General features: G+C 67.5%; 102 protein-coding genes and 1 pseudogene (2 of these 103 running past the window's edge). 47 read left to right on the top strand and 56 right to left on the bottom strand.

Annotated features, from left to right (window positions below; translation table 11 throughout):
• Positions 1–702, top strand: the 3' portion of a protein-coding gene (locus IEX88_RS20700) for an SDR family oxidoreductase (protein ID WP_188854416.1). The gene continues 84 nt to the left of window position 1, outside the view; 702 of the gene's 786 nt are visible here — the last part of the coding sequence; the start codon falls outside the window, past its left edge; it ends in the stop codon at positions 700–702.
• Between the two features lie 111 nt (positions 703–813).
• Here IEX88_RS20700 and IEX88_RS20695 read toward each other — a convergent pair whose 3' ends face one another.
• Together IEX88_RS20695 and IEX88_RS20690 are read right to left on the bottom strand one after the other, a co-directional pair.
• Positions 814–1236 carry a DoxX family protein gene (locus IEX88_RS20695; RefSeq protein ID WP_188854382.1) on the bottom strand — a complete coding sequence of 141 codons (423 nt, stop codon included), beginning with the start codon at positions 1234–1236 and terminating at the stop codon, positions 814–816.
• Between the two features lie 355 nt (positions 1237–1591).
• Complete coding sequence (locus IEX88_RS20690) at positions 1592–2092, bottom strand: cupin domain-containing protein (RefSeq protein WP_188854381.1); 501 nt, start codon at positions 2090–2092, stop codon at positions 1592–1594.
• Positions 2093–2474: 382 nt separating this feature from the next.
• Between IEX88_RS20690 and IEX88_RS20685 the strand changes: the two genes are divergently transcribed.
• Both IEX88_RS20685 and IEX88_RS20680 read left to right on the top strand, forming a co-directional pair.
• Positions 2475–2810, top strand: coding sequence for a hypothetical protein (locus IEX88_RS20685; protein ID WP_188854380.1), 336 nt, complete (start codon positions 2475–2477; stop codon positions 2808–2810).
• Positions 2811–2888: 78 nt separating this feature from the next.
• Entirely contained in the window at positions 2889–3755 is an 867-nt protein-coding gene (locus IEX88_RS20680) for a methyltransferase domain-containing protein (RefSeq protein ID WP_188854379.1), read from the top strand.
• Between the two features lie 60 nt (positions 3756–3815).
• Here the strand turns inward: IEX88_RS20680 and IEX88_RS26895 are convergent.
• The 10 genes and pseudogenes from IEX88_RS26895 to IEX88_RS20635 all read right to left on the bottom strand — a co-directional run.
• Positions 3816–3936, bottom strand: a pseudogene (locus tag IEX88_RS26895) (IS3 family transposase); the annotation flags it as partial.
• 309 nt (positions 3937–4245) lie between these two features.
• Positions 4246–5103, bottom strand: a complete 858-nt coding sequence (locus tag IEX88_RS20675) for an ABC transporter permease (RefSeq protein ID WP_210319312.1) — start codon at positions 5101–5103, stop codon at positions 4246–4248.
• Positions 5104–5135: 32 nt separating this feature from the next.
• Complete coding sequence (locus tag IEX88_RS20670; RefSeq protein ID WP_188854377.1) at positions 5136–6074, bottom strand: ABC transporter permease; 939 nt, start codon at positions 6072–6074, stop codon at positions 5136–5138.
• Positions 6071–7498, bottom strand: a complete 1428-nt coding sequence (locus IEX88_RS20665; RefSeq protein ID WP_188854376.1) for an alkaline phosphatase family protein — start codon at positions 7496–7498, stop codon at positions 6071–6073. Before IEX88_RS20665 ends, IEX88_RS20670 begins: the two co-directional genes overlap by 4 nt.
• Entirely contained in the window at positions 7495–8244 is a 750-nt protein-coding gene (locus tag IEX88_RS20660; protein WP_188854375.1) for a glycerophosphodiester phosphodiesterase, read from the bottom strand. Before IEX88_RS20660 ends, IEX88_RS20665 begins: the two co-directional genes overlap by 4 nt.
• A 1-nt stretch (position 8245) precedes the next feature.
• A complete protein-coding gene (locus tag IEX88_RS20655; RefSeq protein WP_244640406.1) occupies positions 8246–9100 on the bottom strand; it encodes an ATP-binding cassette domain-containing protein in 855 nt (284 codons plus the stop codon).
• Complete coding sequence (locus IEX88_RS20650; protein WP_373289636.1) at positions 9097–10038, bottom strand: ABC transporter ATP-binding protein; 942 nt, start codon at positions 10036–10038, stop codon at positions 9097–9099. Before IEX88_RS20650 ends, IEX88_RS20655 begins: the two co-directional genes overlap by 4 nt.
• A 98-nt stretch (positions 10039–10136) precedes the next feature.
• Complete coding sequence (locus IEX88_RS20645) at positions 10137–11717, bottom strand: ABC transporter substrate-binding protein (RefSeq protein WP_188854373.1); 1581 nt, start codon at positions 11715–11717, stop codon at positions 10137–10139.
• A gap of 468 nt (positions 11718–12185) precedes the next feature.
• Positions 12186–12800: a pyridoxamine 5'-phosphate oxidase family protein gene (locus tag IEX88_RS20640; RefSeq protein WP_188854372.1), complete on the bottom strand. Its 615-nt coding sequence runs from the start codon at positions 12798–12800 to the stop codon at positions 12186–12188.
• A gap of 166 nt (positions 12801–12966) precedes the next feature.
• Positions 12967–14253, bottom strand: coding sequence for an ArgE/DapE family deacylase (locus IEX88_RS20635; RefSeq protein WP_188854371.1), 1287 nt, complete (start codon positions 14251–14253; stop codon positions 12967–12969).
• A gap of 210 nt (positions 14254–14463) precedes the next feature.
• On the opposite strand from IEX88_RS20635, the gene IEX88_RS20630 reads away from it, so the two are divergent.
• Genes IEX88_RS20630 through IEX88_RS20610 form a run of 5 tightly spaced genes read left to right on the top strand, consistent with a single transcriptional unit; the run spans position 14464 to position 19067 of the window.
• Complete coding sequence (locus tag IEX88_RS20630; RefSeq protein WP_188854370.1) at positions 14464–15192, top strand: ABC transporter ATP-binding protein; 729 nt, start codon at positions 14464–14466, stop codon at positions 15190–15192.
• On the top strand, positions 15185–15901 hold the full coding sequence (locus IEX88_RS20625; protein ID WP_188854369.1) for an ABC transporter ATP-binding protein: 717 nt from the start codon (positions 15185–15187) through the stop codon (positions 15899–15901). Before IEX88_RS20630 ends, IEX88_RS20625 begins: the two co-directional genes overlap by 8 nt.
• Positions 15898–16773: a branched-chain amino acid ABC transporter permease gene (locus IEX88_RS20620; protein WP_188854368.1), complete on the top strand. Its 876-nt coding sequence runs from the start codon at positions 15898–15900 to the stop codon at positions 16771–16773. Before IEX88_RS20625 ends, IEX88_RS20620 begins: the two co-directional genes overlap by 4 nt.
• Positions 16774–16781: 8 nt before the next feature.
• A complete protein-coding gene (locus IEX88_RS20615; protein WP_188854367.1) occupies positions 16782–17780 on the top strand; it encodes a branched-chain amino acid ABC transporter permease in 999 nt (332 codons plus the stop codon).
• Between the two features lie 60 nt (positions 17781–17840).
• Positions 17841–19067, top strand: a complete 1227-nt coding sequence (locus IEX88_RS20610) for an ABC transporter substrate-binding protein (RefSeq protein ID WP_188854366.1) — start codon at positions 17841–17843, stop codon at positions 19065–19067.
• Between the two features lie 121 nt (positions 19068–19188).
• Here IEX88_RS20610 and IEX88_RS20605 read toward each other — a convergent pair whose 3' ends face one another.
• Together IEX88_RS20605 and IEX88_RS20600 are read right to left on the bottom strand one after the other, a co-directional pair.
• Positions 19189–20004: an ion transporter gene (locus IEX88_RS20605; RefSeq protein ID WP_188854365.1), complete on the bottom strand. Its 816-nt coding sequence runs from the start codon at positions 20002–20004 to the stop codon at positions 19189–19191.
• A gap of 499 nt (positions 20005–20503) precedes the next feature.
• Positions 20504–21433, bottom strand: coding sequence for a LysR family transcriptional regulator (locus IEX88_RS20600; protein ID WP_188854364.1), 930 nt, complete (start codon positions 21431–21433; stop codon positions 20504–20506).
• Positions 21434–21505: 72 nt separating this feature from the next.
• Between IEX88_RS20600 and IEX88_RS20595 the strand changes: the two genes are divergently transcribed.
• Genes IEX88_RS20595 through IEX88_RS20580 form a run of 4 tightly spaced genes read left to right on the top strand, consistent with a single transcriptional unit; the run spans position 21506 to position 25487 of the window.
• Positions 21506–22657, top strand: a complete 1152-nt coding sequence (locus IEX88_RS20595; RefSeq protein WP_188854363.1) for a mandelate racemase/muconate lactonizing enzyme family protein — start codon at positions 21506–21508, stop codon at positions 22655–22657.
• On the top strand, positions 22620–23672 hold the full coding sequence (dctP, locus tag IEX88_RS20590) for a TRAP transporter substrate-binding protein DctP (RefSeq protein WP_188854362.1): 1053 nt from the start codon (positions 22620–22622) through the stop codon (positions 23670–23672). The genes IEX88_RS20595 and dctP overlap by 38 nt, the downstream gene beginning before the upstream one ends.
• The gene (locus IEX88_RS20585; RefSeq protein ID WP_188854361.1) at positions 23669–24196 is read left to right on the top strand and encodes a TRAP transporter small permease; all 528 of its coding nucleotides are present in this window, start codon (positions 23669–23671) and stop codon (positions 24194–24196) included. The genes dctP and IEX88_RS20585 overlap by 4 nt, the downstream gene beginning before the upstream one ends.
• A gap of 10 nt (positions 24197–24206) precedes the next feature.
• Positions 24207–25487, top strand: a complete 1281-nt coding sequence (locus IEX88_RS20580; protein WP_188854360.1) for a TRAP transporter large permease — start codon at positions 24207–24209, stop codon at positions 25485–25487.
• Positions 25488–25800: 313 nt separating this feature from the next.
• On the opposite strand, the gene IEX88_RS20575 is transcribed toward IEX88_RS20580, so the two are convergent.
• The 5 genes from IEX88_RS20575 to IEX88_RS20555 all read right to left on the bottom strand — a co-directional run bounded on the left by IEX88_RS20575 (position 25801) and on the right by IEX88_RS20555 (position 32265).
• Positions 25801–26760, bottom strand: a complete 960-nt coding sequence (locus IEX88_RS20575; RefSeq protein WP_188854359.1) for a sugar-binding transcriptional regulator — start codon at positions 26758–26760, stop codon at positions 25801–25803.
• Between the two features lie 70 nt (positions 26761–26830).
• Entirely contained in the window at positions 26831–27550 is a 720-nt protein-coding gene (locus IEX88_RS20570; protein WP_188854358.1) for an amidohydrolase family protein, read from the bottom strand.
• A 21-nt stretch (positions 27551–27571) separates the two neighbouring features.
• Positions 27572–28558 carry an ABC transporter permease gene (locus IEX88_RS20565; protein WP_188854357.1) on the bottom strand — a complete coding sequence of 329 codons (987 nt, stop codon included), beginning with the start codon at positions 28556–28558 and terminating at the stop codon, positions 27572–27574.
• An 11-nt stretch (positions 28559–28569) separates the two neighbouring features.
• On the bottom strand, positions 28570–31146 hold the full coding sequence (locus tag IEX88_RS20560; RefSeq protein ID WP_188854356.1) for an ATP-binding cassette domain-containing protein: 2577 nt from the start codon (positions 31144–31146) through the stop codon (positions 28570–28572).
• 69 nt (positions 31147–31215) lie between these two features.
• Positions 31216–32265, bottom strand: coding sequence for a substrate-binding domain-containing protein (locus IEX88_RS20555; protein ID WP_188854355.1), 1050 nt, complete (start codon positions 32263–32265; stop codon positions 31216–31218).
• A 470-nt stretch (positions 32266–32735) separates the two neighbouring features.
• On the opposite strand from IEX88_RS20555, the gene IEX88_RS20550 reads away from it, so the two are divergent.
• Complete coding sequence (locus IEX88_RS20550; RefSeq protein ID WP_244640405.1) at positions 32736–33197, top strand: citrate/2-methylcitrate synthase; 462 nt, start codon at positions 32736–32738, stop codon at positions 33195–33197.
• A gap of 371 nt (positions 33198–33568) precedes the next feature.
• Here IEX88_RS20550 and IEX88_RS20545 read toward each other — a convergent pair whose 3' ends face one another.
• The 7 genes from IEX88_RS20545 to IEX88_RS20515 form a co-directional block, all read right to left on the bottom strand.
• The gene (locus tag IEX88_RS20545) at positions 33569–34564 is read right to left on the bottom strand and encodes a Gfo/Idh/MocA family protein (RefSeq protein ID WP_188854353.1); all 996 of its coding nucleotides are present in this window, start codon (positions 34562–34564) and stop codon (positions 33569–33571) included.
• The gene (locus IEX88_RS20540; RefSeq protein ID WP_188854352.1) at positions 34561–35442 is read right to left on the bottom strand and encodes a sugar phosphate isomerase/epimerase family protein; all 882 of its coding nucleotides are present in this window, start codon (positions 35440–35442) and stop codon (positions 34561–34563) included. The genes IEX88_RS20545 and IEX88_RS20540 overlap by 4 nt, the downstream gene beginning before the upstream one ends.
• 37 nt (positions 35443–35479) lie before the next feature.
• The gene (locus IEX88_RS20535) at positions 35480–36313 is read right to left on the bottom strand and encodes a carbohydrate ABC transporter permease (RefSeq protein WP_188854351.1); all 834 of its coding nucleotides are present in this window, start codon (positions 36311–36313) and stop codon (positions 35480–35482) included.
• Positions 36310–37167, bottom strand: a complete 858-nt coding sequence (locus tag IEX88_RS20530) for a carbohydrate ABC transporter permease (RefSeq protein WP_308423859.1) — start codon at positions 37165–37167, stop codon at positions 36310–36312. The genes IEX88_RS20535 and IEX88_RS20530 overlap by 4 nt, the downstream gene beginning before the upstream one ends.
• A gap of 131 nt (positions 37168–37298) precedes the next feature.
• The gene (locus tag IEX88_RS20525; RefSeq protein WP_188854349.1) at positions 37299–38498 is read right to left on the bottom strand and encodes an ABC transporter substrate-binding protein; all 1200 of its coding nucleotides are present in this window, start codon (positions 38496–38498) and stop codon (positions 37299–37301) included.
• Positions 38499–38527: 29 nt separating this feature from the next.
• On the bottom strand, positions 38528–39496 hold the full coding sequence (locus IEX88_RS20520; RefSeq protein WP_210319309.1) for an alpha/beta hydrolase: 969 nt from the start codon (positions 39494–39496) through the stop codon (positions 38528–38530).
• Positions 39493–40119 carry a GntR family transcriptional regulator gene (locus IEX88_RS20515; RefSeq protein WP_244640404.1) on the bottom strand — a complete coding sequence of 209 codons (627 nt, stop codon included), beginning with the start codon at positions 40117–40119 and terminating at the stop codon, positions 39493–39495. The genes IEX88_RS20520 and IEX88_RS20515 overlap by 4 nt, the downstream gene beginning before the upstream one ends.
• Positions 40120–40268: 149 nt before the next feature.
• Here IEX88_RS20515 and IEX88_RS20510 point away from each other — a divergent pair, with 149 nt between their 5' ends.
• Entirely contained in the window at positions 40269–41348 is a 1080-nt protein-coding gene (locus tag IEX88_RS20510) for an ABC transporter ATP-binding protein (RefSeq protein WP_188854347.1), read from the top strand.
• A gap of 311 nt (positions 41349–41659) precedes the next feature.
• Here the strand turns inward: IEX88_RS20510 and IEX88_RS20505 are convergent, their stop codons facing one another.
• Together IEX88_RS20505 and IEX88_RS20500 are read right to left on the bottom strand one after the other, a co-directional pair.
• Positions 41660–43522, bottom strand: a complete 1863-nt coding sequence (locus tag IEX88_RS20505) for a putative bifunctional diguanylate cyclase/phosphodiesterase (RefSeq protein WP_188854346.1) — start codon at positions 43520–43522, stop codon at positions 41660–41662.
• A 294-nt stretch (positions 43523–43816) separates the two neighbouring features.
• Positions 43817–45583, bottom strand: a complete 1767-nt coding sequence (locus IEX88_RS20500; protein ID WP_373289635.1) for a cation:proton antiporter domain-containing protein — start codon at positions 45581–45583, stop codon at positions 43817–43819.
• Between the two features lie 435 nt (positions 45584–46018).
• On the opposite strand from IEX88_RS20500, the gene IEX88_RS20495 reads away from it, so the two are divergent.
• The 3 genes from IEX88_RS20495 to IEX88_RS20485 all read left to right on the top strand — a co-directional run bounded on the left by IEX88_RS20495 (position 46019) and on the right by IEX88_RS20485 (position 49366).
• Positions 46019–46345 carry a hypothetical protein gene (locus IEX88_RS20495; protein WP_188854345.1) on the top strand — a complete coding sequence of 109 codons (327 nt, stop codon included), beginning with the start codon at positions 46019–46021 and terminating at the stop codon, positions 46343–46345.
• A 70-nt stretch (positions 46346–46415) separates the two neighbouring features.
• Positions 46416–47036 (top strand): TetR/AcrR family transcriptional regulator, encoded by a 621-nt coding sequence (locus tag IEX88_RS20490; RefSeq protein WP_188854344.1) that lies wholly within the window; start codon positions 46416–46418, stop codon positions 47034–47036.
• A 173-nt stretch (positions 47037–47209) separates the two neighbouring features.
• Entirely contained in the window at positions 47210–49366 is a 2157-nt protein-coding gene (locus tag IEX88_RS20485; protein WP_244640403.1) for a prolyl oligopeptidase family serine peptidase, read from the top strand.
• A gap of 26 nt (positions 49367–49392) precedes the next feature.
• Here the strand turns inward: IEX88_RS20485 and IEX88_RS20480 are convergent, their stop codons facing one another.
• From IEX88_RS20480 to IEX88_RS20470, 3 genes are read right to left on the bottom strand one after another with little or no spacing between them, the layout of a single operon-like run.
• Positions 49393–52500: an efflux RND transporter permease subunit gene (locus IEX88_RS20480; RefSeq protein ID WP_188854343.1), complete on the bottom strand. Its 3108-nt coding sequence runs from the start codon at positions 52498–52500 to the stop codon at positions 49393–49395.
• Positions 52497–53561 (bottom strand): efflux RND transporter periplasmic adaptor subunit, encoded by a 1065-nt coding sequence (locus IEX88_RS20475; protein ID WP_188854342.1) that lies wholly within the window; start codon positions 53559–53561, stop codon positions 52497–52499. The genes IEX88_RS20480 and IEX88_RS20475 overlap by 4 nt, the downstream gene beginning before the upstream one ends.
• Entirely contained in the window at positions 53558–54646 is a 1089-nt protein-coding gene (locus IEX88_RS20470) for an efflux RND transporter periplasmic adaptor subunit (RefSeq protein ID WP_188854341.1), read from the bottom strand. The genes IEX88_RS20475 and IEX88_RS20470 overlap by 4 nt, the downstream gene beginning before the upstream one ends.
• Positions 54647–54791: 145 nt before the next feature.
• Here IEX88_RS20470 and IEX88_RS20465 point away from each other — a divergent pair, with 145 nt between their 5' ends.
• Both IEX88_RS20465 and IEX88_RS20460 read left to right on the top strand, forming a co-directional pair.
• Positions 54792–55412, top strand: coding sequence for a TetR/AcrR family transcriptional regulator (locus IEX88_RS20465; protein WP_188854340.1), 621 nt, complete (start codon positions 54792–54794; stop codon positions 55410–55412).
• Between the two features lie 195 nt (positions 55413–55607).
• A complete protein-coding gene (locus tag IEX88_RS20460; protein WP_188854339.1) occupies positions 55608–56696 on the top strand; it encodes an alpha/beta hydrolase in 1089 nt (362 codons plus the stop codon).
• Between the two features lie 150 nt (positions 56697–56846).
• On the opposite strand, the gene IEX88_RS20455 is transcribed toward IEX88_RS20460, so the two are convergent.
• A complete protein-coding gene (locus IEX88_RS20455) occupies positions 56847–57755 on the bottom strand; it encodes a LysR family transcriptional regulator (protein ID WP_188854338.1) in 909 nt (302 codons plus the stop codon).
• 102 nt (positions 57756–57857) lie between these two features.
• Between IEX88_RS20455 and IEX88_RS20450 the strand changes: the two genes are divergently transcribed.
• Genes IEX88_RS20450 through IEX88_RS20440 form a run of 3 tightly spaced genes read left to right on the top strand, consistent with a single transcriptional unit; the run spans position 57858 to position 61134 of the window.
• On the top strand, positions 57858–59087 hold the full coding sequence (locus IEX88_RS20450; protein ID WP_188854337.1) for an MFS transporter: 1230 nt from the start codon (positions 57858–57860) through the stop codon (positions 59085–59087).
• Positions 59084–60343, top strand: coding sequence for an SGNH/GDSL hydrolase family protein (locus tag IEX88_RS20445; RefSeq protein WP_188854336.1), 1260 nt, complete (start codon positions 59084–59086; stop codon positions 60341–60343). The genes IEX88_RS20450 and IEX88_RS20445 overlap by 4 nt, the downstream gene beginning before the upstream one ends.
• Entirely contained in the window at positions 60340–61134 is a 795-nt protein-coding gene (locus IEX88_RS20440; protein ID WP_188854334.1) for an SDR family NAD(P)-dependent oxidoreductase, read from the top strand. The genes IEX88_RS20445 and IEX88_RS20440 overlap by 4 nt, the downstream gene beginning before the upstream one ends.
• 19 nt (positions 61135–61153) lie before the next feature.
• On the opposite strand, the gene IEX88_RS20435 is transcribed toward IEX88_RS20440, so the two are convergent.
• Complete coding sequence (locus tag IEX88_RS20435; RefSeq protein ID WP_188854332.1) at positions 61154–62059, bottom strand: DMT family transporter; 906 nt, start codon at positions 62057–62059, stop codon at positions 61154–61156.
• 32 nt (positions 62060–62091) lie between these two features.
• On the opposite strand from IEX88_RS20435, the gene IEX88_RS20430 reads away from it, so the two are divergent.
• Positions 62092–63003, top strand: a complete 912-nt coding sequence (locus tag IEX88_RS20430) for an ArsR/SmtB family transcription factor (RefSeq protein ID WP_308423858.1) — start codon at positions 62092–62094, stop codon at positions 63001–63003.
• 190 nt (positions 63004–63193) lie between these two features.
• Here the strand turns inward: IEX88_RS20430 and IEX88_RS20425 are convergent, their stop codons facing one another.
• Positions 63194–64207, bottom strand: a complete 1014-nt coding sequence (locus IEX88_RS20425; RefSeq protein WP_188854330.1) for a LacI family DNA-binding transcriptional regulator — start codon at positions 64205–64207, stop codon at positions 63194–63196.
• A 186-nt stretch (positions 64208–64393) separates the two neighbouring features.
• Between IEX88_RS20425 and IEX88_RS20420 the strand changes: the two genes are divergently transcribed.
• The 4 genes from IEX88_RS20420 to IEX88_RS20405 are packed head-to-tail and all read left to right on the top strand — an operon-like array spanning position 64394 to position 68759.
• The gene (locus IEX88_RS20420) at positions 64394–65338 is read left to right on the top strand and encodes a sugar ABC transporter substrate-binding protein (RefSeq protein WP_188854328.1); all 945 of its coding nucleotides are present in this window, start codon (positions 64394–64396) and stop codon (positions 65336–65338) included.
• A complete protein-coding gene (locus IEX88_RS20415) occupies positions 65335–66921 on the top strand; it encodes a sugar ABC transporter ATP-binding protein (RefSeq protein ID WP_244640401.1) in 1587 nt (528 codons plus the stop codon). The genes IEX88_RS20420 and IEX88_RS20415 overlap by 4 nt, the downstream gene beginning before the upstream one ends.
• Positions 66918–67913, top strand: a complete 996-nt coding sequence (locus IEX88_RS20410; RefSeq protein WP_188854326.1) for an ABC transporter permease — start codon at positions 66918–66920, stop codon at positions 67911–67913. The genes IEX88_RS20415 and IEX88_RS20410 overlap by 4 nt, the downstream gene beginning before the upstream one ends.
• Before the next feature lie 3 nt (positions 67914–67916).
• A complete protein-coding gene (locus tag IEX88_RS20405; RefSeq protein ID WP_188854325.1) occupies positions 67917–68759 on the top strand; it encodes an N-acyl homoserine lactonase family protein in 843 nt (280 codons plus the stop codon).
• 18 nt (positions 68760–68777) lie between these two features.
• On the opposite strand, the gene IEX88_RS20400 is transcribed toward IEX88_RS20405, so the two are convergent.
• From IEX88_RS20400 to IEX88_RS20375, 6 genes are all read right to left on the bottom strand, one after another.
• Positions 68778–69569: an enoyl-CoA hydratase/isomerase family protein gene (locus tag IEX88_RS20400; RefSeq protein WP_188854322.1), complete on the bottom strand. Its 792-nt coding sequence runs from the start codon at positions 69567–69569 to the stop codon at positions 68778–68780.
• 3 nt (positions 69570–69572) lie between these two features.
• A complete protein-coding gene (locus tag IEX88_RS20395; RefSeq protein WP_188854320.1) occupies positions 69573–70418 on the bottom strand; it encodes an ABC transporter ATP-binding protein in 846 nt (281 codons plus the stop codon).
• A 16-nt stretch (positions 70419–70434) separates the two neighbouring features.
• A complete protein-coding gene (locus IEX88_RS20390; RefSeq protein ID WP_188854318.1) occupies positions 70435–70920 on the bottom strand; it encodes a MaoC/PaaZ C-terminal domain-containing protein in 486 nt (161 codons plus the stop codon).
• Positions 70921–70988: 68 nt separating this feature from the next.
• Entirely contained in the window at positions 70989–71987 is a 999-nt protein-coding gene (locus tag IEX88_RS20385) for an ABC transporter substrate-binding protein (RefSeq protein WP_188854316.1), read from the bottom strand.
• 56 nt (positions 71988–72043) lie between these two features.
• On the bottom strand, positions 72044–72904 hold the full coding sequence (locus IEX88_RS20380; RefSeq protein WP_188854314.1) for an ABC transporter permease: 861 nt from the start codon (positions 72902–72904) through the stop codon (positions 72044–72046).
• Between the two features lie 167 nt (positions 72905–73071).
• Complete coding sequence (locus IEX88_RS20375; protein ID WP_188854312.1) at positions 73072–74697, bottom strand: acyl CoA:acetate/3-ketoacid CoA transferase; 1626 nt, start codon at positions 74695–74697, stop codon at positions 73072–73074.
• Positions 74698–74884: 187 nt separating this feature from the next.
• On the opposite strand from IEX88_RS20375, the gene IEX88_RS20370 reads away from it, so the two are divergent.
• The 4 genes from IEX88_RS20370 to IEX88_RS20355 are packed head-to-tail and all read left to right on the top strand — an operon-like array spanning position 74885 to position 78421.
• Positions 74885–75586 (top strand): hypothetical protein, encoded by a 702-nt coding sequence (locus IEX88_RS20370; protein ID WP_188854310.1) that lies wholly within the window; start codon positions 74885–74887, stop codon positions 75584–75586.
• A gap of 14 nt (positions 75587–75600) precedes the next feature.
• Entirely contained in the window at positions 75601–76683 is a 1083-nt protein-coding gene (locus IEX88_RS20365; protein WP_244640400.1) for a LacI family DNA-binding transcriptional regulator, read from the top strand.
• Between the two features lie 10 nt (positions 76684–76693).
• Entirely contained in the window at positions 76694–77542 is an 849-nt protein-coding gene (locus IEX88_RS20360; RefSeq protein ID WP_188854308.1) for a shikimate dehydrogenase family protein, read from the top strand.
• Positions 77543–77572: 30 nt separating this feature from the next.
• Positions 77573–78421 (top strand): fumarylacetoacetate hydrolase family protein, encoded by an 849-nt coding sequence (locus tag IEX88_RS20355; protein WP_188854306.1) that lies wholly within the window; start codon positions 77573–77575, stop codon positions 78419–78421.
• 99 nt (positions 78422–78520) lie between these two features.
• Here IEX88_RS20355 and IEX88_RS20350 read toward each other — a convergent pair whose 3' ends face one another.
• From IEX88_RS20350 to IEX88_RS20335, 4 genes are all read right to left on the bottom strand, one after another.
• On the bottom strand, positions 78521–79303 hold the full coding sequence (locus tag IEX88_RS20350; RefSeq protein ID WP_188854304.1) for an SDR family NAD(P)-dependent oxidoreductase: 783 nt from the start codon (positions 79301–79303) through the stop codon (positions 78521–78523).
• 88 nt (positions 79304–79391) lie between these two features.
• A complete protein-coding gene (locus tag IEX88_RS20345; protein ID WP_188854302.1) occupies positions 79392–80393 on the bottom strand; it encodes an ABC transporter permease in 1002 nt (333 codons plus the stop codon).
• Complete coding sequence (locus IEX88_RS20340; RefSeq protein ID WP_188854300.1) at positions 80390–81913, bottom strand: sugar ABC transporter ATP-binding protein; 1524 nt, start codon at positions 81911–81913, stop codon at positions 80390–80392. Before IEX88_RS20340 ends, IEX88_RS20345 begins: the two co-directional genes overlap by 4 nt.
• Before the next feature lie 226 nt (positions 81914–82139).
• On the bottom strand, positions 82140–83048 hold the full coding sequence (locus IEX88_RS20335) for a sugar-binding protein (RefSeq protein ID WP_244640399.1): 909 nt from the start codon (positions 83046–83048) through the stop codon (positions 82140–82142).
• A 515-nt stretch (positions 83049–83563) separates the two neighbouring features.
• Here IEX88_RS20335 and IEX88_RS20330 point away from each other — a divergent pair.
• The 7 genes from IEX88_RS20330 to IEX88_RS20300 all read left to right on the top strand — a co-directional run bounded on the left by IEX88_RS20330 (position 83564) and on the right by IEX88_RS20300 (position 90128).
• Positions 83564–84226 carry a TetR/AcrR family transcriptional regulator gene (locus IEX88_RS20330; RefSeq protein ID WP_188854296.1) on the top strand — a complete coding sequence of 221 codons (663 nt, stop codon included), beginning with the start codon at positions 83564–83566 and terminating at the stop codon, positions 84224–84226.
• Complete coding sequence (locus IEX88_RS20325) at positions 84223–85458, top strand: metal-dependent hydrolase family protein (RefSeq protein WP_188854294.1); 1236 nt, start codon at positions 84223–84225, stop codon at positions 85456–85458. Before IEX88_RS20330 ends, IEX88_RS20325 begins: the two co-directional genes overlap by 4 nt.
• A 128-nt stretch (positions 85459–85586) precedes the next feature.
• Complete coding sequence (locus tag IEX88_RS20320; RefSeq protein WP_188854292.1) at positions 85587–86810, top strand: ABC transporter substrate-binding protein; 1224 nt, start codon at positions 85587–85589, stop codon at positions 86808–86810.
• Positions 86811–86912: 102 nt separating this feature from the next.
• Positions 86913–87779: a branched-chain amino acid ABC transporter permease gene (locus IEX88_RS20315; RefSeq protein WP_188854290.1), complete on the top strand. Its 867-nt coding sequence runs from the start codon at positions 86913–86915 to the stop codon at positions 87777–87779.
• Positions 87779–88666: a branched-chain amino acid ABC transporter permease gene (locus IEX88_RS20310; protein WP_188854288.1), complete on the top strand. Its 888-nt coding sequence runs from the start codon at positions 87779–87781 to the stop codon at positions 88664–88666. The genes IEX88_RS20315 and IEX88_RS20310 overlap by 1 nt, the downstream gene beginning before the upstream one ends.
• Positions 88663–89421 (top strand): ABC transporter ATP-binding protein, encoded by a 759-nt coding sequence (locus IEX88_RS20305; protein ID WP_188854286.1) that lies wholly within the window; start codon positions 88663–88665, stop codon positions 89419–89421. The genes IEX88_RS20310 and IEX88_RS20305 overlap by 4 nt, the downstream gene beginning before the upstream one ends.
• A complete protein-coding gene (locus IEX88_RS20300) occupies positions 89418–90128 on the top strand; it encodes an ABC transporter ATP-binding protein (protein ID WP_188854284.1) in 711 nt (236 codons plus the stop codon). Before IEX88_RS20305 ends, IEX88_RS20300 begins: the two co-directional genes overlap by 4 nt.
• An 11-nt stretch (positions 90129–90139) precedes the next feature.
• Here the strand turns inward: IEX88_RS20300 and IEX88_RS20295 are convergent, their stop codons facing one another.
• Positions 90140–90841 (bottom strand): GntR family transcriptional regulator, encoded by a 702-nt coding sequence (locus IEX88_RS20295; protein ID WP_188854282.1) that lies wholly within the window; start codon positions 90839–90841, stop codon positions 90140–90142.
• A 174-nt stretch (positions 90842–91015) separates the two neighbouring features.
• Between IEX88_RS20295 and IEX88_RS20290 the strand changes: the two genes are divergently transcribed.
• From IEX88_RS20290 to treZ, 8 genes are all read left to right on the top strand, one after another.
• The gene (locus IEX88_RS20290) at positions 91016–92065 is read left to right on the top strand and encodes a 4-hydroxythreonine-4-phosphate dehydrogenase PdxA (RefSeq protein ID WP_188854280.1); all 1050 of its coding nucleotides are present in this window, start codon (positions 91016–91018) and stop codon (positions 92063–92065) included.
• A gap of 70 nt (positions 92066–92135) precedes the next feature.
• Positions 92136–93116, top strand: coding sequence for a Bug family tripartite tricarboxylate transporter substrate binding protein (locus IEX88_RS20285; protein WP_188854278.1), 981 nt, complete (start codon positions 92136–92138; stop codon positions 93114–93116).
• A gap of 59 nt (positions 93117–93175) precedes the next feature.
• Positions 93176–93679 carry a tripartite tricarboxylate transporter TctB family protein gene (locus tag IEX88_RS20280; RefSeq protein WP_188854276.1) on the top strand — a complete coding sequence of 168 codons (504 nt, stop codon included), beginning with the start codon at positions 93176–93178 and terminating at the stop codon, positions 93677–93679.
• A 67-nt stretch (positions 93680–93746) separates the two neighbouring features.
• On the top strand, positions 93747–95258 hold the full coding sequence (locus IEX88_RS20275) for a tripartite tricarboxylate transporter permease (RefSeq protein ID WP_188854275.1): 1512 nt from the start codon (positions 93747–93749) through the stop codon (positions 95256–95258).
• Between the two features lie 4 nt (positions 95259–95262).
• Positions 95263–96660, top strand: a complete 1398-nt coding sequence (locus tag IEX88_RS20270) for a flagellar biosynthesis protein FlgA (RefSeq protein ID WP_188854273.1) — start codon at positions 95263–95265, stop codon at positions 96658–96660.
• A 182-nt stretch (positions 96661–96842) separates the two neighbouring features.
• Positions 96843–99158 carry a glycogen debranching protein GlgX gene (gene glgX / locus IEX88_RS20265; protein ID WP_188854271.1) on the top strand — a complete coding sequence of 772 codons (2316 nt, stop codon included), beginning with the start codon at positions 96843–96845 and terminating at the stop codon, positions 99156–99158.
• A 143-nt stretch (positions 99159–99301) separates the two neighbouring features.
• Positions 99302–99856, top strand: coding sequence for a hypothetical protein (locus tag IEX88_RS20260; RefSeq protein ID WP_188854269.1), 555 nt, complete (start codon positions 99302–99304; stop codon positions 99854–99856).
• A 257-nt stretch (positions 99857–100113) separates the two neighbouring features.
• Entirely contained in the window at positions 100114–101982 is a 1869-nt protein-coding gene (treZ, locus tag IEX88_RS20255) for a malto-oligosyltrehalose trehalohydrolase (protein WP_188854267.1), read from the top strand.
• A gap of 112 nt (positions 101983–102094) precedes the next feature.
• Here treZ and IEX88_RS20250 read toward each other — a convergent pair whose 3' ends face one another.
• The 8 genes from IEX88_RS20250 to IEX88_RS20215 form a co-directional block, all read right to left on the bottom strand.
• On the bottom strand, positions 102095–102319 hold the full coding sequence (locus tag IEX88_RS20250) for a hypothetical protein (protein ID WP_188854265.1): 225 nt from the start codon (positions 102317–102319) through the stop codon (positions 102095–102097).
• A gap of 199 nt (positions 102320–102518) precedes the next feature.
• Entirely contained in the window at positions 102519–103802 is a 1284-nt protein-coding gene (locus tag IEX88_RS20245) for a c-type cytochrome (protein ID WP_188854262.1), read from the bottom strand.
• Positions 103799–104518: a cytochrome c oxidase assembly protein gene (locus IEX88_RS20240; RefSeq protein ID WP_188854260.1), complete on the bottom strand. Its 720-nt coding sequence runs from the start codon at positions 104516–104518 to the stop codon at positions 103799–103801. Before IEX88_RS20240 ends, IEX88_RS20245 begins: the two co-directional genes overlap by 4 nt.
• On the bottom strand, positions 104515–104892 hold the full coding sequence (locus tag IEX88_RS20235; protein ID WP_188854258.1) for a hypothetical protein: 378 nt from the start codon (positions 104890–104892) through the stop codon (positions 104515–104517). Before IEX88_RS20235 ends, IEX88_RS20240 begins: the two co-directional genes overlap by 4 nt.
• Positions 104892–107471 (bottom strand): cytochrome c oxidase subunit I, encoded by a 2580-nt coding sequence (gene ctaD, locus IEX88_RS20230; RefSeq protein WP_188854256.1) that lies wholly within the window; start codon positions 107469–107471, stop codon positions 104892–104894. Before ctaD ends, IEX88_RS20235 begins: the two co-directional genes overlap by 1 nt.
• Entirely contained in the window at positions 107468–108469 is a 1002-nt protein-coding gene (locus tag IEX88_RS20225; protein WP_188854254.1) for a cytochrome c oxidase subunit II, read from the bottom strand. The genes ctaD and IEX88_RS20225 overlap by 4 nt, the downstream gene beginning before the upstream one ends.
• A gap of 189 nt (positions 108470–108658) precedes the next feature.
• Entirely contained in the window at positions 108659–109651 is a 993-nt protein-coding gene (locus IEX88_RS20220) for a phosphotransferase enzyme family protein (protein ID WP_188854251.1), read from the bottom strand.
• A 119-nt stretch (positions 109652–109770) separates the two neighbouring features.
• Positions 109771–110961 (bottom strand): aminotransferase class V-fold PLP-dependent enzyme, encoded by a 1191-nt coding sequence (locus IEX88_RS20215; protein ID WP_188854249.1) that lies wholly within the window; start codon positions 110959–110961, stop codon positions 109771–109773.
• An 84-nt stretch (positions 110962–111045) separates the two neighbouring features.
• Here IEX88_RS20215 and IEX88_RS20210 point away from each other — a divergent pair, with 84 nt between their 5' ends.
• Positions 111046–111867, top strand: a complete 822-nt coding sequence (locus tag IEX88_RS20210; protein WP_188854248.1) for an IclR family transcriptional regulator — start codon at positions 111046–111048, stop codon at positions 111865–111867.
• Between the two features lie 29 nt (positions 111868–111896).
• On the opposite strand, the gene IEX88_RS20205 is transcribed toward IEX88_RS20210, so the two are convergent.
• The 3 genes from IEX88_RS20205 to IEX88_RS20195 form a co-directional block, all read right to left on the bottom strand.
• Positions 111897–112388, bottom strand: coding sequence for a RidA family protein (locus tag IEX88_RS20205; RefSeq protein WP_188854246.1), 492 nt, complete (start codon positions 112386–112388; stop codon positions 111897–111899).
• An 81-nt stretch (positions 112389–112469) separates the two neighbouring features.
• Positions 112470–113441, bottom strand: a complete 972-nt coding sequence (locus IEX88_RS20200) for an ABC transporter ATP-binding protein (RefSeq protein WP_210319310.1) — start codon at positions 113439–113441, stop codon at positions 112470–112472.
• Positions 113442–113491: 50 nt separating this feature from the next.
• Positions 113492–114131, bottom strand: the 3' portion of a protein-coding gene (locus IEX88_RS20195) for an ABC transporter ATP-binding protein (RefSeq protein WP_188854237.1). Its footprint extends 380 nt past the window's final position; 640 of the gene's 1020 nt are visible here — the last part of the coding sequence; its start codon lies beyond the right edge, outside the window; its stop codon occupies positions 113492–113494.

Below are 114131 nucleotides of genomic sequence, written 5' to 3'. Positions count from 1 at the left end.
GCGCTGGTCGGCGCCGGTGCCCGCGTCGTGACGGGGGCCCGGTCGAGGCCGGACGATTTGCCGGAGACGGTCGGGTTCTTTGCGGCCGATCTGATGTCTGCCGAGGGCTGCGCCGACTTCGCGCGGTCGGCCGAGACCGAACTGGGCGGCGTCGATATTCTCGTCAACGTCCTCGGCGGATCGAGCGCGCCCGGGGGCGGTTTCGCGGCGCTCAGCGACGAGATCTGGATGAAGGAGATCAACCAGAACCTGATGGCGGCCGTGCGCATCGACCGGGCTCTGGTGCCGGGAATGCTCGAGCGCGGGTCGGGCGTCGTGATCCACGTCACCTCCATCCAGCACGAACTGCCGCTGCCGGAGTCCACCATCGGCTATGCCGCCGCCAAAGGCGCCCTCGCCACCTACAGCAAGGCGCTGTCGAAGGAGCTGGCGCCGAAGGGCGTGCGCGTGGTGCGCGTCTCACCCGGCTGGGTGGAGACCGAAGCTTCCGTTCGTCTGGCCCAGCGTCTGGCCGAGCAGGCCGGGACCGATTATGAGGGCGGCAAGCGCATCATCATGGACAGTCTCGGCGGGATCCCACTGGGGCGTCCCGCCCAGCCGCAGGAGGTCGCAGACCTCGTCGCGTTTCTGGTCTCGCCGCGCGCGGCCTCCATCACCGGGACGGAGGTGGTGATCGACGGCGGAACCGTGCCGACGGTCTGATGCGGCAGGGTTTTTCCCGCTCCCATGGAGGGGTCTGTCCGGACGTCGCGCTCAGAGGGCGCGACGTCCCCCGGCGCATGCCATCGCGACCGCCCTGGTCGCCTGGCGTCTTCAGTAGCCGGATCGCTCGCCGGCGGACCATCCTGCCGGCGAACGGCGGCCGAGACCGGCCGGCAGGAAGGCGCGGACGCGGGGATCGGCCAGCGCCATGCCCAGCCAGATGAGCATGCCGAGGACGAGGCAGATCAGCTGCGGCGGCGATCCAAACCCGTCGATGCGAAAATGGGTGGCGATCGCGCCCCCGAGGAATCCGGTGCAGAGCACCGCCCCGAGCGGCGACAGGCGCGGGATGATCAGGAGGCAGGCGCAGGTCAAGGTGAAGACGGCGAGGCGCGGTCCGCTGTCGGCTGCAAATCCGGAATGCGCCAGGGTTTCGACCATCATCGGTGGCGAAGCCAGCTGGAGAAAGCCGTCGAGAAGGAGGAGGCCGGCGACGATCGTCACGATCGAACGGCCCACGATGGAAGCACGCATTTCAAGAGATCCTTTCTGTCCATGGGAGCCTCGGCGGAGAGGCGAGGAGGGTGGCATCGATGCGAGACGGCCGATCGTCGAGGCCGAGGGGGAGCCGACGATCGATCGTCTGGACGCCGGGATCGGCCGGTCGGGCACCGATCCGGTTCGTCGCGGCGTCAGTCGACCGCCGGCCTGCCGGACGGCAGCGACGGTCCTTGCGCTTTCGGTCCGGCGAAGCCGGGGCTGTCATGGGATGCGGGAATTCCGACGGTATTTCTGGCATTGGCCAGCGGAAGCCACAAGCGCCGGCGATGCTATTGCGGATACCGATCCACACGTTCTGCGGGAATTGGGGCGGCGGCAGGATCGGCCCTCACGGCCTCGGCCGAGGCGACAGGACGGTGTAGACGTCGTCGAAAGGCGGGGGGCCGACGATCGTCGAGCCATCGCTTTCGTTGGATTCCAGCACGGCCGCGAGATCGTCGCCCTTCAAGGAGCCGATGAGCCTGAACGTCTTCTCGAGATTGCCGGGCGCGAAGATGATCAGCATCCGGGCGATCCGGTCCGACAGATTGCACCAGGCGTGGGCCGTACCCCGTTTCACGGTCACGGCCTCGCCCGCCGACAGTTCGACGCTCTGGTCACCGTAAACGAGATGGACATGACCTTCGAGGATGACGAAGTGCTCCTCCTCGTTCGCGTGCACATGCAGGGGAACACCGTTGCGAGGGTCGGCCACGACCTCCAGCATGGTGTAGAGGCCCGCGGTCTCCGCGACCGAGGCCCGGATGATGAAACGCTCGCCGGGCGTCACCTCCCACCATTCACGGGTAAAGTCGGGAGTAACCGGCCCGTTTGGCACTGACATATTCATCCGAATATCTTCCTCGTCTTGTTCGACACGATGCCGAAGCTGGAGGACGCGCGTTACAGCTCCGCTTCGAAACCCGTGCCGGAGTTTCAATCGAAGCCGATGCTGGGGAGAGCGCGCGGCGGGCGAAATCATAACGCCCCCTTCACCGTCGCGCCTGTGGCGGCCGCAATCTGCAACGCTCTGTCGCTCTGAAGTGCCCGTGAAGAACGCAATACCCGGCGTCCAGGGATGGCGCCGGGCCAGGCGAGCGCTGTCGGCGGCCCTTCGCGTTGCGATTGTAGGCAATCACCGCCCCTTCGAAACAGGAAGGCAATCCGCGAGCCGCAAAACCCGGCTCGAAGCAACCCGGACGGGGGGCTCGAGTGAACGTGAGGATTGAAAAATGCACAGACAGATTTCATTCGAACGGTCGGAAATGTCGGCGGTCGGCCAGCGGCGTCCGGCGCAAGGAACCGACGACGCGAAGCGTCACCCGTTGCTGGGCCTGGGAAGATATCTCCTGGCGATGGCGCAGCGTTTCCTGACGGCGCAAAGGACGTTTCTGCGGATTCGGCGCGACGAGGATCTGTTGCGGCAGATGTCCGACCACCAGCTGCGCGACATCGGTCTGGCGAGGCTGCCGGGCGGCCATTTTGCTCCGCTCGGTCGGGATCTCTGGCGGGAGCAACCGGTCCAGAACCTCAACACCGAAACCGGGGCGCCGCGACATCGGCCATGACCGCCAGCGGGGCGCGGCGCGGCGGTAGCCGTGCCTTCCCGTCCACCAAGCCATCATGAATTATGAAGGAGTGTTCCCGTGTCGGAAACCCATGCTCGTCGTATCCAGGATCTCACTCGTTCCGCGCGGATGCTGGCGGTCGTCGGCGCGTCGCTGAAGTTGCAGAACAGCGACGCGGCGGACCCCGCCATCCGTGACCTGATCGACATCGGCGCTGAACTGTCCGCCGGCGCCGGCATCGCCGCACCGGACGAGGCGGACATTGCCCAGCTGCTCACCGCGGCCGAGATGGCCTTTGCCGAGGGGGGCGAACTGCTGCGCCACCCGGATCGCCCCCCGGGCTTTCGGGTCGAGGATCCCGAGCTTCTCCAGTCGATCGGAAGGGCGTCCCGCAGTGCCTTCGACCGCATCCTCGCCCTCGCCGAAACGCGTCCCCTGCTGCGTCAGGCCCTGACGGGTCTGTTTCTCGACGTCGGAACCGGGGTTGGGGGCATTGCGCTCAGAGCCGCAGAAACCTGTCCCGATCTCCATGTCGAAGGGATCGATCGATGGGAATTTGCCCTTGGCCTTGCCGAGAAGAACGTCGCCGCCAGCCCGCATGCCGGGCGGATCTGCCTCACCCATCTCGACGTGAAGGCCCTGACGCCGGGGCCGCGCTATACTCTGGTCTGGCTGCCGACCATGTTCATGTCGCGGGCGGTCCTCGAAAAAGCGATCGACCGGGTCAGGGCGGCCTCCTGTAGCGGCGCTTGGCTCGTTGCCGCGCTCTACACCCAGCCGGACGATGCCTTCATGGCGGTGATGTCTTCCTTGCGCACGCTGCGCGGCGGTGGCGAGGTCACCGATCCCGCGGAAATCGAGGCGCTGCTGGGATCGCGTGGCTATGTCGATGTCGAACGGGATGCCGCCCCGCTGGCGACGTTCGTGTTCGGCCGCCTCTCATAGTCTCGTGCTCCGGGCATTGTGAACCACCCTGGATTCTCGGAGGCTGAACGGTTTGGGTCCTGCGGCGATCGAGGTCACCTCAGGCTGAGCGTCGTCGCGTTCCTCGGCCTCTGCGGGGAATGTTTCCGATAGGCTCGAGGAGTCGGCGGTTGTCGAACCAGTCGACGAGGGTGGCGAACTCGCGGCTTGCCGGTGTGCGACAGCACTCTCTTGGCACAGGGCATGTCCAGGAACTCACCAGGAGCGCTCTCGTGGCACACGCATGACTAAGCAGAGGCGCTCGTGCCCCGGAAAATGATTGCGGTCATGGTACCCAAGCGGCCGATGGGGAGACTGAAGGAAGCAAAGGGTCGTCATGGGAATGGCTGCTTTCCTGTCCGATGCCCGGAAAGCTGAAAGACCGCTTTCGGCCCTTCTATGACGGTGGAGATTCCCTTCGCTGTTGGCTCCTTGTCATCATCCTCACGAAGGAGTGGGTCACAGGCGCTTATTAGCGCTCTGCGGTACGCAGTGTCGGATCGAGCCGGTCACGAAGGTAGTCGCCGAGAAGGCTGACGCCGAGCGTCGTCAGGAAAATCGCAATGCCGGCAGGGATTGCCATCCACCAGGCACTGGCGATGTAGTTGCGGCCCTCGCCGAGCATCAGGCCGAGGCTCGTCTGCGGTGGCTGCACGCCGAGGCCGAGGAAGGAGAGCGAGGTCTCCAGCAGGATCAGTTCGGGAAAGTTCAGCGTCACCTGCACGACGAGGACGCTGAGGATGTTGGGCAGGACATGCCGGAGATAGATCCGGAACGGGTGGATGCCGAGCGTGCGGATCGCGAAGGCATAGCCCTGCCCATTCGCCTGCAGGACGAGGCCGCGCGTCAGCCGCGCATAGACCTCCCAGCCGTAGAAACCGATGACGAACAGGAACAGCTCGAAGCTGTTGCCGAAAAAGGCGAGGACCGCCAGCGCGATGATGAGGAAGGGCATCGAGGCCTGGAAGTCGACCGCCAGCATAACCGTCTCCTCGACCCAGCCGCGAAAATGCGCGGCGAGGAAGCCGAGGAAGGTGCCGACGACCGAGCCGATCAGCGTGCCGCAGAAGGCGATGAGAAGGCTGGAGCGCATGGCGTAGATCAGCCGCGAGAGGACGTCGCGGCCGAGCCCGTCGGTGCCGAGAAGATGGGCCGGGTCGCCGCCGAGAAAGGCCGGCGGCTTCAGGCGCTTCAAGAGGCTCTGCTCGGCATAGCCGTAGGGCGCGATCCAGTCGGCGCCGACGGCGAGAACGAGCGCCAGCACCAGCCAGGCGCTGCAGAGGACGATGACCCACGGCATGCGCCGGCGGCGGCGCGGCGGCGTCGCCATCGCTTCGGCAAGGGTCGTGTCGGTTGCGACGGTCATGCGCGGGCCTCGCTGCGGCCGGAACCGATGCGCGGATCGAGCCAGCCATAGGTGATGTCGACGAGAAAGTTCACGACCACCATGGTGAAGGCGATGAGGAGGACCACCGTCTGCACCACCGCCAGATCGCGCGCGGCGACGGCATTGACGAGCAGCTGCCCGATGCCCGGCCAGGCGAACACCGTCTCGACGACGACGGCGCCGCCGATCAGCGCGCCGATCCTCAGGCCGATCACGGTGACGATCGGGATCCCGGCGTTCGGCAGGGCATGGCCGAGGATGCTGCGGGCGAAGGGAACGCCCTTGGCCCGCGCCGTGCGCATATAGGGCTGGTGCAAAACTTCCAGCAGCGACGAGCGGGTGAAGCGGGCGACCGTCGCAGCATAGCTGGTGCCGAGCGTCACCGCGGGCAGGACCATGTGCTGCCAGGTGCCGATGCCCGAGCTCGGCAGCACTCGCCAAGTCATGGCGAAGAGGAGGATCAGGAGGATGCCGAGAAAGAAGTTCGGCATGGAATGGCCGATGATGGTGAAGGCCATGGTCGCGTGGTCGGTGCCGGTGCCGCGCTTCAGCGCCGCGAGGACGCCGGCGCCGAGCCCGAGGAAGAGCGTCAAAGCGAGCGCGGTGAGGCCGAGCTCCAGCGTCTGCGGGACGCGCTCGAGCACGACGTCGAGCGCCGGCCGGTCGTCGCGGAACGAGACGCCGAAATCGCCGCGCGCGATGCCTGCGACGTAGCGCAGATACTGCTCCGGCAGAGGCCGGTCGAGGCCGAGCATCTCGCGGTACGCGGCGACGACCGCGGCCGGTGCGTCGTCCGGCAGGAGCTGCGTCACCGGATCGCCGGACATGCGAAGGACGACGAAGACGAAGGTCACGGCCAGAATCAGCGTCAGGACGGCGCGCAGGAGCTTGGTGAGGAGAAAGCGGGCGTTCATGCCGGCATCCCGTTCTGTCCCGACGACCAGCCGAAATCTGTGATCGGGCGCCCATCGACGAGCCATTGCTCGACGCCCTGCTCGTAGCCGCCGAGGCGGGCCGACAGCGTCCGCCGGCCGACGGTCGGCGCCGCGCCGTCGCCTGCCGCGAGCGCCTCGGCGAGCGCGCGCCCGCTGGTGCCGTCGGTCGGCAGGCCGAGGATGGTCAGCAGCGTCGGCGCGATGTCCGGCAGCCAGCACGGCGTCTCGGACACGAAGCCGGCGCGGAAGGCGGGTCCGGAACCGGCCAGAACCGTGTGCAGCTCGCCGCGCGTCAGCCCGCCATGAATGCCGCCGCCGGCCTCGATGCCGCCGGTGAAGAGGCAGGATTCCGGCGCGCCTTCCGTCGGCGCCGGGAAGCCACGCAGGGTGAAGGACACCGGCGCCGAGCGGGCATGGCCCCCACCCAAAGCGGATGCGGGCAGCGCGCCGGGAACCGTCCCCTCGGGATCACCCGGCAGTGTGACGAGGATCAGCCCGCAGAAGGGCTCGCGCGCCAGGCGTTCGACGGCTGCGGTAATCGAGCCGACCGTCGGCTCCGGGAGATAGAGGCCCGCGAAGCGGCCGGGCGAGAGCCATGGCGCGTATTCCGGCAGGGCGGCGGCGAGGTCGAGCTTCGCGGAACCGGTGATGTGGCCGTGGTCCGACATGACGACGATGTTTTCGGGCCCGTCGCCCGCTTCCCACCAGTCGAGGATCCGGCCGAAGGCGTCGTCGCAGCCGCGCTGCGCCGCGATCGTCTCGGCGGCGTCGATGCCGAAGCCGTGGGAGGTGATGTCGGGGTCCGACATCCAGAAGATCGAGAGATCCGGCCGATGCTGGGGATATACCATCTCTGTGAGAACCCGCGTCGCATAGTCGATCCGGGCGGTATTGGGCGTCGCACCGGCGGGCACGGGACCGAAATGGTCGGCCGCCTTTTTCATCAGATCCGGCGTGCCGACGCCCGGATAGACCGAGAAGACCGGCTGGCCGAGCCTGGCGGCGCCATAGCTCATCATCGTGGTGGCGCCGGGGGTCGCGGTGGTGACGACGGCAAAGCGCTTGCCGGCGCGCGCCAGGCGCTGGCCGAGGCTCTCGCGGTCGATGAGGAGGCCGAGCGCGTCGGCGCGGGCGAGCGCCTTGTGATCGGCGGTGTTGAACAGGCCGTCCGGCGTCACCGCCCGGTGGATGAACTGGTTGGCGACGAGCCCGTGCAAGCCCGGTGCACAGCCGGTGACGGTGCTGGTCGAGGCGACGCGCGTCTCGCTCGGGAAGACACTGCGGGCGTTGATCATGTCGGACCCGCCGGCGATGAAGCGGGCGAGGCGCGGCATGCGCTCGGCCGTGGCGCGGTCGCGCCTGAGGCCGTCGAAGCAGACGAGAAGGGTCGAGCCGGCGGTCACGCGCTTGCCTCCGGCAGCGACGAGGACAGCGCCAGGCGCGCCGCGACGGGATCGTTGACGAGAAAGCCGGTCGCGCCGTCCGCGGTCATGCGGCGCAAGGCGTCGGCGTCGAATTCGCCGACGTCGCGCGTCGTGCCGTGATGACCGGTGGTCACCCAGACGGGGTGCCCGCGCCCGGTGACGGCGCCGAGGAGGGCGGAAGTCGCGTCGGTTTCCCACAGGCGCAGAATGTCGCCGCCAGCCGCGAAGAACGCATCCTCCTGCGCAGGCTCGGCGAGGAGGCCGAGGATTTTGGCCGTCGTCAGCGCACGGACGTGTTGGACCGTCGCCAGCGTGTGCAGCCCGAAGACCAGCCCGCGGCGCCCCGAGGCGTCCGCTGCGGCGACGAGCCGGTCGAGCAGGTCGGGCCGCTCGTCTTTCACGTCGAAGAGGATCGCCTGACCCGCCGGCAGCGTCGCGAGAAGAATGTCGAGGCTAGGCGCCACCGCCTCCCCGTCCACCGTAACAGCGGCGAGTTCGGCAGCGCTGATGTCGGCAATCGGCTCCGACCGGCCGGCAAGCCGCTGCAGGTCGGCGTCATGGCAGCAGACGAGGACGCCGTCGCTTGTCATGCGGATGTCGGCCTCGACGACGTCGGCGCCGGCCTCGACCGCCGCCCGCCAGGCGGCCGGCGAGTTCTCGCGATGGGCCGAGGAATAGCCGCGATGGGCGACGATGGCGGGCGGAGCAGACGATGGAGCGGGCATGTCAGGCTTTCAGGAGGGAGGCGAGAGCGCGGGCGTCCCGCTGCCGGCGGGCGGCCGGCGAGGCCGCCGGCAGAGCGGCAATGAGCGCGCGCGTATAGGGATGCTGCGGCCGGGCAAAGACCTCGGCGGCCAGTCCGGTCTCCACGATCTGCCCCTGCCGCATCACCGCGATGCGATGGCTGACATGGCGGACGACGCCGAGATCGTGGGAGATGAAGAGAAAGGCGACGCCGAACTCGGCCTGCAGATCCTGCAGGAGGTTCAGGATCTGTGCCTGAACCGAGACGTCGAGCGCGCTCACCGCCTCGTCGCAGACGATCACGTCCGGCGAGAGCGACAGGGCCCGCGCGATCACGGCGCGCTGCAGCTGGCCGCCGGAGAGCTGGTGCGGAAACCGCCCGCCGAGTCCAGCGAGGCCGACGCGGGCCAGCATGGCCTCGACCGTCCCGCCGCCGGCGTCGATGCCGTGCGCGTCCATCGGCTCGCGGACCTGCGCGGCGATCGACAGCCGCGGGTCCAGCGCCTGCGAGGGGTTCTGGAAGACGACCTGGACAGACCGGCGCTGTCGCCGCCACGCGGCCGAACCGATCGCGGCATAGGGCTCGCCGCGAAAACGCACGCTTCCGGCGCTCGGCGCCTCGATGCCGGCGGCAATGCGGCCGAGCGTCGACTTCCCGCTGCCGCTCTCGCCGACGATGCCGAGGGTCTCGCCGGGCCCGAGCACGATGTCGACGCCGTCGACGGCGCGCACCGGCTCGGCCTTTCGCCGCCATGATCTCTTACCGCCATAGTGGAGGCTGACGCCGCGCAGCTCGAGCCCAACATCGGGGGCTGCGCCGATCATCGCTTCGGTCATCGCGCCGGTCCGGGATAGTGGCAGGCGACGGTCTGCGCGGCCGAAAAGTCGCGCGGCGCCGGCAGGGCCTCGCAGAGGGCCGTCGCCTTGGGGCAGCGGGTGCGGTAGGCGCAGCCGCTCGGCCGGGCCGCCGGCCGCGGCACCGTGCCGGCTATCGCCGCCAGCCGCTCCGGCGCCGCCGACAGCGCGTGCAGACGGCAGTCCATCAGACCGCGCGTGTAGGGATGGGCGGGATGGTCGAAAATGTCGTCGACGGGACCCATCTCGACGATCCGGCCGGAATACATCACCGCCACGCGGTCGGCGATCTCGGCGACGACGCTGAGGTCGTGGGTGACGAAGATCATCGCCGTCCCGGTCTCCTGCTGCAGGGTCTTCATCAGCTTCAGGATCTGCGCCTGCGTCGTGACGTCGAGCGCCGTCGTCGCCTCGTCGGCAACGATCAGCCGCGGCTTGCAGGCGAGCGCCATGGCGATCATCACGCGCTGGCACATGCCGCCGGAGAGCTGGTGCGGATAGGCTTTCGCCCTCTCCGCCGGATTCTTGATGCCGACGCGATCGAGGAGCTCGATCGCTCGTGGCATGGCCGCGCGCATGCCGATCCCCTCGTGCACGACCAGCGCCTCGGCAACCTGGCGGCCGACGCGCTGGACCGGATTGAGCGAGCCGACGGGATCCTGAAAGATCATCGCCATGTCGCGGCCGCGGATCTGTCTGAGCTGCTTCTCGCCGAGCCCCGTCAGCTCGCGGCCGCCCAGGACCACGCTGCCGGCCTGCTGGCGAACGGGATCGGCCAGCAGCCCCATCGCGGCGAGGCAGGTGAGGCTCTTGCCGCAGCCGCTTTCCCCGACGAGGCAGAGCGTCTCGCCGGGCGCGACCTGCAGCGAGACGTCGATGACGAGGTCGACGTCGCCGGTGCCGACGCTGAGATGATCGATCGCAAGGACCGGCGGCGCAGCCGGTGCGTCATCGGCGCCGGCCCACGAGCGCGTCGCGCCGACGAATCCGGCGCGACGGCTTTCAAGAACGGCAGACGTCACGAGCCGTGCGCCTCGTCCTTCAGGTTATACGGCCTGAGGTCCATGTAGTAGAAGGTATAAGGCTGCCATTTCAGCGACTTGCGCGCGCCGTAGGTCTCCAGCGGCTGGTAGAGGATGGTGCCCGGCGCGTCGTCCTCGAAGAGGTCCATCAGCTTCACGGCGAGGGCATAGCGCTTGTCGTGGTCGAGCGTCGTCTGCAGCGCCTGGCCGACCGCGTTGAACTCCGGCGGCGCCCAGGTCTCCCAGGTCTTCTGGGCCGAGCCGAAGGGGCCCCAGGTGTTCCACAGGCCGCCGACCGGATCGGGATAGCGGGTCGAGTTGGACCAGTTGCGCACCATCAGATCGTCGTTCGGCATGGTGTCGAGCTTTTCGCGGACATCGAGCGTGGCGTTGATGCCGACGGCCTTCCACATTTCCAGGATCGCCTGGGCAGCCGGCAGGGCGTTCAGATAGTAGTTCGGCTCGGTCGAGTAGGTGATGGCCTCGCCCTTGTAGCCGGCCTCTTCCAGGAGCTTCTTCGCCTTCTCCGGATCGTAGCCGAGGGCTGGCCGGTCGGCCTGGTACATGTCGCCATATTCGGGATACTGGTGGCCGTTCGGCACCAGCGCCTTGCCGCCCCAGAGGGCGTCGACGAGAAGCTTGCGGTCGATGGCCAGGTTCATCGCCTGGCGCACGCGCTTGTCCTTCAGGACGGCATTGTCGGTGTTGTAGACCAGGACATGGGCGTTCGCGAGGACGACGCTGCGGGTCTCGATGTCGTCATAGCCGTCGATCTGGGGAATCTGGTCCGGCGCGACATTGGCGATGATGTCGAACTCGCCGCTGACGAGGCCGGCGATGCGGGCGGCGGGCTCCGGCACCTTCTGGAAGGTCACGGTCTCCGCCGTCGGCTTGCCGCCCCAGTAGGCGTCGAAAGCCTTCAGGCGGACATGCTGGTCGGCCTTGTAGTCGTCGAGCATGAACGGGCCGGTGCCGACGGGGAACTGGGCAAAGCCCTTGCCCTTGGCCTTTTCCAGCCAGTCCGCCTTGTTGACGACCCAGGCCGCCCAGGAGGCGAGCCGCTGCTCGAGCAGTGGATCGGGGGCCTTGGTGATGAAGCGCACGGTGTGGTCGTCGACCTTCTCGACCCGGTCGAGCACGCCGAAATAGGCGCGACCCTGCGGCAGCGGCGAGTCCTTGCCGATGAGGCGCTCGGGCGAGAAGGTGAAGACGACGTCGTCGGCCGTGAAGGCGGCGCCGTTGTGGAACGTCACGCCCTGGCGAAGCGTCACTTCCAGCGTCTTGTCGTCGGTCCGCTTCCAGCTGGTGGCGAGCGCGGGAACGAGCGTCGAGCCGCCGCCGCCCTCGGCCGAGAGGAAGTCGCGGCGGATCAGCGTGTCGAAGACGGAATAGGTGATGCGCGTGCCGACATTGGAGAGCTCCTTGGCCGGCTCCAGCGTCGGCGGGTTGTCGGCGACGGCGACGACGATGTCGGGCCGGCTTTCGGCCTGAGCCGCGGCGGGGGCAGCACTGCCGAAGGTCAGGAGCCCCGCCGTCAGGGCTGCGGTCAGGGCTGTCGTCAGGGCGCGCAGGATCATCGAATCCCTCCATAGAGCTTTGGTAAGGGACGCTTATCGAGGCTTTGCAAAGCTGGGGTGACAGCGCTGCGACGGAATTATGAATGTCGGGGAAGGGTTCCGGGCGGCGCGACGCCCTTTCCGCAGCGGCATCCTGGCCGGGGGAGAGGCGAAGGCTGCCGCACTCCAACGCGCCACTCGGCGTGCGCCCTGAGCGCGAGGCTCAAGCCGGAATGCGCCTCGTCCCGGCGCCTCGGACCGATGGCCGCCTCGGCTCTTTTTAGACCGGTTCAGACGTGCCGGCTTGCGTCATGCCGCAGAAGGGGCAAGGGCGCGGACGGCGCTGCCGCGTCCGCGCGGGACATGAAGACAATGGGACGCTCCTCCCTGATTTGCGTCCAGTCCGCCGACCGGCCGTCGAGCGCTGCCGCCGACAATCGGCGCGCGAGATCGTCCGTGCGGATGGATCGGCCCGATCGCGGCGCCGGTTCAGTAAAGCGTGGCCTTGTAGCGTTCGGCGAGATGACGATCGAGCTCTTCGGCGGTCTCCTCGGCAGCGATCTGGTCTTTCAAGATGGTCCCGAACGAGGGAAAGCTGCCGCGTTCGATGAAGGTCGACGGATCCCACAGGCCCGAGCGCAAAAAGGCTTTCGCGCAGTGGAGGTAGACCTCCTCCGTGCGGACGATCATGACGCTGATCGGCAGCTTTCGCTGGTGCTCGAACCGCGCCAGCAGGGCCGGATCGGTGCTGATCTCGGCCGTGCCGTTGATCCGCAGGGTCTCGTTCATGCCGGGGATGAGAAAGATCAGTCCGACCGTGGGATTGCCGAGGATGTTCTCGAAGGTATCGAGCCGGTTGTTTCCCGGCCGGTCGGGGATGGCGATGGTGCGATCGTCGAGGGCGTGCACGAAGCCGGGCTGATCTCCCTTCGGACTGACATCGGCGCGGCCGCCCGGGGCGCAGGAGCCGATCAGCACGAAGGGGCTGCGCTGCAGGAAGGCGCGGGCGTGCTTGTCGAGCCCGACCATCTCCTTCAGCACCGCCCGCTCGAGCGGCGCCTTGTAGACCGTCCGCAATTCCTCGACCGTCTTGATCGTGCTCATGTCTTCGCTTCCTCGCCAGGCAGTCCCGGCCGGCCGGGTCCTGCCCCGCCTCCCGCTGCCATTGCTGCCAGTCCTGGCCCACGCCTGTCGCAGGCGGCCCCGCCGGAGATCCCCGCCGGCGCGCGCCTTGGGGGCACGAGCCTGGGGCGCGAAGGGCCGTCGCCCCTCATGCCAGTTTCTCGGTCCCGCACCACTCGGCGATGAACAGCGCCATGGCCCCGGTGATCCGCTGCACCGAGGACAGGCTGACGCATTCGTCGAAGCCGTGGATGTTTCGGGAGATCGGGCCGTAGCACAGCGCCGGCATGCGGTCGTAGAGCGCATAGACGCGGGTATCGAGATAGCCCGGCGTGGTGAAAGTCTTCAGCGGCGCGCCGACGGCCTCTTCGTGCGCCCGTCCCAGAACCTCCTCCGCCGCCGAGCCTGGAGAGAGCACGTAGCCCTCGGCCCGGAAGCCGTTGAAGGTCACGCGCGGCGGGTTGTTCGAGAGGTAGGGATCGTGCCGGGCGAAAGCGGCGATGTGGTCGCTGATCTCCGCAGCCGCGACGGCGGCATCGGTGCCGGGATAGATGGCGATGCGGCAATCGATCCGGCACCAGCAGGGAACCGACGAGGCCCAGTCGCCGCCCTCGATCTTGCCGATGTTCAGATTGATGGGATGCGGGGTCTCGTCGAAATAGGGGTGATCGTCCTTGGCCGCGTTCCACGCGGCTTCGAGCTGCCGCAGCGCCTCGATGATGCGGTAGGTCGCGTCGATCGCGTTCGTGCCCGTCGCCATCTCGCGGACATGCGCGGGAAGCCCGGTGACCTCGACCTGAAACCAGAGGACGCCGGTGTTGGCGCGCACGAGCATTTCGTCCTCGGGTTCCGGAATGAGGACGGCGTCGGCGGCATAGCCCCTGAGATGCGTCATCAGCGCCCCGTTGCCGGTCGACTCTTCCTCGACGACCGACTGGATGTAGACCGTCGCCGCCGGCTGCAGACCCAGCCGCCGGAGCGCGTCCAGCGCATAGAGATTGGCCGCCGCCCCCGCCTTCATGTCCGCCGCGCCGCGCCCGAAAAGCCAGTCGCCGGCAATCCTCGGCTCGAACGCGCCGGCCTGCCACATGGCGGCGGGCCCCGCCGGCACCACGTCGAGATGCGACTGCAGGATGAGCGAACGGCCGGTCTCTTCGCGCGGATGATGGATCCCGACGACGATCGGCGCGTCGGAATGCTCGGGCGTGACCGGCGCGCCGCCGGGATGAGCGGCCAGCGCCGCCCCGTCCATCGCGAAACGATCGACACGATAGCCGCGGGACTTCATGGCGCGGAAGACAAAATCCTGGACGGCGTGTTCGGCGCCCCGGGTGGACGGAAACGCCACGAGCTGGCGGGTGAAAGCCACTTGCTCCTCGAAGCCGGTCGCGACCGAAGCCAGGATGTCCTGGCGCAGAACAGGGTCGAGGGGCATGGCCAATTCTTCCAGAAAACGAGCAATCAATCGGGCCTTATACTTTGGATAGGGTGGCCAGCCGCTCGGCGTCAACCCGCGGGAAGCGCTCGTGGCATACAAAATATACATGGGTAGGTAGGTGGTCAGATTGTGGGCAAATTTCATTCGCCGACGTATTGCCATATCAGAAATGCGCAGCTAGCCTGCCTTTGCAGAAAAGGTTGGTGAATGCTGGCAGATCTTCTGAGCATCGAGAAAGTAACGGTCGCGTTCGGTGGCATTGTCGCTTTGAAGGACGTGCATCTATCTGTCCGGGACGGGAAGACCACAGCGATTCTGGGCCCCAATGGGGCGGGAAAGACCACACTCTTCAACGTCATCGCAGGAGCGGTCAGCCCCACGTCCGGGACGGTGGTTTTTCAGGGCGAGGACGTCACCGCACAATCCCCCAGCAAGCGATGCCATTTCGGGATCGCCCGCACCTTCCAGATCACCCAGCCCTTCGGCGGGTTGACGGTCCTCGAGAACGTGATGGTCGCGCTGACCGCCAAAGCGACGCCGATGAAGCAGGCGCGGGCGGAGGCGGCGAGCTATGTCGATTTCGTCGGCCTGTCGGCCAAGGCTGACGATCCGGCGCGGGTGCTGAGCACCGGTCAGCGCAAGCGCCTGGAACTGGCGAGGGCGCTCGCGACCAAGCCGCGCCTTCTCTTGCTCGACGAGGTCACCGGCGGCGTCGACCGGCCGAGCATCCCGGAAATTCTCAACCTGATCCGGCGGATGCGCGAAGAGCGCGGCATCACCATCGTCGTGGTCGAGCACAATATGGAAGTGCTCTTCGGTCTCGCCGACGACGCGATCTTCCTCAACCGCGGCGAGGTCGTCGTCACCGGGACCATGGCCGCGGTGGCCGAGCACGACAGCGTCCGGCGCATTTACCTGGGCGATGGCGATGCTTGAGCTGGAGAACATCGACGTCCACTACGGCGCCACCCAGGTTCTCTGGGGCGTGTCGATCTCGGTCGGCGCGGGCGAGATGGTCGCGGTGATGGGGCCGAACGGCTCGGGCAAGAGCACCATCCTGAAGGCGGCGATGGGGCTGAAGAAGGCCTCGGCCGGCCGGGTCATGCTCGACGGCGAGGATCTGCGCGGCAAGTCGGCGACCGTCCGCCCGCAACGGCGAATGAGCATCGTGCTCGAGCGCCGACGCCTGTTTCCCCGCATGAGCGTGCGCGAGAACATCATGCTCGGCGCCTATACGCGCACCGGCGCCGAGGCGCGCCGCTCCTTCGACTGGGTGCTGGACATCCTTCCCGAGATCAAGGGGCACCTCAACGCCACGGCCGGCAAGCTCAGCGGCGGCCAGCAGCAGATGGTGGCGATCGCCCGCGGCCTCATGGCCGATCCCCGCATTCTCCTGATGGACGAGCCCTTTCTCGGCCTGTCGCCGGCCATGGTGAAAAACGTCTACGCCATCATGCAGATGATCAATGCGCGCGGCGTCGCCATCCTCTTCAACGAGCAGAACGCCAAGATGTCCTTCGCCATGAGCCATCGCGGCTATCTCTTGGAGGGCGGGCGGGTCGCCCTCAGCGGCTCGGGCGAACAGATGCTGGAGCATCCCGAAGTGAAACGCGTCTATCTCGGCCTGCGCGAGGAGGCGTCGTGAGCACCGCGAACTTCCTCGAACTCCTCATCAACGGCCTGATCACCGGGTCGATCTATGCGCTCGTCGGCTCCGGCATCGCGCTGGTCTACGGCACGACCCGCGTCCTCAACTTCGCCCATGGCGAACTCCTGATGCTGGCGGGCTATCTCATCCTGCTCTTCGCCGTGACGCTCGGCTGGCCGCTCCTCGTCGCCTCGGTGATCACGCTGGCCATAATCGTCGTCCTCGGCGCCGGGATCCAGCGCCTGACCATCGCGCCGCTGCTGCGCCGCAACGACTGGGCGTTCCAGGTGGTCGCGGCGACGATCGGTCTGTCGATCTTCCTGCAGAGCGGCGCCCAGCTGATCTGGGGCGAGCAGTTCCAGGCCGTGCCCTACTTCTTCCCGGGCATCGTCGTCATCGGCGACCTGCGCATGCCCTGGCAGCGGATCGCCATCTGCCTCATCGCGGTGGCGGTGATGGCGGCCTGCGCGATCGTCCTCTACCGCACCAAGCTCGGCCGCATCATCCGCGCCACCGCCCAGGATGCGGAAGCGGCGCTCGCGGTCGGCATCCCGGCCGGCCTCGTCCACACCGCGGTGTTCTCGATCTCGGCCGCTTTGGCCGGCGTCGCGGCCATCCTTCTGTCGCCGCTGATCTCGGTGAACCCGTGGATGGGGACCTCCTACCTCCTGAAGGGGTTCGCCGTCGTCATCCTCGGCGGTCTCGGCTCCTTCGGCGGGGCGGTGGCGGCGGGCTTCCTGCTCGGGCTGATCGAATCCTTCTCCGTCGCCTTCGCCCCCAGCGAGTGGCGGGACGTGATCGCCTTCACATTCCTCATCGCCGTCATCTGGGTCCGCCCGAACGGCCTTTTCAGCGGCCGCGAGGCCTGAGGAAGATCATGCTCGAAGTCTTCGGCAAGCGACCTTTTCTCCTCCTCCTCTTCTATGCGGCGCTGCTGGTGGCCGTGCCTTTCCTGCCGCTCAACGACTACGTCCTGCACATTCTGACGCTGTTCCTGATCTTCGCGGTCTTCGCCACCGGCTGGAACCTTACGCTCGGCATTCTCGGGCTGAAGACCCTCGGCCACCACGCCTTCTTCGCCATGGGCGCCTATGTCTCCGCGCTGGTGGCCTTCTACGGCGGTGTCAGCCCGTGGATCACGATCTGGATCGGTGCCCTGGCCGCCGCCCTTTCCGGCATTCTCATCGGCCTGCCGATCCTGCGCATCCGTTCCATGCCGCACGTGGCGATCGTCACGCTTGCCTTCGCCGAAATCGTCCGGCTGGTGTTTTCCAACCTCAAGGAGATCACCCGCGGGGAACTCGGTTTCTGGGGCATACCGCCCTTCGACCCAATCCAACTCGGCGACGTCACCCTGCGCTTCGGCATCGGCAATGCGATCGGGTCCTACGCGCTGGCGGCCGCCTTCTTTCTGGCGGTGCATCTGGCGCTGCTGATCTTCATGACCTCGCGCCCCGGTCTCACCTTCCTGGCCATCAAGGATTCCGAAACGGCTGCCGAAAGCCTCGGCATCCACCTGGTGACGTGGAAGCTCCTGGCCTTCGCCGTCAGCGCCGCCGTGGTCGGGCTGAGCGGTGCGATCTACGCCCACTATGTCCTGATCCTGACCCCGACGTCGGTGGCCGGGCCGGAAATGCTGATCACGCTGCTGGCGATGATCATCGTCGGCGGCGTCGGGCGCTTCTTCGGACCGATCTACGGCGCGCTTCTCCTGACGGTGATGTCGGAAGCGCTGCGCGAGGTCGGCGATTACCGCATGCTGCTCTACGGCGCGTTGATCGTCGTCTTCGTCTTCATCGCGCCGCAGGGCATCGCCGGGCTGGCCTGGCGCCGTCGGCGCAGCCGCAAGGTGGCCGCCACCGACCCCGCCACATGAACCCGCCGATGTCGGATCGGCGGTTCGAGGATCGTGCAACCTGAACGGAGACGACAGACGATGACGCGCTTGAAGATTTCCCGCCTGCTCTCGGCAGGTCTCCTGTCGGCGGCCCTCGTCGCGATAGTGGCCCCGGGCGCCCTCGCCCAAGAGGTGACCATCGGCGCGATCGGGCCGCTGACCGGGCCCGCCGCCAATACCGGCAAGGCCCACAAGGAAGCGCTCGAACTCGCCGTCAAGGAATGGAACGAGGGCAAGGGCGACTACGTCTCGAAGAACCCGCCGAAGATCAAGCTGGTGATGGAGGATTCCAACTCCAAGCCCGAGGTTGGCATCAGCGCGGCGCAGCGCCTCATCACGCGCGACCAGGTCAAGATGATCGTCGGCGACACGCTGCACAGCCATGTGACGCTGGCGCTGATGGAAATGGCACCGCAGTACAACATCCCGATCCTCAGCGCCGAGCCGGTCGCCTCGGCGATCGCCGACAAGGTCATGTCGGACCCGGACAAGTTCAAGCTTTTCTGGAAGGGCGGCTACAACAGCGACGGCTACGGCATCGCGGTGCATGACTTCTACGCCTGGGCCTTCGCAAACGGCACGCTGGTCCCCGGCGACAAGAAGATCGCCTTCGTCGTCGAGGACACCGACTACGGCATCGCCAATGCCAAGAAGATCGGCGAATTGTTCGAGAAGGACGGCTGGACCGTCGTCGCCACGGAAACCGTGCCGACGGTGACGACCGACTTCTACCCGCAGCTGTCCAAGGTCCGCGACGCCGATCCGGACGTGCTGGTTTCCGTGTTCACCGTCGTCAACTCGGGCGTCGCCTTCGTGCGCCAGTTGCAGGAGCAGGCGCTCGAGACCTCGCATCTGGCGATCTACTATCCGACCAAGCCGGAATTCATGGCGCAGGCGGCCGACATCGCCGAGGGCATGTACTGGGCGGCGCTTCAGTATGCGCCCGAGCTGGACCCGGAGCAGAAGGCCTTCTCCGATCGCATCGAGGCCGAGTACGGCACCCCCGCCAATTACAGCCACGCCCATGCCTTCTGCACCATGGAGATCGCGCTCCGCGCCATCGACACCGCGGGCACGGAGCCGGAGGCGCTCGCCAAGGAGATCGGCGCCACCGACTACGACTGCCTGCTCGGCCGCATCCAGTTCGGCGAGGACCACGCGATCAAGGCCGGCGCCGACTTCGTGCCGGTTCCGGTGGCGCAGATCCAGGAAGGCAAGAACCAGCTGATCTGGCCGGAGAACGTCGCCTCGGCGAAGCCGAAATAAGGCTGGCGGGACGTTGCGGCCGGTGGCCGCGACGTCCCGGATCACGCCGTCGGAGCCGATCCGGCCGAGTGGGCCGGCGTTCCTGGCGGGCAGCCGACGCAGGCCGCGCACCCCTGGTCGGTCAGCGGGGTGATGTGTCCGCGCTTCCCTGCCCGAGCCGCACCTTCAGCTCCGCCATCTCCACCCGCAGCGCCCTCATCTCCTCGAGGATCTGGACGTTCTCGTCGTGCGCCTTTTCGCGGCCCGCCTCGTCCTCCGCCTGGTGCTCCTCCTGCATCGCCGAGACGATGACGCCGATGAAGAGGTTCAGCACGGCGTAGGTGGTCGACAGGATGAAGGGCACGAAGAACAGCCAGGCGAGCGGATAGGCTTCCATCACCGGCCGCACGATGCCCATCGACCAGCTCTCCAGCGTCATCACCTGGAACAGCGTGTAGACCGAGGCGCCGACGCTGCCGAACCAATCGGGAAACGAGGCCCCGTACAGCTTGGTCGCCATCACGGCGAAAACGTAGAAGACCAGCAGCAGGAGGACGATGATCGAACCCATGCCGGGCAGCGCGGCGATCAGCCCGCCGATGACCCGCCGCAGCGACGGGATCATCGAGATCAGCCGCAGCACGCGCAAGATCCGCAGGGCGCGTAGGACCGTCAGCGGACCCGTCGCCGGCAGCAGCGAGATCGCGACCACCGTGAAGTCGAACAGGCTCCAGGGATCGCGAAAGAACCGCCAGCCGAAGGCGTAGATCCGCAGCGTGATCTCCACCACGAAGATCGCCAGGGTCAGGCGGTCGAGGAAGGTCAGCAACGGCCCGATGACGCTCATGACGCGCGGGTCGGTTTCGAGCCCCAGCGTGACGGCGTTGATGAGGATGACGGCGACGATGAAGAATTCCCACCTGCGCGAACTGAGCAGGGTCTGAAGTTGGGCGCGCATGATGTTCGATCTCTGGAGATGTTCGGGGAGCAAAGGCTGCTATAGCAGAAGGCGTCAAGGTGGTCGCCAAGGGGATCCCGCACTCTCCTTCTTCATCGACGTCCAGCCGCCGGGATCAAACGGACCCCTATCGCGCGACGGCTCCGAACGTTCGGAACGGGTCGTGAGTGAATGTCTGCTTCTCGGTCCCGTCATAGTGCGCACGACACCCACTACAGATGAGGTTGGCGAGGGACGGATAACGAGAACGAATCGCTCGGCTGTATTTTCCTCAGCCGCTGTGCCGCGGTTTTGGCTATCAAGCGCGGCGAAAGGCCGACCCAAACCAGCAATGCCGATCAAAGCGTGTCAATGTCGACCTGATTAATTGCTATTGCGAAGCGATCTGGCGGAGAAGGGGCGCACTCCGCCAATTAAGTTAAACCCTATAGTCCGGCGCTTCGAGACTGGACGCGCTCAAATTACGATGCACCTCAGCGTGTCTTGCTCAGTGCTCGTTTCAGGTCACTTCGGTCAGATAGTCCATCTGAGACAGCACGCGTCTGACGGTGGTGATGAAAGCCCGCACCGATGGGCTGTCGTTGCGGCTGTCGAACTTGGCGTAGATCGGCGCATCGGCGACGGGCGGAGAGGTCTTGAGAAGACGCACCCTGCCATTGCCGACATCCTCCTCGGCCATCTTGCTGGGATAGATGCCGATGGCGACGCCGGCCCGCACGATGTGTGCCAACATCGCGACGCTGTTGCAGGTGTCGATGCGCAGCGGCACCACGCCCGCGCTGGCAAACCATTCTCGCACCTGTCGATGGTTGATGCTGCCGACTGGGTTGGAAATGATGGGAAGGCCCGTGAGATCGTGCGGTCTGACCTCGGCCGGTAGATTGAACCGCGGTGCGGCGATCCAGGACGTCTTCTGCGCCCCCAGGGGGATCAGCGTGAAGCCCTCGCTTTCCGTCGGATTGACCAGGAAAGCGAGATCCAGGCGATGGGCATTGAGCTCGGGTTCGATCGCCAGAGTGGTGGCGACCATCAACTCCGGATTGAGCTCCGGATAGAGCTCATGCAGCAATTCGAGCGTCTGCGACAGGCAGACGATGGCAAATCCCTCCGCACATCCGACCTTGATGCTGCCGCGCACCCGCTGCGGACCCGCGTGCCTCGACAGTCTTTCCATGCCCTCCAGGATGCGGCGCGCTTCGGGAAGAAACTCGTACCCGTCCGGCGTCGGGCGTATCCCGCGGCCAAATCGCTCGAACAGCGCAAGACCGACCTCCGCCTCCAGCGCCTTCAGGCGCAAAGAGATCGTCGGCTGCGAAACATTCAGGCGGCGGGCGGCGGCGTCGACCGAGCCGATCGTCGCCGTCCAAACAAAAGCCTGGAGCTGCGCGATGGTGATCTTATTCATTAGAAAAACCAATGTGAACGGCATCAAGAATTCAATTAGTACTGTCCCTCTTAATGAGATAGCGACGTCTGGCCAAGGCGGAATGGGAGAGAATGAATGCCGGATCGCATGCATCAGGTTGCCAGGGTGGAAGGGTTCGAGCTGAACTGCCCGCTGCCTGATTTTGCCGGCAATGCCCTGCGCGTCTTCAACAAGCGGTCCGCACTGATCGTCAAGGTCGTGACCAGAGGGGGCGCTGTGGGCTGGGGCGAGACCTGGGCCTTTCCGGCGACCGCCAGCACCTTCATCCGCTCCGTGCTGGCCCCCGCCATTCTCGGTGACGACGTCACCAATCCCCGGGCAGCCCAGGCGAAACTGCTGCAACTCGTCGTTCCCGATCGCCGAGGCCAGGCCCATATGGCCGTCAGCGCTCTGGATCTCGCCTTCTGGGACGCCTACGGGCGGGTCGCGGAAAGGCCGATCCATGCCCTTCTGGGCGGGCGGCTGCGGGACAAGGTGATGGCCTATGCCAGCGGACCGCTGCTGAAAGTCGGCGCCGACCGCTATGCCGGCTTCGCCGACGAGATCGAACGCTACGCCGCGGCGGGATTTCGGGGCGTGAAGATCCGGATCGGGATTGAGGCGCGAGCAGATGCCAAAGCCATCCGGCAGGCCCGCGCCATCCTGGGGGAGGAGGCGCTGTTGATGGCCGACCTCAACGAGAGTTCGACGGTCCGTGATTCCGTGTCTCTCATGAACGCCGTCGCTGACGCGCGGCTGGCCTGGATCGAGGAGCCCATTCCCCACGACGACCTGCCTGGGTACAAGCGGCTCGCAGAGATGTTGCCGCTTCCGCTCGCCGGCGGGGAATCGTTCTGCGGCCTGGAGGCCTTCCGCGACATCCTGTGCGCGGGCGCGCTCGACATCGTCCAACCGGATCTGGCGCTGTGCGGCGGCCTGACGGAGGGAATGCGCATCGCTGCGCTGGCCGATGCCTTCGGTGTTCCCGTCGCCCCGCATGTCTGGGGCACCGGCATCAACGTTCTGGCTTCCTTGCAGTTCGCCGCCGTGCTGCGGCCGCGGCGGAGCTCGATCCCGTTCCCGCTGCTGGAGTGCGACATGGGATTCAACCCTTTGCGCACGGCGATCTTCGATCCGCAGCCGGATGCGGATGGTTTTCTGGCAGTGCCGGACGGGCCGGGACTGGGCATTGACATCTCTGCCGAGAGCTTTGCCGAACACGTCACCCATCATTGGGTGCTGGAATGATAGCCCGACAAAAAACGTTCAAAGAGGGAGGACTCACATGAACAGACGCACTCTGATCGCCGCCGTGACGCTGCTGGCGGGATGGACCGGAACTGCCATGGCGGAGCCGGAAATGACGCTGAATCTCGGTCTCGTCGGAGGTCAACAGGCGCCCGAATCGATCGCGATGGGGCAGTTCGCCGACGACGTGTTGTCCGGAACGGGTGGACGCATCGCCATCCGCATTCAGGGCGGCGGCGCGCTGGGAGGCGACCGCGAAGTGGTCGAGAGCGTGCAGGTCGGCACGGTGGAAATGACCGTCGTCAGCACCTCGATCGCGGCGAATTTTGCGCCGGAGCTCAAGGTCTTCGACATTCCGTTTCTGTTTCGTGACTTCGACCACGCCGACGCCGTGCTGAATGGTCCGATCGGGAACGAGATCCTGAGCGGACTGACGAACAACGGCCTCGGCGGCCTCGCTTTTGGAGGCATGGGATTTCGGGAGCTCACCAACAATGTTCGCCCCGTCAAGACGCCTGAAGACGTCGAGCGCCTGAAAATCCGGACCCAGCAGAACGAGATGCACATCGCCGTCTGGACGGCGCTGGGGGTCCTGCCGACGCCGATGGCCATCCCTGAGGTGTATACAGCGCTGCAGCAGGGTGTCGTGGACGGCCAGGAAAATCCCGTGGGCGCCATCATCAACAACCGGTTTGGCGAGGTGCAGAAATATATCAGCCTCACCGACCATGCTTTCACGCCACTGGTGCTGCTGATCTCCCCGTCGATTTATGACGGCCTGTCGGACGCCGACAAGGCCGTCTTCACCGACGCGGCCCATAAGGCCATGGCGCGCAACCGCAGGGAAGTCGAGACACTCGCCAAGTCCGGCCTGGAGACGCTGAAGGGCCAGGGCATGACCGTCGTCGCCGACGTCGACAAGGCGGCATTCCGGGCGAAACTCGATCCCCTGTTCGAAACCTTTGCGGCCGAGTTTGGCGCCGAGAAGCTGAAGGCGATCCAGGACACCCAATGAACGGATCGGCTTCTCTCTTGCGCTCGGCCTTTCTGTCGGTCGAGCGGCGCATCACCCAGGCGGCCGTTTTCTTCGGCTGTCTGGGTCTCGTCCTGGCGGCCCTGGCTGGCCTGTACCAGGTCGTCGCTCGGTTCATACTCTTCCAGTCGGCGTCCTGGTCGGAGCCCTTCGTCCAGTTGACGCTGATCTGGATGACCTATCTGGCGCTGGCCGGCGCCATGCGGACCGGCACGCTGATTTCCGTCGATCTGCTGCGGACGCTGAGCCATGGCCGGGCGAAGGCGGTTCTCGACGGCTTCACGACGCTGGCTGTCTTCGCACTGCTCGCCGTTCTCCTATGGTTCGGCAGCGTCCTCGTCTGGCGGGTGCGATTCCAGTCGATCGCGGGGCTCAACATTTCCGCTTCCTGGGCCTATGCCGCCGTTCCGACCGGCGCGCTCCTCTCCATCTTTGCCCTGTTCGCCCACGCCCTCAATCCTCCCGCAGCGACCGACATCGATATCGCCAGCGACAGCGCCGGCTAGGAATCCCCCCATGCTGCCAATGATGATTTCCACCATGGTCGTGCTCATGGTGCTGGCGGTCCCGGTCGCGGTGGCCATCGGTCTGGCCGGCGTCGTCGGCACCGTCGGATTCTCCAACCTGCCGCTGATCGTGGTGCCGCAGCAGGCCTATATCGCCCTGGACAAATTCCCGCTGGCGGCGATTCCGTTCTTTATCCTCGCCGGCAACATCATGGCGGCAGGCGGCATATCCTCACGCCTGGTCGATTTGGTGGAGAGCGTTCTCGGCCGGGTGCGCGGCGGCCTGCCGATCTCCTGCATCGTCGTCTGCATGATCTTCGCCGCGGTTTCGGGATCCAGCGTCGCCACGACCTTCGCCATCGGTGCCATTCTGATTCCCGCCATGGTCAGGCAGAATTACCCGGTCGGCTTTGCCGCGTCCCTCCAGGCGACCTCTGCCGAACTCGGCGTGATCATTCCACCGTCGATCCCGATGATCCTCTACGGCGTCTCGGCCGGCGCGCCGGTCGGCGATCTGTTCATCGCGGGCCTCGGCCCGGGCCTGCTGATCGCGGTCGCGCTGGCGATCTACGTGCTGATCTGGACGCGATTTACCAAGGCGCCCATCTCGGAAAGCCTTACGCGCAAGCCGTTTCTGCCCAGCCTGCGCCGCTCGCTGTTTGCGCTGCTGATGCCCGTCATCATCCTGGGTGGCATCTATGGCGGCATTTTCACACCGACCGAAGCCTCGGTGATCGCAGTCTTCTATGCGCTGACGGTCAGCCTGCTGGTCTATCGCGAGATGACGCTCGCGGACCTCGTCGCGGTCATCCGCCGTTCGACCATCTCGTCGGCAATCATCATGTTCATCATCTCGATGGCCGGCCTGTTTTCCTTTGTGCTGACCCGGGCGGGCGTGCCCGCCGCGATCGGCGAATGGATCGCCATCACCTTCGATAGCGGCTTCACCTTCCTGCTCGCGGTCAATCTCTTTCTGTTTCTGATCGGCATGTTCGTCGAGACTTCCGCGTCGATCGTCGTCATCGCTCCCATCCTGGCACCGGTGGCCATGCGATTTGGCATCGACCCCGTGCATTTCGGCATGGTCATGATCACCAATCTGGCGATGGGCATGATCACGCCCCCGTTCGGCGTGAACCTGTTCGCCGCCTGCGCGGTGGCGAAGATCTCCTTGCACAGAATGATCCCGCACCTTTTACCCCTGGTCGGCGTCATCCTGCTTTGCCTGGCGCTGATCACCTACGTGCCGCAGATCAGTCTGGTGTCCCTCTACCTGTTGGGAGCACGTTGAGCCGCGCCTCTGCGGCAGACCAGATCCGCCGTTTCGGGACGGGAGTCAAAGCGACCCGGCCGTCGAACCATGACAGACCATTGTCGGCGACAAGCCGTGCGACGGCGCCGCGGGCTTCAACCTACGCGGCGGCGATGTGGGGAAGAAGCGACACGGGGTCGAGCGCGAGGAGTTCGGCCGGGAACTCGGGCTCTTTAACGAGGGGGGCAACGTCATCGGAGTGGGCCTCATCACGGCGCCATCAAGCCGGCGCCGTTCCTCGGAAAATCGCGGTTCTGCGCCTGTCTGACGGAGCCTTTTGCAAAGCCAGGCGTCACCCCAGAAGAATACCCCGGGCGGTGTTTTCGTCCGTCACCAGGCAGTTGGCGAGTTGGCCCGTCAGCGCGGCACGGATGGCCGGGACCCTCTGCTTGCCCGATCCCACGATCATGGTCGGCCGACCGTCCGCCTTCCGCAGCTCGAAAGAGGTCAGCCGATCGTGATAGCCGCCCTTCAGCGGTCGTCCCTCCGCGTCGATTCCGCTGCCGAGAAGTTCTCCGACCGCACCGCCGTCCATTGCCTGCGCCAGTTCGACATCGGTGATGAAGCCGTCGAGATGGATGGGCGCCTGCCAGCCCATGTAGCCGATGCCCATGACCAGGATGTTGGCCTCTTCGATCAGGCGCTGGAGGGTCTGATAGCCCAGCTGCGACTGAAGCACGGTCCGGTCCTCGACGCTGTTGGTCACGATCGGCATCGGCAAGGGATAGCTCTGCGCCCCCAGCCGCTCGGCGAGGCGGGTCACCACGTCGTAGTGGCTGGCGCGGCCGTGCCGCGTCAGGTTGCCCATCAGCGAGACGCATTTGTGCTGCGGGCGGTCCATCTGCGCGATGCGCAGGACGGTCTCGCGCATGGCCTTGCCATTGCCGATCCCGATCGTGAACGGCGCCTTCTGCGTCAGAAGATTCTCCAGATAGAGGGCGGCCACCGTCGCCACGGACGGGATGTCCTCCTCGCTGCCGGCCTCGTTCAGCGTGACTTCGCAATACTGCAGCGCGAAGCGGTCCTTCAACCGGTCGGCCAGCTCGATGCATTCCGCCATGGGATGCATCAGCTGGAAGCGGATCAGATTTTCGGACAGGGCGAGGGCGATCAGCCGCTGGACGATCTGCCGCGAGACGCCGAGATCGACCGCGATGTCGTCCTGACGCCGGCTCTTCACATAATACAGCCAGGCGGCCCGGGCCGCCTGGTCGAGCCGGCGATCGCTGTCCGTGCGGTCAGCGCTGCTCATGCCGTCCTCCACGGGCTGGACCCGAAAGCAGTGCTGCTCTTCTTCCGCATGTCCATGACCGGCTTCATGATCAGAGCTTCAGAATGCGTTCGATGTTCCCGCCCACGATGGCAGCATAGCCGTCCGCGTCGTCGGTCGCGCGCTCCATCTTCTTGAACTCCCACTCGTAGTCGACGAACGGCGAGTCCGTCCCCCAGATGACCTTCTCGGGCCCGAGTTCCCGCACGGCGGTCTGGATCTCGAAGATCGGCGCCCGCGATGTCTCGAGATAAAGATTGGGGTTTTCCTTGGCGAAAGCGATTGCCTGATCGACCGACCAGAAGAAGCCCATGTGCGCCATCAGGAGAGGAACGTTCGGAAAGCGCTTGGCCATGATGTCGAACTCGGGCGGACTGTTCAGAAGGTCGCTGGCGCCATGGACGATGACGGCGATCCCCAGTTCATCGGCGACCTGGAACAGCGGATCGACCAGAGCCGGGTCCGACAGGTGGAAGCCGTTGATCGTCGGGTGAAGCTTCAGGCCCTTGAAGCCCCAGTCCACGACGCAGCGCCGAACCTCGTCGGCGGCATCCGGCTGCCAGGGATTGACCGCGCAGAAGGGGATCAGCCGATCGGGAAACTGGTCGAAGGCCTCCTTGATCGGATCATTGGTGAAATTGCCCTCGACGAAGGGGAACATCACCGCCTTGTCGACGCCGACCGCGTCGATCTTGGCGACGAGATCCGCGCCGGTCTGACGGGCGCCGGGCCGGATGCCGAGATGATTGTGGGCGTCGATGACGAGAGCCATGGGTGACCTCCTTCAGTTGGATCAGTTGTCGCGCTTCAGACCACCGATGGCCATTGCCAGCAGGATGAAACCGCCGTTCAGGGCGTAGCGATACGGGGCCCCCAGACCGAGCATCGTCAGTCCGTTGGTCAGGAAGCCGATGAAGAGCGCGCCGACGAGCGTGCCGGTCACGCTCATCTCGCCGCGCTTGGATGCCAGCGTGCCAAGATAGACCGCTGCGAAGGCGTCGAGCAGAAAGGGCTCGGCGCCCCGCGGCATGGCGATGCCGGTGCGGGAAACCAAAGCGATGCCGGCCAGCGCCGCCAGAACGCCGGCGATGACGAAGCCGAGGCCGAAGGTGGCCCGGATGTCGATCCCGGCGAGGAAGGCGGCCCTGACATTGCTGCCGACCGCCTTCGCGTAGCGCGAAAACGCCGTGTAGCGCATCAGCACGAACACCAGGACGAAAACCGCGGCCGCCAGCAGGATCAGCGCCGGAAACGGCCCGACGCTCTTCTGCCCGAGGAAGAGGAACGTCTTGGTCACGCCCCTCGGCAGCGTGAACAGGATCTGCGGCTCCGCGCCGTTGGTCGCCAGAAGCTCACCCGATCGGATGACGAACATCATGCCCAGCGAGCCGATAATGGCGGGAATGCCGACATAGGCCATCAGCCCGGCATTCACGATGCCGATGACGAGGCCGAGTCCCAGGGGCGCGACAAAGGCCAGCCAGATCGGATAGCCATTCAGGATCAGCATGGCCGCCATCAGCCCGGCGGCATCCGCCGTCTGGGCGATCGACAGGTCGACGCCGCGCATCTTCATCACGATGGTCAGGCCGAGCGCCAGGATGACGACGACCGCGCTCTGGCGCAGGACGTTGCCGATGTTGCCGGGCGATCCGAAAGCGGGCTTCAGGTACCAGAAGATGCCGAGAACGGCGATCATGCCGAAGATCGCGCCGTAGGCCCGGAGGAATTCGCCGGCCCGGGCTGCCGGGCCCTGCGACGGAGTGAGAGCTGTGTCCACGGTGATCTCCTTCAGAAGATCAGGACCTGGCCGATGCCACGCTTGTGGATCACGCCAAGTGCGATGGAAAGGATGAGAACGAGGCCCTGGATGCCCGGCAGGGCCTGGCTGGAGATGCCGATCAGGATGAGGCCGTTCGACAGCGAGGCGAGAAACAGCGCCGCGACCAGCGTGCCCATGACGTTCAACTCACCGGCCTTGTTCAGCGTGCTGCCGAGGAAGGCCGCGGCCAGGGCGCTGATCAGGAAGTCGATGCCGGTCGCCAGCGCCGAAGCGCCGTAGCTGTAGGAGGCAAGGACGACGCCCGACAGGCCGAGAACGAGGCCGCCGATGGCGAAGGAGGCCGTGGCATAGCGGACCTGCGAGATGCCGCGCAGCTTGGCGGCCGCCAGGTTCTGGCCGACGGCGTACATGCGCAGGCCGAGCCGCGTCCTCCTTAGGACGAGATGCAGCACCGCCGTCGTGGCGAGCAGCAGGATGAAGACGAAAGGCACAGGCCCGAGATAGCCCTGCCCGATGTAGAAGAACTCGCTCTGGCCCGACAGCGTCAGCGCCTGGCCGCCATTGTAGAGCAGGGTCGCTCCCATGGCGACAAACATGGCGCCGAGCGTCGCCACGAAGGGCGGCATGCCGAAGCCGAGAACCAGGAGAGCGTTGAGACCGCCGGCAGCCAGACCCGCGGCCGCGCCGAGACCAATGGCGGCGGCGGTTCCCGCCCCGGCAATCAGCGTCCCGGCGGCGAGGTTCATCGTCAGCTGGCTGACGGCGCCCGCCGACATGTCGAACCCGCCGGCGACCAGCACGACAGTGAGCCCGAGGGCCACCAGCGCCAGCACGCTGCCCTGCTTCAGCACGTCGAAGATGTTGCCCACGGAGAGAAACTGCGGCGCCAGAACCGCGATGGCGACGAGGACCAGCAGCATGCCGGCAATGGTGCCCCAGCGCGCCAGCAGGCCGGGAGCGGACGTGATCGCCGCCGCGGAAGGCGGGACGTCTGACGGAAGCGCTGTCCCCGCCTCGTCCATGGATTCGCCGGCCGTGCTGTCGGACTCGTTATCCCCGCTGCCGGAGGCCCAGTAGAGCAGCGTCTCCGGAACGGCCTCGCCGGGTTCGAAGAGCTTGTTGATCCGCCCCTTGTGCATGACGGCGATCCGGTCGCTCATGCCGGCGATCTCCTCAAAATCCGAGGAGATGAAGATGACGGCGGCGCCGCGGCGGGCGAGCTCCACCATCTGGCGGTAGATTTCGACCTTCGAACCGACGTCCACGCCGGTGGTCGGCTCGTCGAAGAGAAAGATTTCGGCGTCGCCCGCCAGCCAGCGTCCGATGACGATCTTCTGCTGGTTGCCGCCGGAGAGGTTTTTCGTCAGCTGCCGGATGTTGGGTGGCTGGATGCGCAGGCGCTCGACCAGATCGACCGCCGAGGCCGCCTCGCGGCGCAGGTTCAGCAGGCCGAAACGCGACCAGAGCGGCAGGTTCGGCAGCGTCAGGTTCTCGCGCACCGTCATGTCGGTGATCAGGCCCTCATGCCGGCGATCCTCCGGGATCAGGGCGAAGCCCTCGGCCTTAGCCGCTCGCGGGCCACCGGGATCGGACGCCTCGCCGTTGATCTCGACCGTGCCGGCGGAGCGGCGGAGCGCGCCGATGAGCGTCATGGCGAGTTCCGTGCGCCCGGCGCCCATCAGGCCGGCGATGCCGAAGATCTCGCCCCTGCGCACGGTCAGGTCGACACCCTTGACCGCGTTCCCCTGGCGAAGCCCTTTCACCTCGAGAAGCGTGTTACCGAGCGGCACGGTCTCCTTGGGATAGAGCTGGGAGATTTCCCGGCCGACCATCAGCGAGACGATGCCCGAGCGGCTGGTTTCGGCGACGGGCAGTGTCGCGACGAGACGTCCGTCCCGCAGCACCGTTATCCGGTCGACGAGATCCAGCACCTCGTCGAGATAGTGGGAGATGTAGACGATGGTGACGCCCTCGTCGCGCAGGGCCCGCACGATGCCGAACAGGAGTTCCGCTTCCTTGTCGCTGAGGGAAGCGGTCGGCTCGTCCAGCACGAGGATTTTTGGCGATCGCAGAAGCGCCGCCGCGATCGCGACCTGTTCCCGCTGCGCGACGCTGAGGTCCGACACCAGCGTGTCGGCGGTGAACGAGGCCCCGACCCGGGCCAGCACGGTCTCTGTCGCGCGGCTCATCGCCGCCAGATCGAGGAAACCGCCCGTTCGGACGATCTCGTTTCCGAGAAAAACGTTCCGCGTCACATCGAACTGGGCGACCAGTTGCTGGTCCTGGTGAACGATGGCGATGCCGGCGGCCTCGGCATCGCGCGGGTTTGTCAGGCGCACCGGCTTGCCGTCGACGAGGATTTCGCCCGCTTCCGGCTGGTAGACACCGGTCAGGACCTTCACGAGCGTCGATTTTCCCGCACCATTCTGTCCGAGCAGAGCGTGGATCTCACCCTTGCGCACGGACAGCGATACGTCCCGGAGCGCGACCACGCCGGGAAATTCCTTGCCGATCGCCCGGCATTCCAGCGCGGGAAGCCGATCGGCGGCCACGGCGTGGCCACCGCCTTCGACGACGTTCGTCATGTTTCACCTATGTTTGGAGCGCGCGCCCGACCGCCGGCGCCGTCGGCGCCGACGTTTGCTGTTGCCGCTTCAGGGCAGGATCGGATGCACGACGAGCAATTCGCCGTCCTGCGGCCAGCGCCCTTCGACATCCTCCCGCGGAATGGACATCTCGTCCCAGACGCCGGGGCCCCACCGCTTTTCGGCAGCGGCGACGCCGTTCGCATGGGTCGCGAGCCAGGCATCGGTGAAGGAGGTGCTCGGAAAGGACGTCTCGCCGGCCATGCCCTTCAAGAGGATCTCGGCGGCGACCGAACCAATGCGGGGAACGTCCTGAACGACGGTCGCGACGAAGGGGCTGTCTTCGTCGAGCAGCATCTGGAAACCGACCTTGTCGCCATCGATCGATGCGATCTTGATCTCGTTGCGCTCGTTCCGGCGAACGGCCTCGACGGCCCCGGAGACGAGAAGGTCGTAGGCGCCCCAGACCGCAGCGATGCTGCCCGCTTCCGGATTGGCGGTCAGGATGTCTTCCATCTGCGTCTGCACGCGTGCGGCGCTGTGCTCGGTCGGGACCTCATGCAGCCGGACTTTCGGATAGTCCGCGGCGACGGCCTGCAGGATCCGCTTGCGGGTCTCGAGCAGGGGCGCACCGGGAACCCAGAAGACATAGACGTCGCCCTGATAGTCGATGCTGGACAAGAGAGCGCGGCTCATCATGGCCGACATCAACGCATCGTCGCCGCCGACATCGGCGAGCGCGCCCTCGGTCTTCGAGCCGACCGAGGTGGTGACGACGGGAATGCTGGCCGCGGTCGCCTTCGTGACGACGGGGGCGAGCTGCTGCGCATCGCCCAACTGGACGATGATGCCGGAGACGCCGGAATTGATCAGGCTCTCGATGTTCTCGTTGTGCTTGCGCGGATCGGCGCCGCCATCGGTTACGATCACCTCGGCGCCCGCCGCCTTCAGGACCTTCTCGGCCCCGGCGATGATGTCGCGGTTGTAGTCGTTGGTGATTTCACGGGCGGCGATGCCGATTTTCTTTCCCGCGGCTTCCTGTGCGCCAGCGGAAGCGCTTCCCACTGCAAGACCGATCAACGTCGACGCAATGATGCGCCTCAAATTCCTGGCGACCATATGACACCCTCCCAAATAAAAGCCCGACGGCGCGCCATCCCTCCCGGCGGCCGCGCCCCCAACATTCCAAGCATTTGCCCATCATGCAATCAAAAAATACCGTTACTATCTAGAATGGCCCAGTTTTCTCAAGCACTGTGGGTAAGGCGGTGTCATTTCGGGCTGAAGCTGCCTCCGTGGCCGGGCATTTGCTTTATGGTATGGCATTTGATCGGGTCCAGCAGGCTGATTGACGAAATTGGTCGTTCGACGTTCCAGGCGGATCATCGGCTCGCCGGTCCAGAGGCCGGGCGAGTGGATCAGACTGGGCGCGGTTTCGTCGATCGCTGCCCCGAGCGCGGTGCCGGCCTCGCTCATCGTGACCGGCAGAAGCGCGGACCGGACGGTCTAGCCACCGATCGTCGCGCCGTCGCGCGACCGGGCGACTTTGGCCGATGGGTTCAGCCCTCGGCCGCCGAAGGGCCAACCGGATGACCGATGGCGTGCTTTCGGCCGAGAGTGTCGCCGGCGCGCTCGCCCGCCGTCGGGAGAACGGCGACAAGTATGTCCCGGGCTTCGGCCATCGCTTCCATCCGATCGACCCGCGGGCGCCGCGTCTGATGCAACTGGTCGACGAGGCAAAGGGGAGGGGCGCGGTTTCGGGACGGTTCGCCGACATCGCCCGGCTCATCGAGAGCACCTTGGCGCTTCAGAAGGGCAAGCTCATCCCCATGAACATCGACGGTGCGACTGCCGTGGTCTATGCCGAGCTGGGTTTTGCGCCTCCGCTCTGTCGCGGCCTGTTCGTGCTCTCTCGCTCCGTCGGCATCCTCGCCCATACCTGGGAGCAGATGCAGCAGGGCGGTCGCAACAAAGGCCCGCTCCCCCGCGATGCGACCTGGACTTATCGAGGCAAGCCGTCGAACCCGCCACCCTCGGAGGGGTCGATCTGACCCACAACGACCGAGCCCTCGGGCCCATCGGAATATTCCCCCGCCGAAACCGGGACGGTCTTGGCGATCAACACGCTGTTGGGGCCGGGCGAGTCTGAGGAACGCTCCTGCGCTCAGCTGAGGCGCCCCGGACATCCGGCGCTTCGCCGCGCGTCAACGTCTCGGGGCCGCTTGCGCAGAAGACGCACGGCCCCGTCGGCTCCGTAGCCGTCCTCGCAACAAGCCGTCGAGCACTTCTTCGCCTCGATCCGGCAGGATCCCGAGACGACCATCGCCTCGGTCACCCTTTCCACGCTGCATCCTCCTGCCGCGTCATGGATGCCCATCATCCCTTTCCGGACAGAAGTCCGATCGTCCGGGAAAAGCGGTGGTCAAATTCCCAGCTGATGGCGCATGTCCTCGAGCCGCTGCATGGCCACGACGCCATCATGAATGGTCGGGGCAGCTGTCGCTTCGCCCTGGAGAGCCGGCACGACATCCGCCAGCAGCGCGTGATACCCCTTGTAGTCCTCGTTGGCGGCGGCGGTGAAGTTCGGCTTCCAGGTCAGCGTGTCCTCAGCATCGAGCAGCGTGGCTTCGGGATCGGCGACCTTGAACGGCGGGTTGCGGTGCCAGCGCACCTCGACGACGTCCTCGACCTCGATCCGCTGGTGGTCGCCCATCAACTCGATCCGCTCGACCGGCGTGCCGCGGGACTGGACGGTGCCCATCACCACCGTGCCGATCGCCCCGCATTCGAAGTCGAAGGCGACGTGGAAGAGGATCCGGCCGGGCGTCTTCTCGACCTTGCGGGCGCTGAGCTTCACCACCGGCGAGACGAGGTGCGAGACGAGATCCATGTAGTGGACGCAGTGGTGCAACAGGAAACCGGTATAGTCGACATTGCCGACGAAATAGCCGGGTGCCGTCATGTAGTAGCCGGTCAGTCCGAGCACGTCGCCGAAGCGGCCGGACTTGACGATGTTGTGGGCGATCTTGTTGCCAACCGAATAGCGCTTCATGAAGCCGACGAGCAGCGGCTTGCCGGCGCGGTCGGAGGCCGCGGCGAGTTCGCGCGCCCCTTCCGCCGTGCCCGAGGGCGGCTTTTCCATGAACACCGGCAGGCCGCGGGCCAGCGCCGCCTTGCCGAAGGCGAGATGCTGGTCGGGACCGACGGCCATGCCGACCGCGTCGAGGCCTTTGGTGGCGATCAGTTCGGCCGCGTCCGTGGTCAGGGCGGTGACGCCAAACTGGCGGCCGGCATGGGCGAGGCGCTCGCCGTCGATGTCGCAGAGGGCGACGAGCTGCACGTCGTGCCGCAGCAACTGCGGCAGCAGCATCTGGGTAGCGTGGATGCCGCAGCCGATCCAACCGATCTTCAATGTCATCGTCTGTGTTCCGTCAGGGTGATGTGGCTCTTGATGAAGGCGGCGCTGGCCGAGAGGCGGTCGCTCTCGTCCTCGTGCGGCGCCCGCCATTGCGCGAAGGGAACGCCAAAACGGTCGTCGTTGCGGCGGAACGGCTCCAGCGAGATGGGGCCGGCATAGCCGATCTCGTGCAGCGCCCGGAACACGGCGACCCAGTCCGTCGCCCCGGTGCCGGGGAAGCCGCGATGGTTCTCGTTCGCCTGGAAATGCACGAGACGCTTGCCGGCGAGACGGATCGCCTCGGGGATCGAGGCCTCCTCCATGTGCATGTGGAAGGTGTCGAGCATCATCACGACCTGCGCGTGATCGACCGCATCCAGCAGTTCCATCGCCTGGATCGTGGTGCACAGGACGTCGCTCTCGAAGCGGTTCAGCGGCTCGACGGCCAGCGCGACGCCGGTACCGGCGGCATGCTCGCCGGCCAGCTTCAGTCCGGTGACGCAGCGCTCCAGCCGGGCAAGACGTTCGTCCTCGGCCACCGGCGCCGGCGGGCGGCCGGCGAAGACCAGCGGATTGCCGGTCAGCGGGCCGCCGACGATGGTGGCGCCGAGGCCGGCGGCGCAGTCGACGGTGTAGCGGAGGTAGTCGACGCCGGCGGTGCGGGCCTTCTCCTCTGACGAGGAGAGGTTGCGTTCGAGGTTGACGCGGGCGGCGAGGACGACGCCGAGGCCGGCATCCTTCAGGGCCGTCGCCGTCTGCCGGATGTCGAGCTCGCCGGGCTCGGGCACCAGGAGTTCGACGAAGTCGAAGCCGAGCGCCTTCATCTGGCCGAAGAGCGGAAAGTGCTCGGCCGTGAAGGGCCGCGCATACTGCATGGAGATCAACCCGATCGGGTTCATGGCGCTTCTTTCTCTGGTGATGCGGCGGGCGAGGGCCTCAGCCCTTGACGGCGCCCTGGGTGAGGCCGCCGACGAGCCGGCGCTGGACGATCAGGAAGAGCAGGGTGACCGGCAGGGCGCCGACCACGCCGCCGGCGGCCAGGAGGCCCCATTCGATCTGGTATTCGCCGATCAGCGTCTGGATCGCGACGGTGACGGTGCGCACGTTTCGGCCGCCGAGCGTCAGGGCATAGAGGTACTCGTTCCACGAGGTGATGAAGACGTAGATGCCGGTGGAGATGATGCCCGGCAGCGCCAGCGGCAGGACGATGCGGCGCAGCGCCGACAGCCGCGAGCAGCCGTCGATCATCGCCGCCTCGTCGAGGCTTTTCGGGATAGCGCCGACATAGCTCGTCAGCATCCAGACCGCGAAGGGGATCGCCGCCGTCGCATTGGCGAGGATCAGGCCGATATGGGTGTCGAGGATGCCGAAGCGTCGCATCATCACGAACAGCGGCAGGATGAGGAGCACCACGGGGAACATGTTGACCACGAGGAACTGCAGCATCAGCAGCCGTCGCCCGGCGAAGCGGAAGCGCGAGAAGGCGTAGGCCGCCGTCACCGCGACGCCGAGCACCAGCCCGACCGTGCCGAGCGCGACGATCAGGCTGTGGCCCATATTGCCGAGGAAGGACGTCTGCTCGAGCAACCGGGTATAGTTGTCGGTGCCCCAGCCCTCCGGCGTCAGCGATACGCCCTTGGCGACGATATCCGCCGAGGGAGTGAGGGAGGTGAGGATCATCCAGGCGAAGGGGCCGATCGCGAGGATCACCACCAGCAGCACCGGGATGTGGATGGTGAGGAGGCGTTTCAGGAAGCTTTGCTTGTTCACCGTTCGACCTCCCGCATGGTCCGGGCGATGTAGACCGCGACCACGCTGCCCAGCAGCAGGGTGAAGGTCACGGCGATCGACGAGCCATAGCCGAAGTCGAGGTTCTGCCGAGCCTTGATGAAGGCGTAGAGCGGCAGCGTGTGGGTGGCATAGCCGGGGCCGCCGCCGGTCATTACGAAGATCACGTCCATGGAATTGGCGACCCAGATGACCCTGAGGAGGCCGACAGTGGCGAGAATCGGCCCGATGCCGGGCAGGGTGATGTGGCGGAACTGGCGCCAGGCGCTCGCGCCGTCGATCGACGCCGCCTCATACTGACTCTTCGGGATGCCCTGCAGGCCGGCCAGGATCATCACCGCGAAGAAGGGGAAGCCCTGCCAGGTGAGGGTCGCGATGATGGCGTAGAGCGCGACGTCGGGATCGGCGAGCCAGGGGATCGCGGTCTGGATCACCGAGAGGTAGATCAGGAGGTCGTTGAGGACGCCGGTGTTGGGATCATAGATCCACCGCCACATCAGGGCGATGACGACGCTCGGCAGCGCCCAGGGGATGATCACCAGGGCCCGGGCGAGGCCCCGCCAGGCGAACTCCTTGTTCAGCAGCAGCGCGGCGACAAGGCCGAGCCCCATCTGCAGCGGCACGGTCAGGCCGATCCAGATCGCGGTATGCCAGAGCGCCGTCCAGAACACCGGGTCCTGCAGCAGGGTCATATAGTTCTGCAGGCCGACGAAATGGCTGGCTTTCGGCTTGAACAGGATGAACTCGTAAAAGCTCGTCACCACCGCCTCCAGCATCGGCAGGAAGACCACGAGCAGGGTCACCAGCACGGCCGGCGCGAGCAGGGCATAGGGCATCAGCCGCGCACGGTTGCGGGCGCGTTTCGGGGCGCCGTCGAGCGCATAGGCTTGGTCGATCGTCGACATGGGCAGACCTCGTGTTCACGGGAAGGCGGGAAGGGGCGCGGCGGCCGCGCCCCCCTTGGCTTCTATTCCGTGAACAGGCCCTGCAGCCGCACCATCATCTCCTTGGAGGTGATCTGTCCGGTCAGTGCCTGCTGGAACGCCGTCTGCCATTCCGTATTGACGAAGTCGGCGGTCGCCGAGGACTGCGGCAGCACCGCTGCGAAGGGCAGCGACTGCATCGTCGCGTCGACGAAGCGCTGCTCGTGCGCGGTCCAGTTCTTCGAGCCGGCCTTGCTGACGGTCAGCTGGTTCGTCGCCTTGGTGAAGGCGACATTGTTGTCGGCCTCGGCGAGGAAGGAGATCCACTTCCAGGCGGCGTCCTTCACCTCGGAATTGGCGAAGATCGCCAGCGACTCGTCGCCGTAGGACGTCCAGGCCTGGCCGTCGCATTTCGGCACCGGCACGGCCGAGACCTTGTCGCCGAGCGCGGCGACGAGGTCGTTGGAGGAGCCGATGTGGTGGATGGTCATCGCCGTCTTGCCGGACTTGAAGGCGCCGATGATCTCCTGGAAGCCGTCATTCGGCGCCGAGGGCGGGATCGAGCCGTCGGTGCGGAACATGTCGACCAGCCACTGGTTGGCGGCGATCGCCTTGTCGTTGTCGAGACCGCCCGGCGCGAGCTTGGCCCCCTGCGAGAAGACGAAGCTGCCCCACTGGTCCCAACCGCCCTTGCCGGCGCGCAGGCCGAAGCCATAGGTGTCCGGCGCCTTGGTCAGCGCCTTGGCGTCCGTGCGGAACTCCTCGCAGGTCTTCGGGGGCTCGAGGCCGGCCGCCTGGAACAGGTCGGTGCGGTAATAGAGGTAGAGAACGACGTACTGGATCGGCAGGTAGTAGCTCTCCCCGTCTGGCCCGGCATTCAGCGTCAGCAGGTTGTCGAGAAGGTCGTCCTTGCCGGCCCAGCCCTCGATCCGCTCGCCGAGCGGCTCCAGCGCCCCCATCTCCACCAGCCGGGGCTGCGCGAAGAGCTTGACCATGCCCGCATCAGGCGCGTTGCCGCCGACGAGGGCGGTGTAGAGGTTGTCGTAATAGCTGTTCCAGGGAACGTTCTCGGCCTCGATGGTGATGTCGGGATTGGCGGCCTCGAACTTTTCCACCAGCGCGGACATCGGGTTTTCCGGATTGTCGACGTGGTACCAGAAGCGCACGGTCTCGGCCTGCGCCGCCGTCAATCCGAGCGCGGTGAACAGGCCCAGGGCGGCCGTCAGTCCCTTCAAATGCGTCATCGTTTCCTCCACTTGGTTTTGTTTGGTCGTCAGCTGAAGCGGCGGGTGAACGCCGCTGCGGCCACAAGCGCCTCCCGCGCCTGCGGCAACTCGTTGGTCATCTGCAGAAAGCCGTGCACGACGCCCGGCACGACGGTCGTCCGCTCGCCACGGCCGAGCGCCGCCAGCCGCGTTTCCAGCGCGAGCGTGTCGCTCAGAAGCGGGTCGACGCCCGCCGCCATCAGATGGAGCGGCGGCAGGGCGGCAAGCTCGTCGTCGGTGGCCGCCAGCGGGCAGGCGAGCGCGTCGCTGCGCCGGCCCGGGTCGGTGTTGTAGAAATCCCAATAGCGCTGCATCTTGCCGCGCGTCAGGCCGGGACCCTCGGCGAAGAACCGGTAGGATGGGCTGTCGAAGTCGGCATCGTAGACGCCGTAGAACAGAAGCGCGGCGGTCGCGGCGGCCTGTCCGAGGCGCTGCTCGTGCAGCATGGCGGCGAGTGCGAGGTTGGCACCGGCGGAATCGCCGGCCAGGATCAGCGGCCCGGGCTCGACGCCCGCTTCGGCCGACACGGCAAAAGCCGTTCGCAGTGCTGCCACGGTGTCGGCGAGCCCTGCGGGATAGGGCGCCTCGGGCGCCAGTCTATAGTCCGGTAGCAGCACCGGCAGGCCGGATGCCTCGGCCAGCACGCGGCCGCAGCGTTCGTGCGTCGCCGGGCTGCAGAAGGCGAAGCCGCCGCCGTGCACGAACAGGATCGCACCCGGCCGGGCCTGTTCCGGCACCAGCACGCGCATGGAAAAATCCGGCGTACCAAGTTCCGGCTGGGCTGGCACCCGGACATGCGTCGCCGTCAGCATGGGCGGCAGGTTCCGGTTCCAGCGGCGATTGCCCTGCTCGGCGAGGCGTCGCCCTTCGGCCGCAGGCAGAAGGGTCGGATCCGGCTGCGCGCCATCCTCCGACAGCATCCGCGCCATCAACGCCTGCATCTCCGGGGCCAGCTCGGCCGACATCGGAAAACTCATTGGGTGCGCTCCGGAAACACGCTGGGTCCAAAATCGACGATGGTGGCGATGTGGTGGAACAGGGCTGCCGCGGCCTGCTGGGCGTCGCCGGCCTCGATGGCCGCGATGATCGGCTCGTGCCGCCGCGCCGTCTGGACGAGATCGCGGGGGCCGCGGGTCTGCGAGATCTTGAAGCGGTGGTTGTGGACGAGGCAGCGGTGCAGGATCGGGTCGAGTGCCGCCAGTCCGGCATCGGCGAACAGCCGCCTGTGGAAGTCGCGGTCGACGGAGGCCAGCTCCAGTTCGTCGCCGGCGGTCGCTGCCTCGTCCATGGCCTGAACCATCCGCTTCAGGTCGCCGATCAGCGCGCGGCTCGGATGCGCCATGACATGGACGATGCCACGGCATTCGATCGACTGGCGGATATGGAAGAGCTCGACCGCCTCCGCCTCGGTGCAGGGCGAGACCTGGGTGCCGCGATAGCCCTTGCGCTGGACGAGGCCTTCGTCCTGCAACTGCAGCAGTGCCTCGCGCACGGTGCCCTGGCTGCAGCCGAAGCGGGTGGCGAGGTCGAGTTCGGTGAGGGCGAGACCGGGCTGAAGGTCGCCGAGCATGATCTCGCGTTTCAGCGTAGCGAAAGCCACTACCGACTTCCCCGATGCCGAGCGGCCAGGTGCGATAGGTGTCGCGTCGCGCATGCATCCTCCCTTGCTATTATCGATATCATTATTGATAATACGCGGAAAGATCAAGTCGCCTTGCATGGCGTCGAGGCGGAAACGGGAGGCAGCACATGTCGGCAATCTCGATGCGGGGCATCCGCAAGGACTATGGCGCGGTCACGGTGATCGAGCGGATCGACCTCGAGATCGAGAGCGGCGAGTTCATCGTGCTGGTCGGCCCCTCCGGCTGTGGAAAGTCGACCCTGCTGCGGATGATCGCCGGCCTCGAGGAAATCACCGCCGGCGAATTGCGGATCGCCGATCGTGAAGTCGGCGACCTGCCGCCGGCGGACCGCGACATCGCCATGGTTTTCCAGGACTACGCGCTCTATCCGCATATGAGCGTCGCCGACAATCTCGCCTTCGGTCTGAAGATGCGCGATACCGCCGATGCCGAGATCGCCACGCAGGTCGGCAAGGCCTCGGCAATCCTGAAACTCGAGCCGTTCATGGACCGGCGTCCGGCGCAGCTCTCGGGCGGACAGCGCCAGCGTGTCGCCATGGGCCGGGCGATCGTGCGCGATCCCAAGGCTTTCCTGTTCGACGAACCCTTGTCGAACCTCGATGCCGCGTTGCGCGTCGAGATGCGACTGGAGATCGCCCGGCTGCACCGCCGCATCAAGGCGACCACGGTCTACGTCACGCACGACCAGGTCGAGGCCATGACGCTGGCCGACCGGATCGTGGTGATGAACGGCGGGCACATGGAGCAGGTCGGCCGGCCGCTCGACCTTTATCACCGGCCGGCGACGCTGTTCGTCGCCCGCTTCATCGGCAGCCCGACGATGAATACGTTGTCGTGCGAAGTTCTGCAGCAGGATGGTGACGGGGTGCAGATCAGACTTCCGGCAGGCGTGGCGATGCTGCCGCCCTCGATGCTGCCGCCCGGCATCGCACGTCTTTCCCTCGGCATTCGCCCGGAAGATCTCTCACCCTGCGACGCCGGGGAGGCCTGGTTCAGCGGGACGCTTGCGGTCGTCGAGCGGCTTGGGAGTCAGACCTTCGGCCATCTCGATATCGACGGAGATCGCATGATCACGATCGAATTCCCTCGGGCCAGCGACGTTCAGGTCGGGGATGCTCTCTCGGTGAAGGGAAATGTTTCGAACGTTCACCTTTTTTCTGCCGAGACCGGACTGCGACTGAATTGACTGGTCAATAGGTTCGCGAAAGGCGATGGCGCCGTTCGCGAACTCAGCCCGGATATCTCCTTCAGCCAAATGACCGGCGTCGCCATGGACGCCGTACCGGCGCCAACGTGGGTTCGGCCATCTCGTCTCTCAGTGTCCGGATATGCCGGTCATTCTCACCCTCGTTTGCCACAGAGGATCGGCGAGACCCGCGTCCACAGCCCAGGGACCGCCCCCATCGATCGCCCCTGCCGGCCGCATCCAAGCGATGCGATGCTGGCTTAGGTCAGTCGCGCCAGCATGGCATTTGCCGCCAGGAGCCCTCGAGCTTCTCACCCATGCCGGCGAGCCGCGTAAAGCATCGCGTCTTCCTGCGACCAGCCCGCCAGGAGGAACGGCACGAGGTCCGCCTCGACGGGCTTTCCGAAGAGATAGCCCTGCGCCACGTCGCAGTTCCAGTCCGTCAGCATCTTCGCCTGCGCTTCCGTCTCGACGCCCTCGGCCACGACGCCGATGCCAAAGCTCTTGGCCAGTTCGATGCACATGTTGACGATGGCCGCGGACTCCCTGTTCTCGCGCATGTCGCCGACGAATGTCTTGTCGATCTTGAGCCACTGCACGGGCAGTTCCCGCAGGTGGGTCAGCGACGCATGGCCCGTGCCGAAATCGTCGAGCGCGATCGCGACACCGTCGTCGCTCAGCGCCTTGAGCGCGTCCCCGATCTCCCCCGAGGCGTCGCCGAGGAAGACGGTCTCCGTCACCTCGAGCTCCAGCGTTTCCGGGGGCAAGCGGAAGGCCGCCATGCTCTCCAGGATCGTGGTGGCGAGATCTCCCCGGGTGAATTCCGCCGCGGACACGTTGATCGCGACCGCCCCGAACGGGACGCCCTGCCGCCGCCAGGTCGCCATGTCGGCCATGACCAGTGCCCGCATCCGCTGGCCGATCTCGACGGAGAGGACGGGGTCCCTGAAGGCTTCCCAGATCATCATCGGCGACTGCATGCCGAGGATCGGATCGCGCCACCGAAGAAGCGCCTCGAAGCCGACGATCTTGCCGCTGCCGAGAGCGACCTTCGGCTGGTAGTAGGGAACGATGGCATCCCGCTCGAGCGCGCTGCGGGCGCGATCGAGAACCGTGATCCTGGCTTCCAGCCGGTCGCTGAGCTCCGGCCGGAACATGACCGACTGGTTTCGGCCCTCGTCCTTGGCGGCGTAGAGCGCGAGGTCGGCGCAGCGCAGGACAGCCATTGCCGTGGTCCCATGCTCGGGAAAGAAGGCCTGGCCGATGCTGGCCGAGCAGTAGAAGCTGAAGCGATCGTGCTGAACCGGCTTTCGCAGGGCGTCGTTGATGTCCTGGGACAGCGACCGGAGCTGCTGGGCGGTGACGCCCTCGGCGAGGATGATTCCGAACTCGTCACCACCCAGGCGCGCCACCACATGCGGCGCCTGGACGAGGGTCGCCAGTCGATCGCCGACGGCAACGAGCAGGGCATCGCCGGCACTGTGCCCCATCGTGTCGTTGATCTGCTTGAACTCGTCGAGATCGATGATCAAAAGGGCGCCGCGCTGCCCCGGCGCCATCGCGTCGATCGCCTTCTCCAGCGTATTGTGAAACAGCGTTCGGTTCGGGAGACCGGTCAGCGCGTCGTGCGTCGACGTCCATTCGAGCGCCGACTGCCGGATGGCGAGCTGTTCGACATTGCGGTGGAGGTCCCTGTTCGCGGCATGGAGGCGGATCTGGGCGACGACGAGATGCGCCAGATGCGCCAGACGACGGCGTTCGGCGTCCGAGAAGGATCGCCGCTCGGTGTCGATCACGCACAAGGCGCCCAGTCGGATGCCGGGCTCCCATTCGAGCGGCGCACCGGCATAGAACCGGAAATGCGGCTCCCCCGTCACGAGGGGGTCGGCGGCAAAGCGCTCGTCGGCCAGGGCGTCGGACACGACGAGCACCTCATCGCCCAGGATCGTATAGTTGCAGAACGCCGTCTCGCGCGGCAGGAAGGCGACATCGATACCGCTCCGCGCCTTCAGCCACTGACGCTCTTCGTCCAAGAGCGTCACGATGGCGATCGGCATGCCGAACATGTCGCTGGCCAGCGTACAGATCCGATCCATGCCGGGATCGGTTCCGGCAATGATGTCGAGCGCGTTCAGAATGCCCAGACGGCGTTCTTCGAGAGACGTATCACTCATGCGACGGCGCCAGTTCAATGTCCGAGAAGCAGCTCGCCGCGGCCGCACTTACGTTTAAGCATAAAATAAAGAATAAATTGGCGGAGGTAATTCGCCGCCGTCCCAATCGTTTCTATGAAACGAGAGGCTCTTTTAGACAGAACTGGCGTACGCCATTTTCTCACCGATAACAATGTGATCGGTTGTACAATTGAAATACAGGAACCGATCCGCAACAAGCGTTCAAGTGGGCGGCCAGAAGGGTGATAGGTGGTCGTCGCCTTCCCATGGGAAAACACCCCGCGGACCGCACAGCTATGCCTGATCGACCAGAGGCGAGACCGCGTGCTCGATCGCTTCACGGTTGCGGCGGCGGCGTTCGTCGGCCATTGCGCTGATCGCGGTGCGGACCCGGGGATGGCGCGCCATGAACCGGTCGAAATCGCGCCGTTCGAGCACCAGGAACCGGCAGTAGTCCGTCGCCGACACGTCGGCCGTGCGCCTCGTGCCGGCGAGCAGCGCCATCTCGCCGAAAAAAGCCCCCGCCGACAGCCGGATGCGCCGCTCGGGTGCGTCGATCTCCACCACGCCGCTGGAGATGAAATACATGCCGTCCGGGCGATCGCCCTTGCGGATCACCTTGGTGCCCGGCGCGGCGTGCTTGGGCTGGAACATCAGGAGCAGTTCGTCGAGCTCGTGGCCGCTGACGGAAGCGAGCACGGGAAAAAGCTCGAGCAGCGCGTTCAGCTCCACCGCTTTGGCATCTTGGCGGGCCTCGCTACGCTGGCGGATGGTGGCGAGCTCCCGCTCCAGCTCCGCCAGCCGCGGCTTGCCGAAGGCCTGCAGCGCCGGCGATCCGTCGAGGCGGATGCGGGTCTGGATCAGGCCGGCGAGGGAGAAGGTGACGGGGTTCAGGGCGATCGAGAACAACGCTCCCGCCAGCACGAGGTCGCGCCCTTCCGCCGGCAGCAGGCCGAGGCCGAAACCGAGACCGATCAGGATGAACGAGAACTCGCCGACCTGGGCAAGGCCTGCCGAGACGACGAGGCCGAGATTGATGGGAAAACGCAGCATCAATACCAAAGCGAGGGCGATCAGCCCCTTGCCGAGAATGATCACCGCCAGCACGGCCAGCACCGCCATCGGCTCCCGGATCAGGATCGACGGGTCGAACAGCATGCCGACGGAAACGAAGAAGAGCACCGAGAAGGCGTCCTGCAGCGGCAGCGAATCGGCGGCGGCGCGGTGGCTGAAGTCGCTTTCGCTGAGAACGACGCCGGCAAAGAAGGCGCCGAGCGCGAAGGAGACGCCGAAGATTTCGGCCGAACCGAAAGCGATGCCCATGGCGATGGCGAGCACGGAGAGGGTGAAGAGTTCGCGTGAGCCGGTTCGGGCCACGCTGGCCAGGACCCAGGGCACGACTTTCGGCCCGAGGAGCAGGGCGAGGGCGCCGAAGGTGGCCACTTTGCCGAGGGTGAGCGCCAGGGTCAGCAGCAGCGATCCTTCCGCCGGCGGGATGGCGCCGTGGCCGTCGCCGGCACCCAGCGGGTGGCCGCCCAGCAAGACGGCAAAGGCCGGGAGCAGCACAAGCACCAGCACCATGGCCAGATCCTCGACGATCAGCCATCCCACAGCGACGCGGCCGGCGGGCGTGTCGAGAAGGTTGCGCTCTTCCAGCGCCTTCAGAAGCACGACGGTGCTGGCCACCGCCAGGCTGAGGCCGAAGACGATGCCCGCGCCGAGCGGCCATCCCATGAGATACGACAATCCGATGCCGAGAAAGGTCGCGGCCACAAGCTGGCCGACGGCGCCGGGGATGGCGACCTTGCGCACGGCCATCAGGTCGGCGGCGGAAAAGTGCAGGCCGACGCCGAACATCAGGAGGATCACCCCGATCTCGGCGAGTTGGCCGGCGATCGGGCCATCCGCGACGAAGCCGGGTGTGAACGGCCCGACGGCGATGCCGGCGACGAGATAGCCGACCAGCGGCGGCAGCCGCAGCCGCTCGGCGAGGTAGCCGAAGACGAACGCCAACATGAAGCCGACGGCAACGGTCGCGATGAGGGTGGCTTCGTGCGGCAAGGGCTCATCCTGACTGGGGGTGGGCGGGATGCGGTGGTCGGCTCGAACCGTGCCCCCGACGGTACACGAACCGGACGACGGCGAAGCGGTGTTCGAGACCGTCGCCGCTGGGGTGCTCCCTGGGCCGACGCACCGCAGGTTGTTCCGGAGAGACGACGCCGACACGGGCGACCCGTGGGCGGGAGAACCGTTCCCGCCATAGCACAGTCAGCGGGAATCGCGGCGCCCGACACCGATCGTCTCATCGCGATTCAGTGCGCCCCTCTGCGCGGCCTGACGGAACCGTCCACAGGCCTCTTGCTTTTTATGTCACTTAGTGACATTCAGAATGACACCAAGTGACGGTACCCGCTGCGTTTGAAATCTGGTCTCGGGTTTTCACGCGCTGAACACGAAGGGGCCGGCCATCGGCTCCCCGCCAACGAAAGTGAGCGCATGCCATTCTTCAGCATCAGCCGTACCAGCCGGTCCGCCCTCTCGATCGGCGGCATCGGCATGCTCGCCATCGCTTTGACCGGATGCCTGTCGCCCGAACAGGAGCGCCGGGCGAACCTCGACGACGATCGGCGGTCGTGCTCCAGCATGGGCGCGCGCTACGGCACCTCGGCGCACACCGAGTGCATGCTCCGGCAGCAGGAGCGCCGGGACAACGCGAGCCTGCGTTTCGCCGAGCAGGCCCGCATCCATTCCGAGATCGCCCGCAACGCGCAGGAGATGCGCGACGACCGGCGCCGCCACCGCCGCCACGAGAAGCGCGACTAGCTGTCCGTGCTTGAGAGTCTGACCTTTTCCGGTCAGAACACGGTGGCATCGCGACGAATCCACGGGGCCCATGATCGAACGCTCGAAAGCAGAAGAGGCGCGGCTCGCGGTTTCCCGTCATGCGGCGGATCTGTTCTGCCGGCACGGCGTCGACGGGACCACAGGCGACGACATCGCGGCGGCCTCGGGGCTCTCGAAACGCACCGTCTGGCGCTACTTCCGCTCCAAGGAAGCCTGCATCGAGCCCTTGTTCCTCGCCACGGAACTGCGCTTCGTCGGGCATCTGGCGAAATGGCCCCGCAGCCTGTCGATCGAGGCCTATCTCCAGGCTACGATTGCCAGCTTCGTGGCGGACGAGCAGTTCGTTCGCGACGGGATCGCGGTCGTGCGCATCATCGCCATGCTTCCGAAGGAGCCGGCCCTACGCTCCTCCTGGTTGATGGCCTGCCACCAGGCCGAGGCGGAACTGGTCCCGGTCATCGCCGACCGCGCCAAGCGTTCGCCCCGGGATTTCGACGTCAAGCTCTGCACGGCCATGATCATGGCCGCCATTCGGGTCGTCGACGAGGAGATCTGTTCGGCAGCCGTCAACGACGGCCAGTACTACGAACAGGCCGAGGCGACCGCGCAGCTGGCTGCCGCGATCCGGGCGGCGAGTATCCTGCCGATCTGCGATCCGGTCGGACGCTAGAGCCCCCTGCGATGGGGTGAATTCGGCCAATCGCCGTAGGCTCTGAACTCAACAAGACAGAGCGTCCTTTGTGCTTCCCCTGGGACGCACGGCGCTCTCGTGCCGGCGCGTGCCGGGACGCCGCGGTGCCGAGATGGGCTGGGCGGATCTGCACGCCACGACGGAGAGCTTCGATGGAAACGTCTGCAACCCGGCATGCCGGCTTCGCTTCCCGATTCTGTTTCGCATGGGCCCTGGCGCTTTCGGGCAGCCCGGCCAACGCCAACGAGGAGACCGCCATGATCTATCCCGAGACCGAGCGCGGCGACGTCGTCGACGAAAAGTTCGGCACGGCCATCGCCGATCCCTATCGCTGGCTCGAGAGCGATGCCCGCAGGAGCGCGGACGTCGCCCGCTGGATCGAAGCCCAGAACGATCTTTCCGCTCCCTATCTCGCGGGCCTGCCGGGGCGCGACATCTTCCGGCAGCGGCTGACGGCCCTGTTCGACCACGAGCGCCTGACGGCGCCGGAGAAGCGGGGCGAGCGATACTTCTTCACCCGCAATGCCGGGCTCGACAACCAGTCCGTCCTCTTCGTCCGCGAGGGCGTCGGCGGCGCCGACCGCGTCGTCTTGGACCCCAACGACTGGTCGACGGATGCCGCCACCGCTCTGGCGGAATGGGCACCGTCGGAAGACGGAAGCCATCTGGCCTTTGCCGTCCAGGACGGCGGATCGGACTGGCGCACGATCCGCGTGATGAACATCGAGAGCGGCGTGATCCTCGAGGACGAGATCCGCTGGGCCCGCTTCACGCGCATCGCCTGGGCGAAGAACGGATCGGGCTTCTTCTACTCCCGCAATCCGAGGCCAGAGAAGGAAGCGGGCTTCGAAGCGAAGGTGGCCGAGCATGCCGTCTATTTCCACCGGCTCGGCACACCGCAGTCCGAGGACCGGCTCGTCCATGCGCCGGCATCGGACATTCCGCTGATTCACACGGTGAACGTGACGCCCGACGGGCGCTATGCCGTGATCTATTCGACGGCGCTGACGGGCGGCAACGCGCTCGTCGTGGTCGATCTCCTGGATCCGGACTGGCCGATGCGGACCGTCGTGCCGGCCTTCGACCAGGGCTGGACGCTCGCGGGCAATATCGGCACCAAGCTCTTCCTGTCGACGCAGGACGGCGCCCCCCGCGGGAAGATCGTCACCCTCGATCTCGCGGCGGCGACACGGGCGGTGGTGGAGATCGTCGCCGAACGGCCGGACGCAACGCTCTTCGAGGCAGCCCTGATCGGCGACCGCCTGCTCACCTCCTATCTCGTCGACGCGAAGACAGAGGTTCTCCTGCGCCAGCTGGACGGAACGGCGGACGGCACGCTCGACCTGCCGGGCATCGGCACGGCGGGGGGCTTTCGCGGCCGTCCGGGTGACGACGAGGGCTTCTTCGTCTTCACCAGCCTCGATGCGCCCACCACCGTCTATCGCTTCGACGCGGCCGCCAACACGCGCACCGTCTGGGCGGCGCCGACGGTCGATCTCGATCAGGTCATCGTGGAACAGCGCTTCTACGCTTCGAAGGACGGAACCAGGGTGCCGATCTTCGTCGTCCGACGCCGCGACGTCGCGGGACCGGCGCCGACCGTGCTCTCCGGCTATGGCGGCTACGGCATCCCCATGGTTCCCTACTACTCGCCCGAGGTGATGGCCTGGGTGGAGCAGGGCGGCGTCTATGCCGTCGCCAACATCCGCGGCGGCGGCGAGTATGGAAAGGCCTGGCACGATGCGGGGCGGCTCCAGCGCAAGCAGAACGTCTTCGACGACTTCATCGCGGCCGCCGAGTTCCTGAAGGCGGAGGGCATCACCTCGCCGGACGGGCTCGCGATCCAGGGCGGATCCAATGGCGGCCTCCTCGTCGGCGCCGTCGTCAATCAGCGGCCCGACCTCTTCGCGGCGGCGATGCCCAACGTCGGCGTCCTCGACATGCTGCGCTTCGACCGCTTCACCAGTGGCCAGCACTGGGTCCAGGAATATGGCGATCCGGCCGTCGAGGCGGATTTCCGCAACCTCCTGTCCTACTCGCCCTATCACCAGATCCGGTCGGGCCTGACCTACCCCGCCATCCTGGCGACGACCGCCGATACGGACGACCGGGTCGTCCCGGCGCACAGCTTCAAATACGTCGCCGCCCTTCAGTCCGCCGACCTCGGCCCGCGTCCGCGGCTGCTGCGGGTGGACACGCGGGCGGGCCACGGCGCCGGCAAGCCGACCGACAAGATGATCGAGGAGATGGCCGATGTCTGGGCGTTCGCCGCGCGATGGACGGGATTGGAGGTCCGTCTCCCGAAGTGATCTCGTCACGGAGCCGCGTCAGGACGTCAGCCGCCTCCGGGTGCCGGGAGCGCGTTCGGCGATCCTGGCAGGGTGTCCTCCTTCGCGCCGTCCCGAGGCGGAGCCTTGATCCGGAACCAGGCGACGTAGAGGGCCGGCAGGAAGAGCAAGGTCAGCACCGTTCCGACGATGATGCCGCCCATCATGGCGAAGGCCATGGGCCCCCAGAAGATCTCCCGTGCGATCGGGATCAGCGCGAGGCTGGCCGCCGCGGCCGTCAGCAGGATCGGCCGCATCCGGTGCTCCGTCGCGTCGACCACCGCGTCCCACCGGTCGAACCCGTCGCGGATGTGGTCCTCGATCTGCACCACCAGGATGACCGAGTTGCGGATGAGAATGCCGATCAAAGCGAGAATGCCGAGGATGGCGACAAATCCCATGGGGGCTCCGCTGGGCAGCAGCGCCGCGACGACGCCGATGAGAGCCAGCGGCGCGACCGCGAAGACGAGGATCAGACGGCTGAAGCTCTGGAGCTGCACCATCAGAATGGTCGCCATGGCGAAGATCATGAGCGGGGCGACGGCGACGATTGGACCGAGGCCCTTGGCGCTCTCCTCGACGGAGCCGCCGAGCTCCAACCGGTAGCCGGCGGGAAGCGCCTGGGTGAACGTGTCGACGGCCGGGGCGAGCTGCTGCACGACGGTGGCCGGCTGCAAGGCGCCGACGATACCGGCCCGAACCGTCACCGTGGGAACGCGCGAGCGCGTCCAGACCAGTGGCTGCTCGACCCCGTAGCGGAGATTGGCGACCGCCGCGAGCGGCACGGAGCGTCCGTCTCCCGACGGGAGCTGGAGGTCGCGCAGCGTCTCGATCGATCCGCGCTCCGCGGCCACGGCCCGGCCGACGATGTCGATGAGGTAGATGCCGTCGCGAACCTCCGTCACCGTCGTTCCACCGACAATGCCGTTGATCGTCGAGGCGATCGTCTCGGAGGAAACGCCGAGTTGGCGGGCGCGGTCCTGCATGACGTCGATGCGCACGACCCGCGACGGCTCGCTCCAATCGTAGACGACCTCGTCGAGGCTCTCGTTCGCCCCGATGACGTTGCCGAGTTCGAGCGAAAGACGGCGGACCGTCTGGATGTCGGGCCCGGAGAGCCGATAGGCGACGGGCCGACCGACGGGCGGACCGATGTCGAGGAGCTTCACATAGGCATCCGTGTTCGGAAAGGTCCGAACGAGGTAGTCGGTGAACTCGGTCCGCAGCCGGTTTCGCGTCTCGATGTCCTTCGTCACGATCACCATCTGGCCGAAGGCCGGCGTGCCCGGCTGGACGTCGAGGGAGAGGACGAAGCGCGGCGCGCCCTGGCCGATATAGCTGGACCAGCGCTCGACACCCTCGTTGCCCGTGAGCTGCTCGCGCTCGAAGCGGGAGATCTCCGACAGCGTCTGCGCGATCGAGGCATTCTGCGGCAGGTTCCAGTCGACGATCAGTTCGGTCCGGTCCGAGGAGGGGAAGAACTGCTGCTGAACGAACTGCATGCCGTAAAGCGATCCGCCGAAGGCCGCGACCGTCGCGATGATGGTGACCCATCGCCAGCGCATGCAGAGGCGAAGGAGCCGGCCGAAGGCGCGGGTGAACCAGCCCTTCTTCTCCTGGTGCTTCTTCATGGTCTTCGGCAGCAGCACCACGCCGATCAGCGGCGTGAACAGCACCGCGACGATCCAGGACAGGATCAGCGCGGCGGCCATGACCACGAAGAGCGTGAAGGTGAACTCGCCGGCGGCGCTGGAATTCAGGCCGACCGGGATGAACCCGGCGACGGTGACGAGGGTGCCCGTCAGCATCGGCATGGCGGTGGTCGTCCAGACCGCGGTCGCCGCCTTCTGGATCGTGTCGCCGGCTTCGAGCCGCGCCACCATCATCTCCACCGCGATCATCGCATCGTCGACCAGAAGGCCCAGCGCGATGATCAGCGCGCCGAGCGAGATGCGCTGGAGCGAGATGCCGAGATATTCCATCACCACAAAGGTCATGGCGAGGGTCAGCGGAATTGCGACGGCGACGACGAGGCCAGCGCGAAGGCCGAGGCTGACGAAGCTGACGACCAGGACGATGGCGATGGCCTCGAACAGCGCTCTGGTGAATCCCGATACCGCCTCGTCGACGACGAGGGGCTGGTCGGAGACGAGGTGGATGCCGATGCCGATGGGCAGTTCGCCCTCGATCCGCTTCATCTCCCCGTCGAGTTCCTCGCCGAAGGCCAGGAGGTTGGCGCCGGCCTTCACGCCGACGGCCAAGGCAATGGCCGGCTGCCCGTTGAACCGGAAGAGGTTCGACGGCGGATCGACATAGCCGCGCCTGATCTCCGCGACGTCCGACAGACGGAAAAAGCGGTCGTTGACCCTGAGGTTCAGGCTTCGAAGGCTTTCCTCGGAGGCGAACTGGCCCCCCACGCGGATGCTGATGCGTTCGGCGCCCGCCTCGATGACGCCCGAGGGGGTGACCGCGTTCTGGGCCTGGAGGGTTGCGACGACGTTCTGCTGGGTGATGCCATAGGCCGCCAGGCGACGGGCCGAGAACTCGAGATAGATGACCTCGTCCTCGGCCCCGAGAATGTCGACCTTGCCGACATTGGGAACGGTCAGCACCTTGGAGCGCGCGTCCTCGACCAGATCGCGCAGCTCGCGCTGGGAAAAGCCGTCCGCGGTGAAGGCGTAGATGTTGCCGTAGACGTCGCCGAAACTGTCGTTGAACTGGGGGCCGACGATGCCCTGCGGCAGGCTGCCGGCGATGTCTCGGACGAGGTTGCGCGCCCGCGTCCACGTCACCGGCACGTCCTTCGCCTTCGTCGTGTCGAGAAGGTTGACGAAAATCGTCGTCGAGCCCGGCCGCGTCATGGAGCGGGTGTAGTCGAGCTGCGGCAGCTCCTCGAGCTTCTTCTCGATCCGCTCGGTGACCTGCTTGATCGTCTCGTCCACGGTGGCGCCCGGCCACTGTACGGTGATGATCATCGTCTTGACCGTGAAGGCCGGATCCTCCTCCCGCCCGAGATTGAGGTAGGAAAAGAAACCCGCGAACGAGAAAACGATGATGAAGTACCAGAGCAGCGAGCGGTGGCTCAGCGCCCATTCGGACAGGTTGAAGGACTTCACCGGTTCGTCTCCTGGATCTTCACGCGCTGGCCATCGGTGAGGCTGTTGACGCCGGCGGCGGCCACCCGCTCGCCCGCCTCGAGGCCGTCGACGACGGCAAGGCGCCCGTCCGCCTCTTCCCGGACGTCCACCGGACGAAGCGCCACCGTGTCGCCTCCCGCCGCGATCACCCAGACGAAGGTTTTTCCGTCCCGGCGCAGGACCGCCGAGGCCGGCAAAGCCAGCGCCCCTTCCGCGCCCACGGGCAGGGCGACCTTCACGATGGAGCCGAGGCGAAAGCCCGCCGGCGGGTTTTGCAGCGCGATCTTCACACGCCGCGCGCGGGTGACGGGGTCGGCCATCGGCGCGACTTCACGGACGGTGCCCTGCGCCGCCACGTTCGCATCGAGCTCGAGCTGCACCCGGAGCATCGCCCCCGGGGCCAGGGCGGCGGCATAATGGTCGGGCAGATCGACCACCGCGTCGCGAAGGTCGGGACGCGCGATCGTCACGATCGCCTGGCCGGGCGAAACGACCTGTCCCGCCTCGGCCGACACGGCGGTGACGATGCCGGGCGTGCGGGCAGCAAGCCGGGTATATCCCAGTTGCTCCCGAGCCTTTTCCAGTGCCGCTTCGGCCTGGAGGACGGCGGAGCGAGCGGACTGGAGCGATTGCTCCGCCTGATCGACGACCGCCTGCGTCGCAATGCGGGAAGCTGCCAGGGCGCGCTGGCGGGATGCGACGCCCGTCGCGTTCGACAACGAGGCCTGCGCGCTGACGAGGGCCGCCTCCGCCGCCTGCACGTCCTGCGCCTGAACGGTGGGATCGAGCGTTGCGAGCACGGCGCCCGCGGCGACGGTATCGCCGACGTTGACGCGCCGATCGACGATCCGTCCGAGGATCTGAAAGCTGAAATCGGTGCTGACCTGCGGCTCGACGGTCCCCGTGAAGCTGACCGGCTGCTCGCCGAAAGGCTGCACCAGCATCGACTTGACGGGCCGGACGATCGCCACGGGCGCGGGTTCCTCCTGGCAGCCGGCGAGGAGGAGAAGCAGGAGGGAAAGGGGATAGAGCGGTTTCACCGGGCGTTACCCTCTTCCTTGGCCAGGACGACCGTCTCGCCCGGTCGCAGCAGCTTGGTGCCCTCGATGATCACGCGGTCGCCCGTGGCGAGGCCGTCGCGAACCGTCACGGTCGACGCCTGGTAGGAGACGACGGTGACCGGGCGCGGCAAGGCCTGGCCGCTGGCCGGATCGAACACCCAGACGGCGGTCTCGCCGTCCAGAGCGGTGATCGCCGAGGCGGGAACGGTGATCACCGGCCCGGAGGGACGGTCGGCCGTCCCGACGACCGCCGCGCCGAGCGTCATCGCCGCCGGTGTCGCCTCGAGACCCACCTTCACCCTGACCGTTCCGGTCTGACGGTCGACCGTCGGCGAGACCTCGCGGATGCGGCCCCGCGCCTCCACGGAGGGGTCGGCGGCCAGCGCGACCGTGACCTGCGGCGGCTGACGGCCGCCGAGCAGGAGGCTTTCGTACACCTCGAACACCGCGTCGCGCGGACCGTCGAACGCAACCGTGAACACGGTCGCGGCGGCCTGGGCGATCTCGCCCGTGTCCAGTTCGCGCGCCGTCACGATGCCGTCGGCCTCCGCCGTCAGGTTCGTGTAGGACAGGGTTTCCTCGGCGCTTTCAAACCGCGCCACGGCGGAGGCGGCATTGGCCCGTGCCACCTTCAGCGCCCGATCCGCGGCGTCGAATTCGCGACGGGTCGTAAAGCCACGGTCCAAAAGGCTCTGCGAGCGGGAGAAGGCGGCGGTCGCCTGCTCGACATCGGCATCGGCCGACTCCCGCGCCGCCCGCGCCGAGGCAAGGTCGGCTTGCTGCACCTTCGGGTCGATGCGCGCGAGGACCTGGCCCTTGCGTACCCGATCGCCGACGTCGACGGCCCGCTCGATGATCTGTCCGCTGGTTCGGAAAGAGAGGTTGCCCTCCACCCGGGCGGCGATGGACCCGGTCAGGGTGACGCTGTCGGCCGAGGGAGAAGGCTCGACGGTGACGGCCCTGACGGGCCGTACTGCCGGCGGATGCGGCTCTTCCTCTGGCTGGCAGCCGGCAAGACCCAACAGGACAAGGCAAAAGACGATTCTGGCCGATAACCGTGGCATGGACGCTCTCTTCCGGCCGATAAGGCCGACTTGCGAAACTGGTCGGTTTCTGATCTTATTTAAGAGACCAATGAGTTTCTCATGTCAAGGGTTGACGCAAGGGATGGCAGCGACAGAGATCAAGCGGCGGGGGCGTCCCCCGGCCATGTCCCCGGAGGAACGCCGCCGAAGGATCATCGCCGCCGCCGAGGCGGTGTTCACGTCGAAAGGCTATGCGGCTGCCAACATGGACGATGTCGTTCGGGCGTGCGGCATGTCGAAGAAGACCGTCTACAAGACCTTCGCCACCAAGGAGCAGCTCTTCGGCGACCTCGTCGCCTCGTCGCTGGAGGACGCGCCGCGCCTGGATGGGAAGGAGATGGATCAGGCAGAGGACGAACTGCTTCTGCGCGAGGTCATGCGCGCCATGGCATCCTTCATTCTCAGTCCGCGTCAGATCGCCCTGACGAGACTTGTCCTGGCCGAAAGCCTGTCCGCACCCGAACTGGGCGCGATCTTCTACGAGACGGCGGTGGTTCGGGGTCAGGCCCTGATGGGGGAGACCCTTCGCCGGATTGCCGCGCCCGCCGTCGTCGATCACCGGGGTTCGGATGAACTCGCCGAACTTCTGCTCGGCGCCTTCATCGGGCCCCGCTTCTTCTCGTCGCTGCTCGGACGGACGTCGACGCCGACGCCTGAGGAAATTCACGCCCGGATCGACTGGATCCTCGATACCCTGGGTCCGACCCTCGGACTGAAAACCCCCGGACTGAAAACCGCGGACTAAAAAGGCGTGAACGAACGGATCCGTGCCTGTTGTGCTTTTGTCGCGACCCCTCCGCCGGACGCGCCTTATTATACCCGTTCCCCACCCTCGGCCAACCGTCTCGAAGAGCGTAGCATGATCATCTTGAAGCCGACGCTTCCGTCCGTCAGGGCAAGAATACCGGCGGGCAGAGCCCGTCCGCTGTCGCTCCTCCTGATGCTGGTGGGCCTGACGATCGGAGGCTGTGCGACGCGGCCGGGGGACGACGCGCTCGTTCCGACCTTGGGAGCCGCGCAGGGCGCACGCGACGTCAAGGTCCTCGTTGCCACCGATCGGGCCCCTGACGGCGCACAAAACCGGGGATATGGCAGCGGGCGAGCGACGCTGCGCTACGAGGAGCTGACGATTTCCGTGCCGCCGGGGCACAAGCCGGGCGCCATCGAATGGACCGAGACCACGGCGAAGGACCTCTCGCGGAGCTTCGTGGTCACGCGGCGGCGCGCACTCGACGAAGACGGGTTCCGGCAGACTGTCGCCTCCCGCGTCGGCAACGGCGCCAGCGCCGGCGTGTTCGTCCACGGCTACAACTACACGCTGACCGAAGCGGTGTTTCGTGTCGCGCAGCTCTCGGCGGACGCCCCGAGCGTGACCGTTCCCGTCCTCTTCTCCTGGCCATCGGAGGCGGCCGTCGCCCTGTATGTCTCGGACCGGGACGCCGTGACCTACGCCCGGGACGACCTGGCCCGGGTCCTGAGCATTTTGGGCGGCATCCGAATGAAGGGCAAGATCATCCTGGCCGGACACAGCATGGGCGCCTGGCTGGTGATGGAGACGCTCCGGCAGTTCCGCCTGGAAGGGCGCCAGAGGCTCATCGACCGATTTGAAGTGGCGCTCGCCGCGCCCGATATCGACGTCGACGTGTTCCGCCGGCAACTTGCCGTGCTGGGTCCGCTCGACCCGCCCTTGACGGTTCTGGTCGCCAAGGACGATCGCGCCCTCCAGGTCTCGCGCGGCCTGACGGGAGGCCGCCAGCGGGTCGGTGCCGTCGACGTGGACGAGCCACGACTGGCGGAGATCGCCCGGCAAGAGGGTTTTCGCGTCGTCGACATCTCGTCGGTGGAGGCGAGCGACGGGGCAAGGCATGATCGCTTTTTCGGCTTCGCGGCCATGCAACCGTTGACGATGGCGAAGGAGGGAGGCCCCCTGGGCGAGATCGGCCGGGCCGGCGCCTTCGTCTTCAACTCGGCCGGGGCCGCGGTGGCAGCCCCCTTCACCCTGGCCGGCAGGGCGCTCGGCGGAACATGAACGCCGCCGTAGCCTCGCAGCAAGTGCTGCCGGGCGGAAAGACAGCGGCGATCCTTCGCTCCGCGGTCAGACGACGGGACCGATCCGATGCCCGCGCCGGCCTGTCGCAGTGACGGAGGAGGCCCGGTGCGCTGACCTCGGCGAGCCGGTTCACGCGACCTGCCCCTGCTCGGCAAGGAAGTCGAGCAGCGCCCTTGCCCGTGCCGGCAGGCTGGCGGACTGGCCGATGAAAACGGCGTGGAAGGCCTCCTCGTCGCCGGGATTGGCGTCTTCGAGGATCGGTACGAGCCTGCCTTCGGCGATGTCGTCGCGGATGGTGAAGGCGGCGAGGCGCGCCGGGCCGACTCCGGCGAGGGCGAGGCGCCGGATGCCTTCGCCGTCGCTCATGCGCACACGGCCGACGGTCGGCAGCACGGTGTCCTCGCCCTCGACCGTCCGCAGCGGCCAGCCCTTCACGGCGCGGGCATAGCCGAAGCCGAGGCGGTCCTGCCGCTCCAGGTCCTCGATCGTGCGGGGCAGGTCGTGCCGCTCGATCCAGCAGGGCGCGGCGACGATCATCATGCGCGTCGAGCCCAGCTTTCGCGCCATCAGGGCCGAGTTCGGCATCGGCCCGGCGCGGATGGCGATGTCGGTCCGCTCAGTCAGAAGATCCACCACGAGGTCGGTCTGGACGATGTCGAGCTCGATCTCGGGATAGAGGGCGAGAAAGCGGGGGAGGAGGGGCGCGAGGATGTGGCTGATGTAGGAGGCGCTGGAATTAAGCCGCACGCGGCCCGCCGGCCTCTCGCCGGCGCCCGCCGAGCGCTCGGCCTCGCCGAGATCGGCGAGGATGGCGACGGCGCGCTCGTAGAAGGCCTGGCCCTCGGGCGTCAGCTGAAAACGCCGTGTCGTGCGGTGGACGAGCCGCGTGCCGAGCCGTGCCTCCAGCCGTGCGACCAGCTTCGACACCGCCGAGGCCGAGACGTTCGAGGCGCGCGCTGCCGCCGAGAACCCGCCGCGCTCGACCACGCGGGCAAACATCTCCATCTCGGCAAAGCGGTTGACGTCGGTGCGGGGCATTCGTGACGTGAACTCCCAAGTGTTGTTCCCGCTGGCAGTCTACTTCATCGCGCCGCGATCCGTCATCTCAGGAGCCTGTTCCCATCGGAAGGCTCGTTTTCCATGCCCCTTGCTCTCTATGCCCTCACGGCCGGTGCTTTCGGCATCGGCGTCACCGAATTCGTCATCATGGGCCTGCTGCTCGACGTCGGCGCCGATCTCGGCGTCTCGACCAGCGCGGCCGGCTTCCTGATCTCCGGCTATGCCATCGGCGTCGTCGTCGGCGCGCCGCTCCTCACCGTGCTGACGTCGCGCTGGCCGCGGAAGACCGTGCTCTTGGCGCTGATGGGCATCTTCATCGCCGGCAATCTCGCCTGCGCGCTCGCCCCGACCTATGGCCTGCTGATGGCCGCGCGGGTGCTCACCGCCTTTGCGCACGGCACCTTCTTCGGCGTCGGCGCGGTGGTCGCGACGCGCCTCGTGCCAGCGGATAAGAAAGCCTCCGCCATCGCGCTGATGTTTACCGGCCTCACCGTCGCCAACATCCTCGGCGTGCCGCTCGGCACCTGGCTCGGCCAGGCGGCCGGCTGGCGCTCGACCTTCTGGGCGGTGGCCGTGGTCGGCGTCGCCGCGCTCGCCGTCATCGCCTGGGCCGTGCCGCAGGACGGCAAGCCCGAACAGGCCGACGACTGGCGGGCCGACCTCAGGGCGCTCGCCCGCCGCCCGGTGCTGATGGGTCTCCTCACCACCGTGCTCGGCTATGCCGGCGTCTTTGCCGTCTTCACCTACATCGCGCCGCTGCTGACGGAGATCACCGGTTTTGGCGAGGCCGCGATCTCGCCGATCCTGCTGCTCTTCGGCGGCGGGCTCGTCGTCGGCAACCTCCTCGGCGGCCGGCTCGCCGACCGGGCGCTGGTGCCGGCGATGATCGGCAGCCTCGTCGCGCTCGCCCTCGTTCTCCTCGCCATGGGTCCGGCGCTGCACGGCACCTGGACGGCGCTGGTGGCCGTCACGCTGCTCGGCGCCGCCGCCTTTTCCACGGTGCCGCCGCTCCAGATGTGGGTGCTGTCCAAGGCCGAGGGTGCCGGCGAGAGCCTGGCCTCCTCCTTCAACATCGCCGCCTTCAACCTCGGCAATGCGCTGGGCGCGCTCGCCGGCGGTCTCGTGATCGACAGCGGGCCGGGCCTCGGCTGGGTGACCTGGACCGCCGCGCTGTTCCCGCTCGCCGCGCTGGCGGTGGCGATCCTCGCCGTGCGGCTCGACCGCCAGCGCCCCGCCGCCAGCATTGCCGCGCACGACGGCCGCTCGGGTGCCGTCGTGGATGGCACCGCGACCCTGGAGACCGCTCGATGACCACGCCCTTTAGCCCGAGCGCCGCAGCGGCCGGCCTGGCCGCCGCGATCCTCCTCGCCAGCCCCCTGCCGTCGTCGGCCGGCGACTGGGTCCCCGCCTGGATGGCGAGCCCGCAGCCGGTCTGGAGCAGCGACTTCCTGTTCCCGACCGACGTGCCGGTAAGATTGAAGGACCGCACCCTCCGGCAGGTCGCGCGGATCGGCATCGGCGGCCGCGCCGTCCGCATCCGCCTGTCCAACGACTATGGACGCAGCGCCGTGCGGATCGCCGCGGCGCATCTGGCCCGGTCGACCGGCGGGATGGCAATCGAACCCGCCAGCGGCCAGGCGCTGACCTTCGACGGCGCGGGCGAGGGCACGATCCTGCCGGGCGCGTCACTGCTCAGCGATCCCGTCGCCATGACGGTCGCGGCCGGCGAGGATCTCGCTGTTAGCTTGCATTTCGCCGCGGAGACCCCGGTCGAGACGTTCCACTGGGACGGCAAGGCCGAGTCCCGGCTCGTCGACGGCCTGCACGTCTCGGACGCCGACCTGCCGGCGGGCGAGATTTCGACGCAGCGGCTGTTTCTGTCGGACATCCTCGTCGATGCGCCGGACGCCAAAGGGACCGTCGTCGTCCTCGGCGACTCGATCACCGACGGTGCCGGCGCGACGCTCGGCGCCGACACGCGCTGGCCGGACTTTCTCGCCGCCCGCGCCGCGCCCCGCGGCATCGCCGTCGTCAACGCCGGCATTTCCGGCGCGCGCGTGCTCTCCGACCGGATGGGCACGAACGCGCTTGCCCGCCTCGACCGCGACGCCCTTGCCCAGCCCAAGATCCGCGCGCTGATCCTGATGCTGGGGATCAACGACATCGCCTGGCCCGGCACGCCCTTCGCGCCGGACGAGCTGCCGATGACCTTCGAGCGCCTCACCGCCGGCTATCGCCAGATCGCCGCCCGGGCCCGCGCCAATGGCATCCGAACCATAGGCGCGACGCTGACGCCCTTTGCCGGCGCCCTTCCCGGAACGCCACTGGAGGCCACCTATCACAGCGCGGCGAAGGATTTTCTTCGCCAGCGCATCAACGACTGGATCCGGACGAGCCGAACCTTCGACGCCGTGATCGATTTCGATCGTCTGCTCGCCGACCCGGCCGACCCGATGCAGCTTCGGCCGGCCTATGACAGCGGCGACCGCCTGCATCCCGGCGACGCCGGCAACAAGGCGATGGCGGACGCCATCGATCTCGACACCATCCTTGGAGACACGCCATGAAGATCGACCTCACGGGCAAGACCGCCCTCGTCACGGGCTCCACCGCCGGCATCGGCTACGCCATCGCGCTCGGCCTCGCCAGAGCCGGCGCCTCCGTCGTCGTCAACGGGCGCGACCCGGGTCGCACGGAGGCCGCCGTCGCGAAGCTGAAGGGCGAGGCGTCTGAAGCTGACATCAGTGGCGTCGCCGGCGACGTCGGCACCGCCGAGGGCTGCGAGGCCATCGTCGCCGCGCTGCCGGAGGTCGACATCCTCGTCAACAATGCCGGAATCTTCAATCCGCAGGATTTCTTCGACGTGCCCGACGCCGAATGGGAGCGCTTCTTCGCGGTCAACGTCATGTCGGGCGTGCGACTGTCGCGCGCCTACCTGCCGGGCATGCAGGCCAAGGGCTGGGGGAGGGTGCTGTTCCTGTCGTCGGAATCCGGCCTCAACATTCCCGTCGAGATGATCCACTACGGCATGACCAAGACCGCCGACCTCGCGCTCTCGCGGGGCCTCGCCAAGCGCATGGCCGGCACGGGCGTGACGGTGAACGCGATCCTTCCCGGTCCGACGCTGTCGGAGGGCGTCGCCGGGATGCTCGCGGGCGAGGTCGAGAAGACAGGCAAGCCGCTGGAGGAAGTCGCCGCCGACTTCGTCAAGGCGCACCGCTCGACCTCGATCATCCAGCGCGCCGCGACCGTCGAGGAGGTCGCGAACCTCTGCGTCTACGTCGCCTCGCCCCAGGCGTCGGCCACGACCGGCGCGGCGCTGCGGGTGGACGGCGGCGTGGTCGACACCATCGCCTGAGCCGTTCCGGGCAGCCCGATCAGGCGGGGCGCACGCGCCGCCCCGCCGGCAGCGTCATGGCGATCACGCTGACGACGACGAAGCCGAGGCCGAGCCAGGCGCTTGGCTGCGGCGCCTCACCAAGGAAGAGGATGCCGATGCCGACGCCGATCGGCACACGCAAATAGGCCTGCGCCGTGGTGCCGACCGAGCCGAGGCGCTGCAGCAGGGTGAAGTAGATGACGAAGGCGAGCGCCGTCGAGAACACCGATAAAGCGAGGAGCGCCAGGAGCGAGGCCTGCGAGGGCGCCAGCGTCCAGGGCTGGTCGACGAGAAGGCTGACGGGGATGAGGATCACGGCCCCCCAGATCAGCGATCCCGCCGCCGGCATCATCGGATCGAGATCGCCAAAGGTCCGGCCGAAGGTGACGGCCGCGCCATAGGCGACGGCGGCGAAGACGATGGCGAGTTGGGCCGTTAGCGCCGTGCCGAAGCCGGAGAGCGCTGCGGGACCGACGACGAGACAGATGCCGGCGAGGCCCGCAACGACGCCGAAGATTTTTGGGCCCGTCACCGTCTCGTGCCGCGTCACCAGCGCGTTGATGAGGAAGGCGAAGACCGGCGTCAGCGAGTTGAGGATCACTGCGAGCCCCGCGTCGACATGCTGCTCGCCCCAGGCGACGAGGGTGAAGGGCAGGACCGAGTTGAGGCAGGCCTGGATCACAAAGCGTTTCGCGTTGCGCCGGTCTGTCGGCAGGCGGAGGCCGCGCATGCGCAGGATCACCAGCAGCAGCCCGCCGGCGACGAGCGTGCGCGCGGCGATCAGCGTGATCGGCGGAATGGTGGAGACGCCGATCTTGATGAAACTGTAGGAGGCGCCCCAGAGGGTGGCGAGGGCGAGCAGCATCAGCAGGCTGACGGCGAGGCGCGGGGGATGGTCCGCCATATCAAAGTCTTTCGGGTTGCGAGGAGGCGTCGGTGCCGGCGGACGCTAGCCGGGCTCGCCTGCGAGATGCTTCGGTCTTCGCCGAAGTGTCGGCTCCTGACAAGCCGCGCGGCGCCGCCTATTCTCCCGGCATGATCGACCTCCCGACGGGCAACACGATAGCCGAGACCGCCTTCCTGATGGGCGACCCTGCCCGCGCCAACATGCTGGCGGCGCTGATGGGCGGGATGGCGCTGACGGCCGGGGAACTGGCTGCCCAAGCCGGCGTCACGCCGCAGACCGCGAGCGGCCACCTGGCGCGGCTGCGGGAGGGCCAGCTCGTCGCCGTCGAACGGCAGGGCCGCCACCGCTATTTCCGCCTGGCCTCGCCCGACGTGGCGCAGGCGCTGGAAGGGCTGATGGCGCTGTCCGGTAGGGCAGCGGGAAGCCAGCCCCCGCGCCCCCGGGGCCCGCGCGATGCGGCGATGCGGCTGGCGCGGTCCTGCTACGACCATCTCGCCGGCCGTCTCGGTGTCGCCATCGCCGATGCGCTGGAGCGCCGCGCCTTTGTCCATTCCTACGACGGCATCGGCACAGTCTCGGACGAGGGCCGTCGCTTCCTCCGCGATCTCGGCATCGACGTCGACGCGCTGTCGGCAGCCAAGCGCCCGCTCTGCCGGACCTGCCTCGACTGGAGCGAACGCCGCCTGCATCTCTCCGGCAAGCTCGGCGCCGCCCTCCTCGAGCGCACGGTCGAGCTCGGCTGGCTCGCGCGTGTGCCGAAGAGCCGGACGCTGCGGATCAGCGGGGCCGGCGAGCGGGGCTTTGCCGAGACGTTCCGGTGCGAGCCGGTCTGGCTGGCGACGGCGCCGCAGCCGATCTCGGCGATCCCCGGTGTCGGGGCTAGCAGTGATTTATGCAAGCCCATCGAAGCCGAGCGGCAGGCAGCGCTCCTGCCGGGATGACGACGCGGCTGTCCTGATCGGCGGGCCTTGTTCGGGTGCAAAAAAGCGCCGACGGCACACACTGTTCGTGAGGGCGGGGAAGAGGGCGACCGTCCGTGCCACGGACGAAAAAACTTGCCCTGGCAAGGCGACGGACGACGACACCGTTGGGGTGTTCTCAAGGCCTGAGATGGCCGCCGGGACGGCTCCATCAAGCGCCCGGAGCGGGCCCGCAGCTTTCGCCCAAGATCAGCGCCGGTTGAAAGATGACGTGACGGGGGTCGATCCGGTTGTTGTGCTCGATCCGGTCGATCAGGAGACGCAGCGCCTCGTTCGTCATGTCGGCGATCGGGTGCTCCGTCCGCGTCAGCCGCGGCCGCAGACCGCCGATCCCCGGGATGGTGTCCGTCGAGGCGATGGAGATGTCGTCGGGGCATTTCAGTCCGAGATCGGCGAGCGCCCGCATCACGCCGAGCGCCATCACGCCGTTGGCCACGTAGATCGCCGTCGGCCGGTCCGGGCGGTTGACGATCTCGCGCGCCACGGAATAGGCGACGTCCTCGCGGAACTCGCCGTTGCGGATGTGGCCGGCCTCGGGCTGCAGGCCCCGCGCCGCCATGCTTTCCAGCATGCCGTCGAGCCGCCCGCGACCGGTCGTCAGGTGCAGCGGACCGGTGATGGTGGCGATCCGCCGATGGCCGAGGTCGAGAAGATAGTTCGTGACCTGGCGGGCTGCCGAGACGTTGTCGATCGTCACCGTGTCGGAGCGATCGTCGTCGACCACCCGCCCGAACAGCACGGTCGGAATCGCCCGACCTTCGCCGTCGCGGGCCTCGGCATTCGGCCGTCGGCCGATGGGGACCAGCATCATGCCGTCGCAGGAATGCGCCCGGATGCGGGCGAGGATGCGCCGCTCGTTTTCCGGCTTCTCGTCGCTGTTGAACACCAGCAGCGAATAGCCCCAGTCAGCGACGGCCGCTTCTGCCGCGCAGACAATGCGCGCGAAGAAGGGATTGGCAAGGTCCGAGACGGCGAGCGCGATCAGTTGCGTGCGGCCGCGCTTCAGATTGCGCGCCGCCGACATCGGCGCGTAGTCGAGGTCGCTGATCGCCGCCAGGACGCGCGAGCGCAGATTGGCGCTGACGAAGGCCGAGTCGTTCAGCACGGCGGAGACGGTCGCTGTCGACACACCGGCAGCTTTGGCAACGTCGCGGATTGTGGACAAGCAAACACCTAGCTAACCGTTTCGCTGATGGTGGAGGAAGGCGTCGGCCCTGTCCAGCCTGTCCTGCAGCGGATTCGGCGATAATCGGCTTGCAATTTCGATGGAGATCGGAAATTCTGGCGAAACGGTTCGGCCATGTTCGCCAGGAGAGCGGAGGGGTCGGGATCAGCCGCCAGGGAGGGAAACATGAGAGCTTCGACCATCGCACTCGTCTGGGCGGGCCTTGCCGCCTCGGTCTGTGCCGCGCAGGCGCAGGACAAGCCACTGCTCGGTATCGTGTCGATCTCGGCGACCGAGGCGAACAATGCTCGCTACATCGCCGGCGCCACGGCCGCTGCCGAAGCGGCGGGCTGGGAAGTCTCCGTCATCGATGCCGCCGGCAGTGCCGACCAGGCTAATTCCGCCATCCAGAATTTCGCCGGCCGCGGCGCCGGGGCGATCATCGACATGGTCTTTCCCTATTCCTCGATCGGCGCGGGCCTCGCCGACGCCAAGGCCGCGGGCATTCCGGTCGTCACCTGGGGCGGCGGGATCGGCAGTTCCGTCGCGGCGACCAACGGCTCGGGCGCGCCGATCGCTCAGCCGGTGATCGAGAAGATGATCGCCGACCTCGGCGGCAAGGGCAGCCTGCTCGCTCTGACCTACCGGACCGGCGAGGTCTGCCGCAACCGCGAGGTCCTGCTCGACGAGATGCTGGCCAAGAACCCGGGCATCGAGGTGGTCAAGAACGAGGTGCGCATTCCCGGCTATTTCGAGGACGGCGCGCAATACGCCAACGCCTGGCTCGCCTCGCATCCGGCCGGCGACGGCAATCTGGCGATCTGGGGCTGCTGGGACGATCCGGCGATCGGCGCCATCGGCGCGCTGCGCCAGCAGGCGCGCGACGACGTGAAGGTCTACGGCGTCAACGGCAATGCGCAGGCGCTCGAGAACATTCAGAACGGCCACATGACCGCGACCGCCTGGGAAGACAGCTATACCGAGGGTGCGGAAATGGTGAAGCTCCTTGCCGAGATCAAGGCGGCAGGCGACGCCTGGACCCCGAAGGCCGTGGAGGTTCCCGCCATCCTGGTGACCCAGGAGACCATCGCCGATTTCCTCAAGCAGCACCCCGAGGCGCTGGGCCAGTGACCCTGCAGGGCGTCCCCGTGTCGGCGGCGGTCGCCCTGCCTCACGGCGGCCTCGGCGACGGGCCTGCCTTCCTCGTCGCCACCGATATCGCCAAGTCCTATGGCGGCGTCGCCGCGCTGAAGGGCGTGTCGCTGTCGCTGCGGCCGGGCGAGGTACATGGCCTCGTCGGCGCGAACGGCGCCGGCAAGTCGACCTTGATCCGCATCCTTGCCGGCCTCGTGCAGCCGGACCGCGGCCGGATCGTCGTGGACGATGCGCCGGTCGTCATTGCCTCGCCGCACCGCGCCAGCGATCTCGGCATGAACTTCATCCATCAGGAGCTGGCCTTCGTTCCCGGCATGACCGTCCTGCAGAACATCATGCTCGGCCTGCCCAAGACATCGCGTTTCGGCATGATCGACTGGAAGGCGATCGCCCGCGAGGTCGAGCCCATCGCGCGGCGCGTCGGCCTGTCGGCGCCGCTCCTGGCCAGCGTCAAGGGGCTGTCCACTGCCGAAAAATGGCTGATCAACATCTGCCGGGCGCTCGTGCGCAAGGCGCGGCTGATCGTGATGGACGAGCCGACCGCCTCGCTGTCGGCCAGCGAGAGCGAGAAACTGTTTGGCATCGTCGAGGACCTGTCGCGCTCGGGCGTCGCCGTCCTCTACGTTTCCCACCGTCTCGACGAGATCGAACGGCTCTGCCACCGCGTCACCGCCTTTCGCGACGGCCGGTCCGTCGCGACGCTGGAGCGTCATGCGGTGACCCGGGCGACCTTGGTCGAGGCGATCGTCGGCGGCGCGGTCGAGCGTCTCGCCAAGTCGGCCGAAACTCTGGGTCGCAACGAGGTGGTGCTGACGGTGCGGGGCCTGACGCGGCTGCCGCGGGTCGTCGATGTCGATCTCGACCTGCACCGCGGCGAAGTTCTGGGCATCGGCGGCCTCGTCGGCGCCGGGCGCACCGAGCTGGTGCGGCTGATCTACGGGGCCGATCGCACCGACCGGGGCACGATGGTTCTCGCCGGCGACGCTTTTGCGCCGCGCCATCCGAGCGCCGCGGTGCGGGCCGGCCTTGGCCTCGTGCCGGAGGAGCGGCGCAGCGAGGGGCTGGTGCTCGGCAAGAGCGTCGCCTTCAACCTGCACCTGTCGAGCCTGTCGCGCATCGTCCACAGCTCGGCCCTGCCGCTGATCAGCCGGCGCCGCCGGCAGCCATTGTCGCAGCAGGTGATCGCCGATCTCGCGATCAAGACCGAGAGTGCGGAGACGCCGGTCGGACGGCTCAGCGGCGGCAACCAGCAGAAGGTCGTGATCGGCCGTTGGCTGCTGCGCGCGCCCAAAGTGCTGATCCTGGACGAGCCGACCCGCGGCGTCGACGTCGGCGCCCGCGGCGAGATCCATCGCCTGATCCGCGACCTTGCCGCCCGGGGCATGGCGGTGCTGGTCATCTCCTCGGAGCCGGACGAACTGCCCGATCTTTGCGACCGCGTCCTCGTCATGGCCGAGGGGCGGATCGTGCGCGAACTGCAGGGGGACGCCCTCAGCCGCAGTGCCATCATCGAAGCGAGCTATGCCGGGCCGGCCACGGCCGAGGGGACCCAGCCATGACCGATGCCGCCGTCGCCAACCGCCGCCTGTCGCCCGGCTCCAAGCGAGCCCTCGGCTATTTCGCCCGCTACGCCACGATCATCGGCCTCGTCGCCATGGTGCTGGCTTTCTCCTGGCTGTCGCCCCGCGCCTTTCCGACGCTGAACAATTTTACCAACGTTCTCAACCAGGCGTCGCTCGCGATGATCATCGCCGCGGGGCTGACACTGGCAGTTATCGTCGGCGAATTGGACCTCTCGATTGGCTTTTCCGCCAGTCTGCACGGCATTCTCGTCACCGGCCTCATCGTCAGCAACCAGTTGCCGATCCCGGTCGCCATCGTCATCGTGCTGGCGGCGGGAGCCCTGATCGGCCTCGTCAACGGCCTGATCGTCACCAAGGTGAAGGTCAATTCGGTGATCGCCACGCTCGGCGTCGGCACGATCCTCACCGGCCTCGCCTTCGCCTATTCAGCCGGCGTGCCGATCGTCTCCGGCGTGCCCGAGGCGTTTCTGCAACTCTCGCTCGGACGCTGGCTGTTCGGCATCCCGAACAACATCGTCATCATGGCGGTGGTCGTCGGCGGCCTCTGGCTGCTGGTCGAGCGGACGGCGCTCGGCCAGGAGATCCAGGCGGTCGGCGGCAATCCCGCGGCGGCCCGCCTCGCCGGCATCAACGTCGACCGCATCAAGATCCTCGGCTTCGTGATCTCCGGCGTCTGCGCGGCGCTGACCGGCATCCTGCTGGCCTCGCGCCTCGGCAGCGGCACGGCGAGCGCCGCCGACAGTTACCTCCTGACCGCCTTTGCCGCCGTCTTCCTGGGCTCGGCGACGCTGCGCGACGGCGAGTTCCACGTGCTGGGCACGCTGATCGGGGCGCTGATCATCGCCTTCTGCTTCAACGGCCTCAACATCTTCGGCGCGCCGACCTTCTCGCAATACGTCCTGCAGGGCGCCATTCTCATCCTGGCGGTCGGGCTGTCGAGCCTCGGCCGGTCGATCGCGGAAAGCTGAGCCATGACATCCGAGCCGCAGCTCACCTGGGACGTCCACGTCATCGAATTCGCCCGGTCCAAGGACCAGCTGGTCGCCGGCCTCGTGCACGGCGCCTATGACGAGGGCACGGCCGACGTGCCGTTCTCCTTCGTCCTCGCCCGCCGGGCCGACAAGGTGGTCCTCGTCGATACCGGCTTCATGCGCGAGGGCAGCGGCGAGGCGATGAGCATCAAGTTCGGTGTGCCCTTCTGGATCTCGCCGCTGCGCATGCTGGAGGCACTCGGCGTCGCCGCCGGCGACGTCACCGACATCGTCCTCAGCCACGCGCATTTCGACCATATGGGCTCGATCGGCGAGTTCCCCGCGGCCCGCATCCATATCCAGAAGCAGGAGCTTCTCTCCTGGATCGAGGCCTTGGCGCTGCCGCGGCAGTTCGGCTATCTCACCGAGATCATCAACCCGGACGATCTTCGCCACGCCTTCGACGCCTCGCTCGAGCACCGGCTGAACCTCGTCGAGGGCGACGTCGACGATCTCCTGCCCGGGCTGCACCTGCGCACCGGCCCCGGCCATACCGTCGGCCAGCAGTATGTCGTCGTCGAAACCGGCCGCGGCCGCCTCGTCATCTCCGGCGACTGCGTCTATTCGAAGCGCAACATCTGCGGCCACAACCATGACGGCGTCTATGTCCCGCTCGCCAATGCCACCGGCAGCGTCTGGGACCAGCTGAAGACCTTCGACCGGATCAACCAGGAGATCGGCGGCGATCTCGGCCGGCTCGTCATCCTGCACGACATGCAGCGCTGGCCGACGCTTCCGATCGTGCAGGAAATCGACGGATTTCGGATCGTCCTGGCATCCTGATCGGCCTGGCGGCGCGGGTCAGTCCCGGGCGCCGGGCCCGAAGACCGGCGCGCGCTTGGCGAAGAAGGCCGCGGCCCCTTCGCGCAGATCCTCGCCGTCGAAGATTTTCTGCTGCGCCGCGTTGCCCCGGGACAGGGCCGCGTCGACGGGAAGGTCGAGCGCGGCGTCGACGAGCGTCTTCGCCAGCCGGTTCGACAGCGGCCCGCGCTGCGCGATCTCGGCCGCCAGTTCCCGCGCCGCCTGAAGGGCGCTGCCGGCCGCGACCCGGTTCACCAGGCCCCAGGCCAGTGCGCTGTCGCAGTCGAGGATCATGCCGGTGAACAGGATTTCCTTCGCCCGCGCCGGACCGACGAGCCGCGCGAGGCGGACGGCGCCGCTGGCCGCCAGTCCCCCCAGCCGGCTCTCGGGAAGACCCACCTTGGCGCTTTCGGCAAGGACCCGGAGATCGCAGGCCAGCGCCAGCTCGAAGCCGCCGCCGAGTGCCGGCCCGTCGATCGCCGCGATCGTGGGAAATGGCAATGCCGCGACCTGGCGCAGGACATGGTCCTCGAAAAGGATCTTGTCCTCGCTGGCATTGGCGCCGAGCGCAGAGAATTCACGGATGTCGCTGCCGGCACAGAAGGCCGCGGGTCCCCCGTGCAGGATCAGGCAGCGGATGGCGGGATCGGCGGCCAGCGCCGTCACCGCGGCGCCGAGGTCTCGCAGGAGGGCGCGCGTGACCAGGTTGAGACGGCCCGCGTCGAGGCCGAGCTCGGCCACGGGGCCATCGATGCGAAGCCTGACAGTGCCGGCGGTCGTTCCCTCCGCCATCGCTCAGCTCGCGATCTTGGTTTGCGGCGTGATGCCGTGCAGCACGCCCATGCGCTCGAAATGCTGGTGGATGCGATCCACGTAGGACGCGAAGTCGGGCGCGTCGCCCAGAACGATCGGCCGCGGGCGCGGCAGGGTGACCGTGATGTCGTCGACGACCACGCCCGGGCTCGGGCTCATGACGATGATGCGGTCGGACAGGCCCACCGCTTCCTCGACGCTGTGGGTGATGAAGATCACGGTCGGACGGCGGCGGAGCCAGAGCTGCTCGAGATCGGTGCGCACCTGCAGCCGAGTGAGGGCATCGAGCGCGCCAAAAGGCTCGTCCATCAGGATCACGTCCGGCTCGTGCACGAGGGTGCGGATCAGCGACACGCGCTGGCGCATGCCGCCGGAAAGCTGGCGCGGGTACTTGTCCATCGCGTGCTCGAGCCGGAGCTGCGCGAAGAGGTCGCGCGCGCGGTCGGCGATCATCTGGCGGTCGAGCCCGCGGATGTCGGCGTGCAGCATCACATTGTCGAAGGCGGTGCGGAATTCCAGGAGCAGGTGGTCCTGGAAGGCGATGCCGACATTGGTGATCGGCTTGGTCACGGCCTTGCCGTCGCAGAGGATCTCGCCGGTCGAGTGCTTCATCAGTCCCGCGACCATCAGCATCAGCGTGCTCTTGCCGCAGCCGGACGCGCCGACGACGGAGATGAACTGGCCGGCCGGAATGTCGATGTCGACCGGGCCCATGGCGCGGAAGGGATTGTCCCCGCCCTCGCCGAAAACCTTCGAGACGTTGCGGATGGCGATGGGGACACCGGTCTTTTCGACGGGGGTCTTCTCGCTGGTTTGGGAAAGCGTCATGGGTGCCTCCTGCCGTTCAAGCCGCGGGTGCGGCGGACGCCGCCACGGCGGCAAGGGGTGTTTTGGAGAGAAGCAGCGCCTTGCGCCCCTTCTGCACGACCTCGTCGCGCTGGTTCACGATCTCGACGTCGAAGGTCGCGATCGCCTGGTCGGGCCGGGAGCGGGAATCGCGGATCTCGGCGATGACGTAGTTCACGAAGATCGTGTCGCCGAGGAAGATGGGACCGACGAACCGCCAGTCGGAAATCCCGAGGAAGGCAATCGCGGTTTCGCGCAGCTCGCCCGTCCGCGCCCACATCAGGCCATGGGCGAAGGACAGGCCGAGCATGCCGTGCGCGACGCGGCGGCCGAACTGGCTCCTCGCCGCATAGACGTCGCTGGTGTGCAGTTCGGAAAAATCGCCGGTCAGGCCCGCAAAGGCCATGACGTCCGCCTCGCCGACGGTCCGGCCGGGGCTGCGGAAGCGCATTCCGACGAAGAGATCGTCAAACCGATAACCCATCGTTTGGTCCTGGAACTGGAGGGCGGGCGCAGGGCCCCCCGGCCGATGCCGGGGGGCGCGGTGCGACCTTACTGGCAGGGGCGAAGCGTGCCCTCGGCCGGCAGGAAGTCGTTGGTGTAGTAGGTGGTGGGATCCTGGCCGGTCGGCAGCAGGCCGACCTGCGACAGCAGATCCTGGGTCTTCACCCACTGGGCCGGCTCGGCCCTGCCGACGAATTGGGCGTCGCCGCTGCAGAACAGCGGCGTGATCGCCGCGAGCTCCGCCGCGACCAGCTTTTCGTCCGAATCGGGGAAGAGTTCCTTGACGTCCGCCACCGCCTCCGCCGGCTTGTCGAGGGCAAAGCTCCAGCCCTTCAGGCTGGCGGCGATGAAGCTCTTCACCAGGTCAGGATTCTTCTCGAGGAAGTCGTTCGACGCGAAGATCGACGTGGAGACCGTGGGCACGCCGTAGTCGGCGAAGGGAAGCTCGTCGATCTCGGCGCCCTGGGCCCGAAGTTGGATGGCATAGGCGTCGAGCGAGCCGAGGATCGCCTGGACCTGGCCCGTGAGCAGGCTCGGCACCATCGAGGTCATCGGCATGTTGAGGAGCTGCAGGTCCGATTCCTGCAGATCGTTCGCCTTCAGGAGAAGCGGCAGCATCGTCGTCTGCGACGAGCCGGAGGGCACGCCGACGGTCTTGCCCTTGAGGTCGGCGAAGGACTTGATCCCGGTCGCCTTCAGCGCGATCAGCTCGTTCGGGTTGGACTGGTAGATCGTCGAGACGACGCGCATCGGCGCGCCCTTGGCGATCAGCTGGCTGACGGCGACCGCGTCGGCATAAGCGAGCTGCGCCTGGCCGCTGGCGACCAGCTGCGCCGTGTTGCCGGAGCCGTTGCCCTGGACGATGGTCACGTCGAGGCCGGCTTCCTTGTAGTAGCCTTCCTGCAGCGCCGCGGCGAAGCCGGCATTGGCGCCGCCGGCCGTCCAGTTGAGCTGGAAGGTGACGGCCGTCTGGGCGACGGCGGCGCCCGTCATCCCGGTCATGGCGAGCAGTCCCGCCGCAGCGGTGGTCTTCAGGATATGCAGCATGTTGGTTCCTCCCAGAATTGAAATGATGACCTCCGCCCCTCCCGGGCGGACGCCGGTTAGTCCGCCCCGGACCGCTGCCAGGGCGTCATCAACCATTCGCTGAATTCGACGACGTAGTTGATGAGGATGCCGATGAAGGTCAGGACGACGAGGACCGCGAAGGTCAGCTCGATGTCCATGGTGCTGGTGCCGCGCAGGAGCACGTAGCCGAGCCCCTGGTTGGCGCCGACGAACTCGGCGACGATGGCTGCGGTCGTGGCGATGGTGGCGGACGTCTTGACGCCCGAGAAGATCACCGGCAGCGCCGAGGGAACGCGCAGATAGCGAAAGGTCTGCCAGATCGAGGCGCCCATCGAGCGCGTCAGATAGAGAAGACGCTGGTCGAGGATCTGGAAGCCGCTGATGCTGGCGATGAGCAGCGGGAAGAAGGTCATGAGGACGGTGAGGAGGACCTTCGACTCCATGCCGAAACCGAGCCAGACGAGGAACAGCGGCGCGACCGCGATCTTCGGGACGAGCTGCAGAAGCATGATCGGCGGATAGAGAATCTGACGGGCCAGCGGCGATAGGGCGATGACGAGGCCGAGCGGAATGGCCGTCAGCAGCGTCAGCCCGAAGCCGAGGACGATTTCCGTCAGCGTCACCAGCGCATGCGTCCAGAGCATCGACGCGTCGGCGACGACGCGCGAGAAGACCGCGGCCGGACCCGGCAGCAGGTAGGCAGGAATCTCGAAGAAGCGGACGGAAAACGACCAGAACGCGATGATGACGAGAAAGGTCAGGGGCGGGAGCGCATTCCAGCCCAGCGCGCGCACCCGGCGCATGCCCTTCGAGGGGCCGCGAACGACCGGCGCCGGCGTGCCGGCCGCAACCGGACCTGAAAGACCCGGCGCGGGCGTCATCTGTTGAGTGGCCATCGACCTTCCTCCCTGTTCGGTGGCTCCCCTGCGGGAGGCCTTGCCGCTTCTTTCCGTTCGCCCTGGACCCGCCGGAATGTCCCGGTCAGGCTCCTCCCAGGGAGGGATGTATCCGCTTGCATTGCCTGCTGCGCTCCCGCGTCCCACGGGATGGCACAGGCCGGCCGTCAGGCCGCGGCGCGGCCGCTTCCACCCGATTCCGCCGCGAGCCTGCGGCGGGGAGATCGGGCACTGCGGCCGAACCTTGCGAAGTCGACCGCCAGCCCCATCGGCTCGGCTCTGAAGAGCCTGGCATCCATGGGCCTGAGGCTCTGCGAGATGCTCGGGCGGAATGCCATGCGGGCGAGAATGTCGCGCTCGAGATCGACACCCGGGGCGATCTCCACGAGCTCCAACCCCTGCGCCCCGACGTCGAAGACGGCGCGTTCGGTGACGAAGAGGGCCTTGCGGCCTTCCTCGCGGGCAAAGGCGCCGTTGTAGCAGATCTGCCGAACGGCCTCGACGAACTTGGAATGCCGCCCCTCCTGCAGCACGGTCAACCGACCGTCGCCGCCCTCAACGCGCAGGCCGCCGGCCGTGAAGGTGCCGCTGAACACGACCTTGCGGGCGTTCTGGCTGATGTTGATGAAGCCGCCAACGCCGACGATGGTATCGCCGAAGCGGCTGACATTGACGTTTCCGGCCGCGTCGATCTCGGCGAAGGACAGGAAGGCGACGTCGAGCCCGCCGCCGTCGTAGAAGTCGAACTGGTAGGGCTGGTCGACCATGGCGTCGAAGTTCTGCGCGGTCCCGGAATCCGGCCCGGTCATCGGCGCGCCGCCGATGAAGCCCTGCTCGTTGCTGAGCGTGATGCCCTCGAGGATGCCCTCCTCGGCGGCGACGGCCGACACGCCGGTGGAAATGCCCGCGCCGAGATTGCACACGGCGCCGGGGACGATCTCCATCGCGGCGCGGCGGGCGATGATCTTGCGCTCGGTGAAGGGCAGCCGGCGCATGGCCTCCGCCGGCACCCGCATCTCGCCGGCATAGCTTGGCTCGTAGGCGCTGGCATAGGTCTGGCGCTGCTCGGGATCGACGACGACATAGTCGACGAGGATGCCGGGGATCCGCACGCTGCGCTGGGGCAGGGTGCCGCGCCGCGCCAGCCGCTTGACCTGCACGACCACGGCGGCACCGAGGCGGCGGGCGGCCTGGGCACAGGACAGCATCTCGCCGGGGATCGCCTCCTCCTCCATCGACACATTGCCGTCCTCGTCCGCGGTCGTCCCGCGCAGGATCACCACGTCGAGCGGGAAGGGCTTGTAGCGCAACCATTCCTCCCCGGCGATGTCGAGAACCTCGACGATGTCCTCCTGGGCCGCCTTGTTCTGGCGGCCGCCGAGCTGGCGCGGATCGACGAAGGTGTGGAGGCCCGTGCGGGTGATCAGGCCCGGCCGGCCCGCGGCCATCTCGCGGACGAGCTGCGAGATGACGCCCTGCGGGATGGTGTAGGATTCGAAGGCTTCGTCGAGGGCCAGCGCGATCAGCGGCGGCGAGTCGACCAGGGCGCTGGTCAGCGAGCGCTTCAGCATGCCGGGATGGCGGAAGCGGGCCGCCCCCTTCAACTGACGATCGCCGATGCCGACCGCGTGGATCAGCGTCAGGTCGCGCGGTTCGCCGGCTTCCAGAAAGCGCGCCTCGATCGCCTCCAGCACCGTCTCGGGGACGCAGTGTCCGCCGCCCGATCCGCTGACGAGAACGCTGTCGCCGGCCTGGATGAGACTGGCCGCCTGGCTCGCCGTGATGACCTGCATTTTGCCTCCCGTCACCGTTGACAACGGCGTCTGCTCTCATGTAACCGATTGCATAACGAATGAGGTGGAGGCCTGTCAAGCGGCCTCGGAAAATTACGAGGGCGGCCTGCGTCCTGTAGCGCAGGCGTGGTGTGCGGCGCACGGCGGTGAATGATCGCTGGCAATCGGTTGCATGGGGAGAAGAGAGATGGGTTTGGCGGGGGAGGGCGTCCTGGCGATCTGGAATGGCATCGCGGCGGCGGCAGAACCGGATTTCCTGTCCTGGCACGTCCGCGAGCACATCCCCGAGCGCGTGGCGGTGCCGGGATTTGTGCGCGGCCGGCGCTATGTCGCTGTTCGCGGCGAGCCGAAATACTTCAATTTCTACGAGGCCGAAACGCCCGCCGTCCTCGCCTCGCCGGCCTATCTCGCCCGCCTCGACGACCCGTCGGAATGGACGAAGCGCGTCGTGCGCCACTTTCGCGACACCTCGCGCACGGCCTGCGCCGTGGTCTACTCGAAGGGGGAGGGCGACGGCGCCTTCGTCGCGACGCTGAGGCTGGCGACAGAGGTCCTGCCGTCGGCGTTTCTCGGCCGCGTGACCGGGAACCTCGATGCCCTCCGGGAACGGGACGGGGTGGTCGGCGTGCATCTCCTGCGCGGCGAGGCGGGGTCGGGCGGGGGAGCGACGGCCGAAAAGGCGCTGCGCGGCGAACCGGACCGGACGGCCGCGTGGATCCTCCTCGTCGAAGCGACCGGCCCGGAGCCTCTGGAGGCGATTCTCGCCGCGGACATCGACACCGTCCTCGGCGGCACCGAAGCGGCTTGCCCGCCGGCCGATCGCGGGATCTATCGTCTGCAGTATGCGCTCGGCCGCGACCAGTTGTCCGGCCCGAGCCTCAGACGGTGATCAAGGGGGCTGACATGGCGAAGGTGAAGGCGGAGGTCGGCGGGATGCCGGGTCCCGCGACGAAGATGCCGGGATCGACGCCGACCGGCGGCGTCGGCCTCAGGGACGTCGCGCGGGCCGTGGGCGTGTCGACCGCCACCGTATCGCGGGCGATCAACCGCCCCGAGGTCGTGTCTCCCGAACTGCGCGAGCGGATCGCGCTCGCGGTCGCCGAACTCGGCTGGATTCCAGACGGACGCGCGCGGGCGTTCACGACAGGCCGGTCGCAGACCATCGGCGCGGTGTTCCCGACCCTTGGTCTCGGCGATTTTCCCCGTGCCGCCAACGCCATCCAGCGCCAGCTCCTCGACGTCGGCTACACCCTGCTCCTGGCCTGTTCCGAATACGATCCGGACCTGGAGTTCCAGCAGGTCCGCAAGTTTGCCGAGCGCGGCGTTGACGGCGTCATCCTCGTCGGCCTCGCCCATCACCCGGACCTGCTGCCCTTCCTGAAGCAGCGCAACCTGCCCTTCATCAGCTCCTTCATCTACGAGCCCGCCATCCACGGCAGCTGCGTCGGCCCGGACAATCACAAGGCGCTCGTCACGATGACGGACTATCTGGCCGATCTCGGCCATGTCCGCTTCGCCGTCATCGCCCAGGCGACCGAGAACAACGACCGCGCCAGCGCGCGGCTCGCTGGAATCCGCGACGCCCTGGCCCTGCGCGGGCTGGCGGTCCGCCCGCAGCACCTGGCGATCGGGACGTGGACGATCGAGGAGGGGCGGCGCCTGTTCGCCCAGGTGATGGCGACTGATCCGCGGCCGACCGCCATCATCTGCGGCAATGCCCCGCTCGCCATCGGCGCCGTGCTGGAAGCTCTCGCGACCGGACGGCGCGTCCCCGAGGACGTCTCGATCGTCGGCTACGACGACATCGAGATCATGAGCCACCTGCCGGTGCCCGTCACCACCGTGCGCGTGCCCGGGGAGGAGATCGGCTACCGCGCGGCGCGGCTGATCGTCGACCGGGTCGAGCAGCGCGAGCCCGACTATCCGCTGGAGAGCGAGGCGGAAATCGTGGTCCGCGCCTCCTCCGGTCCACCCCCCAAAGACTAGACAGGACACCATGGATACGCCAGCCGAGGGCCATGCGGTCACCCGCCCCGATGACCCATGCCCCCCCATCACCGGCGAGACCGCGATCGTCGCCATCGTCGGCGACCCGATCCGGCAGGTGAAGTCGCCTTCCAGCTTCAACGCCGCCTTCGCGCGCCGCGGCATCGGTGCCGTCATGGTGCCGTTCCAGCTGTCCTCGGCCTCGTTCGAGGCCGACATGCCGGCGCTGATGCGGGTCGCCAATCTCGGCGGCATCGTCGTCACCATGCCGTTCAAGACGCGGATCATGCCGATGCTCGAAGGCTTCAGCGATGCCGCGCGGTCGGTCGGCGCGGTCAACGCGCTGCGCCGGCTGCCTGGGGGCGGCTGGTTCGGCGACATCTTCGACGGCGTCGGTCTCGTCGGCGCGGTGCGCGCGATCGGCGTCGCGCCGGCCGGCCTCCGGGTCGGCCTGATCGGCGCGGGCGGTGCCGGCAGCGCCATCGCCTTCGCCCTCGCCGGCGCCGGCATCCACTCGCTCGCCCTCATGGACCGTGAACCGGCGCGCGCCGCCGGTCTCGCCCGCCGGATCGCCGAGGCGGGAACCCCGGCACAGGCCGTGGCCACGCTCGTGCCCGGCGACCTCGACCTCCTCGTCAACGCCTCGCCCGTCGGGATGGCGGCGTCGGACGGCCTGCCCGTCGACGTCTCCAGCCTTCATGCCGGCGTCGCCGTCGTCGACATCGTCACCCGGCCGACCACCCCGCTGCTCGACGCGGCGCGGCGCCTCGGCTGCCGCCATGCCGGCGGCGCTGCCATGGTCGCCGCGCAGACGGCGGCCATCATCGACTTTCTCCAGATCGGGTCCGATCGGGCCTGAACCACCCCGCCTTCAGTTTGGGAGATGAACATGAAACTGCTTCGCCATGGTCCGGCCGGCGCCGAAAAGCCAGGTATCCTCGATGCCGAGGGGGGCGTGCGCGACCTGTCGGGCATCGTGCGCGATATCGACGCCGCGACGCTTTCGCCTGAGGGGCTCGATCGCCTGCGCGGGCTCGACCTCGGGTCGCTGCCGCTGGTGGACGAGAACGTTCGGCTCGGCGTGCCCGTCGCCCATGTCGGCAATCTCGTCTGCATCGGCCTCAACTACACCGACCATGCCGAGGAGACGAACGCGCCGATCCCCTCGCAGCCGATCATCTTCAACAAGCACACGGGCGCGCTCAGCGGGCCCTTCGACGACGTGATCCTGCCACCGGGCTCGACCAAGCTCGACTGGGAGGTGGAACTGGCCTTCGTCATCGGGCGGCCCTGCTGGCACGTTTCCGAGGAGGAGGCTCTGTCCTACGTCGCCGGCTACACCATCCTGAACGACCTGTCCGAGCGCGAGTACCAGCTGGAATGGGAGGGCCAGTGGGCCAAGGGCAAGAGCTATCCGACCTTTGCCCCCTGCGGTCCCTGGCTGGTGACGGGGGACGAGGTCGGCGATCCGCAGAACCTCGACCTCTGGCTCGATCTCAACGGTCGCCGGGAGCAGACCGGCACGACGACGCGCATGATCTTCACCTGCGCGCACATCGTCGCCTATGCCAGCCGCTTCATGGCGCTGCAGCCGGGCGACATCATCACGACGGGCACGCCCCCCGGCGTCGGTCTCGGCCGCAAGCCGCCGGTGTTCATGAAGGCGGGCGACACGATGCGGCTCGGCATCACCGGTCTCGGCGAACAGCAGCAGACGCTGAAGCCGCGCGCGGCGTAATTTCTCACCGCTGAGCGCCCGGCGGTTGAATCGGCGGGGCTTCGGCTCAAGGCCAGCACGCCGTCTCCTCAGCGATCCGCTGGGGCCGGCGCGGTCCGCTCAGGTCCAGCCGGCATCCACCACATGCGACTGGTTGGTGCAGGCGCCCGCCTCGTCCGAGGCGAAGAACAGGATGGTCCGGGCGATGTCGGCCGGATCGATCTTGCGCTTCAGGCACTGCCGCTTGAAAATCTCGGCCTCGACCTCGGGCGTGACCCAGAGGTCGAGCTGGCGCTGCGTCATGATCCAGCCGGGCAGGACGCAGTTGACGCGGATGTTGTGGGGGCCGAGTTCGCGCGCCAGGCCCCGTGTCAGCCCGATGACGCCCGACTTGGCGGCGACGTAGGGCGTCAGCCCCTCGACGCCGGCGATATAGGCGAAGGAGCCGATGTTGACGATGGCGCCGCCGCCTGCCGCCGCCATGTCCTTGTAGACGGCCTGGGCGCAGAAGAACTGGTGCCGGAGGTTGACCGCCTGCCGGTCGTCCCAGAATTCCGGCGTGATCTCGTCGATCGTGGCGCGCTGGTCATGCGCGGCGTTGTTGACGAGGAGGGTGATCGGCCCGAATTCGGCCCGGATGGCGTCGATGCCGGCGCGGACCGCCGCAATGTCGCGCAGATCGACGTTCTGGAAGAGGACCTCGCAGTTTTCCGCCTTGAGTTCGGCGACCAGGGCTTCGGACTCCGGCACCGCGATGTCGATGAAGCCGACGCGCGTGCCCTGATGGGCGAAGTGGCGGGTGATCTCGGCGCCGATGCCGCTGCCGCCGCCGGTGATCAGCACGGTGCGGTCGCGGAGGCTGGGATAGGTCGCGCCGTAGCGCGGACGATAGGGGGCGGTCAAAGGCGGTTCTCCCGATGCGGGAACGGTTTTCCGTTCCGGCCATCCCTGCCGGACGGCGGTTGCTGGCGAGGCCGAAGGGCGGCTGCGGTCATGCCGGAGAGCGGGTCCCGGCGAGCGTGCGCTGCTCCAGCTGCTTGCGGCCGATGGCGGCCTGGCGCCGGCGCTGGATCTCGCGGTCGGCGATGACGCCCAGCAGGATGACCGCGCCCATCACCGCGAAGTTCAGCGAGCTCGGAATGCCCAGCATGTTGACGAGGTTCTGCAGCACCTGCAGCAGCACCGTGCCGAGGACGATGCCGAGCACCGAGCCCTCGCCGCCGCGCAGCGAGCAGCCGCCGAGAACCGCGGCGGCGATGGCGTAGAGCTCGTAGAAATTGCCGTGCGCGGAGGGCGAGACCGACTGGGTGTAGAAGACGAAGGCCATGGCGCTGATGCCGGTGAGGATGCCGGAGATCGCATAAGCCGAGGTGATGACGAGGTTCGTCGGCAGGCCCGAATAGCGCGCCGCCTCCTCGTTCTTGCCGATGGCGAAGAGGTAACGGCCGAACACCGACTTGTGGATGAGGACGGCGGTGAACAGCGCCACGAGAACGAAGAAGATGAAGGAATGCGGGATGTTCCAGGTCCGGCCCGACGCCAGCCATTCCAGCCATTCGTAGCCGCCGGCATAGCCGAAGCCGCGGGTGGAATCCTCGGTATACCAGCGGGCGGTGCCACGGTAGATCAAAAGGCCGCAGAGCGTGACGACGAAGGGTTGGAGCTGCAGGCGGGTGATCAGGAGGCCGTGCAGCGTGCCGAGGATCCCGCCGGCGAGCACCGTCGCCATGGCGGCGAGCGGCCAGGCGATCTCGTATTCGACCAGGAGGTCGAGGAAGAGGATGCCGAGAAGGGCGAGCATCGAGCCGACCGAGAGGTCGATGCCGCCGGTGATGATGACGATGCCGAGGCCGATGGCCAGGAGTCCGAAGAGGCCGATCTGGTTGGCGAGATTGACGAGATTGACCTGCGACAGGAACTGCGGGTTGATCGCCGCGGTGATGGCGCCGGTGACGACGATCAGGAGAAAGAGGCCGGTCTCTTTGCGGATCATGGATGCGCGCTTTCGGTGAGGTGGCCCTGCCCGGTGGCGAGGGTGAGGACATTGTGTTCGGAGAAGTCTTCGCGCTTCAGATGCCCGCCGATCCGGCCCTCGTGCATGACCACGACGCGGTCGCTGACGCCGATGACCTCCTCCATGTCGCTCGACACCATCAGGATGGCGACGCCGCTGTCGGCAAGGTCCCGCATAATGCGGTAGATCTCGGACTTGGCGCCGACGTCGATGCCGCGCGTCGGCTCGTCGAAGATCATCAGCGAGGGCTTCATCGACAGCCATTTGCCGAGCACGATCTTCTGCTGGTTGCCGCCCGACAGGGTGAGCGCGGTGGCGCCTACGCTCTCGCTCTTGATGCGCAGCGACTTGCTCTGGAATTCCGCCACGCGGCGCTCGGCGGCGCCGTCGACCAGCCAGCCGCGGGCGTAGCGCGACAGGTCGGCCAGCGTCATGTTGTGCATCACCGACTGCTCGACGATCAGGCCGCAGCGCTTGCGGTCTTCCGGGGCGAGATAGATGCCGTGGGCGATGGCGTCGGTGACGCCGCGGATGCGGATCGGCGCGCCGTCGAGCCGGATCTCGCCGGCCAGCGGCAGGTCGATGCCGAAGATCGCCTCGACGAGTTCGGTCCGCCCGGCACCGACGAGGCCGGCGAGGCCGACGATCTCGCCGCGCCCGACCGTCAGGTCGACGGCCCTGTCCGGATAGGCGCGCGTGACGATCCCGCGCGCCTCCAGCCCCTCCGCGACGACGTCGCGGGCCGGCTGGAGATAGATGGATTTGAGGTCGCGGCCGATCATCAGGCGGATCATCGCGGGATGGGTGATGGCGCCCTTGCCGAGCTCGCCGACGACGCGCCCGTCGCGCAGGACGACCACCCGGTCCGCGATGTGCTCGATCTCGCCCAGGCGGTGGGAGATGTAGATGATGGCGACGCCGGTGCCGCGCAGATCGGCCACGACCTTCAGGAGCCGCGCCGTTTCCGTCAGCGTCAGGCTGGAGGTGGGCTCGTCCATGATGATGACGCGGGCCTGCTGCGACAGTGCCTTGGCGATCTCGACCATCTGCCGCTGGGCGATGGAGAGGTTCTCGACGAGGTCGGAGGGGCCGAAATCGACGCCGAGGCGCTGGAGGATCGGGGCGACGCGCCGATGCACCTCGCCGTCGTCGACCAGCTTGAGAAAGCCGCCCCGGCGCGGCTCGCGGCCGATGAAGACATTCGCCGCGACGTCGAGATTCTCGAACAGGTTCAGTTCCTGGTGGACGAAGGCGATCCCCTGGCGGGCCGCTTCGTTGACCGAGAGGTGATCGTAGGGCGTGCCGGAGATGGTGATGGTGCCGGAGGTCGGCGCGATCACGCCGCCGAGGATCTTCATCAAGGTCGACTTGCCGGCGCCGTTCTCGCCGACGAGCCCCAGCACCTCGCCGGGACGCACGTCGAGGCTGACGCCGTCGAGCGCGGTGACGCCGTGATAGGCCTTGTGGATCGCGCGCAGCTCGAGGATGTTTTCCGACATCGTGCCTGTCCTGATACTTTCGCGCCCCGATGGCCGCTGGGCCCGTGGCCGTGACGCCGGTCGGCGGGCAAGCCATGGTCGCGTTCGCCCTGCGCCACATGGGGCGCCTTGTCTGGCCGCGTTGGAAGAGCCCGGGCGGGCCTTGCGTCCGATGTCGGTGAGCGCAAAGGCCGGCCCGGGATCATGATCGGCCGCCGCCCGAAGGGCGACGGCGGCGCAGTGCGCGCTACTTCTTGAGGAGGTCGGCCGTCTTCTGGGCGAATTCCTTGACGTTTTCCTTGTCGATGATCTGGGTGGGGACGATATCCAGCTTGTTTTCGGGAACGACGGACTTGTCGCCCTCGATGTACTTCGCCAGCTTGATCATCGACTGGTAGCCGAACTCGTAGGGCTGCTGCACCACGGTGCCGAGAATGGCGCCGTCGGAAATGCCCTTCAGCGTCTGCTGGTCCTCGTCGAAGCCGACGATCTTGACCTTGCCCTCCACGCCGGCGGCCTTCACCGCATTGTAGATCTGCGGCGTGTTGTAGGCCCAGAGCCCGACCAGGAGATCGATGTCCGGGTACTTGGTCAGCGTGTCCTCGACATTGGCCTTGGCTTTCGCCTGGTCGCCGCCGTCGGTGCGGATGTCGATGATCTCGATCTTGGTGCCCGCGATGGCTTCCTTGATGCCCTGCGAGCGCTCGCGCGCATTGGCGGCATCCATCGTGCCGACGAAGAGCATGGCCTTGCCGCCGTCCGGCAGCGCCCGCTTCATCAGCTCGCCGGCCTTGCGTCCGGCGTCGACATTGTCGGTGCCGATGTACATGGCGCGGTTGGAGTTCGGCGCGTCTGCGTCGTGGGTGAAGAGCACGGCCTGCGACGCGACCTGGTTCAGGATGGCGGTGGAATCGTCGGGGTTGACCGGGCTGATGGCCACGCCCGCGACGCCGCGCGCCAGGAGATCCTCGAGGATGCGCTTCTGAGCCGCCGCCGACATCTCGCCGGGGATGAAGAACTCGATGTTGTAGTTCTGCAGTTCCGCCTGCGCCTTTTCCGTTCCGCGCTTGGCGATCGTCCAGAAATCAGCCGGCACGTTGACCACGAAGGCGAGGGTCTTCTTCTCCTGGGCCCCTGTTGTCGGCATGAAGACCATGCTCGCAACTGCAGCAGAAGCCGTCAGGATTATTGTGCGTCGCAATAGATCGACAGAGCCGAGTCTTGCTGTGGCAAGCGAAAGCCCGCCGTCGATAAACTTCCTCATCCTCATATTCTCCTCCCATGCTTGGATACCAAGCGGCTCTATGGATAGGGTAGCGCGGTTATTTGCGTCAAGGCCCTGGCGACCAGTAGACTGGTGAAGTTCGAGCGGGTTTCGGGCAGGGCAGGGCCGTGTCGATTGACGGGTGCGCGGCCGGGATGAAGGCCGTGCCGGATTTTGATCGGGCGTCCCCTGCGTCACCCCGCGCCCGGCCGACATCGCCGATCAGCGCCGGGCGGTCCCTCGTCGGTCGCGCCCCAAATGCCGTCGCGTGTGGCTGGCGGCTGTGCGGCGGTCGCGGCGGCCGCGCGAGGGTCGGCGCGGCGGCGATGCGGGCTGCCTAAAGTTTGGATCGGAATCACAAAACAAACAGGCTTGCTTGTTTTTATAAGCCGGGTAGGCTCCCTCCCATGAAGAGCCCGGCCCCCTCGCAGCGACAGGACCAGAAGAGCGCCGAGACGCGGCGACTGCTGATGGAGGCCTGCATCAGCCTCCTGATCGCGCACGGCTATTCCCGGCTGACGACGACCGACATCGCGGCGCGGGCCGGCATTTCGCGCGGGGCGCTGACCTACCATTTCGCTTCCAAGGAAGAGCTGGTGACCGCGTCGCTGGAACATCAGCTTCGCCTTGTCATCACGGAGATGCGGGAGTTCGTCAGCGCTTCGGCCGACCAGGCCAATGCCTCGGACGCCGTCATCGACTATCTCTGGGACCTGATGGCGGGCGGTCTCTACTACGCCACGCTCGAATATCTCCCCGAGCTTCGCCACAATCCCTCGTTCAAGGCGAAGATGATCCCGGTCGTCCGGGAGTTCCATGGCGCGCTCGACGAGGTCTGGGCGACGCTCGCCCGGCCGGAAGGCATCGACCCCGACCGCGCCCAGGTCATTCTCAACGCCACCATGTGCCTGATCCGCGGCATGGTCGGCCAGACGATCGTGCGCGACGACGCGGCCTATTTCCGCGAGCTTCTCGACTTCTGGAAGTCGAACCTGCGCACGCTTCTCCACCAGCCCGCCGTCTCCAAGCCCGGAGCCGGTCCCAAGACGATAGAAGGAGGTCGCCCGTGACCCTCACCCTGTTCAAGAATGCGCGCATCGTCGATGGCACGCAGGACCGGCCCAGCGATGCCTGCGACGTTCTCGTCGAGGGCAATCGCATCCGGGAGGTCGGACCCTCCGTCGCCGGCGGCGCGGCGACGGTGATCGACCTCGGCGGCCGGACGCTGATGCCCGGCCTCATCGACTGCCATGTCCATGTCATCGCCACGACGCCGGATCTCGGCGCCAATGCCGAGCTGCCGAACTCGCTGGTCGCGATGCGGACGGCGGGGATCATGAAGGCCATGCTGCTGCGCGGCTTCACCACCGTCCGCGATCTCGGCGGCGCCGACCACGGCCTGGTGCAGGCGCAGGAGGAGGGATCCCTGGTCGGCCCGCGCCTGGTGATCTGCGGCAAGGCGCTGTCGCAGACCGGCGGCCATACGGACTATCGCGGCCGCAACCACGCCCGCTCCGTCGACTACTACAAGGACCGCCTCGGCACGCTCGGCCGGGTCTGCGACGGCGTCGACGCTGTGCGCCGCGTCTGCCGCGAGGAGATCAAGGCCGGCGCGCAATTCATCAAGCTGATGGCCAATGGCGGGGTGTCCTCGCCGACCGACCCGATCGCCTTCCTCGGCTTCTCGCGCGACGAGCTTCTGGCCGCGGTCGAGGAGGCGGAGAACGCCCAGACCTACGTCGCGGCCCATCTCTACACCGACGAGGCCATCCGCCGGGCGCTCGACTGCGGCGTCATCTCGATCGAGCACGGCAATCTCGTCTCGGCCGAGACGGCGCAGCGCATCAAGGAGAAGGGCGCCTTCGTCGTGCCGACCAACGTCACCTTCGACCGCCTGGCCAAGGACGGCGCAAGGCTCGGCCTGAAGCCGGAATCGGTCGCCAAGATCGAGGACGTGCGCGGTGCCGGCCTCGAGGCGCTGAGCATCCTGCACGATGCCGGCGTGCTGATGGGCTACGGCTCTGACCTCCTCGGCGAGATGCACCAGTACCAGTCCGACGAGTTCGTGCTGCGCGGCGAGCGCCTGCCGGCGATGGACGTCATCCGCTCGGCGACCGTCGATGCCGCCGGGATCGTCGGCATGGCCGGCCAGCTCGGCACCATCGCCCCCGACGCTCTCGCCGACCTCGTCGTCGTCGACGGCGATCCGCTCGCCGATCTCTCGCTCCTGACCGGCCAGGGCCGCCACATGCCGCTGATCGTCCAGGACGGCGTGATCGTCAAGCAGTCCGAGCGCTTCTAGAGCAAAGCCGAGGGCGCGGGCCGCAGATCCGCCCCCTGTTCGCATGATCGTCCCGAAAGGCAGGCGCGCCTTTCGGGATCGTCCAGCATCGCGCCTCCGCCTCCCCAACCCTCTCGAAGGTGACAGTCATGAAGATCGACAGACGTCAGGCCCTGCAGATGATGGCCACCACCACGCTGGCGGGCATGCTCCCGCGCATGGCCTTCGCGCAGGACGCCGAATACCGCGTCGGCGCGCTCTGCCCGATCACCGGGGCCGGCGCGACCTTCGGGACGGGCATGCAGAAGATGATCGTGGCGGCGGCTGCCGAGGTGAACGCCGCCGGCGGCGCCGCCGGGCGGCAGATTACCGTCTTCTCCGACGACACGCAGACGCAGCCGCAGGCGGCCGTGCTGGCCGCCAAGAAGCTGATCGAGGTCAACCGGGTGCAGGCCGTTCTCGGCACCTGGTCGTCCGGCGTCTCGCTGGCGGTGATCCCGCTGACCAATGATGCCGGCGCCATCCTGATGAACACCTCCGGCGCCCCCGCTTTGTCGGTTGCCCCGGCCAATGCCAAGAATCTCTCCTACCGCTTCCAGGCGACGAACGACCGTTTCGGCCGGGCCTTTGCCGAGATCGCCAAGCGCGAGGGCTTCAAGAAGCCCGCGACCATGGCCTTCAACAACGCCTCGGGCATCGGCAACACCGAGGGCTTCACCAAGGCCTGGACCGCCGCCGGCGGCACGGTCGACAAGGCGGTCGTCTACGAGCCGAACCAGCCGAGCTACCGTTCGGAGCTGCAGAGCGTTCTGGACGGCGAGCCCGACGTCATCGTGATGGGCTCCTACGTCGCCGACACCGCCATCATCCTGCGCGAATGGTTCCAGAGCGGCGCCACCAACAAGTTCATCATCCCCGGCTGGGCCTTCAACGCCGACACGGTCGCCATGCTGGGCGAAGAGGTGCTGGCCAATGTGATCACCGTGGAGAGCATTCCAAACGAGGGCTCGCCCGCCTTCGCCGCCTATGACGCGCTCTACCAGAAGGAAATGGGCGAGCCGGGCGCCGCCAATGCCTATGCCGCCATGACCTACGACATGATGATCCTCCTGGCGCTGGCGATCGAGGCCGCCGGCGAGGGCGCCGACAACGCCGCGATCAACGCCAAGATCATCGACGTGTCAGGACCGGACGGCGAGGTCGTCACCAGCTTCGTGGCAGGCCGCGACGCGCTGAAGGCCGGCAAGTCGATCAACTACGACGGCGCCTCCTCGGCGCTCGACCTCGACGAATACGGCGACGTGACGCCGGACTTCGGCGCCTTCTTCATCGAGGGTGGCGCCTTCGCGCGGAAATACGTCGTCGAGATCTGACGGCCCGACCGCGGCCCCGCAGCCTGGCGACCGGCCCTCCCGCCGGTCGCCGGACCATCGCGCCCCATCGCCGCCTCGGCACACCATCGAATTGCGGGACCCATGACAAGCTTCTTCGACCTTCTCCTGTCCGGACTGATGTCCGGCCTGGTGATCGGGCTGGGTGCCCTGGCCGTCACCCTCGTCTTCGGCGTGGCGCGCTTTCCCAATGCCGCGACCGGCGACGTCATGTCGCTCAGCGCCTATGCAGCGCTGGCCGGTGCCGGCGCCACCGGCTCGATGGTGCTCGGCGGCGCGGCCGCGCTCCTCGCCGGCATTCTCCTCAACGTCGCGCTGTATCTCCTGGTGTTCCGGACGCTGGCCAACCGCAATCCGGTGATGTCCCTGCTCGCCTCGATCGGTGTCGGCTTCATGGTTCGATCGCTGATCGGGCTGGTCAACGGCCAGCAGCCAAAAGTGTTCAGCCTGCCGCTGACGCGCCCGATGCTGATCTTCGACCTCCGGGTCCAGCCGACCGACCTGAAGCTCGCCGCCGTGACGGTGGCGACGCTCGTCCTGGTCTTCCTCATTCTCAACATGACCGCGATCGGCCGGCGGATGCGGGCGGTCGCGGCGGATCCGGATCTGGCGCGCGTTTCCGGCATCAATCCGGTGCGCGTCATGCTGGCGCTCTGGGCGCTGGCCGGCGCGGTGTCGGCCATGGCCGGGCTGATCCTCGGCATGAAGACGGTGGTGACGCCCGACATGGGCTGGAACATGCTGCTGCCCGCCTTCGCGGCGGCGGTGCTGGGCGGCATCGGCCACCCGCTCGGCGCGGTGGTCGCCGGCGTGCTCCTCGGCGTCGTGCAGGAACTGGCGACGCCCTTCGTCGGCTTCACCTACAAGATCGCCATCTCCTTCGTCGTTCTCATGCTCGTCCTTCTCCTGCGACCGCGCGGCCTGTTCGGCCGCCAGGATGGAGCCCGCTGATGGAAGCCTATTTTCTCGCCATCGCGATCTTCGTCGCGATCTACACGCTGCTGACGCTGGGGCTGAACCTCCAGTACGGCCTGACGGGGCTCACCAATTTCGGCGTGGTCGGCTTCTTCGCCATCGGCGCCTATGCCTCCGCCATCCTCACCACGATGGGCTATCCGATCGTTCTCGGCTTTGCCGTCGGAGCGCTTCTTTCCATCGCCGCCGCCTGGCCGATCGGCCTGATCGCGCTGCGCCTGCGCGACGACTATTTTGCCATCGCCACGCTCGGCTTTTCGGAAGTCGTGCGCGTCGTCGTCATCAGCGAGCAGGAGCTGACAAACGGCGTGCAGGGCATTCCCGGCGTCCCCCGACTGTTCGCCTTCGCCGAGTCGCGTACGCTGCAGCCGCTGCTCGTCCTCGGCACGCTGCTCCTCGTCAACCTCGCGGTGGTGCTCGCCATGCGCCGCATCGTCCGCTCGCCTTTCGGCCGGATGATCGGGGCGATCCGCGACAATGAAGAGGCGGTGCGCGCGCTCGGCAAGGATCCGGCCCGCTTCAAGACGCAGGTGCTGATGGTCGGCGCCGGGCTCGCGGCCGTCGGCGGCAGCTTCTATGCCCATTATGTCGGCTATGTCGCGCCCGACCAGTTCATCCCGCTCGTGACCTTCCAGATCTGGATGGCGATGATCCTCGGCGGCGCCGGCAAGATCTCCGGCGCGGTCGTCGGCACGATCGTGCTCATGGTGATCCTGGAAGGATCGCGCTTCCTGCCGGACGTCTTCCCCTTCGTCTCGGGCGCTGCCATGGCCGAGATCCGCATCTTCGTGGTCGGGCTGGTCCTCGTCCTCTTCACCCTCTACCGCCCGCAGGGCCTCATGGGAGACTTCACCAAGCGATGAGTCTCGACGTCAGCAATCTCTCGAAATCCTATGGCGCGGTGCGCGTCACCGACGACGTCAGCTTCAGCGTCCCGACCGGCGATCTCGTCGGGCTGATCGGGCCGAACGGCGCCGGCAAGTCGACCCTGTTCTCGATCATCACCGGCTTTCTCGACGCCGATGGCGGCGATGTCAGCTTCGAGGGCCAGTCGCTGCGGCGCATGGGCCCGACCGAGCGGGCGCGGCGCGGCCTCGTCAGGACTTTTCAGGTGCCGCGCGAATTCTCCCATCTCACCGTGCGCGAAAATCTGATGGCGGCCGCCCCGGCGCAGGCCGGCGAGACGCTGATCCCGCTGTTCTTCGCGCCCGGCCGTGTCCGGCGCGAAGAGGCGGCCCTGCGCGACAAGGTCGACCACCTCCTCGACTTCCTCAATCTCGCGCGCGTCGCCGACGTCTCGGCCGGCAACCTCTCGGGCGGGCAGAAGAAGCTCGTCGAACTCGGTCGGGCGTTGATGACCGGGGCGCGGACGATCCTCCTCGACGAGCCCTTCGCCGGCGTGAATCCGGTGCTGATCGAGGAGATCTCCGAAAGGGTGCGCGAGCTCAACCGGCAGGGCATTGGCTTCCTGCTGATCGAGCACGATCTGGGGGCGCTTTCGCGCCTCGTCGGGACGCTGCACGTCATGGATCGCGGCCGGCTGATCGCCAGCGGCCAACCGGCCGCGGTGCTGGCCGATCCTTCCGTGCGAGAAGCCTATCTCGGAGGTCTGTCATGAGCCTGCTCTCGATCGAGGCGCTGACCGGCGGCTATTCCGAGGTCGACATCCTCAACGGCATCGACGTCATCGTCGACGCCGGGCAGGTGGTCACCATCGCCGGCACCAACGGCGCGGGCAAGTCGACCCTCGCCAAGGCCGTGGTCGGCCTCCTGCCGCGGGTCGGCGGGCGGATCCTGCTCGACGGCACCGATCTCCTCGGCGTCCCGGCCGAGAAGCGCGCCGCGCTCGGCGTCGGCTACGTGCCGCAGGTCGCCAACGTCTTCGCGCCGCTGACGGTGCTCGAAAACCTTGAGGTCGTGGAGGGCGTCAAGGATCGGAAGGGCCGGATCGCCGAACTCTTCGCGCTGTTCCCGGCGCTGGCCGAGCGGCGCAAGGCCCGGGCCGGCAGCCTGTCGGGCGGCGAGCGCCAGCAACTGGCCTTCGCCCGCGCGCTGATGACGCGGCCGCGCCTCGTCGTCCTCGACGAGCCGACGGCGGCGCTGTCGCCGGTTCTTGTCGAGGAGAGCTTTCGGCGGATCGCGGGCCTCGCCGGCGAGGGAACCGCCGTGCTCCTGATCGAGCAGCGGGCCCGTCAGGCGCTCGCCATCTCCGACATCGGCTACATCCTCGATATCGGCAAAGTCGCCCTCACGGGCCCGGCGCGCGCGCTTCTCGACGACGAGCGCGCCGCCAGCCTCTATCTCGGCCAGGCGCACGCCGACTGACGTCGCGTGCCTCAGGCGGGCGCGTCGTCCCACTGCTCCTTCACGCGGAACCAGGCGTTTTCCAGATGCGTGCCGAGCACCGCCGAGAGGGTGACGGGATCGCGCGCCTCCAGCGCCTTGATCATGTCCTCGTGCTCGGCGACGGCCGCTGCCCATTTCGCCGGCCCCTCATGCCCGATGAAGCGGACCCGCTTCAGCCGGGACTGCAGGAGGGCGTGGAGATTGATCAGGGCCAGATTGTCCGACGCCGCCACGATCGCCGTGTGGATGTTCTGGTTGAGCTTGAAATATTCCAGGCGGTCGCCCTTCGCATAGGCGCGCATCATCGCGTCGTGCAGGCGGCGCACCTCGGCAATGTCGGCATCGCTGCCGTTCTTGCAGGCCAGCGCGCCGGCGAGTTCCTCCATCGCCTTGACGACGAGGAGCATGTCCTGGACCTCCTTGGCGCCGAAGCGCTTGACCACGGCGCCCTTGCTCGGGACCAGCTCCACCAGGCCCTCGCTCGCCAGATATTTCAGCGCCTCGCGCAGCGGCGTCCGGGAGACGCCGAGCTGGGCGCCCATCTGCGCCTCGTGGATGCGGGCCCCCGGCACGAGTTCCCCCTCGATGATCATGTCGCGCAGGCGGTTGACGATCTCGCCGTGCAGAGACTGGCGGGAAATCGTCCCCGAGGGCTTCAGGTCGGCGGCAAATGTCGGGCTGTCGGTATCCATAAGTCCGCACCTTAGGCGTGAGGGTCATTTGAACTAACACGCGGCCCGTCCGGGAACATCCCGCCGCCGCATCAGTGCTCATATAATTTTGTATACCGAATACAAAATGCTTGCCACTGCGATCCTTCGTCGCTAGCGTCGCGATCAGTCAATGGCATCTGGGAGGACGCTGCGATGGCGCCGACGGCAAATCTTCAGGCTCGGTCCGACCGGATGGTGATGGCGCTCGTGATGGGCGATCCCTCCGGGGTCAGCTCCGAGCTCGCCGCCCGGCTGCTCGGGGAGCGCGACCTCGCCGAATCGGTGCACTTCGTCGTCGTCGGCGACCGCCGCCTGATCGAGGACGGCGCCCGCATCGCCGGCATCGAGCTCGACCTCGATGTCACGACGGATACGTCGGAGACGTCCCCGCGCTCCGACAAGCCGCTGTTCATCGACCTCCAGAACCTGTCGCCGGAAAATGTCAGCCGCGGCGAGGCGACGCTGGCCGGCGGCGCCTTCGCGACCCAGAATTTCCGCTTCGGCCTGGAAATGGCGCAGCGCGGGGAGGTGGCGGCGGTCTGCTTCACGCCCTTCAACAAGAAGGCGATGCGCTACGCCTATCCCGGCTATGACGACGAGCTGCGCTTCGTCTCGGACGTCCTGTCCTTCAACGGCAAGGCGCGCGAATTCAACGTCCTGGAACAGATCTGGAATGCCCGCGTCACCTCGCACATTCCGCTCTCGGCCGTCTCCGCCGCCATCACCGAGGAAGCCATTCTCGCCGAGCTGGACCTGACGGCGACCTGCCTCCGGCAGGCCGGCATCGAGAATCCCCGGATCGCGGTGGCCGGTCTCAATCCGCATGCCGGCGACGGCGGCAGTTTCGGCATGGAGGAGATCGAGGTGATCGAGCCCGCCGTCGAGCGCGCCAAGGCCATGGGCTTCGACGTCGAGGGGCCGTTTCCCGCCGACACCGTCTTCCTGCGCGCGGTCAAGGAAGGCTTTCACGCGGTGCTGACCATGTATCATGACCAGGGCCAGATCGCGATGAAGATGATGGGCTTCGACAAGGGCGTGACCATGATGGGCGGCTTGCCCTTCCCGCTCTGCACGCCGGCGCACGGCACCGCCTACGACATCGCCGGCCAGGGCATCGCCGATGTCGGCGCCTCGCGCGAAGCGGTGCTGCTCGCAGCCCGGATGGCGCGCCGCGCCCGCGAGGAAGGGTCTGCGCCGCGCTGACGGCCGACTGAGAGCGGCCGACCCACGGGATAACCAGGGCGGCCAGAATTTTCACCAGGGAGGAATGACAATGCTGAAATCCATGACACTGGCAGCGACGCTCGCACTCGGCGTCGCGCTGCCGGCCCAGGCCTTCGAGCCCAGCCGTCCGGTCGAGTTCGTCGTCACCTCCGGCCCCGGCGGCGGCACCGACACGTTTGCCCGCACCATTCAGATGATCATCGGCAAGCACGAGCTGATGAAGACCTCGGTGATCGTCACCAACAAGGGCGGCGGCTCCGGCGCGGAAGGCTTTGCCTACACCGCCGCGCATGCAGGCGACGTCCACAAGCTCACCTTCGGCACCAACAACGAGTACCTCCTGCCGAACGTCGCCAAGATGCCCTACAAGGCCGACGATCTCATTCCGGTGGCGGCGCTCGCCCTCGACGAATTCCTGATCTGGGCGAACGGCAAGTCCGAGATCAACGATGCCGCCGCTTTTATCGCCGCGGCCAAGACCGGCAACATGCAGATCGGCGGCAGTCAGTCCAAGGACACCGACCAGATCCTGGTCTCCATGCTGTCCGAGGCGACCGGGGTGAAGTTCCGCTACATCCCCTTCAACGGTGGCGGCGAGGCGCTGACCCAGCTCGCCGGCGGCCACATCGACGCCAATGTCAACAATCCCAACGAAAACCGCGGCCAGTGGGAAGCCGGCCTCGTCAAGCCGCTCTGCGTCTTCCGCACCGAGCGTCTACCCAAGAGCGAGCCGGTCTATGACGGCAAGGGCTGGCACGACATCCAGACCTGCAAGGAAGCCGGGATCGCCATTGACACCTACCGCATGCCGCGCACCGTCTGGCTGCCGGCCGGCGTCGACGACGAGGTGGTGACCTATTACCGCGACGTGTTGAAGAAGGTGTCGGAAACGCCGGAATGGGCAGAGTACATCACCAAGACCGCCCAGAGCGGCGAGTTCATCGCCGGCGAGGATTTTGCCGACTACGCCGAGAAGGACACCAAGCGGGTCGTCGAGGTGCTCGAGCGCGAAGGCTGGCTCGTCAAGTAAGGCTTCTCGCGGCCGGGCGGCATCCGCCGTCCGGCCGTTCCATCTTCAGCGAGGCGGTCATGGACAATTCGGATCACGGCAGAGGCCTGTCGCGGCATGCGATGGAAATCGCCACGGCGTGCCTGACCGGCGGCATCGGCGTCGCCGTCTGCTACGGCTCCTGGCAGCTCGGCATCGCCTGGGAGGAGACCGGCCCGGCCTCGGGCTATTTCCCGTTCTGGATCGGTGTCCTGATCACGCTGGGCAGCCTCGTCAATCTCGGGCGGGCCGTCATCCTGGAGCACCATGTCGGCGAGGTCTTCCTCGATCGCCAGCGCCTCAACCGCGTCGCCTCCTTCTTCCTGCCGGTGGTCGCCTTCGCCGTGCTGTCGGTCTTCGTCGGCCTTTACGTCGGGACGGCGCTCTACATCGCCACGGCGATGATCTTCCAGGGCAAATACGCCTGGTGGCTCTCGGTTCTCTCGGGCCTTTGCGTCGCCGTCGCCTTCTACCTGATCTTCGAAATCGGCTTCCAGGTTCCCCTGCTCAAGGGCCCCGTCGAAGCGATGTTCGGCATCTACTGACACGGCGCGTCCGTCGGCGCCCTGCGCTGCCTGCCGAACCAGAGTCCGGCTCCTGGGAGGGGATGACATGACTGACAATCTCGGCCACCTGATGGACGGCTTTGCCACCGTTCTCAGCACCTATCACCTGATGATCATGATGGTCGGGGTCATGCTGGGCGTGCTGGTCGGCGTGCTGCCGGGGCTCGGCGCCCCGAACGGCGTGTCGCTGCTCCTGCCGCTGACCTTCACCATGGACCCGATCTCGGCGATCATCCTCCTCTCCTGCATGTACTGGGGCGCGCTGTTCGGCGGCTCGACCACCTCCATCCTGTTCAACATTCCCGGCGAGCCATCCTCTGTCGCCACCACCTTCGACGGTTACCCCATGGCGCGGCAGGGCCAGGCGACGCGGGCGCTGACGCTCGCCTTCGTCTCCGCCGGCATCGGGGCCCTGGCCGGCGTGGTGATGATCACGCTGCTCTCCGGCTGGGTGGCCGGCTTTGCGCTGCGCTTCTCCTCGCCGGAATTCTTCGGCGTCTATTTTCTCGCCTTCGCCAGCTTCATCGGCATGAGCGCGAACCCGCCGTTCAAGACGCTGGTCTCGATGATGCTGGGCTTCGCCTTCGCCACCGTCGGCATGGACACCATGTCCGGCGGCATGCGGCTGACTTTCGGCGTGACGGATCTCATCAAGGGCGTCAGCTTCCTCATCGCTGTCATGGGTCTGTTCGGCATCGGCGAACTGATGCTGACCATGGAGGAGGGCCTCTCCTTCAAGGGGATCTCCGCCCGCGTCCGGGCCGCGGATGTGTTCAAGACGCTGAAGGAAATGCCCCGCTATTGGGCGCTGATGATCCGCTCGATCTTCATCGGCATCTGGATGGGCATCACCCCGGGCGGGCCGACGGCGGCCTCCTTCATGAGCTACGGTTTTGCCCGGCGCTTCGCCCGCGACCAGTCTGAGTTCGGCAAGGGCGATCCGCGCGGCATCGTCGCGCCGGAGACCGCCGACCACTCGGCCGGCACCTCGGCCCTCCTGCCGATGCTGGCGCTCGGCATTCCCGGCTCCGCCACCGCCGCGGTGATGATGGGCGGCCTGATGATCTGGGGCCTGACGCCTGGGCCGATGCTGTTCATCAACCGACCGGACTTCGTCTGGAGCCTCGTCGCCTCGATGTATCTCGGCAATGTCGTCGCCGTCATCCTGGTGCTCGCCACCGTGCCGCTCTACGCCTCGATCCTGCGCGTGCCTTTCGCCATCATCGGCCCGATCATCGTCGCGGTGATCATGACCGGCGTCTACCAGGTGGCCAACGCCACCTTCGACTTCTGGCTGCTGCTCGGCTTCGGCGTGCTCGGCTATCTCTTCAAGAAACTGGAATATCCGATCGCGCCGCTGGTCCTCGCCATGGTGCTGGGCGCCAAGGCGGAGGCCGCCTTCCGCCAGTCGCTGCTGATGTCGGAAGGCTCGCTGCTGGTGTTCTGGTCGAACCCGCTGGTCGCCACGATCATGACCCTCGGCGTCGCCATGCTGGTCTGGCCGCTCCTCTCCAAGGCCATCGGCCTGCGCCGGTCCCGCACCCCGATCGAGAGCTGAACGGATGAACCATCACAGCTATTTCCGGGCCGACGGGCGCATCGTCGAGACCTGCGTCGTCGGCACCGGCGGCTTCGGCCGTTCCTTCATCGCGCAAGGGCTGCACGTGCCCCTGATGAATGTCCGCGTCGCCGTCGACGTCACCGCGGCGGCGGCCGCGGCCGCCCTTCGCGCCGTCGGCATCGCGCATACCTCGATCGCCGAATGCGGCGACGCGGCCGCGGCGACCGCCGCCTGGGACGCCGGACATTTCATCGCCGCCGGCGATCTGTCCGTGGTCCTGCACCTGCCGATCGACGTCGTCGTCGAGGCGACCGGCCATCCCGAGGCCGGCGCCCGGCACGCGCGTCTCGCCATCGAGGCGAAGCGCCATGTCGCGCTGGTGTCGAAGGAGGTCGACAGCGTCGTCGGCCCCGGCCTGGCGCGTCTCGCCGCCGCCAACGGCGTCATCGTCACCCCGGTCGACGGCGACCAGCCGAGCCTCCTGATCGGGCTCGTCACCTGGGCCGAGGTGCTCGGCTTCGACATCGTCGCCGCCGGCAAATCCAGCGAATACGACTTTTCGTACGATCCGGCGACGGGGAAGCTCAGCAGCAACGGCACGACGGTGGACGCCCCCGGCTTCGGAGACCTCCTCGATCTCGGCGACCATCCAGCGGGCGCCATGGTCGCCGCGCGGGCAAAGGCCGCTGCCGCATTGCCGCAGCGCGCGGTTCCCGACCTCTGCGAGCTCGGCGTCGCGGCCAATGCCGTCGACCTCATTCCCGACGTGCCGGCGCTGCACTGCCCGATCCTGCGCACCGGCGAGGTCGCCAGCGTGTTCTCGACGGTCGAGGACGGCGGCATCCTTTCCGGCGAGCGGCGGATCGACGTCTTCCACTGCCTGCGCCTTCCCGGCGAGATCAGCTTTGCCGGCGGCGTCTTCGTCGTGGTCCGCTGCCGCGACGGCGCGAGCTGGGAGATGCTGCGGGAGAAAGGCCACATCCTGTCGCGCAACGGCCGTACGGCCATGCTCTACATCCCCCGCCACCTGCTCGGCCTGGAAGCGGCCACGAGCATCCTGGAGGTCGCGCTGCGCGGCACGTCGAGCGGCGCCGAGCGCCCGCTGCCGCGCCTAGACCTGGTCGCTATCGCCGAGGCCGACCTGGCGGCCGGGACGCTGCTCTCGGCCGTCGGCCATCACCACACGATCGAGGGTGTCGGCGCGGCGCTCCACCCGGCCGGGCCGCTCGCGGCCGATCGCGCCGCGCCCTATTATCTGGTTGCCGACAGGCGCCTGGTCCGGCCCGTCGCGGCCGGGCAGCCGATCGGTCTCGGCGATATCGACATGGCCGAGACATCGGCGCTTCTGGCCCTGCGCCGCTACCAGGACGGGATTTTCTCGGTGGGTGGCAAAGCGTAGCCGGAGGAGTTTTGCGCGCCCTCTAACTCCCTGTTTCCGGTCTTCAGAGCCAGCGGAAATGGCCTGCCGGGCGAGACGCTGCCTCAGACGCGGGCGCGGGCGCCACCGGGACCGGCCAGGCCCTTCGCCAAGGGGCATTGCGCCGCACATGACGCGGGAACCAAGCCCCGGCCGGGAACTTCATGAGGGAGATCCCTCCCACGACGAGTTCCCCCTTGAGCCAGTCCCCCTTCGCCCGCAGCACGCCTTCCTCTCACGGCGGTCGCCGCTCCCGCATCGAAACCGGCAGTCCCTTTCCGCTCGGCGCGACTTGGGACGGCCGCGGCGTCAATTTCGCGCTGTTCTCGGCCAATGCCACCAAGGTCGAGCTCTGCCTTTTCGACCTCCTCGGCGAAAAGGAGGTCGAGCGCATTGAGCTGCCGGAATACACCAGCGAGGTGTTCCACGGCTATCTGCCCGAGGCACGGCCGGGCCAGGTCTATGGCTACCGCGTCCATGGACCCTACGAGCCCGACGTCGGCCACCGCTTCAACCCCAACAAGCTGCTGCTCGACCCCTATGCCAAGCAGCATCTCGGCGAGGTGAAGTGGGACCCGGCGCTGTTCGGCTACACCATCGGCTCGGCCGACGGCGATCTTTCCTATGACGAGCGCGACAGCGCCGCCTTCGTGCCGAAGGCGCGCGTCGTCGACGAGGCCTTCACCTGGGGCGACGAGCGCCGGCCGAAGATCCCGTGGGAGCGCACGATCTTCTACGAGACGCATGTCAAGGGATTCACGCAGCGCCACCCTTCGGTCACCGATGCCGACCGGGGCAAGTTCGCCGGGCTGATGAACCCGGATGTCATCGCCTATATCCGCAGCCTCGGCGTCACCTCGGTCGAGTTTCTGCCCGTCCACTCCTTCGTCGACGACAGCTATCTCGTCGAAAAGGGGCTCAGGAACTACTGGGGCTACAACACGCTCGGCTTCTTCGCGCCCGATCCGCGATACCTCGCCAGCCCCTTCGTCAACGAATTCAAGGAAATGGTCTCGACCTTCCACCATGCCGGCATCGAGGTCATCCTCGACGTCGTCTACAACCACACCGCCGAAGGCAACGAGAACGGGCCGACCCTGTCGTTCAAGGGCATCGACAATGCCAGCTATTACCGGCTGATGCCGGACAATCCGCGCTACTACATCAACGACACCGGCACCGGGAACACCGTCAACACCAGCCATCCCAGGGTGATGCAGATGGTCACCGACAGCCTGCGCTACTGGGCGGGTGAGATGCGCGTCGACGGCTTCCGCTTCGATCTGGCGACGATCCTCGCCCGCGAGCCGAACGGGTTCAGCGAGGAGTCGAGCTTCCTGCACGCCTGCCAGCAGGACCCGCTGCTGAGCCAGGTGAAGCTGATCGCCGAGCCTTGGGACTGTGGCCCGGGCGGCTATCAGGTCGGCCGCTTCCCACCCGGCTGGGCGGAATGGAACGACGGTTACCGCGACACCATCCGCTCCTTCTGGCGCGGCGACGAGGGCAAGGTTGCCGCCGTCGTCTCGAAGATCAGCGCCTCGGCCGATCTCTTCGACAAGCGCGGGCGCAAGCCCTGGGCTTCGGTAAACTTTCTCACCGCGCATGACGGTTTCACCCTGCACGACCTCGTCTGCTACAATGACAAGCACAACGAGGCCAATGGCGAGGACAACCGCGACGGCCATTCCCACAATCTCTCGAACAATTACGGCGTCGAGGGCCTGTCGGACGATCCGGACCTGAACGAACTGCGCTTCCGCCAGCTGCGCAACTTCTTCGCGACGCTGATGTTCTCGCGCGGCACGCCGATGATCCTGGCCGGCGACGAGTTCGCCCGCACCCAGAACGGCAACAACAATGCCTACGCCCAGGACAACGAGATCGGCTGGATCGACTGGGACGTGACGGCCGAGGGCGTGGGCCTCGCCGAATTCGTCAAGAAGCTGATCATGATCCGCCAGTCGCTGCCGATGCTGCGGCGCGGCCGCTTCCTGCACGGCACCTATGACGAGGAGTTGGGCGTCAAGGACGTCGCCTGGCTGGCGACGTCGGGCGAGGAGATGTCGGCGGCCGAATGGAGCGATGCCGGCACCCGCTGCTTCGGCGTGCTGCTTGACGGCCGCGCCCAGTCGGAAGGCATCCGCCGCCCCGGCAACGATGCGACCATGCTGATGATCCTGAACGCCCACCACGACGTGGTGAACTTCGTGCTGCCGGAGGCGCCGGGCGGTCGTCGCTGGCGTTGCGTGATCGACACCAACCTGCCGGACCGCGAAGAACTGGCGCCGTTCGCCTTCGGCACCGAATACATGGTCACGGGCCGGTCCTTCCTGGTCTTCCTGCTCGAGCCCGCCGTCGGCGACGCATCGACGGAGACGGCCCGACGGTCCTTCGTCCATGTCAGCGAGACGTTTCTACAGGCGTCGATCGACAAGGTGCACTTCGTCTCTGCTGCGCCAGACGCTCCGGACGAAGAGTGAGCGCCCGTCGCGCCCGGCCGAGGCAGGCCGGGCGCGACGATCCTCTTGAGGGGGCAGGCAAATCTGTAGCCGCGCTTCCCTTCAGGAACTCTATCGGGAACAGGCAGTTTCCGTCTGGTGGGCAATAACAAAGGATGACTGGGATGACACGCATTTCGCTTCTCGTTGCCGCGGCGGGCATGACGGCCTTCGCGGCGCCGGCCTTCGCCGATTGTGCGGCCGACATCGCCTCGCTTCGGGCCAAGGAGACGACGGCCTCGACTACCCCTGATGGTGGCCAGACCACGAACTTCGAGGCCCCGGCCGGTTCGGCGACCGCGCCGAGCACTGGTCCGATCTCCAAGGACGGCAGCGTGGCGCCGCTCGGTTCGGCCGATAGCACCGCCACGGAAACGACAGCCGGCGCGGGGGCCTCGGACACGGCGGCGACGGCCGGCGGCACCACCACGACGCCAGGCCAGGCGACCGCCTCCGGCGAGGTGTCGAAGGACGGCAGCACCGCGCCGATGGCGTCGGCCGCAGGCGGAACCGATCCTCAGATCGCGACGTCGAGTCAGGATGCGGCCGCGCAGCAGACGGGGCAGTCTCCCGCGGCGAGTGCTGCCGAGACGACGGCGGCCCTCGAAAAGGCCCAGACTGCGGCCGATGCGGGCGACGAGGCGGCCTGCCAGGCGGCTTTGAAGCCCATCATGGGCTGATCGACCCGGGGGTCCTCGAGGCTGTGGCAATTGTGTCGCCACGGCGAGAGCCCCCATCGCCGGGCGCGGCGATCTTCCCGGTGGTCGCGCTCGTCCCCGGCTGTTGACCGGCATCGGTTCCGACCGCGCCTCTGCCGCGCTGTTCCGAGGCGGCTACGCCTGTTTGCATGAAATTTTGGCTTGCGAAACGAGGGGCCCCACGGCGCTTCGGCGATGCCGCCTGATCCTTCCTACCCTTTCACGACAGGAGAGTTGACATGACGCTTGGCAGGTTTGCCTTCGATACGCGTTGGGGAGCCCGCTTTGATCCGTCGGGCACGCGTTTCACGCTCTGGGCGCCCGGGGCCAGAAGTGTCGAGCTGGGCTACACGACGGGTTCGGCCATTGGGCCCGTGGAATACCGGATGATGCAGCGCGGGGATGACGGCTGGTGGGAGATCACCACCGACCTGGTGCAGCCAGGCGCCGGCTACGGTTTTCGCGTCGACGGCGGCAGGCTGGTTGCCGATCCCGCGGCGCGCGCCCAGATGGGCGATGTGCACTGGCTGTCGCGCCTGATCGATCCCGAGACTTTCGGCTGGACGACGGCGGACTGGAAGGGCAGGCCCTGGCACGAATGCGTCTTCTACGAGATGCATGTCGGCACCTTCACGCCCGAGGGGACTTTTGAGGCGATCATCGCCCGGCTCGACCATCTCGTCGCCACCGGCATCACCGCGATCGAGCTTCTGCCCATCGCCCAGTTCAGCGGCCAGCGGGGCTGGGGCTATGACGGCGTGCTGTTGTACTGCCCGCACCAGGTCTATGGTGGCCCGGAAGGGCTGAAGCAGCTCGTCGATGCCGCGCACCAGCGCGGGCTCATGGTCTTCCTCGACGTCGTCTACAATCACTTCGGCCCCGAGGGAAACCATCTGCCCGCCTACGCGCCCGAGTTCTACCATTCCGAGGTGTCGACCCCTTGGGGGCCGGCGATCGCCTACGATCTGGAGCCGGTGCGCCAGTTCATGATCGAGAATGCGCTCTATTGGCTGGAGGAGTTCCGGATCGACGGCCTGCGTCTCGACGCGATCGATTCCATCAAGGATACGACCGACGTTCCGCTCGTGCGGGAACTGGCCGCGCGGGTGCGCGAAGTGATCACCGACCGCCATGTCCACATCACGACGGAGGACGACCGCAACATCACCTGGCATATCGAGCGCGGCGAAGACTGCTCGATCCCGCTGGTCTCGGGCGAGTGGAACGACGATTTCCACCACACGGCCCATGTCCTCGCGGTCGCCGAGCAGGAGGGGTATTACGAGGACTACGCGTTCGATAGCGCCGCCCAGATGGCGAAAAGCCTCGCCACTGGCTTCGTCTACCAGGGCGAAATGTCGCGTCACCGCGAAAAGGCGATCGGCTCGCCTTCCGGCCACCTGCCGCCGACCGCCTTCGTCAACTTCATCCAGAACCATGACCAGATCGGCAACCGCGCCTTCGGCGACCGGCTGAAATTCCTGTCCTCGGTGCGCGCCTTCGACTGCCTGCAGGCAATCCTGCTCCTGTCGCCGCAGATCCCGCTGATGTTCCAGGGCGACGAATTCGGCGACACGACGCCGTTCTGCTACTTCACCGACTTCCACGGCGAACTCGGCAGCGCCGTCAGCCAGGGACGCAAGCTCGAATTCAGCAGCTTCTCCGCCTTCGAGGACCCGCAGGCGGCGGAGGTCTTTCCCGATCCGAACGATGAATCGACCTTCATCGTCTCCAAGCTCGACTGGGATCTGCTCAGGATGCCGACGCACAAGCGCTGCTTCCAGGTGACGAGCAATCTGCTGCGTGTCCGCCGCGATGTGTTGATGCCGTTGTTGGCCGACATTCCGGGCGGCGGCGGGGCTGCCATGGTCGATGGGCGCAAGTTCGCCGTGTCCTGGCCCCTGGCGGACGGGCGCTTCTACAGCCTTTTCGCCAATCTGACCGACGAGACCTGGGCGATCGGCAGCGCGGCACAGGGGCTGGCCGGGGCCGAGCCGGTGTATTCCAACCACCTTCACGCCCCGGAGGATCTGCGCGAAGGCCGCCTCAGCGCATACACGGTTGTGTTTACACTGTCGCAGGAACGGCTGTTCGAACCCACTCTGTGAGGGCGCCGGTCATCTCCGCTCACCGAGGGGCGGAGATGACCTGTTCGACGTCATCGATGGCGGCAGGATTGTCTGGGTGCGGGGTTGTATCCCCGCACCGAAAAGTCGCGGCTCAGTCGCGCCGCTTCAGCGGCGTGATGCCGCCCTCGTCATTGTCCGGGATCGCGCCCGCCTCGCTGTCGGTGACGGCATTGGCCAGGGCTTCCGGATGATAGTCCGGATCGGGCGAGTCCTTCGACCCGACCAGGGTGTCGGAAGGGCGCGGCGTCTGGCCCGCCGCCGGTACCCGGTCGTCCTCCGTCGCCGAGTTCCGGGAAAAAACGTGCGGATCGGCCATAATGTCTTCCTTGGATGAGTGGCAAGCCCTTGGGGCTGCTGGCTGATCGAATAACCTCCCGTTGCCCGAAGCGTTCCCGTCGGTGACGCGGTGCGACCTTCGGCCCCGCCCGGCCGACCCCGGAGCATCTTCGCGCGTGCAGGTATCGACGCAGGGGCCGCGTGACCGGCCTTTTGCGCGTCTCGCTCGCGTCCCGACGTCAGTCGGCGCGCGGACCAGCGGGTTGCGACTCGTACCAGGCGGAGACGGCGGCGATCTGCTCGTCGGTCAGATGGATCGCGATCTTGTCCATCAGGTGGGCGCGGGCGGTGCCGCCGCGCTTGCCCTCGCGCCAGAGTTCCAGATGTGTCGCGATGTACCAGGCCGGCTGGCCCGCGAGGTATGGGTAGGGCGTGCGCGCACCGGTGGCGTCGGTGGCCGGGCCGTGACAGGTGTCGCAGGACGGCAGCTTGCGCGCCGGAAAGCCTTCGGTCGCCATCCGGCGCCCGAGATCCAGGAGGCCCGGCCGGTCGTAGGGCGCGCCGTAGGCCGCGGAGTCCGGGACGACATCCGCCAGAGCCGCCCGCGTCGCGGCAAGGTCTGATCCGGGGGGCGCCGGTGCATCCAGGCCGGCGGGGGAAGCCCGGCCCGCGGCGACGGCCGCAGCCGGCGCCTGGGCCGGCTGGGCGGCATAGTGCCGGGCGAGGGCGCCGAGAATGTCGTCGTCATAGCGATGCGCCGCTGCTTCCATGATGCCGCTCTGGCGTCCGCCGGCGGCAAAGGCGCGCAGCGTCTCGGCGAGATAGGCCTCGGGCTGGCCGGCGATGATGGGCACCGCCCCCGCCGTGATGCCGTCCGGGAGCGCCGCGCCGCGGCCGTCGCGGCCGTGGCAGCGGGCGCAATCCTCGATGGCGGTCTCCACCGCGGCGGTCAATGCCGTGCTGGCGCCGCCGACTGGCAGCGGCGCTTCGGTATCGGTGCCGCCGAGCGCCCGTTCGGCATAGGTCGCGGGCGTCATCGATGGCAGAGCGCGCAGGAAGGCGACCATCGCCCAGGCCTCGTCGGGACGCTCCTGGTCGATCCAGGCCGGCATGCCGGAATATTTGATGCCGTTCTGGACGATCCAGAACAGCTCGCGGTCGCGCCAGCGCCCGACCCTTTCCTCCAGCCGCGGCGGCGGCGGCATCATCGCCTGCGCCACGCCGGACTGCGCGACGCCGGGCGCGCCATGGCAGAAGGCACACTGGGTGGCGAAATGCCCGGCGGCGCGCTGGACGAGAGCGGGATCGGACAGGTTGAGACCTTCCGGCACCTCGACGCTCATCGCCTGCGTCGTCACGGCGTTGCGCATGGTCCAGTGCAGGAACCAGGCGACCGGCGAGTAGTGGCCCGACGAGGCGGCGATCGAGACGAGGCCGGACCAGCCGACGGCGAGCGCGGCGAGGACGCCGGCGGCGACGAGAGCTAGAACCTTCTTCCAGGTCAGGGTGAAGGCGATTTTCATGCGGCCATCCCCGGCTTGGGCGTGCCGCGATCGGCGAAGGCGGCTTCGGGCTCGCGCCCGCTCGGGCCCCGCAGCACCGAGGCGAGCAGGATCAGGCCGCCGGCGAGATAGCTGATGCCGCCGACGGCGAGCATGATCGCGCCGCCCAGCGCCTGATCCTCGACCGGCGTCATCGAGGCAGCCGGCGCGCAGAGATCGGCGCAGGCGTAGAGCGGGCGCGGCGAGAAGAGCAGCAGGGCGCCGAGCAGCGTCATGTGCATCGAGGTGACGAGCAACGCGGCGACCCCCGCGGCCCGCGCCGCCAGCGCGCCGCCGTTCGACGCGGTGCCGAGCGCGGTCATCCAGACGAACAGGCCGGCGAGGAGGAAGGAGGCCTGTTCGGCGAGGAGCAAGGGCGTCGAGACGCGGGCCGAATCGTGCAAGGCCGGCGCGTGCCAGCCCCAGACGACGGCGAATTCGGCGAAGGAGGCGGCCAGCGCCCATTGCGGCGGGATGCCGCGAAAGAGGGCCGGCCAGAGCCGGGACAGGCCGAGCACCAGGAGGGGCGCGGCAACGGCGACGATGCCCATGTGCATCACCATATGCGCCGCGAACGAGCCGCGCGCGCGCTCCGGCAGCGGTCCCAACCACAGCGCCGCGAGCAGGCCGAGCCCGAGGAAGAGCGGCCAGAGACGCAGCGGCGAAGCCGACGGGGAAAGGAGCGGTGCGACCGTCATCGGCAGTCCATGAAGACGAGCGCCGGCATGGCGACGAAGACCACTGCGACGAAGGACAGGGCGGCCAGGAGCAGGCTGGAAAACTCCAGGAAGCGTTCGCGGTCCTCGGCCGTGTCCTCGCTGTGCCGGAATGTCCCCGCCTTCACCCGCCCTTCCCGGTAGGCGCGAAAGCCGATCAGGGCGATCAGGGCCAGCGAGAAGGCAGTGGCCACGGCGATGGCGATGCGGGTGCCCCCGATCGACTCGAAGATCCGGTCGTTCGGCGCGCAATCGTAGGCGGCGAGGCAATAGCAGAACAGGAAATGCAGGGCCCAGATCGTCGGCGTGGCGATCAGCGTCCACAGCGTGTCGCGGGTTTCGCGCCAGAGCTCCATCACGCGCCTCCCGAGGCCAGCGGGAACAGCGCGATGGTCGCCACCGTCACCAGCGCCGTCACCCCCATGAAATGCCAGTAGAGCGCGACATTGTGGATATCGATGTCGTGCTCGGGGGTCAGGAGGCCGCGCAGCGAGCGGGCGAGGCAGTAGAACAGCATCAGCGATCCGACCGCGGCATGCAGCGCCGTCCAGATGCACAGCGTCCAGACGATGGCGGGATAGACGTGGACGCTCGGCTCGAGGCCGGTCGTATAGGGGGCCCACAGCAGCGCGCCGCCGGCGCCGAGCGACAGGAGGCCGCCGGCCGACATGCCGAGGCGCGCCGACAGGATCTTTCCGGCGCGGTTCCACACCAGAGCGAGACGGGCGGCGCCCCAGGCGAGGGCGAAGAGCCCGATCGAGATCGCCGGCCAGATGAGGCCCGGGCCATCGACGCCCGGCGGCGGGAAATCGCCGTGGATGGTGAAGAAGAAGAAATAGCCGAAGACGAGGCTGAAGAAGGCCGTGGCGTCACCCGTCATGGTGATGAACATCGCCCACCACGAGACCGAAGCCGGCCCGGAGGCGTAGAGCGGCAGGGTCAGACCGAGGCCGACGTCCTTTGTCGGCTTTTCCGGAATGAAGGACGTGCCGCGCCAGAGCCAGACGAGGATCGAAACCACCGTCAGGACGAGCGCGACGAGGGTCGCCGTCCAGTAGTGGAAGGTGGCGAGGATGAACATGGCGCCGGTGACGACGGCGGCGATCATCGGCATGAAGCTGGGGCCAGGCACCCTGAGCACCTGGATCGGCTCGGCGTCGAGCACGCCCGTGACCATGGTCTCGCGCTTCATCTCCTCGGCATCGGGCATGTAGAAGCGCCCGGCATCGTAGTTTTCGACGAAGTTTTCCTGCTCCCAGATCGGATAACGCGTGGTGATAATCGGAACCGAACGCACGCCCCAGTCCCTGCCCGGCATTTCCGCGAGCCATTCCAGCGTGCCGGCATTCCAGGGATTGCGCGGGGCGTAAGGCTGCTTGCCGCGCGGCCTGAGCACGTCGAAGACGACGACGAGGAAGCCGGCGGCGAAGACGAAGGCGCCGATCGAGGAGATCATGTTGGCGGTGCCGAGACCCAGCGCCTCGGGATAGGTCCAGACCCTTCGCGGCATGCCGACGAGGCCCGACCAGTGCATCGGCAGGAAGGCCGTGTTGAAGCCGACGAACATCAGCCAGAAGGCCCAGCGGCCGAGACGGGCCGAGAGCTGCCGGCTGAAGGCGAGGGGGAAGTAGTAGTAGGCGCCGGCGACCAGCGGAAACAGCATGCCGCCGATCAGGACGTAATGCAGGTGGGCGACGACGAAATAGGTGTCGTGCGCCTGCCAGTCGAAGGGCGCCATCGCCACCATCACGCCGGTGAGGCCGCCGAGGACGAAGATCGCCAGGGACCCGGAGACGAAGAGCATCGGGATCGAATAGATCACCCGGCCGGTCATCAGCGTCGCCAGGAAGACGAAGATCTGCACGCCCGTCGGGATCGCCACCGCTTCGGAGGCGGCGGAGAAGAAGCCGAGCGAAATGCCGGGCAGGCCCGTGGTGAACATGTGGTGGGCCCACAGGCCGAAGGACAAAAAGCCGGTGCCGACGGCGGCGAGCACGATCCAGGAATAGCCGAGCAGCGAGCGCTGGGCGAAGGTCGGCACGATCATCGCCAAGAGCGCGATCGCCGGCAGGAAGACGATGTAGACCTCCGGATGGCCGAAGATCCAGAACAGGTGCTGCCACAGCATCGGGTCGCCGCCGCGCGTCGGATCGAAGAAGGGCCAGTCGAACAGGCGCTCCAGCTCGAACAGGATGTCGCCGGCGATCAAAGGCGGGAAGGCGAAGAGGATCATCGTCGCCACGACCAGGACATACCAGGCGTAGAGCGGCATCAGGTTCAGCCGCATGCCGGGCGGGCGGCATTTCAGCGTGCCGACGATCAGCTCGACGGCGGCGGCGATCGAGGCGACCTCGATGAAGGAGAGGCCGAGCAGCCAGATGTCGGCGCCGTAGCCGGGGGTGAAACGCTCCTCGGTGGTCAGCGGCGGATACATGAACCAGCCGGAATCGGGCGCCGAATTGAAGAACAGCGAGCCGCAGACGAAGATGCCGCCGATCAGAAAGCACCAGTAGCCGAAGGCCGAGAGCCGGGGGAAGGGCAGGTCGCGCGCGCCCAGCATCTGCGGCAGGATGATGATCGCCACCGCCTCGAAGACCGGGACGGCGAACAGGAACATCATCGCCGTGCCGTGCAGCGTGTAGACCTGGTTGTAGAAGGCGGCGGTGAGGAAATCGTTGTCCGGCACGGCGAGCTGGGTGCGGATCATCAGCCCCAGCACGCCGGCGAACAGCATGAAGGCGAAGGAGGTCGCGGTGTACCAGATGCCGATCGAGGTGTTGTTGACATCCGACCAGTAGCGCCAGCCCTTTGGCGAGGCCCAGACCGCTTCCAGCCGCGCTTCCTGCGCCTTCTGGATGGCGGCATCTTCCGCGGGATCGAGGGAACCGGCGTGGACGGCGGCAAGGGCGGCCGCCTTCGCCTCGGCATTGCTCATGTCAGGGCTCCGAGCCAGGCGGCGATGGCCGCAGCGTCCGCCTCGGACAGGTCGGGGAAGGCCGGCATCTCGGCGCCGGGCTTGGTGTGGTCGGTCTCGCGGACGAAGCGGGCGATGTTGTCGGCGGTCATCGGCAGGAGGCCGGCGCCGAGCGTCCTGCGGCTGCCGAGATGGGTGAGGTCCGGGCCGATGCGCCCTTCCGCCTCGGTGCCGCGTACGGTGTGGCAGGCGTCGCAGCCGTTTGCCATGAACAGGGGCCGGCCGGGATGGTCGGGCACCGAAGCCGGCGCCGCTTCTGCGGCGACGCGGGCGGCATAGTCCGCCTCGGAGACGACGACGACGCGAAAGCCCATCTGCGCGTGCGCCTCGCCGCAGAATTCGGCGCAGACGCCGTTGTAGACGCCGAGGCGCGTCGGCTCCAGCACCAGCCGGTTCACCCGGCCGGGAATGGCGTCCATCTTGCCGGCGATCGAGGGCACCCAGAAGGAGTGGATGACGTCAGGGCTGCCGACAAGGATCTCCGAGCGCCGGCCGATCGGCAGATAGAGCTCGTTGGCGCTTTCGACGCCGCCTGTCGGCAGCGCCTTGGCGACGCCCGGCGTGCCCTCGACGCCATAATTCACCCGCCACCAGAAGCGTTCGCCCGAGACGGCAATGACCGGACCGTCGGCGGCGCCGCGCAGGCCCGGCATCATGGTCAGGCCGTACATCAGGAGAGCGCCGAGCACGACGACGGGAAAGACGCAGCCGCCCCAGACGATCAGCCGGATGCCGGCCCGCTCGCCATGGGCGCCGGGCTTGACCTTGGTGACATAGACCGAGAGGCCGATGACGAGCAGCCAGATCAGCGTCGCGCCGGCGAGCATGATCCAGAAGAGGACGAGGACGCTGCCGGACTCCGCGCCGGCATCGACGAAGGTCGACTGCGCGCCGTTGCAGCCGGAAAGACCGACGGCGGCACCGATCGCCAGGACAAGCCGGACCGGGCGCAGCAGCATGGGCACAGGACAAAGGCGGGATGCGGCGCTACACAGAATGGATTTGCCCTCGCTTCATGCCTCGCACGGGCGCAGTTCCCGGGTCGCCTATCGATTGAGCCCATAGCTAACCCGGCTGGACAGTTCGGAAAGGCCGCGGAGACGTTTTTGTCGCCGGTGGTTTCGGGCTGCAACACCTGCCGCCGAGGGTTAGCCGGCCTCGCGCCCAATGCCGGATGACAGATAGGCTTCGGCGAGGTCCACCGTGCCCGCGGTGAAGGCGGGGCCGAGGCTTTTCGCGGTCGGCGTTTCCGCGTGCGAGGCGATCCAGGCGGTGAGTTGCATCCGGCGCAGCATCACCAGCATCGGCAGAGCGCGCTCCTGCTCGGGCGCCAGCGGCGCGACGCGGCGATAGCCGGCGAGCCAGGCCGCCTGGAGCTCCGGCACCACCGGCTCGTGCTCGATGAAGCTGATCGCTGCGGCGAAATCATAGCCGAACCAGCCAAGGCCGCAGTCGTCGAAATCGATGACGCCGAGCCTGTCGCCGTCGACGAGGAGATTGGCGGCGCGCATGTCGCCATGGATGAGGCCGAAACGGTCGGCGCCCTCGCCGAATTCGGCCGTCGCCGCCTGGAGGTGAACATACAGGCGCTCCAGCACGGCGAGGCCGGGAGCGTCGAGGCCGGGCGCCGCGCGCCAGTCGCCCCAGTGCGCCGCATCGCCGAGGATGGTGGCGAAATTCCAGCGTTTGCGCACGAAGTCGGCCGGCCGGCGCCAGGCCCGGGCGTGGACATGCATCCGCGCGCTGATGGCGCCGAGTTCGCCGTACCAGGGGACGAGGTCGCCGCCGGGTTCGCTTCCGGTCATGTGCTCGAAGGCGACCGCCAGCCGATGGTTGCCGCCGGCATCGAAGCGGACGATGAGGGCGCCATCGCGCGCGCGGATCGGGGCCGGCGTCTCGACGATGCCGGCGGCCCGCAGCGCCTCGATCCAGGCGAGTTCCGAGGCGATCTCGGCGGCGCTGTGATAGTGCGGCCGGTGGACGCGCAGGACGATCCGGCGCTCGCTTTCGGATGCCAGGAACAGCGCGTTTTCCGAGATGCCGAGGCGCGACAGCCCGGCCGAGGGCGGCATGCCCCAGGCGGGAAGGGCACCGCGAAGGCCTTCTTCCAACTGCCGCAGAAATGGTTCGTCGTAGAGCATGGGGGTTCCCGAATCGTTCGGGCCGAACCAACAAGGAAGAGCGGGGGATGGCAACAGGGCGTTCGCCGCCATCCCCTCCTGTCATTGGCCTGCCCGATGACGGGCGGCGGAGGGGACGTTCAGTCCGGCCAGCGGTTCACGGCCCGGCGCTTGCGCCGCTCGGCAAAGTCGCTGGCGATGGGCGTGTTGGAGCGGCGCGCGATTTCCAGTTCCTCGCCGAGGCGGGCGGCGACGACCTCGGCCTGGCCGGGATGCAGGTTGCAGGGGTCGAGGTAGAAATAGCCGTGCTCGACCTCGTGGTCGCGCACGATCACCGGCTGCGCGTTCGACGCCAGGGCGTCCCCGAGATCCCAGGCGGTGATGTGGGCGGCAGCCGGGTCGACATGCACCTTCAGCCGGTCGAGCGGGTTGTCGGTCGGGTCGGGGTCGATCACCGCGTTGACGCCGGCGAACGGCGCCAGCGCCTGCTGCCACAGGCCGAGCGCCTCCGTTTCGCGGGCGCGGATGCCGGCATGGTCGCGCGTCTCCCAGGCCTCGAGCGCGGCGATGGTGCCGACGACGCCCTCCTTGCCGACCTTCATGCCGCGGCCGATCCCCAAATTCTGCAGATAGGCGGCGCGCACCAGGTCCTTGCGGCCGGCGACGATGCCGCCCGTCGGCCCGCCCAGGAACTTGTGCGAGGAATAGAGGACGATGTCGGCGCCGGCGGCCAGAAAGCGCTTCAGGTCGTATTCCGAGGCGGCGTCGACGATGACCGGCACGCCGCGGGCATGCGCGACCTCGACGAATTCTTCGAGCGTCATCTGGCCGTACTGCACGGTATGATGGGAGACGACATAGAGCGCCGCCGCCGTCCGCTCGGTGATCGCGCCGTCCAGCTGGTAAGCCTCGGCGCTGGTCGCCTGGCCGACCATCACGGGCTTGGCGCCGGCGAGGCGGATGCCCTGCTCGACCGGCGCGCCGTAGCCGACCATGTGGCCGGCCTGGATCGCCACCTCGTCGCGGGGGAGGCGCGCGGTGTCGGGCAGGCGCTCGATGGCGGCGCGGTCGTCGCCGGTCATGGTTCCGGCGATGGCGAGCGTGATGCCGGCGGCGCAGGAGGCGGTGACGAAGCCGGCCTCTGAGCCGCAGAGGCGGGCGATGGTGCGGCTCGCCAGCTTCTGCAGCTCGCCGGTCTCGACGAACTGCGGCAGCATGCGGGTGATCGCCTCCACCGCGGCAGGAACGACGATGGAGGCGCCGAGCGAGGTCATGGTGCCGGAGACGTTGATGACCGGGCGCAGGCCGAGGTCGAGACGGATGTCATTCATGTGCTAAATCCCTTGGAACCCGGCAAGCCGGTTTTGCAGTCGGTGTGTGACGGGTATGATCGGCTGACGATCCGACCGAATGGAATGACGATGGCCTCTGCAATCACCGCCCCGCTGAACGATCCGGAGGAAGCTGCCGGGCCGAAGCGTTCGCGTGTCAGCGGCATCGACCGGGCGCTGCAGATCCTCGACCAGCTGCGTGATACGGGAAAGCCGGCGACGGCCTACGACCTGGCGCAGCGGGTGAAGGCGCCGTTGTCGACCATCTACACCATCGTCGACGATCTCGTGGCGAAGGAGCTCTTGGTGCGCGGCGAGGACGGCTCGGTCTGGCTCGGCCCCCGGCTCTACCATTACGGCCTCGCCTACGAGCGCTCGATCGACCTGATGGCGATCGCCAAGGAGGAGATGCTCGACCTCAACCGGCGCCTCGGCGAGACGATCCAGATCTGCGGGCGGGACAAGGACATGATGGTCGTGCTCGCCATGGCCGAGGGCAAGGACCATTTCCAGGTGACTTCGCGCGTCGGATCGCGCGTGCCGCTGAACTGGGTCGCCTCGGGGCGGCTGCTCGTCGGCCATCTGCCGGATGCCGAGCGCATCGCGATCTTCCGACGTTGCGCCAAATCCTCGCCGACCGGCCGCGCCGAGATGGACGCCGCCGCGCTGTCGGCACAGTCGGCGCAGGCAATCCACGAGCGTCTGTCGATCCAGGCGGGCGAATCGGCCTATTCCGTCGCCTGCGTCGCCGCGCCCATCCTCGACGCCAAGCGGGAGTGCGCGGCGACCATTTCCGTCGTTCTGCCCGACTTCAAGGTCGCCGAGGCGCGGGCGCTCTATGCCGAGGCGGTGCAGGCCGCAGCGGCCCGCATCGAGGCACGGCTCGGCGGCAGTCGGTCGAGCTGATCGGAAGGCGGGGCGCATGACGGGAGCGGTCAATCGATCGCGACGATCGCCTCGATCTCCACGGTGATGCCGCCCGGCAGCGAGCCGAAGCCGACGGCCGAGCGGGCATGCCGCCCGGCCTCGCCGAAGACGGCGATGAAGAGGTCGGAGCAGCCGTTGATGACCTGCGGATGGTCGGCGAAATGCGGAACCGCGTTGACCATGCCGAGCAGCTTGACGATGCGGCGCACCCGGCCGAGATCGCCGAGCGCCTCCTGCATCACCTGCATCAGGTTGATGCCGGTCAGCCGCGCGTGGCCATAGGCCTCCTCGGCGGTGACGCCGTCGCCGACCTTGCCGGTGTGAAGATGGCCGCTCGCCTCGCGCGGGCCCTGGCCGGAGAGGAACAGGAGCCTGTCCTCGAAGACATGGGTGACAAAATTGGCGACCGGCGGCGGGGCCGGGGGCAGGACGATGCCGAGCGCTTCGAGCCGCTGATACGGCGTCGCGGTGTCGAGGCGGGTGGGGAGGACGCTGGACATGGATTGCTCCTTTGAGCGAATTCTGGCGGTCGTCTGCCGGCGCCGCCTCGGCGGGCAGACGACCGGAAGGCGGCGCCCGGGCTAGAGAAGCCCGGCGGCGGCGAGTTCTTCCTGCCGGATGCAGGCGACGAAATGGTCGGGCCCGACGGCCTCGGTCGGCGGCAGGGTCTCGGCGCAGGCCGGAATGGCGTGCGGGCAGCGCGTCCGGAAGACGCAGCCCGACGGCGGATCGAGGGGGCTCGGAATATCGCCCTTGAGGATGATCCGCTGGCGCTCCAGCGTCGGGTCGGGCACCGGCGCGGTGGCGATCAGCGCCTTGGTGTAGGGGTGGCGCGGCCGACCGTAGACGGCCCGGCTCGGGCCACGCTCCATGATCTTGCCGAGATACATGACCACCACCTCGTCGCAGAGATATTCCACCACCGAGAGGTCGTGGGCGACGAAGAGCATGGTCAGGCCGAACTCCTTCTGCAGCGCCTGCAAAAGGTTCAGGATCTGCGCCTGGACAGAGACGTCGAGGGCTGAGACGGGCTCGTCGGCAACGATCAGCTCGGGCTCCACCGCGAGCGCCCGGGCGATGCCGATGCGCTGGCGCTGGCCGCCGGAGAATTCGTGCGGGAAGCGGCCGGCATGCTCGGGCGCAAGGCCGACGCGGGTGAGAAGCTCGGCGATGCGCGGCTGGCGCGCCGCGCCCTTGGCGAGCCCATGCGTGTCCAGCGCCTCCGCGAGGATGGCGCCGACCCGCATGCGCGGATTGAGGCTGGAGAACGGGTCCTGGAAGATGATCTGCAGTTTGCGCCGATAGGTACGCATCGCCTTGTCGGACAAGGCCAGGAGATCCTCGCCGTCGAACATCACGCTGCCGCCGGTCGGCTCGACCAGACGGAGGACCGAGCGGCCGACCGTGGTCTTGCCGGAACCCGATTCCCCGACGAGCCCGACGATCGAGCCGCGGCGGACGGTGAAGCTGACATCGTCGACGGCGCGCACCGTGCCGCGCTTCATCGGGAAATGCGTCTGGAGGTTCTCGACGACGAGCAGCGGCTCGCCCATCGCGGCGCGGGTGGTGTCGGCGGCGGTGCTGGAAACGGTGATGGGGGCGCTCATAGCAGTTCGTGCCTCAGGCACCGGCTGAGATGGGAGGGGCCGACCTGGAACAGCGGCGGGACGGCTGCGGTGCAGGCGGGAATGGCGAATTCGCAGCGCGGCTCATAGGTGCAGCCCGGCGGCAGGGCGGTGATCGGCGGCACGCTGCCGGGGATCGGCTTCAGCGGAAGGCGCTCGCCGCCCGCGGCGATGTCGCGCGCAGCGTTCGGCGTGCAGGCGAGCAGGGCCTTCGTATAGGGGTGCTTGGGACGGGCGAAGAGCGGGCGCACCGGCGCCTGCTCGACGACGCGGCCGGCATACATCACCACGACCTCGCGGGCGATCTCGGCGACGACGCCGAGGTCGTGCGTGATGAAAAGGATGCTCATGCCGATCTCGCGCTGCAGCCGCCGCAGGAGATCGAGGATCTGCGCCTGGATGGTGACGTCGAGCGCCGTCGTCGGCTCGTCGGCGATCAGCAGCGCCGGATTGCAGGCGAGCGCCACGGCGATCATCACACGCTGGCGCATGCCGCCCGACATCTGGTGTGGGTAGTCGTGGACGCGGCTCGCCGCTGCCGGAATCTCGACGAGCTCCAGCATGGCGACGGCGCGCTTCATCGCCTCGGCCCTGCTGATCTTCTCGTGCAGCCGGATC

The sequence above is a fragment of the Aureimonas glaciei genome (genome assembly GCF_014643375.1).
Taxonomy (GTDB): Bacteria; Pseudomonadota; Alphaproteobacteria; order Rhizobiales; family Rhizobiaceae; genus Plantimonas; species Plantimonas glaciei.
Note: the sequence above shows the minus strand (reverse complement) of the source record. Positions and strands in the feature narration are given on the sequence as shown.

Coding starts and splice junctions, on each gene's coding strand:
- IEX88_RS20695 (WP_188854382.1), bottom strand. CDS start 1,236: ATGCGTGCTTCCATCGTGGGCCGTTCGATCGTGACGATCGTCGCCGGC.
- IEX88_RS20690 (WP_188854381.1), bottom strand. CDS start 2,092: ATGAATATGTCAGTGCCAAACGGGCCGGTTACTCCCGACTTTACCCGT.
- IEX88_RS20685 (WP_188854380.1), top strand. CDS start 2,475: ATGCACAGACAGATTTCATTCGAACGGTCGGAAATGTCGGCGGTCGGC.
- IEX88_RS20675 (WP_210319312.1), bottom strand. CDS start 5,103: ATGGCGACGCCGCCGCGCCGCCGCCGGCGCATGCCGTGGGTCATCGTC.
- IEX88_RS20670 (WP_188854377.1), bottom strand. CDS start 6,074: ATGAACGCCCGCTTTCTCCTCACCAAGCTCCTGCGCGCCGTCCTGACG.
- IEX88_RS20660 (WP_188854375.1), bottom strand. CDS start 8,244: ATGCCCGCTCCATCGTCTGCTCCGCCCGCCATCGTCGCCCATCGCGGC.
- IEX88_RS20655 (WP_244640406.1), bottom strand. CDS start 9,100: ATGACCGAAGCGATGATCGGCGCAGCCCCCGATGTTGGGCTCGAGCTG.
- IEX88_RS20645 (WP_188854373.1), bottom strand. CDS start 11,717: ATGATCCTGCGCGCCCTGACGACAGCCCTGACCGCAGCCCTGACGGCG.
- IEX88_RS20640 (WP_188854372.1), bottom strand. CDS start 12,800: ATGAGCACGATCAAGACGGTCGAGGAATTGCGGACGGTCTACAAGGCG.
- IEX88_RS20635 (WP_188854371.1), bottom strand. CDS start 14,253: ATGCCCCTCGACCCTGTTCTGCGCCAGGACATCCTGGCTTCGGTCGCG.
- IEX88_RS20630 (WP_188854370.1), top strand. CDS start 14,464: ATGCTGGCAGATCTTCTGAGCATCGAGAAAGTAACGGTCGCGTTCGGT.
- IEX88_RS20625 (WP_188854369.1), top strand. CDS start 15,185: ATGCTTGAGCTGGAGAACATCGACGTCCACTACGGCGCCACCCAGGTT.
- IEX88_RS20615 (WP_188854367.1), top strand. CDS start 16,782: ATGCTCGAAGTCTTCGGCAAGCGACCTTTTCTCCTCCTCCTCTTCTAT.
- IEX88_RS20610 (WP_188854366.1), top strand. CDS start 17,841: ATGACGCGCTTGAAGATTTCCCGCCTGCTCTCGGCAGGTCTCCTGTCG.
- IEX88_RS20605 (WP_188854365.1), bottom strand. CDS start 20,004: ATGCGCGCCCAACTTCAGACCCTGCTCAGTTCGCGCAGGTGGGAATTC.
- IEX88_RS20600 (WP_188854364.1), bottom strand. CDS start 21,433: ATGCCGTTCACATTGGTTTTTCTAATGAATAAGATCACCATCGCGCAG.
- IEX88_RS20595 (WP_188854363.1), top strand. CDS start 21,506: ATGCCGGATCGCATGCATCAGGTTGCCAGGGTGGAAGGGTTCGAGCTG.
- IEX88_RS20585 (WP_188854361.1), top strand. CDS start 23,669: ATGAACGGATCGGCTTCTCTCTTGCGCTCGGCCTTTCTGTCGGTCGAG.
- IEX88_RS20580 (WP_188854360.1), top strand. CDS start 24,207: ATGCTGCCAATGATGATTTCCACCATGGTCGTGCTCATGGTGCTGGCG.
- IEX88_RS20575 (WP_188854359.1), bottom strand. CDS start 26,760: ATGAGCAGCGCTGACCGCACGGACAGCGATCGCCGGCTCGACCAGGCG.
- IEX88_RS20570 (WP_188854358.1), bottom strand. CDS start 27,550: ATGGCTCTCGTCATCGACGCCCACAATCATCTCGGCATCCGGCCCGGC.
- IEX88_RS20560 (WP_188854356.1), bottom strand. CDS start 31,146: ATGACGAACGTCGTCGAAGGCGGTGGCCACGCCGTGGCCGCCGATCGG.
- IEX88_RS20555 (WP_188854355.1), bottom strand. CDS start 32,265: ATGGTCGCCAGGAATTTGAGGCGCATCATTGCGTCGACGTTGATCGGT.
- IEX88_RS20550 (WP_244640405.1), top strand. CDS start 32,736: ATGACCGATGGCGTGCTTTCGGCCGAGAGTGTCGCCGGCGCGCTCGCC.
- IEX88_RS20545 (WP_188854353.1), bottom strand. CDS start 34,564: ATGACATTGAAGATCGGTTGGATCGGCTGCGGCATCCACGCTACCCAG.
- IEX88_RS20540 (WP_188854352.1), bottom strand. CDS start 35,442: ATGAACCCGATCGGGTTGATCTCCATGCAGTATGCGCGGCCCTTCACG.
- IEX88_RS20530 (WP_308423859.1), bottom strand. CDS start 37,167: ATGCCCTATGCCCTGCTCGCGCCGGCCGTGCTGGTGACCCTGCTCGTG.
- IEX88_RS20525 (WP_188854349.1), bottom strand. CDS start 38,498: ATGACGCATTTGAAGGGACTGACGGCCGCCCTGGGCCTGTTCACCGCG.
- IEX88_RS20520 (WP_210319309.1), bottom strand. CDS start 39,496: ATGAGTTTTCCGATGTCGGCCGAGCTGGCCCCGGAGATGCAGGCGTTG.
- IEX88_RS20510 (WP_188854347.1), top strand. CDS start 40,269: ATGTCGGCAATCTCGATGCGGGGCATCCGCAAGGACTATGGCGCGGTC.
- IEX88_RS20505 (WP_188854346.1), bottom strand. CDS start 43,522: ATGAGTGATACGTCTCTCGAAGAACGCCGTCTGGGCATTCTGAACGCG.
- IEX88_RS20495 (WP_188854345.1), top strand. CDS start 46,019: ATGCCATTCTTCAGCATCAGCCGTACCAGCCGGTCCGCCCTCTCGATC.
- IEX88_RS20490 (WP_188854344.1), top strand. CDS start 46,416: ATGATCGAACGCTCGAAAGCAGAAGAGGCGCGGCTCGCGGTTTCCCGT.
- IEX88_RS20485 (WP_244640403.1), top strand. CDS start 47,210: ATGGAAACGTCTGCAACCCGGCATGCCGGCTTCGCTTCCCGATTCTGT.
- IEX88_RS20470 (WP_188854341.1), bottom strand. CDS start 54,646: ATGCCACGGTTATCGGCCAGAATCGTCTTTTGCCTTGTCCTGTTGGGT.
- IEX88_RS20465 (WP_188854340.1), top strand. CDS start 54,792: ATGTCCCCGGAGGAACGCCGCCGAAGGATCATCGCCGCCGCCGAGGCG.
- IEX88_RS20460 (WP_188854339.1), top strand. CDS start 55,608: ATGCTGGTGGGCCTGACGATCGGAGGCTGTGCGACGCGGCCGGGGGAC.
- IEX88_RS20455 (WP_188854338.1), bottom strand. CDS start 57,755: ATGCCCCGCACCGACGTCAACCGCTTTGCCGAGATGGAGATGTTTGCC.
- IEX88_RS20450 (WP_188854337.1), top strand. CDS start 57,858: ATGCCCCTTGCTCTCTATGCCCTCACGGCCGGTGCTTTCGGCATCGGC.
- IEX88_RS20445 (WP_188854336.1), top strand. CDS start 59,084: ATGACCACGCCCTTTAGCCCGAGCGCCGCAGCGGCCGGCCTGGCCGCC.
- IEX88_RS20440 (WP_188854334.1), top strand. CDS start 60,340: ATGAAGATCGACCTCACGGGCAAGACCGCCCTCGTCACGGGCTCCACC.
- IEX88_RS20435 (WP_188854332.1), bottom strand. CDS start 62,059: ATGGCGGACCATCCCCCGCGCCTCGCCGTCAGCCTGCTGATGCTGCTC.
- IEX88_RS20420 (WP_188854328.1), top strand. CDS start 64,394: ATGAGAGCTTCGACCATCGCACTCGTCTGGGCGGGCCTTGCCGCCTCG.
- IEX88_RS20410 (WP_188854326.1), top strand. CDS start 66,918: ATGACCGATGCCGCCGTCGCCAACCGCCGCCTGTCGCCCGGCTCCAAG.
- IEX88_RS20405 (WP_188854325.1), top strand. CDS start 67,917: ATGACATCCGAGCCGCAGCTCACCTGGGACGTCCACGTCATCGAATTC.
- IEX88_RS20400 (WP_188854322.1), bottom strand. CDS start 69,569: ATGGCGGAGGGAACGACCGCCGGCACTGTCAGGCTTCGCATCGATGGC.
- IEX88_RS20395 (WP_188854320.1), bottom strand. CDS start 70,418: ATGACGCTTTCCCAAACCAGCGAGAAGACCCCCGTCGAAAAGACCGGT.
- IEX88_RS20390 (WP_188854318.1), bottom strand. CDS start 70,920: ATGGGTTATCGGTTTGACGATCTCTTCGTCGGAATGCGCTTCCGCAGC.
- IEX88_RS20385 (WP_188854316.1), bottom strand. CDS start 71,987: ATGCTGCATATCCTGAAGACCACCGCTGCGGCGGGACTGCTCGCCATG.
- IEX88_RS20380 (WP_188854314.1), bottom strand. CDS start 72,904: ATGGCCACTCAACAGATGACGCCCGCGCCGGGTCTTTCAGGTCCGGTT.
- IEX88_RS20375 (WP_188854312.1), bottom strand. CDS start 74,697: ATGCAGGTCATCACGGCGAGCCAGGCGGCCAGTCTCATCCAGGCCGGC.
- IEX88_RS20370 (WP_188854310.1), top strand. CDS start 74,885: ATGGGTTTGGCGGGGGAGGGCGTCCTGGCGATCTGGAATGGCATCGCG.
- IEX88_RS20365 (WP_244640400.1), top strand. CDS start 75,601: ATGGCGAAGGTGAAGGCGGAGGTCGGCGGGATGCCGGGTCCCGCGACG.
- IEX88_RS20360 (WP_188854308.1), top strand. CDS start 76,694: ATGGATACGCCAGCCGAGGGCCATGCGGTCACCCGCCCCGATGACCCA.
- IEX88_RS20355 (WP_188854306.1), top strand. CDS start 77,573: ATGAAACTGCTTCGCCATGGTCCGGCCGGCGCCGAAAAGCCAGGTATC.
- IEX88_RS20345 (WP_188854302.1), bottom strand. CDS start 80,393: ATGATCCGCAAAGAGACCGGCCTCTTTCTCCTGATCGTCGTCACCGGC.
- IEX88_RS20340 (WP_188854300.1), bottom strand. CDS start 81,913: ATGTCGGAAAACATCCTCGAGCTGCGCGCGATCCACAAGGCCTATCAC.
- IEX88_RS20335 (WP_244640399.1), bottom strand. CDS start 83,048: ATGGTCTTCATGCCGACAACAGGGGCCCAGGAGAAGAAGACCCTCGCC.
- IEX88_RS20330 (WP_188854296.1), top strand. CDS start 83,564: ATGAAGAGCCCGGCCCCCTCGCAGCGACAGGACCAGAAGAGCGCCGAG.
- IEX88_RS20320 (WP_188854292.1), top strand. CDS start 85,587: ATGAAGATCGACAGACGTCAGGCCCTGCAGATGATGGCCACCACCACG.
- IEX88_RS20315 (WP_188854290.1), top strand. CDS start 86,913: ATGACAAGCTTCTTCGACCTTCTCCTGTCCGGACTGATGTCCGGCCTG.
- IEX88_RS20310 (WP_188854288.1), top strand. CDS start 87,779: ATGGAAGCCTATTTTCTCGCCATCGCGATCTTCGTCGCGATCTACACG.
- IEX88_RS20305 (WP_188854286.1), top strand. CDS start 88,663: ATGAGTCTCGACGTCAGCAATCTCTCGAAATCCTATGGCGCGGTGCGC.
- IEX88_RS20300 (WP_188854284.1), top strand. CDS start 89,418: ATGAGCCTGCTCTCGATCGAGGCGCTGACCGGCGGCTATTCCGAGGTC.
- IEX88_RS20295 (WP_188854282.1), bottom strand. CDS start 90,841: ATGGATACCGACAGCCCGACATTTGCCGCCGACCTGAAGCCCTCGGGG.
- IEX88_RS20290 (WP_188854280.1), top strand. CDS start 91,016: ATGGCGCCGACGGCAAATCTTCAGGCTCGGTCCGACCGGATGGTGATG.
- IEX88_RS20285 (WP_188854278.1), top strand. CDS start 92,136: ATGCTGAAATCCATGACACTGGCAGCGACGCTCGCACTCGGCGTCGCG.
- IEX88_RS20280 (WP_188854276.1), top strand. CDS start 93,176: ATGGACAATTCGGATCACGGCAGAGGCCTGTCGCGGCATGCGATGGAA.
- IEX88_RS20275 (WP_188854275.1), top strand. CDS start 93,747: ATGACTGACAATCTCGGCCACCTGATGGACGGCTTTGCCACCGTTCTC.
- IEX88_RS20270 (WP_188854273.1), top strand. CDS start 95,263: ATGAACCATCACAGCTATTTCCGGGCCGACGGGCGCATCGTCGAGACC.
- glgX (WP_188854271.1), top strand. CDS start 96,843: ATGAGGGAGATCCCTCCCACGACGAGTTCCCCCTTGAGCCAGTCCCCC.
- IEX88_RS20260 (WP_188854269.1), top strand. CDS start 99,302: ATGACACGCATTTCGCTTCTCGTTGCCGCGGCGGGCATGACGGCCTTC.
- treZ (WP_188854267.1), top strand. CDS start 100,114: ATGACGCTTGGCAGGTTTGCCTTCGATACGCGTTGGGGAGCCCGCTTT.
- IEX88_RS20250 (WP_188854265.1), bottom strand. CDS start 102,319: ATGGCCGATCCGCACGTTTTTTCCCGGAACTCGGCGACGGAGGACGAC.
- IEX88_RS20245 (WP_188854262.1), bottom strand. CDS start 103,802: ATGAAAATCGCCTTCACCCTGACCTGGAAGAAGGTTCTAGCTCTCGTC.
- IEX88_RS20240 (WP_188854260.1), bottom strand. CDS start 104,518: ATGACGGTCGCACCGCTCCTTTCCCCGTCGGCTTCGCCGCTGCGTCTC.
- IEX88_RS20235 (WP_188854258.1), bottom strand. CDS start 104,892: ATGGAGCTCTGGCGCGAAACCCGCGACACGCTGTGGACGCTGATCGCC.
- ctaD (WP_188854256.1), bottom strand. CDS start 107,471: ATGAGCAATGCCGAGGCGAAGGCGGCCGCCCTTGCCGCCGTCCACGCC.
- IEX88_RS20225 (WP_188854254.1), bottom strand. CDS start 108,469: ATGCTGCTGCGCCCGGTCCGGCTTGTCCTGGCGATCGGTGCCGCCGTC.
- IEX88_RS20220 (WP_188854251.1), bottom strand. CDS start 109,651: ATGCTCTACGACGAACCATTTCTGCGGCAGTTGGAAGAAGGCCTTCGC.
- IEX88_RS20215 (WP_188854249.1), bottom strand. CDS start 110,961: ATGAATGACATCCGTCTCGACCTCGGCCTGCGCCCGGTCATCAACGTC.
- IEX88_RS20210 (WP_188854248.1), top strand. CDS start 111,046: ATGACGATGGCCTCTGCAATCACCGCCCCGCTGAACGATCCGGAGGAA.
- IEX88_RS20205 (WP_188854246.1), bottom strand. CDS start 112,388: ATGTCCAGCGTCCTCCCCACCCGCCTCGACACCGCGACGCCGTATCAG.
- IEX88_RS20200 (WP_210319310.1), bottom strand. CDS start 113,441: ATGGGCGAGCCGCTGCTCGTCGTCGAGAACCTCCAGACGCATTTCCCG.